The organism is Aminobacter sp. Y103A, from assembly GCF_030294925.1.
In the GTDB taxonomy this organism is placed as follows: Bacteria; Pseudomonadota; Alphaproteobacteria; order Rhizobiales; family Rhizobiaceae; genus Aminobacter; species Aminobacter ciceronei.
Map to the genome: position 1 here is coordinate 1 of NZ_AP017986.1, position 111,421 is coordinate 111,421.

Sequence of the window (111,421 nt, forward strand, 5' to 3'; positions counted from 1 at the left end):
GTGAACAAACCCCAGAGCTTCTTCCATCTGCACCTGATTTCCGACGCCACCGGCGAGACTCTGCTGGCGGCGGGGCGCGCGGCTTCGGCGCAGTACAAGGATGCGCGCGCGATCGAGCACATCTACCCGCTGATCCGCACCGAAAAGCAGCTGATGAAGGTGTTCGACGACATCGAGGAAGAGCCGGGCATCGTGCTCTATACAGTGGTCGACCAGCACCTGGCCGGCATCATCGACAGCCGCTGCGCCTCGATGGGCCTGCCTTGTGTCTCGGTGCTCGAACCGGTGCTGTCGGTGTTCCAGTCCTATCTTGGTGCGCCGGCCGGCCGCCGGGTTGGTGCCCAGCACGTGCTCGACGCCGAATATTTCCGCCGCATCGATGCGCTCAACTTCACCATGGAGCATGATGACGGCCAGCTGCCTGCTGACATGGAACAGGCTGATGTCGTGCTGATCGGCATATCCAGGACGTCAAAGACCCCGACGAGCATCTATCTCGCCAATCGCGGCATCAAGACCGCCAACATCCCGATCGTCCTCGGCGTGCCGGTACCCGACAGCCTGGTCAAGGCGGAGAAGCCGTTGGTCGTCGGCCTGATCGCCACCGCCGAGCGCATCTCGCATGTGCGCCAGAACCGAATCCTCGGCACGACGATGGCTTTTGATGCCCAGGAATATATCGACCGCGCCTCGATCACCGAGGAACTGGCTTATGCGCGCAAGATCTGCACCAAGCACAACTGGCCGATGATCGATGTCAGCCGCCGCTCGATCGAGGAAACGGCGGCCGCGATCGTTGCCCTGCGCAACAAGAGCCGCTAGGACCAAAAGCACCCAACAACGCCGCCGCGCGGTTCGTTTTCAGGTAAAGCCAGTGACCGAAAAACTCATCCTTGCTTCCGGAAGCCCCTTCCGCAAAGCCATGCTCGAAAATGCCGGCGTTCCAGTCGACGCAATCCCGGCCGACCTCGACGAACGAGCGCTGGAAGCGCCGCTGGCCGAAAGCGGTGCAACGCCCGAGGAGGTCGCCCTCGTCCTGGCCGAAGCCAAAGCGGTTGCCGTCAGCGAGGAGCATCCCGGCCGGCTGGTGCTTGGCTGTGACCAGACGCTGTCGCTCGGCGACGAAGTGTTCCACAAACCTGACGACATGGAAGGCGCCCGCCGCCATCTACTCAAGCTGTCCGGCAAGACCCATCAGCTCAACAGCGCCGTGGTGCTGGTGCGCGACGGCGAAACCTTGTGGCGTCACGTGGCGATTGCCTCGCTGACCATGCGCGCGCTCGATCCGGCCTTCATTGGCCGCCATCTCGCCCGTGTCGGCAAGAAGGCGCTGTCGAGCGTCGGCGCCTACCAGATCGAAGGCGAAGGTATCCAGCTGTTCGACAAGGTCGAGGGCGATCACTTCACCATCGTCGGCCTGCCGCTGTTGCCGGTACTCAAGGAATTGCGCCAGCTCGGGGCCATCGATGGCTGAGTTGAAGGCGTTCGTCTGCGGCCATCCGATCGCGCATTCGCGCTCGCCGAAAATCCACGGTCATTGGCTGAAGCGTTACGACATTGACGGCAGCTACACCGCGATCGATGTTGCGCCCGGGGATTTCGGAGCCTTCATCGGCGGCCTTTCCGCGGCTGGGTTGCGTGGTGGCAACGTCACCATCCCGCACAAGGAAGCTGCTTTCGCTGCGGTCCAACGCCGCGATGAGGCCGCCGAGCAGATTGGTGCGGTCAACACCGTGTGGCTGGAGGACGGGGTGCTGTGGGGCGGCAATACAGATGCCTATGGATTTGCCGCCAATCTCGACCATCTTTCGCCGGGTTGGGCTTCGACTGGCGACGTCGCCGTGGTCCTAGGCGCCGGTGGCGCTTCGCGGGCGATCATCCACGCGCTCAAGCAGCGCGGTTTCACCGACATCCGCATCGTCAACCGCACTGTTGCACGTGCGGTGGAACTTGCCGACCAGTTCGGCGATGGCATCAGTGCGCATCCGCAGGCGGCAACCGCGGAGCTGCTTGGCGATGCGTCGCTGCTGGTCAACACCACAGCGCTTGGCATGCATGGCAATGAGGGCCTGCCCGCCGACCCATCCACCCTGCCCGACCACGCCATCGTCACCGACATCGTCTATGTGCCGCTCGAAACCCCGCTGCTTGCGGCTGCCAGGGCGCGCGGACTGAAGACAGTCGACGGGCTCGGCATGCTGCTGCACCAGGCGGTCCCGGGTTTCGAGCGCTGGTTCGGCCGCCGGCCGGAAGTGACAGCCGAGCTGCGCAAACTCATCGTCGCCGACCTGGACGCCAAGACATGATCGTTCTCGGCCTGACCGGGTCCATCGGCATGGGCAAGTCTACGACGGCGAAAATGTTCGCGGACGCAGGCGTTCCGGTTCACGATTCCGACGAGGCGGTGCATCGCCTCTATGCTGGTCTGGCGGCCCCTTTGATCGAAGCTGCCTTCCCGGGCACGGTGAAGGGCGGTGTCGTCGATCGCGCCGAGCTGTCCCGCCATGTACTGGGCGACGCGGTGGCGCTGAAGAAGCTCGAGAGCATCATCCATCCGCTGGTCCGCACTGATGCCAACGCGTTCCTCGAACGCAACCGCGCCGCCGGCGCGCCGATCGCCGTCCTCGACATCCCGCTTCTGTTCGAGACCAATGGCCGGGGCCGGGTCGACAAGGTGGTGGTGGTCACAGCACCTGCCGATGTGCAGCGTAAGCGCGTGCTGGCGCGCCCTGGCATGAGCGAGCAGAAATTCGAGGCGATCCATGCCAAGCAGGTTCCCGACGCCGAAAAGCGCAAGCTTGCCGACTACATCGTCGACACCGGCAACGGCCTGGAGCCGGCGCGGGCCGCGGTTCAGGCCATCATCGCCGAATTGACGGTGGGAAAGCCCTAGACAGGCGAATCGCCGCACTTGTTCGCCGGCTGCCCGGGAGGGCATGCTGTCGGCCAAGGAGAATCAGCTGTTGCGCGAGATCATTTTCGATACCGAAACCACCGGCCTCGACAACCGCGAGGACCGTGTGATCGAAATCGGCGCGATCGAGATGATCAATCGCTTCCCGACCGGCAACACCTTCCACAAATACATCAACCCGCAGGGGCGCCAGGTCCACCCCGACGCGCAGGACGTGCACGGCATCTCCAACGCCGATCTCGAAGGCAAACCGACCTTCCCCGAGATCATCGACGAATTTCTCGAGTTCATCGATGGCGCCAAGCTCGTCGCCCATAACGGCACCTTCGATCTCGGTTTCATCAATGCCGAATTCGCCCGGCTCGAGCAGCCGGCAATCCAAGCCGACCGTCTCATCGATACGCTGGCGCTGGCCCGCCGCAAGCACCCGATGGGCCCGAATTCGCTCGACGCATTGTGCCGGCGCTACGGCATCGACAACAGCCGCCGCACCAAGCACGGCGCTTTGCTCGACTCCGAACTGCTGGCCGAAGTCTACATCGAACTGATCGGCGGCAAGCAGTCGGCGCTGGTGCTGGAGAGTTTTTCGTCAGGCAATGGCGGCGGCAACACCAGGCAGATCGAGATTGTCGTCGCCACGCGCCCCGAGCCGTTGCCGCCGCGCCTGACCGAGGCCGAGCTCGCCGCCCACGACAAGCTCGTCGGCGGCCTTGGCGAAAAGGCCCTTTGGGCCAAGCTGCTGGCGCCCGCCGAACCGAGCTGAACCCCCACGACAAAAAAAGCCCGGCGCTGTGAACTGACCCCGTAAAGTTGGACGGTTCATTGAGCTGGTAGATTTAAGGGCTGGGTCCTGTATTGCACAGGGGCCAGCCCTTTCAGTTTCAGTTTGATGCGGCGGTGGTTGTAATAGTCGATGTAGCGCTCGATGGCCTTATCGAGGCTTTGGACAGTTTCGAACCTTTCCGGGTGGAAGAGCTCGGACTTGAGCGTGGCGAAGAAGCTCTCCATCGGTGCGTTGTCGAGGCAATTGCCTTTGCGTGACATGCTTTGTGCAAGGCCTCTGGTTTCCAGCCTGCGCTGGAATGCCGACATCTGGTACTGCCATCCCTGATCGGAATGCAGGGTCGGCCGTTCGTCCTCATTGAGCCGGGCGAAGGCTTTTGTCAGCATATTGTCCACCAGTTTGAAGCGCGAGCGGCGCGCCGTCTCGAAGGCGACGATCTCGCCATTGTAGAGGTCCATGATGGGAGACAGGTAGAGCTTGTCGCCGGCCACGCTGAACTCCGTCACGTCGGTCACCCATTTGCAGTTGGCGCGGTCGGCGCTGAACTTGCGCTGCAACAGATCGGGAGCGGTCCGCCCAACCTCGCCCCTGTAGGAACGATACTTCTTCGGCCTGACCAGTGACTTCAATCCCATCCCGGCCATCAGGCTCTGGACGGTCTTGTGATTGACGCGCTGACCCAACTGACGCAGTTGCGCGGTCACCCGGCGATAGCCGTAGCGGCCCTTGTGGCTGTCGAAGATGGCCTTGATCGCCTCCTTCAGCGCCACATGGCGGTCCGGGCGCGAGGCTGCCTTTTGCCTGTAATAGAACGTGCTGCGCGGCAGCTTCGCCAGATCGAGCAGGCCCTCAAGCGGATGCAACGGCCTTAACGCCTGGACGGCTTGTGCTTTTTGGGCGCGTGTCCCTGCGTTAAGGCCTCCAGTTTTTTTAGGTAGGCGTTCTCCATCCGCAGCTGCTTCAGCTCGGCCAGCAGTTCTTCCCGGCTTTTGGCTTCGTCACTGGGTGCAACAGGCACTGCGGGGGCCGGCGGCTTCGACATGGGGCGTCCTCCGGGACGTGGGCCGAGTGCCTCTATCCCACCCGCATGATAGCGCTTCTCCCAGCCCGCCAGGCAACTGGCATTGCGGATATTGAACAACGCCGCCGTCTGGCGATACGACAGACCTTCTCGCCACATCCGCTCGAGCACTGACAGCTTGAACGTCGCGTCGTAATGATCGTATTTGCCCGACAGTCCCGCCCAGCCATGCGCCTGGTAAAAAGCCACCCACTTGCGGACAGTCGCCGCGTCAACTCCACGCTTCGACGCCGCACTCGCGTAGCTTTCATCCCCGCACAAATAGCTATCGACAACCGAGCGCTTGAAACGCGCACTGTGTTTGGACATGCAAAACCCCCGAAGGTTGTGTCCAACTTTCGGGGGTCAGTTCACTGAGGCCGGGCTTTTGATTGATGACGCTTGAAGGCGTGGGGTCTTAGCTGACCTTGACCTTGGAAGCGGCCTGTTCCTCGGCGATCTTCTGCTGGAACATCTGGGCGAAATCGATCGGGTCGAGCATCAGCGGCGGGAAGCCGCCGTTGCGGGTCGCTTCGGCGATGATCTGACGAGCGAACGGGAACAGCAGGCGCGGGCACTCGATGAAGAGCAGCGGCAGCATGTGCTCCTGCGGAAAGCCGTCGATGCGGAACACGCCGCCATAGACCAACTCGACGTTGAACAGCACATCCTTGTCGAAGGCAGCCTTCGCACTCAACGTCAGGTTGACGTCGAACTGCTTGTCCGTCATCGGGTTGGCGTTGACGTTGACGTTGATGTTGATGCCGGGAGCCTTGTCGCGGCCGCGCAGCGAATTCGGAGCGCCGGGGCTTTCGAAGGAGAGGTCCTTCACATACTGCGCCAGCACGTTGAGCGTGGGCTGCTGTGCATTACCGTTGCCGTTGGCGCCTTCAGGCGCTTCATTCGTGGCCATTAGCCCATGTCCTCTTGGCTTGGCCGCGACGCGGCCCGGATTGGAATCCGCGGTTCGCTAGCACGCTCGGCATGCCAAGACAAGGTTTTGCCGGCGTCGGAAGCTCGCCGACTACTCGTCGCGGATCGAGCGCCACGGCGAATTCGGGTCCGGCTGGCGCGTGAAGTCGTCCTCGTCGAGGTCGATGGTCTTGCCTCTTGCCGGGCCGCCGCGGCGCGCAAAGCCGCCGAAATCGGTGCTGAAACGCACCCGCTTGCTGAGAAAGCGCCAGGCCAGCGCCCGCACCGGCGGCAGGAACAGCAGGATGCCGATGATGTCGCTGATGAAGCCGGGAATCAAAAGCAGGATGCCGGCCAGAACGATCATCGCGCCATTGGCCAGTTCCTTGGACGGATCGCGGCCGGCGTCCATCTCCTTGCGGATCCGGGTCATGACGCCGAAACCCTGGACGCGCAGCAGGATCGAGCCGACGATGCCGCTGAGCAGGATCAGGCCGATGGTCGCAAGCACGCCGATTTCGCTGCCGACCACCACAAAGCCGGCAATCTCGAGCAAAGGCAGGGCAAGGAGCAGGAGGGGCAGCATGAAGAGCGTCGATCCGTCCGGTTTGAGTTGACGTGACAGCCAGATGCGGTCACAGGCATAGTGCATACATCTTTAGATAGGGTGCTGCGCCTTTAATTTGAATGATCGGCGCATGCGTTCTATATGCAAGGGCTACGGGCGCGGCACAGATGCGGCGCCGGCGAATGGCACATAAGCTGGCTTCGGCCGCGAACAAGGGACGGATCGGCGGAAGATATGGAATTCTTCGATTTCGGCACGATTTTCTTTCTGATCGCAGCGGTGGTGATCTTTTTCCAGCTGCGCAACGTGCTTGGACGCCGTACGGGCAATGAACGTCCGCCCTTCGATCCCTACACCGCGGCCCGCAGCAAGCCGCAGGACGCCAATGGCAAGCCGGAGAACGTCGTGTCGCTGCCACAGCGCAAGCGCGCTCCGGGCGAGGCAGCCGACGAGGCCTATGTCGCCATCGACGCGTTTGCCAAGCCGGGCACCGAGCTGAACAAGGGCCTGCGTGCCATCAAGGACGCCGACGCCTCCTTCGAACCCAAGGGCTTCGTCGACGGCGCCAAGATGGCTTACGAGATGATCGTCATGGCCTATGCCGATGGCGACCGCAAAACGCTCAAGAATCTTCTGTCGCGTGAAGTCTTCGACGGCTTCGTCGCCGCCATCGCCGACCGCGAGGGCCGTTCGGAGAAGATCCAGTCCTCCTTCGTCGGCATCGACAAGGCCGACATCGTGTCGGCTGAAATGAAGGGTGGTGAGGCTCATGTCACGCTGCGCATCGTCTCGGAGCTGATTTCGGCGACCCGCGACAAGGCCGGCGAGGTCATCGACGGCGATCCGGAGACAGTGGCCGAGGTCAAGGACGTCTGGACCTTTGCCCGCGACACCCGCTCGCGTGACCCGAACTGGAAGCTCGTCGCGACCGAGGAAGAAGACTGATCGCGCGCGGCGGGCGAAACCCGTGTTGCTCTCGCCCGCATTCACCCAGGTCGGCTTTGGCGACCTGCCCGCCTGGTATGATGATGACCAGCTGGCCGCCTTCGAGGCTTTTCGCCGTTCTGCCTTCCACGTCCTGACGAAAGCCTACCGCAGCGGCGCCCTCGGCGTCGCCTCCGACGCTTTTGGCCCCGCTTACGCGGAGGCCCGCGAAAGACCGGCCGTCAATCGCGCTGACGCCCGCGCTTTCTTCGAGCGCCACTTCCAGCCTGCCCTCGTCGCACCCGAAGGTCGCGACCATGGCCTCGTCACCGGCTTTTACGAACCAGACGTCGAGGCGTCTCCTGTTCGCACCGACACGTTTGCCGTGCCGCTTTTGTCGCGCCCGGCTGACCTTGTCGATGTCGAGGACACCAATCGCCCCGTCGGCATGGACCCTTACCTTGCTTTCGCCAGGCAGACCCCGGACGGGCTGATCGAGTATTTCGACCGCCCAACGATCGAACAGGGTGCGCTCGCCGGCCAGGGCCTGGAGATCGCCTGGGTCGCCGATCCGGTCGATGCGTTCTTTATCCACGTCCAGGGTGCCGCCCGGCTGAACATGACCGATGGGTCGCTGCGTCGTGTGACCTATGCCGCGAAATCCGGCCAGCGGTTCACCGGTCCGGGCGGAATTCTCGCCAGGATCGGCGAAATACCGCTTGAGAAGGTGACGATGCAGTCGATCCGGGCCTGGTTCAAGGCCAATCCTGACCGCGTCGACGAGATCCTTTGGCAGAACCGGTCCTACATCTTCTTCCGGCACGCCGAAGTCGAGAACGCCGCACTTGGCCCGGTCGCCGCGGCGAAAGTCCCCTTGACGCCTGGCCGGTCAGTCGCCGTCGACCGTCTGCTGCACACCTTCGGCACGCCGTTTTACATCGCCGCTCCCGGCCTGACTGCCTTCGGTGGCAAGCCATTTGCCCGACTGATGATTGCCCAGGATACCGGCTCGGCCATCACCGGCCCGGCGCGCGGTGACCTGTTTGCCGGTTCCGGCTTCGACGCGGGCGAGATCGCCGGCGTGGTCCGCAACGACGCCGATTTCTTTGCGCTTCTGCCGAAATCCCTGCTCGCCGTGGGCCAGCGATGAGCACGCGTCGGGATCGTAAGCTCAGCGACGAGGAGCGTGTGCTGTGGAACGTCATCGCCCGCACCGCCTCGCCGCTCAAGGGCAAAAGAGCGGTTGAAATCCCCGAGGTTGCCAAGGTCGAGGCGCCGAAGGCCGAGCCCATGCCGGTAAAAATCGCCGCCGAGCAGTCTGCGCCGGCGCCAGCGAAGGCGCCGAAACGGCAGTATGTCGCCCATTCGCTCGACGTTCCGACACGCGACAAGCTTTCCAAGGGCCGCCTGCCGATCGAGGGCCGGGTCGACCTCCACGGCATGACCCAGGACGAGGCCTATTCGCTGCTCTATGCCTTCCTGAGCCGGGCGCATGCCGGCGGCCTGCGCTATGTTCTGGTCATCACCGGCAAGGGCAATTCGAAGGGCGGCGACGGCGTGCTGAAGCGCATGGTACCGGCCTGGCTCGACACCGCGCCGTTCCGAATGCTGATTTCGAGCCAGGACCATGCCGAGCGCCACCATGGCGGCTCCGGCGCGCTCTACATCAGGATCAGGCGGAGGCTCGGTGCATGACGCCGCTCGGCGAACGCATCCGCGAACTCCGGCGCGAACGCGGCGTCAGCCAGAAGGACATGGCCGCCAGCATCGGCGTCAGCGCCGCCTATCTCTCGGCGCTCGAGCACGGCCATCGTGGTGTGCCGACCTGGGCGATGATCCAGAAGATCATCGGCTACTTCAACGTCATCTGGGATGATGCCGAGGAATTGCAGAAGCTGGCAGAGGGCTCGCATCCACGGGTGGTAGTCGACACGGCGGGATTGTCACCGGCAGCAACCGAGCTTGCCAACCTGATGGCCGAAGCGATCGACGAACTGAATGATGTCGAACTGGCGGCACTGAATGCGCAGGTCCGCGAGGCGATCGCGCGCAAGAAACGCAGATAGTTTTTCCTAGAACAGCGCCTGCAGCTCGCTGAGGCGGTCGTTGACCAGCCAGCCGTAATAGTTTTCTTCGGGCAGCTTCGCCGGTTCGCCTGCGGCCTGGCGTCGCTCATTTTCGGCTTTCAGCGCGTAGGCGCGGGCCTCAGGACTGCCGACATTGTAGAGCGTCGCCGTCAGCCCCGGATTCTGCGAAATGTCGAAGCCGGCGATGTTCCTGTAGGCGTCGATCGACGTCTTCAGCGTCGCGGCGACGTAAGGCAGCGTCAAGTCGGGATCCATGATCGTCTTGTAGACGGCATTCGGATCTTTCTCGTCGAGCCTGGGCAGGCCGGATACAGTGTGGACCTCGTCGCTCATCTGCAGTGCGGTCAGCGGGTTGAGCTGGCCGATGCCGAAAGTCTGGCCGGCATAGAAGGGCTGGAAGAATGTGGCGCTGAAGCGGTCATTGGGGAAGCTGGTGCCGCCGACCGTCTTGCCGCGGAAATGCTGGTTCCAGACGCGCTCGCGGCATTCCCACAATTCGTAGCTGCCGGACTTGCCGGCGCAGTCGGCGAATTCCGGCCGTTTGATGAAGTCGGAGATGTCCTCGCCTTCATAGGCGAAGCGCAGCTTGCTGGAGAGATAGGAGACCGCCTTGACGTAATAGGTCTGCAGCCGGTCATAGGCGTCGACATTGTAGGTATGCTCGCCGACGATGGCGCCGACGATATGCATCGGGTCGATGCCGTAAGCCCGCGCCACGGTCTTGATCTTGCCGCGCAAATCGGCGTCGTTCTGCAGCAGCGCATAGACCTTGCGGTATTTGGCGTCGAAGGTGGTCTTGCCGGCCTTGGTGCGCTTGGACGAGGCACCCGGCACATCGGGCTGTTCGGCATGCACGTTGCCGGCCGCGACGACGGTCGCCGCTGATGCTTGCGGAACGGCGAAGGCCGCCGCCAGGAGAAATGCCGAGAAGAATACGCGCTTCATGTGCTGCTGTTTGCCCAAGCTTTGTCAGGGCAAACTAGGAAATGCCCTCGGCTTAGTCGAGAATATTGTCTCCGGTGTCAGGCGAAAGCTGGCCGGCTGGAACCATTCGGCCACATCTACCGCAGCTGCCGCAAGGAATGGCCGGCCCGTTTGGCGCGCCGGCCGAACCAGGCCTAGAGGATGAAGCGCGACAGGTCGGTGTTCCTCGAGAGGTCGCCGACATGCTTCTGCACATAGGCGCCGTCGATCTTCACTGTCGTGCCGTTACGATCCGGCGCGTCGTAGGAGATCTCGTCGAGCACGCGCTCCATCACCGTCTGCAGGCGCCGGGCGCCGATGTTCTCGACGCTGGCGTTGAGATCGACGGCGATGCCGGCGAGCGCATCGATGGCGTCGTCGGTGAACTCGAGGTTGACGCCTTCGGTCTGCATCAAGGCGATATACTGCTTGATCAGGCTGGCTTCCGTCTCCGTCAGGATGCGGCGGAAGTCGTCCTTCTCCAGCGCACGGAGCTCGACGCGGATCGGCAGGCGGCCTTGCAGTTCCGGCAGAAGGTCCGACGGCTTGGAGACGTGGAAGGCACCCGAAGCGATGAACAGGATGTGGTCGGTCTTCACCTGGCCGTACTTGGTCGCAACCGTCGTGCCTTCGACGAGCGGCAGCAGATCCCGCTGCACGCCTTCACGTGACGGACCGCCATGGACGTCACCGCGTGCGATCTTGTCGATTTCGTCGAGGAACACGATACCTTCGTTCTCGGTCACTTCGAGCGCCCGGCGAACCACCTCGTCCTGGTCGAGCAGCTTGTCGGACTCGTCGCCGATCAGAAGCGCGTAGGATTCCTTGACGGTGATCTTGCGCGACTTGGTGCGCTGGCCGCCCATCGCCTTCTGCAGCATGTCATTGATGTTGAGCACGCCGACATTGCCGCCGGGCATGCCGGGGATGTCGAAGCTCGGCATGCCGCCGGTGCCGGTGTCGGCGACCTGGACCTCGATCTCCTTGTCGTCGAGTTCGCCGTCGCGCAGCTTCTTGCGGAACGAGTCGCGGGTGGCGGGGCTCGCCGTCTTGCCGACGAGGGCCTCGAGCACGCGTTCCTCGGCGTTGACGTGGGCGCGCGCCTTGACGTCCTCACGCATCTTTTCGCGCACCAGGCCGATGGCGATTTCGACCAGGTCGCGGATGATCTGCTCGACGTCGCGGCCGACATAGCCGACCTCGGTGAACTTGGTCGCCTCGACCTTGACGAAGGGCGCACCTGCCAGCTTGGCCAGACGGCGCGAGATCTCGGTCTTACCGACGCCGGTAGGTCCGATCATCAGGATGTTCTTGGGCATGACCTCTTCGCGCATCTGGCCTTCCAGTTGCTGGCGGCGCCAGCGGTTGCGCAGGGCAATCGCCACGGCGCGCTTGGCGTCCTTCTGGCCGATGATGAAGCGGTCGAGTTCGGAAACGATCTCACGGGGGGAGAATGTGGACATGTCGATACTCTCGAATACTCAGTTGGGGCTTATGTATGGGCTGGAAGGCGGTGCGCAAGGGCGCCGGGCAGCAGTGACAGAATGGCCCGCCGCAACGCATGCCAGCCGGCGCTGAGCAGCAGCACCAGCGCGCCGAGCACCAGCATCGTCAACGGCACGACGCTGTCCGACAGCCCTGCCTTCACGACCAGCGCGCCGAAGGCAAAGCCGGCATAAGACAGGCCGGAAACAAGAATGGCGCGCCTGTCGACGACGAGCGCGACCAACGCCAGTCCGACGAAGATCGCAAGGATGCTCCAGGCCGAGACGACGTCGGAACCGCCGTCGCCAACGAGCCCGCTGATCAGCGGGTGTACGATCAGCAGTGCGGCCAGCATGTGCAGCCAGAACGCGATATCGGTACGACGTGTCTGGCGCTGCGGGTCGCTCAGGTCGAAGCGCATGGCAAGCGTGAACACAGCGAGCCCGCAAGCCAGCAGCAACGGCTTGGCCGCTTGTTCGGCGAAATCGGGAACGATCATGAAAAGGACCCCGACGGCCGAGGCGACAAGGGAGGCTACGCCGGCTGCGATCGTCACCGGCACCCGGAAACGCCGGTAGTGCAATGCGGTTGCTACAGCGGTCACAAGCCCGGCGATGACGATCGGCAGGCCGCCATGGTTGCCGAGCCCCAGTCCGAAGCCGAGGCTCGGGTTGAAGGCTTCGGCGACTGTGAAAAACACCGCCCCTGCATAGACAAGAAGCAACACGATGCTGGGCAGCGCCATGCGCTGCCGGCGGGTGAAGTATTCGGCCAGAAGCCAGCTCGCCACGGCGATGACGGCGAACATGCCGGCATTGCCAACTGCGTTGCCGGAGAAGTAGCCGAGGGCGCCGAGGAAAAGTCCGAGGCCAATGGTCACGAAGATGTCGGAGAAGCCGCTGATGAAGCGGAACTTCTCGTCATCATGCGGTTCCGCCTCCCTCACCTGTGCCCTAGCCTGTTCCAGCTCGCGCAGGCCTTGCGCCTGTTCGGCCGTCACCAATCCGCTGTCGACCGCTGTTCGCAGTACACCTGGCGATATGGCGAGCATTTCCTGCGCACTGCTCATGCGTCGAAATCCTCTTGGTCGGCATCGCGCGCCATCATCAGCGCCGGCCCATATTCAGAGGTCCGCGTGTCGAACGCCACAAAGCCGGCCTTCTCATAGGCCCGGATCGCCCGCTTGTTGTCGGGGTGCGGGTCGATGATCACGCGTGGCACGCCTTCCTCGAACAGTTCCTCGACGAACTGGGCGAGGATCGCCGAACCATGGCCCTTGCCGACCAGTCCCGGCACGCCGATCGTCAGGTCGACGCCGAGCGTGCCAAAGGGCTGGTCCTGGTAAGGATGGTCGTCCTCCATGTGCGGATCGTAGCTCTGGAGGTAGCCGATCGGCTTGCCGTCCAGCTCAATGATCAGCGGTTCGACCGAGATGCTGTCGATGTGCTCCTTGATCAGAGCGATCTCGGTCTCGGGATCGTCCCACCACTCGGCGACATGCGGCTCGGCGAGCCACTCGGCGAGGATATCAAGGTCATCCAGCTCGACGGATCGGAATGTGTAGGACGTCATACAAACCCCTTACTTCAATGCATTCGTCTGATGGAGAAGCATCCAGGCAATAAAACTTGCTTGCACTGCCTGCAGGACTACAAGCGCGACAAGCCCGTATTTCAAACGCCGCTCGCGCCTGCGACGCTTCCTGCCGTCGGCAAAATCCATGTCGTCCTGAAGGAATTTTGCGGTGTCCGGCCCCATCCACGAGGCGATGTTGGCTTCGGCCGTGGCCAGGCGTGCCCGCCAATCACGCACCAGCGCGACATGCTCGACGGGCGTCAGCCGCTCTGTCCAGAGCTCGTCGAGTGGGGCGAGCACCGGGTCGCGCGGCGAAACGGGAGCGGGTACCCAGGGCTTCGAGGGCGTGTAGTGCACGATCCTGATCGCCTGGTCCTGGGCCTGCGCGCGCACGAGCGCATGGGCTCGCAGGAAGTTGAGCCCCTGCGGCAGTTGCCGCCAGTTGGAAAAGAAGGCGTTGAGGATGCCCTGGTCGCCGTCCCCCACCGAAAGCTCCGGCAGCCGTTGAAAGAGCCCGCGACTGATTTCGGCGGATGGCGTGAAGGCGAAGACACCCGCGTTGAAGGCGGGTGTCTTGTAGTTGATGAAGAGATCGGGCACCGCTGCGAAGCCCTCACCGTCGAAGAGATCGTCGATGGGCTGAAGCACGAGGCAGTCTGCGTCGATGAAGGCGACGCGCGCAGGCCGGGTCAGCGAAAAGACCCATAGCTTGCTGAGCGTCACCGCGAGATGCTGCGCATCTGCAGGGAAGGCGTGGCCGAGGCGCACCAATGGGGGCACCTCAAGGAATGCCACGTCGTCGGCCTCGACATCGGGTACGAGATCACCCTGCGTAAGGACAAGAATGGGGACGTCGCTGACCGTCCGCAGCGAGCGAACAAGCGCGGACAGGCCCATTGCGAAGTCCGGCGTAGCCAGCGTCACGAACAGCCTGTCGTAGCCGCAGCTGGCGAGCCACCCGGCGACGACCGCATCGATCGCTTGCCCAACCCGCTCGCATGCCGAGAAGTTACGGTCGTCGACCGGCGCAAGATCGAACCGGTCAGGTAGTCGCAGTGCCCTGCGCTGCGGAGGCAGGGTCGCGCCCGCGGAGCAGGTTGCGGCGCCCGTGCTCATGCCGCGTCGAGCGTCTCAACCACGAAACTGTGGTTGGTGTAGACGCAGATGTCGGCGGCGATCTGCATCGCCTTGCGGGCGATCTCCTCGGCGTCCTTGTCGGTGTCCATCAGCGCACGCGCCGCGGCGAGCGCGTAATTGCCGCCCGAGCCGATGGCCATCACGCCGAATTCCGGTTCCAGCACGTCGCCGGTACCGGTCAGCGCCAGCGACACGTTCTTGTCGGCCACCAGCATCATCGCTTCGAGGCGGCGCAGATAGCGGTCGGTGCGCCAGTCCTTGGCCAGTTCCACGCAGGCGCGGGTCAGCTGGTCAGGATATTGCTCGAGCTTGGCTTCAAGCCTTTCGAGAAGCGTAAAGGCATCGGCGGTGGCGCCGGCAAATCCAGCGATCACATTGCCCTTGCCGAGACGGCGGACCTTGCGGGCGTTGCCCTTCATGATGGTCTGGCCGAGGCTGACCTGACCGTCGCCGGCGATGACAACCTTGTTGCCCTTGCGCACGGTCACGATCGTCGTGGCGTGCATGCTCTGTTCATTGGACATATGTTGCTCCGATGGCGCGCGGCCCCTGTTTGGCGGCTTGCGCGTTACGAGTGGAAGTTGGCGTCTTATGTATGACGCGGCGCAAGGATTGCAAATCGTCACGCCGCATCACGAAATGCCCTTTCGCGGCGATTGGCAACCGGCCGAACATGCTGTTATTAGCATCTCGTTTTTGAGGACAAGGATCCGCCAATGGCCCCCCGTTCCGCCGAAGTCAGCCGCAAGACCAAGGAAACCGAGATTTCGGTTTCGGTCCATGTCGACGGCACCGGCCGTTCGGAGATGGCAACCGGCGTCGGCTTCTTCGACCATATGCTCGACCAGCTCTCCAGGCATTCGCTTATCGACATGAAGGTCTCAGCCAAGGGCGACCTGCATATCGACGATCACCACACCGTCGAGGATTGTGGCATCGCCATCGGTCAGGCGCTGTCCAAGGCGCTCGGTGACCGCCGCGGCATCATGCGCTATGCCTCGATCGACCTTGCCATGGACGAGACGCTGACGCGCGCCGCCATCGACGTGTCGGGCCGCCCGTTCCTGGTCTGGAACGTCAATTTCTCGGCGCCCAAGATCGGAACCTTCGACACCGAGCTGGTGCGCGAATTCTTCCAGGCGCTGGCTCAGAACGCCGGCATCACACTGCACGTCACCAACCATTACGGCGCCAACAACCATCACATCGCCGAAACCTGCTTCAAGGCCGTGGCGCGCGCGCTGCGCATGGCCCTTGAAAGCGATCCGCGCCAGCCTGACGCAGTACCCTCGACCAAGGGCAGCCTGAAGGGATAGCCATGGCCATCCATGTCGTCATGGAGCCGCCTGCCTCGGCAGGAAAAACCGCTTCGGAAGGCGCCGTCTTCGTCCGTGACGGCTTCTATTTCTTCGGATTCATCGCCCCGCTGTTGTGGATGCTGTGGCATCGGCTCTGGGTGCTGGCGGCGCTGACCTTCGCGGTCACGCTTGCACTGGGTGCCGTCGGCGAATGGACCGAGCTGATCGCAGCCGTGCCGCTGCTGTCGCTGCTCATCTCGCTCTATGTCGGCCTCGAAGGCGGTGCGCTCAGGGTCGCCGCCCTTCGCCGCGCCGGTTGGCATCAGTGGGGCGTGATCGAGGCCGACACCATCGAGGACGCCGAGATACGCTACCTCTATGCGGCCGACGACGACGCTGATGAAACCCAGCCGACGCCCGTTACCATCGCCCCCGCCGCGTCGCCGCGCCCACAGCCATCGGGTGCGGCGCTCGGCCTCCTGCACTATCCCGGAAGACACTGACATGCGCGTCGCCATCATCGACTACGGTTCGGGCAATCTCCGCTCGGCAACCAAGGCCTTCGAACGCGCCGCCCGCGAGGCCGGCATTACGGCTGAGATCGAACTGACCGCCGATGCCGATCGCATGCGTTCGGCCGACCGCATCGTGCTTCCCGGTGTCGGCGCCTATGCCGATTGTGCCCGGGGCCTGCGCGCCGTCGACGGCATGTGGGAAGCGGTCGAGGAGGTCGCCATCCGCAAGGCGCATCCCTTCCTCGGCATCTGCGTCGGCATGCAGCTGATGTCGGAGCGCGGGCTCGAAAAGACCGTCACCGAGGGCTTCGGCTGGATATCAGGCGACGTGAAGGAGATCACGCCGACTGATCCGACGCTGAAGATTCCGCAGATCGGCTGGAACACGATTCACGTGAAACACGACCACCCGGTGTTCAAGGACATCGCCACCGGGCCGCAAGGGCTGCACGCCTATTTCGTGCACTCCTACCATCTCGACGCCAGCAAGGAGAAAGAAGTGCTGGCCACCGCCGATTATGGCGGCCGGGTTACCGCGGCGGTTGCGCGCGACAATCTTGTCGGCACCCAGTTTCATCCCGAAAAGAGCCAGGCGCTTGGCCTCGGCCTGATTGCCAATTTCTTGAGGTGGAAGCCATGACGACCAAGAAGGCCTACTGGATGGCGATGATCGAGATCACCGACCCCGAGGCCTATCCGGCCTACATCGCCGCAAACCTTGCGGCGATCGCCCCCTATGGCGCCAAGCTTCTGGTGCGCGGCGGCCAGTACGACCAGCCCGAAGGCCCGACCGGCAACCGCCATGTCCTGGTCGAGTTCGAATCCTACGAGCGGGCGATCGCCTGCTACCACTCACCCGCATACCAGGAGGTGGTGAAGCTTCGCCACGCCGCCTCCGTCGGCAAGTTCGTCATCGTCGAAGGCGTCTGAGCATGATCCTTTTCCCCGCCATCGACCTCAAGGATGGCCAGTGCGTGCGCCTCAAGCTCGGCGACATGGACCAGGCCACCGTCTACAACGACGATCCCGGCGCCCAGGCAAAAGCCTTCGAGGACCAGGGTTTCGAGTGGCTGCACGTCGTCGACCTCAACGGCGCCTTCGCCGGTGAGAGCGTCAACGGTTCGGCCGTCGAGGCGATCCTCAAGGCCACGAAGAACCCGGTGCAGCTCGGTGGCGGCATCCGTTCGCTCGCCCATATCGAGAGCTGGTTGGACAAGGGCCTCGCCCGTGTCATCCTCGGCACCGTTGCCGTGCGCGACCCCGAGCTGGTCAAGGAAGCCTGCAAAAAGTTCCCCGGCAAGGTTGCCGTCGGCATCGACGCCAAGGGCGGCAAGGTTGCCGTCGAGGGCTGGGCCGAAGCTTCAAGCCTCGGTGTCGTCGAGCTGGCGAAGAAGTTCGAGGGCGCCGGCGTCGCCGCCCTCATCTACACCGACATCGACCGTGACGGCGTTTTGGCCGGCATCAACTGGGATTCGACCATCGACCTCGCCGAGGCGGTCTCGATCCCGGTCATCGCCTCGGGCGGTCTCGCCTCGCTGGCCGATATCGTCCGCATGACCATGCCCGACGCGAAAAAGCTCGAAGGTGCCATCTCCGGCCGCGCGCTGTATGACGGCCGCATCGACCCGGCCCAGGCGCTGGCCATTCTGCGCGGCACGCTCAAGCCCGAGCCGGGCCTTTTCGAGGAACGGAAATGACCCTTAAAGCTCGCGTTATTCCGTGTCTGGACGTGAAAGACGGCCGCGTCGTCAAGGGCGTCAACTTCGTCGACCTGATCGATGCCGGTGATCCGGTCGAGGCTGCCAAGGCCTATGACGCCGCCGGCGCCGACGAACTCTGTTTCCTCGATATTACCGCCTCATCCGACAACCGCGAGACCATCTTCGATGTCATCGCCCGCACTGCCGAGCAGTGCTTCATGCCGCTGACCGTCGGCGGCGGCGTGCGCCAGGTTGCCGACATCCGCAAGCTGCTGCTCGCCGGCGCCGACAAGGTGTCGATCAACACGGCGGCTGTGAAGAACCCGTCCTTTGTCGCCGAGGCCGCCGACAAGTTCGGCAACCAGTGCATTGTCGTCGCCATCGACGCCAAGAAGGTGTCCGAGGCTGACGAAGCCGACCGTTGGGAGATCTTCACCCATGGCGGCCGCGAGCGTACCGGCATCGACGCCGTCGAGTTTGCCCGTAAGGTCGTGGATCTTGGCGCCGGTGAGATCCTGCTCACCTCGATGGACCGCGACGGCACCAAGATCGGTTATGACATTGCGCTGACCCGCGCGGTGGCGGATGCGGTGCGTGCGCCGGTCATCGCCTCGGGCGGCGTCGGCAACCTTGACCACATGGTCGCGGGCATCCGCGATGGCCACGCCACGGCGGTGCTGGCCGCTTCGATCTTCCATTTCGGCACCTACACCATTGCCGAGGCCAAGGCGCACATGGCAAAAGCGGGCTTGCCGATGCGGCTGGACCCCCTTGGCTGACTGGCATGATCCCGAAAAGTGGGGACTGGTTTTCGGAAAAGATCATGCGACAACAAAATGATAGAACATGTTCCGTTTCGGCTCTTCGGAATGGAACATGTTCTGGACTGCCGAGGCCACAATGACCGGATTTTCCCTTTCCGACCTGGAAGAGATCGTCGCCGAGCGAGCCCGCTCGGGCGATGCCAGTTCCTGGACCGCCAAGCTCTACCAGTCGGGCATGGAGCGAGCGGCCAAGAAGCTGGGCGAGGAGGCGGTTGAAACAGTCATCGCCGCGGTCAAGGGCGACGCCGCCGGGCTCGTTTCGGAAAGTGCCGATCTCCTTTATCATTGGCTCGTCGTGCTGGCCGTCGCCGGCATTCCGATGGCTGAGGTGATGGCCGAACTGGAGCGGCGCACCTCGCAGTCCGGAATTGCCGAAAAGGCCTCGCGCAAGAACGAAGGCTGACCTTGGTCGGCCGCCGCAGGGAACAGTCGATGGATCAACTCGCACCGACGGACAAATACTCCCCCTACTGGTTCTTCTCCGCCGAGCATTGGGCGGGTTTCGGCGTCGACATGTCGATGACACTGACCGCCGACGAGGTCAGGCGGCTGAGCTCCATGTACGAGCCGATCGACCTCGACGAGGTCAGGCGCATCTATCTGTCACTGTCGCGCCTGCTCTCGGCCCATGTCGAGACCAGCCAGCAGCTCTTCCGCCAACGCCAGCGCTTCTTCAACTCGGAGAAGAAGGGCACCAAGACGCCCTTCATCATCGGCATGGCCGGCTCGGTCGCCGTCGGCAAGTCGACGACGGCACGTATCCTGAAAGAGCTGCTCACCCGTTGGCCGTCGAGTCCGAAGGTCGACCTGGTGACGACGGACGGCTTCCTTCATCCCAACGAGGTGCTGCGCCGCGACAATCTGATGGAGCGCAAGGGTTTTCCCGACAGTTACGATGTCGGCGCTCTGTTGCGTTTCCTCTCGGCCATCAAGTCGGGGCAGCCCAATGTCCGCGCGCCGGTCTATTCGCACCTGACCTATGACGTCATGCCCGGTGAGTTCGTCACCGTCGATCGGCCCGACATCCTGATCTTCGAGGGCATCAACGTGCTGCAGCCGCGCGAACTGCCCAAGGATGGCAAGTTCGTGCCCTTCGTCTCCGATTTCTTCGATTTCTCTATCTATATCGACGCCGACGAACAGATCATCCACGAGTGGTACATCGAACGCTTCATGCGCCTGCGCGAGACCGCTTTCCGCAATCCGCAGTCCTTCTTCCATCGTTATTCGCAGCTGTCGGAAGATGCCGCACGTGCCATCGCCGAAGGGCTCTGGGCCAACATCAACCTGAAGAACCTGCGCGAAAACATCCTGCCGACGCGTCCGCGCGCCGACCTGATCCTCAAGAAGGGTGCCGGCCATCTGGTTGAGGAAGTGGCGATCCGCAAGCTCTGAGAGTTCGGCCGCTTACGCCGCAGCCGGCTTGGTCACGCGTCTTAGCGTCAGGTTGATACGGCCACCCTGCTTCAGCAGGGCCGAGGTCATCGGATAGATGCGGTCGACGCCGTGGAAGGCCAACCGCCCCTCCCCGCCCAGCACCACCACGTCACCGCTCTCGAGCCGGAACGACACCGTCCGGTCGTCGCGCCTGACACCGCCGACGCGGAACAGGCAAGCGTCACCCAAAGATACAGAGACGACAGGCGCTTCGAATTCGCGCTCGTCACGATCCTGGTGCAGCCCCATCTTGGCCGCGTCGGTGTAGAAATTGACGAGGCAGGCTTCCGGCGGATGCGGGTAGCCCGAAACCTCGCGCCACAGCGCAAGCAAGGCCTCGGGGATCGGCGGCCATGCTTCGCCCGTCACCGGGTGTTCCGGCTGGTAGCGATAGCCGCGCTCCTTGTCGGTGACCCAGCCGAGCCAACCACAATTGGTCATGCGCACGCTCATTTCCTTGCCGGTCCTGGGCATGGCGGGCGTGTAGAGCGGTGCGGCCTTCACCACCTCACGGATGCTGTCGACCAGTCCTTCCTGCACCTCGCGGGTGAGAAAGCCTGGCATGTGGCGGACGCCTTTGGGCAATACGAGCACGTCAAAGCTGCCTTGTTCGATCTGGCCGTCCAGAATGCCAGCTGAAACGCAAAACGGCGACCCGAAAGCCGCCGTTCGCATGAAACGAGTGTCTTCGGCTCAGGCCGTCGCGATATCGGGGATACGCAGTACCTGGCCGGGATAGATCTTGTCGGGGTGCGTCAGCATCGGCTTGTTGGCCTCGAAGATGACGGTGTATTTCGACGCCTTGCCCTTGCCGTACTGGGCTTCGGCGATCTTCGACAGGTTGTCGCCCTTCTTGACGGTGTAGAACACCGGCGCCTTGGCAGGCGTGGATGCCTTGACCAGCTCAGTCATGTCGACAGTGCCGTCGAGCTTGAGGCCGGAGTCGGGCGCAACGACCTTGAGCTCGTCTGCCTGCACCTTGGAAACGCCAAGCGTGTTGCCGACGGCGATGACCGCTTTTTCGAAGATCGACTGGTCCTTGACCACGCCGGTCAGCACGGCGGTGTCGCCCTTGACCACGACCTGCACGTTGTCGGTGCCGAGCTTGTGCGAATCGAGCTCTTTCTTCAGCGTATCGGCGCTCGGCGCCTCGTCATCCCCGAAACCAAGCTTCTTGCCGACATTCTTGACGAAATCGAACATGCCCATTCGTGGTCTCCCTTGCTGTGGCAGTCGCCGAAACTTGGCATCTGCGGGAGCAAATTGGAAGCGGCAACCGAAGGCTGTGTCCCAGGGCAATCCCGAGGAGGTGCGAAACGCCCTGCCGTCGGCCGTCGGGCTAAAGAGGCCTAGTCGCCGTCGACCCGTCCGCGCAACTTCTTGACTGTCGAGCGGCCGGACTTGGTCTTCAGCCTGCGCTCGACCGAACCCTTTGTCGGCTTGGTCTTCTTGCGCGGCGGCGGTGGCGGCTCGGCCGCCTTGGCGACAAGCGCCGTCAGCCTGGCGCGCGCATCGGCGCGGTTCTGTTCCTGCGTCCGATAGCGCCCGGCTTCGATTACGATGACGCCGTCCTTGGTCGCCTTCTGCCCGGCGAGCTTGATGGTCCGTTCGCGCACGCGCTCGGGCAGCCCCGGTGCGTTGGCGGCGTCGAAGCGCAGCTGCACGGCTGTCGCCACCTTATTGACGTTCTGGCCACCCGGCCCCGAGGAGCGGATGAAGTTCTCCTCGAGGTCGTCGGGATGGATGACCACGTCATTGGCTATGAAAATCTTGGCGTCGGCGCTCATGCGTGAAGTCATGCCGTGCCGGCGCGCAAAAGAAAAGGCCCGCCGCTAAGCCGCGCCTTTCGATGATTGCTGCGGCGTTGGCCTGATTACTCGGCAGCTTCGCGCACCTGCGGGGCAGCGCCGAGCACCGAGGCATCGACATGGCTTTCGAACTTGCCGAAATTGTCGACGAACATCGACACCAGCTTCTTGGCTTGGCGGTCATAGGCAGCACCGTCGGCCCATGTCGAACGCGGGTCGAGGATCTTGCTGTCGACGCCCGGCACCGAGACGGGCACGGCGAAGCCGAAATTCGCATCCGTGCGGAACTCGACCGCGTTCAGCGAGCCGTCGAGCGCTGCCGACAGCAGGGCGCGCGTTGCCTTGATCGGCATGCGCGAGCCGGTGCCATAAGCGCCGCCGGTCCAGCCGGTGTTGACCAGCCAGCAGTCGACATTGTGCTCGGCGATCAACTGGCGTAGCAGGTTGCCGTATTCCGAGGGGTGGCGCGGCATGAAGGGAGCACCGAAGCAGGTCGAGAAGGTCGCTTCCGGCTCGGTCACGCCACGCTCGGTTCCGGCAACCTTGGCCGTGTAGCCCGACAGGAAGTGGTACATCGCCTGCGCCGGCGTCAGCTTGGCGATGGGCGGCATCACGCCAAAGGCATCGGCCGTCAGCATGATGATGTTCTTCGGGTGGCTGGCCTGGCCGGTGGCGCTGGCGTTCGGGATGAAGTCGAGCGGATAGGCGCAGCGGGTGTTTTCGGTGCGCGAGCCGTCGTCGAAATCGGGAACGCGGCTGTCGTCCAGCACCACGTTCTCGAGCACGGTGCCGAAACGCTGGGTGGTGGCGAAGATTTCCGGTTCTGCTTCGGCCGACAGCCGGATCGTCTTGGCGTAGCAGCCGCCCTCGAAGTTGAAGATGCCGTCAGGGCCCCAGCCGTGCTCGTCGTCGCCGATCAGCGTGCGTTTGGGATCGGCCGACAGCGTCGTCTTGCCGGTGCCCGACAGGCCGAAGAACACGGCGGCGTCGCCGTCGGGACCTTCGTTGGCCGAGCAATGCATCGGCATCACGCCCTTGGTCGGCAGAAGGTAATTGAGCGCGGTGAACACCGACTTCTTCATCTCGCCGGCATAGGCGGTGCCGCCGATCAGCACGATCATGCGGGTCAGGTCGACGGCGATCACGGTCTCGGTGCGGGTGCCGTGGCGGGCCGGGTCGGCGCGGAACGACGGCAGGTCAATGATCGTCATCTCGGGCACGAAGCTGGCAAGCTCGGCCGCCGTCGGACGGATCAAAAGGTTGCGGATGAACATCGAGTGCCAGGCGAATTCGGTGACGACGCGCGTCGGCAGGCACAGCGAGCGGTCGGCGCCGCCGATCAGGTCCTGGACATAGAGATCCTTGTCGGCCGCCTGGGCCAGGAATTCGGCGTGCAGCGCGTCGAACTGGGCGCGACTGATCGGCTTGTTGTTGTCCCACCAGACATGGTCTTCGGTGTTTTCGTCGCGCACGACGAACTTGTCCTTGGGCGAACGGCCGGTGTGCTGGCCGGTCTCTGCGACGAGTGCGCCATGCGCGGTCAGCTTAGCCTCGCCGCGCCGGATCGCTTCTTCGGTGAGAAATGCAGCGCCAAAGTTGTAACGGACGGTGCCCGACGTTTTGAGCCCTGCCGTTTCGATCCCGCAGGCGGGATTTCGCTTACCGGTTTCGGTCATTTAGTGAAGCCTCGTAGCCATGACGCTGTGTCCGGTCTGCGGGCCGGACGCCGCTGTCCCAACGGGACTGAGGCAGGCTGAAACAGAAAAGATCAGCGATATCAAATCATTAATCGATTTAAAAATTTTGAAATTTGTCTAAATCGTTTAAAAGGTGTGCAAGCAGTCGCCGGCCCACACAAGATCGGCAGTTTTTTGTTCGAGCTTTGGCGCCGCCGCCCCATATAAGGCAAGCACAAGGCATGGCGGTTGCGCTCCCCTCGAACGGAGGCTATGCCACATTTTGTACCTAATTTGTCCTGCACAAGCCCTGCTGTAAGCAGGAAGGGACACCCGCTCATGAGGGAGCCGCTGGAAATGGCAACGATCGCGCTTGTCGACGACGACCGCAACATTTTGACATCGGTTTCGATCGCACTTGAGTCCGAGGGCTATCGCGTCGAGACCTATACGGATGGTGCGTCGGCGCTCGAAGGGCTGGCCGCGCGTCCGCCGAACCTTGCCATCCTCGACATCAAGATGCCGCGCATGGATGGTATGGAACTGTTGCGCCGGCTGCGCCAGAAGACCGATCTGCCGGTGATCTTCCTGACCTCCAAGGATGACGAGATCGATGAGCTCTTCGGTCTGAAGATGGGCGCCGACGATTTCATCCGCAAGCCGTTCTCGCAGCGCCTGCTGGTCGAGCGTGTCCGCGCCGTATTGCGCCGGGCAAGCGCCCGCGAGGCCGCGACCAAGGCGCCGACGCAGCAGGCTCGCTCGCTCGAGCGTGGCCAGCTGGTGATGGACCAGGAGCGCCACACCTGCACCTGGAAGGGCGAGCCGGTCGTACTCACCGTCACCGAATTCCTGATCCTGCACTCGCTGGCGCAGCGCCCGGGCGTGGTCAAGAGCCGCGACGCCCTGATGGATTCGGCCTATGATGAGCAGGTCTATGTCGACGACCGCACCATCGACAGCCACATCAAGCGCTTGCGCAAGAAGTTCAAGGCTGTCGACGACGACTTCGAGATGATCGAAACCCTCTACGGTGTCGGCTACAGATTCCGCGAAGCGTGATATCGGCGAGGGCTGAGATCACATGGCGATGGACGCAGAGATCAGGAAGCCGGCGGCCGCCTCCAAGCGGCCGCGCGGGCGTTTGCTGTTTCTCGACCGGACCCGGATTCGCCTGAGCCGCCTGCTTGGCCATTATTTCTTCTCGAGCCTGACCCGCCGCATCCTGTTCCTCAACCTCGCCGGTCTGGCGGTGCTGGTGGCGGGCATCTTCTATCTCAACGCGTTCCGCGGTGCGCTGATCGAGGCACGCGTCGAAAGCCTGATGACGCAGGGCGGTATCATTGCCGGCGCCATCGCCTCGTCGGCAACGGTCGAAACCGATGCCATCAGGATCGATCCGGAAAAGCTGCTCGAGCTGCAGGCCGGCGAAAGCCTTGGCCCCGGCACCGACCAGCTCGACAGCCTCGATTTCCCGATCAATCCGGAGCGTGTCGCGCCGCTGCTGCGGCGGGTCATCTCGCCGACCCGCACCCGCGCCCGCATCTACGACCGCGACGCCAACCTTTTGCTCGACTCGCGCCACCAGATCCTGCGCTACGACCTGCCGCCGGTGGAGGAAGAAGAGCCGACGCTGATCGAGCGGGCGCAGAAATTCATCTTCGACTTCTTCGTCGACAGCTCCCTGCCGGTCTACAAGGAGCAGCCGGGCGGCAATGGCGCTGCCTTCCCGGAAGTCGTCCAGGCTCTGACCGGCGGTCCCGCGACCATCGTGCGCGTCAGCGAGCAGGGCGAGCAGATCGTCTCCGTCGCCGTTCCGATCCAGCGTTTCCGCGCCGTGCTCGGCGTGTTGATGCTGTCGACCGAAGGCGGCGACATCGACAAGATCGTGGCGGCCGAGCAAAAGGCCATTCTGCGCGTCTTCGGTGTCGCGGCACTGGTCACCGCCATCCTTTCGATGGTTCTGGCCTCGACGATCGCCACGCCCCTGCGCCGTCTCTCGGCTGCAGCCAATCGCGTCCGGCGCGGTAGTAAGAACCGTGACGAGATTCCCGATTTCTCGGATCGCCAGGACGAGATCGGCAACCTGTCGGTCGCCGTGCGCGACATGACCAACGCGCTCTACAACCGTATCGAAGCGATCGAGAGCTTTGCTGCCGACGTCAGCCACGAGCTCAAGAACCCGCTGACCTCGCTGCGCAGCGCCGTCGAGACCTTGCCGCTGGCCAAGAATGAAAGTTCGCGGGCGCGCCTGATGGAGGTCATCCAGCACGACGTGCGCCGGCTCGACCGGCTGATCACCGACATTTCCGACGCTTCGCGCCTCGATGCCGAACTGGCCCGCGAGGACGCCAGCAGGGTCGATCTCAAGAAGTTCATCGGCGACCTGGTCTCGGTGTCGCGTGAGAGCGGCCGCCACAAGAAGCCGGTCGAGATCGAATTCACCCCTGCCAAGTTGCCGGCCGGCGTGAAGAACTACAATGTCGCCGGCCACGATCTGCGCATCGGCCAGGTCATCACCAACCTGATCGAGAATGCCCGCTCCTTCGTGCCCGACGAGCATGGCCACATCGCCATTTCGCTTGCACGCGTCGGCAAGTTCAACGTCATCACCGTCGAGGACAACGGTCCCGGCATCCGCGCCGAAAACATCGACCGCATCTTCGAGCGCTTCTACACCGACCGGCCCGCCAGCGAAGCCTTCGGCCAGAACTCCGGCCTCGGCCTCTCGATCAGCCGCCAGATCGTCGAAGCCCATGGCGGCACGCTGACGGCCGAGAACATCACCGGCACCAAGCCGGGCGAACTCAAGGGTGCGCGTTTCATTGTCGCCTTCCCGGCCGAAAGCTGATCCGTGGCGCCGACCAACATGCATGCGACGGCGATAGTACTCGGCGATCGCGGCGTGCTGATTGCCGGACCGTCGGGCTCAGGCAAATCGTCACTGGCTCTTGCGCTTGTCGAAAAATTTCGCGCCGGCAACCGTTTTGCCCGGCTGGTATCCGACGATCAGGTTTTCCTGTCGGCCCATCAGGGTCGGCTCGTCTGCCATGCGCCGTCAACGATCGCCGGTCTCGTTGAAGTCAGAGGCGGCGGCCCAATCCCCGTCGAACATGAGGCCGCGACAACGGTCGACCTGCTTGTCAGGCTGGTTCCGGCCGGCGCGGTGGAGCGGCTGCCCGAGGACGCAAGTGAGCTTCTCTTGGGTTGCAAAGTGCCAAGATTGATGCTCGCGGAGCGCGAAATCGCAGTGGCCACACCCGCGCTGCTGGCGCTGCTCGGCGCCCGGTTTCCAGCCTGAGGCTGCCCAACATTTTTGCTGCATTGCGTCAAAATGGCATGTCTTGCCGTAAATTGGGGCTTGTAAACGCCCTCGCCGTCGACAAGATAGCGCTCCCGCCCCCAAGGCGGCAAAAATACTGCGCGGCTGTGAAAGGGCCATGACGGGAGCCATGACAGAATGATCGGACTCGTGCTTGTGACGCACGGTCAACTGGCTGAGGAGTTCCGCCATGCCGTGGAACACGTCGTCGGACCGCAGGAGAATTTCGAGACCGTCTCAATCGGCGCCGACGATGATATGGCGCAGCGCCGCAGCGACATCATCAACGCCGTTGCCCGCGCCGACACCGGTGCCGGCGTCGTCGTCCTGACCGACATGTTCGGGGGCACGCCGTCGAATCTCGCCATCTCGGTGATGGAGGCCGGCCGTGTCGAGGTCATCGCCGGCATGAACCTGCCAATGCTGATCAAGCTGACCAGCGTGCGCAAGGCCGACAACATGTCCGGCGCGCTCGACGAAGCGCAGGCGGCAGGACGCAAATACATCAACGTTGCAAGCCAGGTGCTGAGCGGCAAATGAGCGGCATGCCCTACTCGCCCGAGAAGGGCCACGTCGTCCGCGACCTCGCCATCGTCAACCAGCGGGGCCTGCATGCGCGCGCTTCGGCGAAGTTCGTGCAGATCGCCGGCGAGTTCGAAGCCTCGATCAGCGTCGAGAAGGACGGCATTTCCGTTGGCGGCACCTCGATCATGGGCCTGATGATGCTGGCCGCCAGTCCCGGCTGCACGATCCGGGTGACCGCAAGCGGCCCCGAGGCCGACCAGGCGATGGAAGCGCTTGCAACACTCGTTGCCGCGCGTTTTGGCGAGGAGTGCTGATCGCCGGGTTATCTGCCCAGTGACATGCACGAATAAAGATTTCTTTATGTCCCATTGTCGATGACGGCCTGATCTGGTAGTCAGGCCGATCTTTCGCGCGCCCTCTCAAGCCTCCCGCTTCGGCGCGCAGCAAACAGGAATCGGAGCAAGCCATGACGGGTAGCAAGGATTATCTGGTCGCCGACATTTCGCTCGCCGGCTGGGGTCGCAAGGAAATCGAGATCGCCGAAACCGAAATGCCGGGCCTGATGGCCTGCCGCGAGGAGTTTGGTGAAGCACAGCCGCTCAAGGGCGCACGCATTTCCGGCTCGCTGCACATGACCATCCAGACAGCGGTGCTGATCGAGACGCTGAAGGCTCTCGGCGCCGACATCCGCTGGGCCTCGTGCAACATCTTTTCGACGCAGGACCACGCCGCTGCGGCGATCGCCGAATCTGGTATCCCGGTCTTCGCCGTCAAGGGCGAGACGCTCGAGGAATACTGGCAGTACACCGACCAGATCTTCCAGTGGACCGATGGCGGCGCCACCAACATGATCCTCGATGATGGCGGCGACGCCACCATGTACATCCTGATCGGCGCTCGCGCTGAAGCAGGCGAAAACGTGCTGTCCAATCCGGGCAGCGAAGAGGAAGAAATTCTTTTCGCCCAGATCAAGAAGCGCATGGCCGAGACGCCGGGCTTCTTCGCCAAGCACAAGGCTGCGATCCGCGGCGTCACCGAAGAGACCACGACCGGCGTCAATCGTCTCTACCAGCTGCAGAAGAAGGGCCTGCTGCCCTTCCCGGCGATCAACGTCAACGACTCGGTCACCAAGTCGAAGTTCGACAACAAGTATGGCTGCAAGGAATCGCTGGTCGACGGCATCCGCCGCGGCACCGACGTCATGATGGCCGGCAAGGTCGCCGTCGTCTGCGGCTACGGCGACGTCGGCAAGGGTTCGGCCGCCTCGCTCCAGGGCGCCGGCGCCCGCGTCAAGGTCACGGAAGTCGATCCGATCTGCGCGCTGCAGGCGGCGATGGACGGCTTTGAAGTCGTAACCCTCGAGGATGCCGCTCCGACCGCCGACATCGTCATCACCACGACCGGCAACAAGGACGTCATCACCCTCGATCACATGCGCCTGATGAAGGACATGGTCATCGTCGGCAACATCGGCCACTTCGACAACGAGATCCAGGTTGCCGCGCTGCGCAATCTGAAGTGGACCAACGTCAAGCCGCAGGTCGACATGATCACCTTCCCGGGGGGCAAGCGCATGATCCTTTTGTCGGAAGGCCGTCTGCTCAACCTCGGCAACGCCACCGGCCATCCGAGCTTCGTCATGTCGGCGTCGTTCACCAACCAGACGCTGGCCCAGATCGAGCTCTGGACCAAGCCCGGCCAGTACAAGAACGAAGTCTATGTCCTGCCCAAGCATCTCGACGAGAAGGTCGCGCGCCTGCATCTCGACAAGCTCGGCGCCAAGCTGACCACGCTGAGCGATGAGCAGGCTACCTATATCGGCGTCACGCCAAAGGGTCCGTTCAAGCCGGAACACTACCGCTATTAACCATAGCGAAAATACCTACTAGATATTGAAGCCGGGCGATTGACTTTCGCCCGGTTTCTTTTTTGGGGGCTCGCCTGCTTCACGTCGATTCGCCTAAGCGGTATGGTGACATGATTCGTCACGCGCCCATTCTTGGCGGGAATTTCGGGCGCTACGGGGCGGTCTTGCAGTCGGGCGGCACAGAGGAAACAAGACATGCCGGGGGAATACCCGCTTCCAGCGGGACAGGCCGTCTCCGGCGGCCACGAGGATTCGCAGAACGCGACCGCAGGCCGCTCCTGGCATGCCTTGCGGCGCGTGGGCGGTTGGGCGGCGAGCGCGGCCCTTGCCACGACTGCGATTTGCACGCCTCTCGGCTTCGCCCACGCCCAGCAGGCATCGATTGCCGGCCTGCCCGTGAGCACCGTAGAAGTCATCCAGCTTGCGATGTTCGTCGGCGTGATGGGCGCTGCCTTGATCTCGGCAATCGCGCTGATCCGCGAGAAGGGCCGCATCAGCGCCGAGAATGTCGAGCTGCGCGGCCGCGTTGCCGATCTCAATGCCTCGCTGCAGCGCTCCGAGGCCCTGCTCAATTTGCGCGACCAGCGCGTCATCGTCTGGGCCAACGAGAACAAGAAGCCCGAACTCGTCGGTTCGCTGCCGATCGAGACAGGGGCCCCGGATGATCGTGCCGCCTTCCTTGGCTTTGGCCGCTGGCTGATGCCGCGTTCGGCCGCAGCGCTCGAAAACGCCATCGCTGCCTTGCGCGACAAGGGCACGGCCTTCGAACTGATTGCCGAGACCCACGCCAATGCTGCGCTCGAGGTCCATGGCCGCAAGAGCGGTGCCCATGTCATCGTCCGCTTCGTCTCGACTTCCGAAGCGCAGCGCGGGCAGGCCCGGTTGAAGCTCGAAAACCAGCGCCTGAGCGCCGAATACGAGACGCTGATCGGCCTGATGGACGCAATCGACATGCCGTTCTGGATGCGCGATGCCGACGGCCGCCTTAAATGGGTCAACAAGGCCTTCGCCAAGGCCGTCGAGGCGGTGGATTCGTCCGCCGCCATTCGTGACGGCAAGGAATTTCTCGGCACCCAGGCGCGCGAGGCGATCGTCCAGCAGCACCAGACGCAGCCGCTGTTCCAGCAGACACTGTCGACCGTCATCGATGGCGACCGCAAGATGTTTGCCGTCACCGATCTGGTCGGCAAGGAAGGCTCGGCCGGCATCGCCGCCGACATGAGCGCCGCCGACGCCATCCGCGAGGAATACAGCCTGGTCGTGCGCAGCCATGCCGATACGCTCGACCAGGTTGCCACCGCCGTCGCCACCTTCGACGCCGGGCAGAAGCTGCGCTTCTACAACAACGCCTTCCAGAAGCTCTGGGATCTCGACGCCGGCTACATTTCGAGCGCGCCCGACAATGCGCTGCTGCTCGACCGCCTGCGCAGCGAACGCAAGCTGCCCGAGCAGCAGGAATGGCGCCGCTGGAAGGAGAACCTGCTGTCGGCCTATCGCGCCGTCGATCCGCAGGAGCACCTCTGGCACCTGCCCGACGGCCGCACCATCCGCGTCGTCGCCAATCCGCAGCCCAAGGGCGGCGTCACCTGGGTGTTCGAGAACCTGACCGAGCGGATCGATCTCGAAAGCCGCTACACCACAGCCGTGCGTGTGCAGGGCGAAACCCTCGACAATCTGGCCGAAGGCGTCGTCGTCTTTGGCCCAGATGGCCGTATCCGCCTGTTCAATCCGGCCTTCGGCCAGCTCTGGGGCGTCTCGCCCGAGGTGCTGCGGCAGAACACGCACATCTCGGCCATCCGCGCCGAATGCGACACGCGTGCCGACAACAGCCCGTGGGGCGATTTCGTCTCCGCCGTCACCGGCTTTGACGAACGCAGCGACCGCCATGGCCAGACCGAGCTCAAGAACGGCTCGGTGCTGCAGCATGCCGTCATCCACCTGCCCAACGGCCAGGTGATGCTGACCTTCGTCGACGTCACCGACAGCGTCAATGTCGAGCGCGCGCTGAAGGACAAGAACGAGGCGCTGCAGCGCGCCGACCAGATCAAGAACGAGTTCGTCCAGCACGTCTCCTACGAGCTGCGTTCGCCGCTCACCAACATCATCGGCTTCACCGAGCTGTTGTCGCTGCCCGGCACCGGACCGCTGTCGCCGCGCCAGCGCGAATATGTCGAGCATATCGGCTCGTCGTCGGGCGTGCTGTTGACCATCGTCAACGACATCCTCGACCTCGCTACCGTCGACGCCGGCATCATGCAGCTCGATATCTCCGAAGTGCATGTCCATCGCGCCATCGAGGCTGCTGCCGAGCTCGTCGCCGACCGGCTGGAAGAGCACTCGATCAAGCTTGCCATCGAGATCAAGGGCGCGCCGAAGAGCTTCAACGGCGACGAGACCCGCGTCCGCCAGATCCTCTACAACCTGCTCTCGAACGCGGTGAACTACGCGCCGGCTGCCAGCACCATCACGCTCGCTTGCCGCCAGCGCGCCGAAGGCGTCGAATTTTCGGTCCATGACGACGGCCCGGGTGTGCCGCCCGAGGTGCTCGACACCATGTTCCAGCGCTTCGAATCCCGCGTCAACGGCGGCCGCAAGCGCGGCGCCGGCCTTGGCCTGTCGATCGTCAAGAGCTTCGTTGAGCTGCATGGCGGCACCGTCCGGATCGACAGCGGCAAAGATCTTGGCACGACCGTCATCTGCCTGTTCCCAGACATGCCCGCCGGCGTCCGGGTCGCGGCGGAGTAGCAGGTTTGACGACGGCCAGATCGCTGGAACGGCACCTGCCCGACGAGGCCGCCACGACGCAGCTGGGCGAGGACCTCGCCATGGCCGTGCGGCCTGGCGACGTGTTCCTGCTGGACGGCGATCTCGGCGCCGGCAAGTCCACTTTGGCGCGCGGCCTGATCCGCGCCCTGGCCGCCGATCCCGCCCATGAGGTGCCGAGCCCGACATTCACGCTGGTCCAGAGCTACGACACGCCTGTCGCCGTCCATCATTTCGACCTCTATCGCCTGTCCTCGCCAGAGGAGCTGGAAGAGCTTGGTTTCGACGAGGCGGTTAGCTCGGGCGTGGCGCTGGTCGAATGGCCTGAGCGCGCCACTGATGCCATGCCGGCAACCAGCCTGCGCATCGCGTTCCAGCATGAGGGCGATGGCCGCCGCATCACGATTACAGGCGATGGACCGGCCTTCGACCGTGTCGCCCGCTCACTCGCCATGCGTGACTTCCTCGTAGCCTCAGCGTGCAGCGATGCTCATCGTGCCCGTTTCATCGGCGACGCCTCGGCGCGGTCTTATGAGACGGTGACCAGGGAAGGCCATGCACCGCTGGTGCTGATGAACTCGCCGAGACTGACGCTCGGTCCGCCCGTGCGTGACGGCAAGCCCTACGCCGAGATCGCGCACACCGCCCAGACCGTCGCCGCCTTCGCCGCCATCGATCGCGCGCTTGCCGCCGGTGGCGTCACCGTGCCGGGCATCGTCGCCCAGGACCTCGACCAGGGTTTCGTGCTGCTCGAGCATCTCGGCTCAGGCGCTTTCCTCGATCCCGAGGGCAGGCCGGTCACCGAGCGCTACGCAGCTGCGGCAGAACTGCTGGCAATGATTCACGGGAAACATTGGGACGACCGGCTGGAGGCCGCGCCCGGTGTCGTCCACCAGGTGCCGCCCTTCGACCGTGACGCTTTGATGATCGAGGTCGAGCTGCTGGTCGAATGGTATGTGAAGGCGGTCACCGGTGCGCCTGCTTCGGCTGAGCTGTGCGACGGCTACCGCGCCGCCTGGAACGCCGTCTTCGACCGCCTCGCCGACAAGCAATATGGCCTTGTCCTGCGCGACTACCATTCGCCAAACATCATCTGGCGTGGCGATCGCCATGGCCACGACCGCCTCGGCATCGTCGACTTCCAGGACGCGCTGATTGGCCCCGTCGCTTACGACGTCGCCTCACTCGCCATGGATGCGCGGGTGACCGTGTCGCCCGACATCGAGCGCGGCACCGTCGATGCCTATGTCGCCGCGCGACATGCTGCCGGCAGTTTTGACGAGATGGCCTTCCGCGAAGCCTACGCCATCATGGCGGCGCAGCGGAATTCGAAGATTCTCGGCATTTTCGTCCGCCTCGACCGGCGCGATGGCAAGCCGCAATATCTCAGGCACCTGCCGCGCATCAGGGACTATCTGCACCGCTCGCTCTCACACCCGTCGTTGGCGGAACTGCGCGACTTCTACCGCGACAACCGCCTGCTCGAGGAGTTCTGACGCGTGAATGGGCCTGCCAAAAATCCCTCCGTTGCCATGGTTCTGGCCGCCGGTCTCGGCAAGCGCATGCGGCCGATCACCGATACGATCCCCAAGCCGCTGGTGCGCGTGTCTGGCAAGACCCTGCTCGACTGGGGTCTCGACAGCCTCACCGAGGCGGGCGTCGAGCGAGCCGTCGTCAATGTCCACTATCTGCCCGACCAGATCGTCGAGCATGTCGCTTCCCGCCAGGCGCCGCGCATCGAAATCTCCGACGAGCGCGACGGACTGCTCGATTCCGCCGGCGGCATCGTCAGGGCGCTGCCCCGGCTTGGCGCAGCACCGTTCTACATCGTCAACGCCGACACCTTCTGGATCGATGAGGGCGTGCCCAACCTGACCCGCCTCGCCCTTGCCTGGGATGCCGGGCGCATGGATATTCTGCTGATGCTGGCGGACCTCGAACAGGCGACCGGACACTCGGGTGGTACCGACTTCCTGGTCGCGCCGAACGGGACGTTGAGCCGCGCCAGGGGCGCGCCCGACGGGCTTATCTATGCCGGTGCTGCGATCGTCCACCCACGCCTGTTCGCCGCTGCACCCGAGACGCCGCATTCGCTCAACCGCTATTTCGACGAGGCGATTGCCAGCGGTCGGCTTCACGGCATGCGCATGTCGGGCAGCTGGATCACCGTCGGCACGCCCGATGCCATCGCACCTGCCGAGGCCGCGGTGAAGAGGGCATTGGCGGAGGCGCAATGAGCGGCCGCGCGTCGCCACGCGTCTTTTCCATCCCGCCCGGCACCCCCTTCCTGCCGACGCTGGCGGCGTCCCTGCTCGACGGCAGCCTGATCCCCGACTTCCGCTTCGACGGCGATCCGCTGGCGCTGGCCGACGTCACAATCTACGTGCCGACGCGCCGCGCTGCGCGTGCGCTGCGCGGTGTCTTCGTCGATGCCGGCGGCGGCAGCTCGGCGATCCTGCCTGTTATCAAGCCGCTCGGCGAGTTCGACGAGGACGAGGCGGCCTTCGAGACCGAAGGCGCCGGTGCGCTCGACCTTGCCCCGCCGGTTTCCGCCACCGACCGCCTGCTCCTGCTCGCACCCTTGGTGCGTGCCTGGAAGCGCCGTCTTCCCGCCCATGTCGCGGCGCTGTTCGAGGAGGAGATCGTCGTGCCGGCCTCGGCTGCCGACGCCATCTGGCTGGCCCGCGATCTCGCCGGGCTGATGGACGAGATCGAGACCGAAGGCTCCGACTGGTCGCGGCTAGCCGACCTGGTGACCGGTGAGCTGTCCGGCTGGTGGCAGGTGACGCTCGACTTCCTCTCCATCGTCACCGGCGCCTGGCCGGAAATGCTGAAGGAGCGCGGCCAGTCCAATCCTGCCGCCCATCGCAGCGCCCTGATCCGCCTCGAAGCCGAGCGGCTGAAGCGCAACCCGCCCGCCGGACCGGTCATCGCGGCGGGTTCCACCGGCTCGATCCCTGCTACCGCCGAGCTGCTCGCGGCCATCTCGCGCTTGCCGCGTGGTGCAGTCGTGCTTCCCGGACTGGACGCCACGCTCGACCAGCGCGCTTATGAGACGATCACCGAGATCGGCGCCAGGGCCTCGGTGCTTGGCCATCCCCAGTATGGCCTCGCCAAGCTGATCGGCAAGATCGGCATCCTGCGCGACGACGTCGACGAACTGGGCGCGCCGACCGGTGCCATGGCCCGCCGCGCGGCCGTCGTCGGCGAAGCGCTGCGGCCGGCCGAGACCACCGACGCCTGGGCCGAGAAGCGCAGCGACGTCGACGACCCCGAGATCGCCGATGCCTTCGCCGGCGTAACACTTCTCGAAGCCGCGCATGAGCGCGACGAGGCGGCGGCTATCGCCATCGCGCTTCGCCAGGCGGTCGCCCAATCGGGCCATCGCGCTGCCCTGGTCACCAGCGACCGCAACCTTGCCCGCCGTGTCGCTGCGGAGCTTCGCCGCTTCGGCATCCAGGCCGACGATTCCGGTGGCGTGCCGCTGGCCAACACGCCGCCGGCAGCACTTCTGCGTACCATGCTCGCTGCCGCCTTCCGTCCGGGTGATCCGGTGGCGGTGCTGTCGCTGCTCAAGCATCCCTTGCTGCGCCTTGGCCAAGAGCGTTCAGCCGTCCGGCGTGCTGCCGAGACCATTGAGCTCGTCGTGCTGCGTGGTGGCGTCGGCCGGCCTGACATTGCCGGGCTCGCTGAGGAATTCGACGCCAGATTGACAAGCATGGGTGGCGCGTCGCGCAGGCCGTTCTGGTTCGACCGCATCAGCGTGCGCCGCATCGAGGAAGCCCGGGACATAGCAGGCAGGCTCGTCTCTCGCCTGGCGCCGTTGTTCGCCTTTCGTGGCGATTCAGAGGTCGACCTCGCGGCGATCGTCCGTGCCACCGTCGAGGCGCTGGAAAATCTCGGACGCGACGAGCATGGCGGCCTGGGCACACTCTATGACGGCGATGCCGGTGCCAAGCTCGCCGAGGCGCTGCGCTCGCTGGTCGCAGCACAGGCCTCGTTCAGTTTCGCCGCCGACGAGTGGCCCGACGTCATGGACGCGCTGGTGGCGCCCGAGGCGGTCAAGCCGGCGCAGGGTGCCGACCGCGCCATCGCCATCTGGGGTGCGCTCGAAGCCCGCCTGCAGACGGTGGATACGCTGGTCATCGGCGCGCTGAACGAGGGCACCTGGCCGCGCAAGGCAGAGGCCGACCGCTTCATGTCGCGCGTCATGAAGACGGGCATCGACCTCGAACCGCCGGAACGCCGCATCGGCCTCGCCGCCCATGATTTCCAGATGGCGATGGGGGCGAAAAACGTCGTCCTGTCGCGTTCCGCCCGCTCGGGCGATGCGCCCGCCGTGCCGTCGCGCTGGCTGCAGCGCCTGCTCACCTATCTCGGCCCCGACCACGCGGCCGTCTTGCGCAAGCGCGGCGAAAACCTGCTTCATTGGGCGCGCCAGCTCGATGCCGGCCAAAAGACCGATTTCGCTACCCGTCCGGAGCCCAGGCCGCCGGTGGAGGTCAGGCCGCGCCGCTTCAGCATCACTGAGATCGAGACGCTGCGCCGCGATCCCTATGCCGTCTATGCCAGGCGTATCCTCGGCCTGTCGGCGCTCGACCCGCTGGTGCGCGATCCCGGTGCCGCCGAGCGGGGCACGTTGTTCCACGATATCCTGCACCTGTTTTCGGCGACCATCGTCGATCCGCGTGATCCCACCGCATTCGGCGCACTGATCGCCGCCGGCCGCCATTGCTTCGCCGAGGCGGCTCTGCCCGCCGACGTCGAGGCCGTCTGGTGGCCACGCTTCGAGCGACTGGCGGTCAACATCCTGGAGTGGGAGCGCAGCCGCGCCGACGCCGTGGTTTCCCGCCACGCCGAGGAAGGCGCCTCGGCCATCGAAGTCGGGCTCAGCGGCGCGACGCTGTCCGGTCGCGCCGACCGTGTCGACGTGCTTGCCGGCGGCATGGCAGACATCCTCGACTACAAGACCGGCTCGTCGCCATCCAAGGCGCAGGCACACACGCTGATCTCGCCCCAGCTGGCGCTCGAAGGCGCGCTTCTGCGGCGTGGCGCCTTCCGCGAGCTTGGTAAGCGCGAGCCCTCGCAGCTGGCGTTCGTCCGCCTGAAGCCGAATGGCGAGGTGTTCGAAGAATCGATCCTCGAGCACAACCGTAAGCCAAAATCAGCCGTCGAACTGTCCGAAGAGGCCTGGCAGCGCTTGGAGCAGCTTTTGCTGCACTACAACGATCCGACCACGGGTTATCTCTCGCGCGCCTTGCCCTTCCGCGAAGGCGAGACCGACGGCGACTACGACCATCTCGCCCGCGTGCTCGAATGGTCGGCCGGCGGTGATGGCAGTGCGGAGGGCGATGAATGAAGAAGGCGTTCTTCGTCCCCAACGAGACGGCAGAGCGCCAGGCGCGCGCCTCCGATCCGGGCAATTCGGTCTGGGTGTCGGCCAATGCCGGCTCCGGCAAGACGCACGTGCTGTCGCAGCGCGTGATGCGGCTTTTGCTGCGTGGCACCGATCCATCGAAGATCCTGTGCCTGACTTATACCCGCGCCGCCGCCGCCAACATGTCGAATCGCGTCTTCGCCAACCTGTCGGAATGGACGATGTTGGCCGACGCCGAGTTGGCCGCACGCATCACGGCACTCGACGGTGTCCGCCCTGACGCTGCCAAGCTGCGCCGCGCGCGCCGATTGTTCGCCGAGGCGCTGGAAACGCCGGGCGGGCTGAAGATCCAGACCATCCACGCCTTCTGCGAGTCGGTGCTGCACCAGTTCCCGCTCGAGGCCAACATCGCCGCCCATTTCGAGATGCTCGACAGCCAGATGGAGGCGACTTTGTTCGCCACCGCGCGGCGCGACATGGTCACCGGCGCCGGCGAGCACAATCCCGAACTCGCCGAGGCCTTCGCCAAGGTGCTGGAGCGTGGCGGCGAGGCCGGGCTCGATGCGCTGCTCGCCGAGATCGTGCGCAAGCGCGATGGGCTGCGCGCCTTCATCGCCCAGGTTCAAGACTTCAATTTCGAAGCGCTCTACGAGGAGTTCGGTTTTTCGCCCAGGGACAGTGCCGAGGCCATCGCCGCTTCGATCTGGCCGCTGCCGGGCTTCGAGCCGACCTTCTTCACCGAATTCGCCATAGCAGCCGAAGCCACAGACGCGCGCAGCGTGCTGAACAATATCCTGCCTTACGCCCGGCTCGCCTATGCCGAGGCCGACCCCATGCGCCGGCTGTCGCTTCTGTGCAATGCCTTCCTCAAGGCCGACGGCGATCCGTACAATCCGTCCAGCGCGTTCAAGAAGGCTTTGCTCGACCGGCTGCCAGATTTGCCCGAGCGTTATGCGGCGACGGCAGCGGCCATCATCGAGGCAGCCGACCGGCTCGCCCATTTTCGCATGCTGGAGGCAACGCAGGCGGCACTGACGATCGCCGACTGGCTGATTGCCCGCTACGAGCGGCTGAAGACCGGCCGCGGCTTCCTCGATTTCAACGACCTGATCACCCGCACCGTCAACCTGCTCGCGCGTCCCGACGCCGGGCCGTGGGTGCAGTACAAGCTCGACAAGGGCATCGACCACATACTGCTCGACGAAGCCCAGGACACCAGCCCCGACCAATGGGAAGTGGTGAAGCGGCTGGCGGAAGAGTTCTTCTCCGGCTTCAGCGCCCGCGACATCGTTCACCGCACGGTCTTCGCCGTCGGCGACGAGAAGCAGTCGATCTATTCGTTCCAGGGTGCCGCGCCCGAATCCTTCGACAACTCCAAGCACGAATTCGCCGGCCGCATCCGTGATGCCGATGCCCGTTTCGAAGACGTCACACTGACCTGGTCGTTCCGCTCGACAGACGACGTGCTGTCGGCCGTCGACCGTGTCTTCGAGGACACGAGCGTTCGTCGCGGCGTCACCCGCGCGCCCGAGCCGCCGAGCCATAAGGCGATCCGCGCCGGGGCGGCAGGTTACGTCGAGGTCTGGCCCTCGGTCGGCGCCGATGCCGTCGACGAGCCCGACGACTGGCGCAAGCCTATCGACCATGCTCATGCGCCTGCCGTGGTGGTTGCTGAACAGGTCGCCGCCACCATCCGCAAATGGCTCGACGAGCGTGAGGTCATCGAAGGCACCGGCAAGCGCCTGCGCGCGGGCGACGTCATGGTGCTGGTGCGCAAGCGCGACCGCTTCGTTCATGCGCTGTCGCGGGCGCTGAAGCGCCGCGACATCCCGGTAGCCGGCGCCGACCGGCTGAGCCTGCCCGGCCATATCGCGGTCAAGGACCTGATCGCGCTTGGGCGTTTCCTGATCCAGCCGGAGGACGACCTGTCGCTGGCCGCCGTGCTGCGTAGCCCGATCTTCGGCATGTCGGAAGATGCGCTGTTTGTGCTCTCGGCCAATCGGGGCAAAGGAAGGTCGCTGATCGCCTCGCTGCGCGATCATGCGGCGAGAGATGCTGTTTTCGCCGAGGCGGCCGCCGTCCTTGAGGCCTGGGCGACGGAGGCTGCCTTCCGGCCGATCTTCGAGTTCTATTCGGGCGTGCTGTCGGGCGGACCCAGCCGCGACGGCGTGCGCAAGAAGATGATCTCGCGCCTTGGCCAGGAGGCCGGCGACATTCTCGACGAGTTCCTGAATTTCTGCCTGGCCGAGGAGCGCACCGGCCTGCCCGGTCTCGAATCGTTCCTGTCGACGCTCGAAAGTGCCGGCCCCGAGATCAAGCGCGAGATGGATCAGACGCGTGACGAGGTCCGCATCATGACCGTACACGCCGCCAAGGGTCTGGAGGCGCCGGTGGTGTTCCTCGTCGACAGCGGCTCGGCCCCGTTCAGCGATCAGCATTTGCCGCGCCTGATGCCTTTCGTCCCGCAAGGCCGACACTGGCAGGGCAAGGGTTATCTCTGGCGCGCTGGCGCCGATGTCGCCAACGCCTTCTCGAAGGGTGCCAGCGCGTTGGCCCGCGATCTCGCCGACGACGAATACCGGCGCCTGCTTTATGTCGGCATGACCCGCGCCGAGGACCGGCTGATCATCTGCGGTTATCACGGCAAGCGCCAGCCCGGCCTCAACACCTGGCATTCGATTGTCAGCCGTGCGTTGTCGGTGGCGCCCGAAAGCGCGGAGCGCGGCCATCCCGTCATCACGGACAGGCCTGTCCACCGCTTCCGCGTCACGCCATTGCCCGCAACGCCTTTGTCGGCGCCGGAACCGGCGGCCAGCGAGAGAGCCCGCATCGAGCCCTTGCCGGAAAGCCTTTTTGGCGCGCCGCCGGCCTTCGAGGATTTGCCGCGGCCGCTGTCCCCGTCGGGCGCTTCGGCGCTGATCGAGGAGACGCAGGAGGCCGTGATCTCGGGCCGCTCGCCGGTGCTCGACGCCGAGGGCGAGCCGGGCTTTGCCGTCGCCCGCGGCTCGGCCTTGCACCGGCTGTTACAGATGCTGCCGCGGCTCGACGCCGAGATACGCCAGTCCGCCGCCGAGCGCTACCTCGTCCGTGTCGGCCAGGACTGGCCGGATGCGGAGCGTGCCAGCGCGCTCGCATCCGTGCTTGCAGTCCTCGACGACCCCAGGTTTTCGCCGCTGTTTTCGCCCTCCTCGCGCGCCGAAGTGTCTGTTATGGGCAGCCTCGTGGTCAGGGGAAAGCCGCGCTCGGTGTCGGGCAAGATCGACCGCCTGGCGGTCACCGACAGCGAGGTGTTGATCGTCGACTACAAGACCAACCGGCCGCCACCCGCCTCGTTCGAGCAGGTGCCAAACGCCTATGTCGTGCAGCTTGCGCTCTACCGCGCGCTGCTCCGGCCGCTCTATCCCGGCAAGACGGTTGCCGCGGCCCTGCTGTTCACAGAGGCGCCGCGGCTGATCGCCGTACCGGCCGAGGCGATGGATGCCGCCCTTGTTCGACTCACCCAAGCGTGACACAACGGATGCTTGACCAAGGGTCCGCGCACTACCACATATGGCGCGACAGACAACTCCAAGAGGATCGTATCATGGCCACCGTCAAGATCGACAACAGCAATTTCAAGTCCGGCGTGCTCGAGGCCAAAGAGCCCGTCGTCGTCGATTTCTGGGCTGAATGGTGCGGCCCCTGCAAGATGATCGGCCCGTCGCTCGAAGAGATTTCCAACGAGCTCGCCGGCAAGGTCAAGATCACCAAGGTCAACATCGACGAGAACCCCGAGATTGCCGCCCAGTTCGGCGTGCGTTCGATTCCGACGCTGATGATCTTCAAGGACGGCGAAGTTGCCGACATCAAGGTCGGCGCGCTGCCCAAGACCGCGCTGTCGCACTGGATCAGCGGCAACGTTTGATCGCCCGTATCAAGCAAATGAAAAGCCCGGCTTTGGTCGGGCTTTTTTGTATCTCGAATGGCCGCTGGACAGGCCCTCAGGTCGGCGGCGTGCCGTTGGCCGCCAGCACCTCGCCCACCAGATAGAGCGAGCCGCCGATCAGGATGCGCGGCGCCGGCTCTTTCTCGTCCCAGGTATCGCGCAAAAGCATCAGTGCATTGGCAACCGAGCTCACCGGCTCGGCCGACAGCCCGGCCTCGGTGGCGCGCACAGCCAGTTCCTCGTTGGGAACGCCGGCGTCGCTCATCGTCACCGGCACGGTGTAGACATGGCGCGCCATGCCGTGGAACGGCTTGAAATAGCCGGTCTGGTCTTTGGTGTTGATCATGCCGGAGATCAGGAACAGCGGGCGCGGGAACTTCTCCTCCTGCTCGGTCAGGGCCTCGGCAATGACGGTCCCGGCGCCGGGATTGTGGCCGCCGTCGACCCAGACCTCGGCGCCCTTCGGCGCCAGCTCGCTGAGTGCGCCCTGCGGCAGGCGCTGCATGCGACCGGGCCAGGCCACCGACGCCATCGCCTTGTCGGCGGTGCGTTCGTCGACCGGGAAGCCGGCGGCCTTCACCGCGGCGATCGCGGCGGCTGCATTGGCGAACTGGTGACGTCCGGGCAGGCGTGGCGGTGACAGGTCCAGCAGGCCGGTCTGGTCCTGGTAGATCATGCGGCCGTTTTCCTCGAAGGCGACGAAATCCTGGCCATAAACCTCAAGTGGGCAATTGAGCCGCTCGGCAGTGTCGATCAGCACCTGCTGTGCCGCCTCGGTCTCCTGCGCGCCGACGACGACCGGGCAACCGCGCTTGATGATGCCGGCTTTCTCGGCGGCGATCAGCTCGACCTTGTCGCCAAGATAGGCCTCGTGGTCCATCGACACCGGCATGATCACCGACACCGCCGAGCGCTTGATGACATTGGTGGCGTCGAAGCGCCCGCCAAGCCCGACCTCTATGATGCAGGCGTCGGCCGGATGCTCCGAGAACAGAACGAACGTGACGGCCGTGAGGATCTCGAAGACGGTGATCTTCTCGCCGCGATTGGCTTCGCCGACGCGGCGTACGGCATCCGCCAGCACGTCGTCGGCGACAAGCTTGCCGCCGCCCGGCGCTGCCAGGCGGTAGCGTTCGTGCCAGTTCACCAGATGCGGCGAGGTGTGGACATGGACCAGCAGACCCTGGGCTTCGAGCAGCGCACGCGAGAACGCCGCGCACGAGCCCTTGCCATTGGTGCCGGCGATGTGGATCACCGGCGGCATGTGGTCCTGCGGATTGCCCAGCCTTTCGAGCAGCCGGGTGATGCGGTCGAGCGAAAGGTCGAAGCCCTTCGGATGGAGCGCCAACAGGCGCTCGATTTCGAGATCGGCTTCGAGCGTGGTCATGGCATTTCCTCGGGCGCTACGCTGCTGCGGTCGTATCAGGCCTGCGGGCGGCGTTCCGGCACCGGCACGACGGGTGGCAGAATCTCGGCTTCGACAGCCTTGGCCGCCACCGGTGCCTTGGTCAGGATCTTGAGCAGGTTGGCAACCGTCGATTTCATCTCGAGCCGCGACACCACCATGTCGACCATGCCGTGGTCCATCAGGTACTCCGAGCGCTGGAAGCCCTCAGGCAGCTTCTCGCGGATGGTCTGCTCGATGACGCGCGGGCCGGCGAAGCCGATCAGCGCACCGGGCTCGGCAATATGGACGTCGCCCAGCATCGCGTAGGAGGCGGTGACGCCGCCGGTCGTCGGATTGGTCAGCACCACGATATAGGGCAGGCCGGCTTCCTTGAGCCGGTCGACTGCGACAGTCGTGCGTGGCAGCTGCATCAGCGACAAGATGCCTTCCTGCATGCGCGCGCCGCCCGAGGCAGCGAACAGGATCAGCGGACGCTTCTTCTCCAGCGCAACCTCGAAGGCGCGGATGATGGCGTCGCCTGCGGCCATGCCGAGCGAACCGCCCATGAAGGCGAAGTCCTGCACGGTGACGACGACGGGCAGGCCCTCGATCTTGCCGGTGCCCGACAGGATCGCGTCTTCGAGACCGGTCTTGGTCTTGGCGTCCTTGAGGCGGTCGACATAGCGCTTCTCATCGCGGAACTTCAGCGGGTCGGTCACGACCTTGGGGTTCTCGATGATCTCGTAGCGGCCCTCGTCGAAGAAGAAGCGCAGCCGCTCCTTCGCCGAAATCTTCATGTGATGGCCCGAAGACGGGATGACGTACTGGTTTTCCTCGAGGTCCTTGTGGAACACCATCTCGCCGCTCTCGGGATCCTTGATCCAGAGATTGTCGGGCATTTCCCGGCGGCCAAGCATCGAGTTGATCTTGGGGCGGACGTAATTGGTAATCCAGTTCATGGCAGTGGTCCTCTTCGAGCCCAGGACATGGGGTATTTATTGGGCGGGAGCAAGGCGTGCGGCGCGAACGCCTTGGGACAAGCCGGTAACCAGCGTCGCCACGGCTTCGGCCGGGTCGGCGGTCTTTTCACCCTTCGGGCCCAGGACGTTGGCCACGGCATTGACGATCGCTGTGCCGACGACCACGCCGTCGGCCGATGCGCCGATGGTGCGTGCCTGCTCGGCGGTCTTGACGCCGAAGCCGACACAGACGGGGAGATCGGTGTGCGCCTTGATGCGGTTCACCGCCTCCGCCACCTTGGTCGTGTCAGCCAGCGCCGAGCCGGTGATGCCGGTCATCGAGACGTAGTAGACAAAGCCCGACGTGTTTTCGAGCACCTTCGGCAGGCGCTTGTCGTCGGTCGTCGGCGTTGCCAGGCGGATGAAGTTGATGCCGGCCTTGAGTGCAGGGATACACAGTTCGGCGTCCATCTCCGGCGGCAGGTCGACGATGATCAGCCCATCTATACCCGAGGCGACAGCGTCGGTCAGGAAGCGGTCGACGCCGTAGATGTAGATCGGGTTGTAATAGCCCATCATGACGATCGGCGTGTCGTTGTCGCCCTGGCGGAACTCGCGCGCCAGTTTGAGCGTCTTGGCCAGCGTCTGACCGGCCTTCAGCGCGCGCAGGCCGGCGGCCTGGATCGCCGGGCCATCGGCCATCGGGTCGGAAAACGGCATGCCGAGCTCGATGACGTCGCTGCCCGCCTTGGGCAGTGCCTTCATGATCGACAGCGAGGTTTCGTAGTCAGGGTCGCCGCCCATGAAATAGGTCACGAGCGCCGGGCGTCCCTCGGCCTTCAGCTTTGCCATGCGGCGGTCGATGCGGGTGGTCGTCATGATCAGATCTCCATGCCCAGCATCTTGGCCACCGTATGCACGTCCTTGTCGCCACGGCCGGAGAGGTTGACGATCATCACCTTGTCCTTGCCCATCGTAGGCGCAACCTTGACCGCATGCGCGATGGCATGGGCGGATTCGAGCGCCGGGATGATGCCTTCCACCTTGGTGGTCAGCTGGAACGCCTCCAGCGCTTCGTCGTCGAGGATCGGCACATAGTCGACGCGGCCGCTGTCGCGGAGCCAGCTATGTTCGGGGCCAACGCCGGGATAGTCGAGACCGGCGGAGATCGAGTGGCCGTCGAGGATCTGGCCGTCATTGTTCTGCAACAGGTAGGTGCGGTTGCCGTGCAGCACGCCGGGGCGACCAGCGCTCATCGAGGCGCAGTGCTCGATGCCGTCGAGGCCACGTCCGCCGGCTTCGATGCCGACGATCTTGACGCTGCGGTCGTCGAGGAAAGGGTGGAACAGGCCAATGGCGTTCGAGCCGCCGCCGACGGCAGCAACGATCATGTCGGGCAGGCGCCCCTCCTGCTCGAGGATCTGGGCCCGCGCCTCGGTGCCGATCACCGACTGGAAGTCGCGGACGAGCTCGGGATAGGGGTGCGGGCCGGCGGCGGTGCCGATCAGGTAATAGGTGTCGTGCACGTTGGTGACCCAGTCACGCAACGCTTCGTTCATGGCGTCCTTCAGCGTGCCGTGGCCGGCGCTGACCGGGCGCACTTCGGCACCCAAGAGCTTCATGCGGAAGACGTTTGGCTTCTGCCGTTCGACGTCGGTGGCGCCCATATAGACGAAGCAGGGGAAGCCGAAGCGGGCGGCGACGGTTGCGGAAGCAACACCATGCTGGCCGGCGCCGGTTTCGGCGATGATACGGGTCTTGCCCATGCGCTTGGCGAGCAGGATCTGGCCCAGGCAATTGTTGATCTTGTGCGAGCCGGTGTGGTTCAGGTCCTCGCGCTTGAAATAGATCTTGGCGCCGCCCCCGAGGCCCTTCGCCGAGGAAACGTCACGAAGATGCCGGGTCAGGCCTTCGGCGTAGTAGAGCTTGGACGGCCGGCCGGCATAAAAGGTCGACAGCTCGTTGAGTTCCGCCTTGAAGGCCGGGTCGTTCTTGGCCTCGTCCCAGTGGCGCTGCAGGTCGAGGATCAGCGGCATCAGCGTCTCGGCGACGAAACGGCCGCCGAAGATGCCGAACATGCCCTGCTCGTCGGGTCCGGTGCGGAAGGAATTGGGCTCTGCCGGCTGGTTCAAGGCCGATCTCCTTGCGGCTGGAGGCTCACTCAGGCGGCGCTGTCTTCGCGCGCGGCCCGGACGGCCCTGAAGAAATTGTCGATCAGCGCCGCATCCTTGACGCCGGGTGCGCTTTCCACGCCCGAGGAAATGTCGATGCCGGGCGGGTTTGCGAGCCTGAGGGCGTCGCCGATATTGGCGGCGTTCAAACCACCGGAAAGCATGTAATCGACGGAGGCGTCAAGGCCCGCAAGCAACCGCCAGTCGAAGGAAACGCCGTTGCCGCCGGGCAATTCGGACCCCGCGGGCGGTTTGGCGTCGAATAGCAGACGATCGGCGACCTCGCCATAAGGCACGATCGCGTCGAAGTCCTGGGCTTCGCGAATGGAGAAGGCCTTCATCACAGGCAGGCCGTATCGGGCCTTTACGTCAGCCACGCGCTCGGGCGCCTCCTTGCCGTGGAGCTGCAGCATGTCGGGCTTAACGGCAGCCACGATCGCGTCGAGAAAGGCGTCGTCGGCGTCGACCGTGACGGCTACCGCCTCGGCGCGGCCTGTGGCGGACTGGCGCAGCTGCCCGGCGAGAGCGGGCGAGACGTTGCGCGGGCTTTTGGCAAAGAAGATGAACCCGACATGGCTCGCGCCATTGCCTAGAGCGGCGTCGAAGGTTTCAGCGGTGCTGAGGCCGCAGATCTTGATGTCGAGTGCCATGCGCCGGGATTGGCACGAAAAGCCGGCCGAGTCGAGAAAAGCTTGCGAAACATCGCGGTCAGGAAGCGACGCGCGGCACGGGAAAAATGGGCGATCGCCAGGCGACGCTGATGTGCGGCGATCGCCCGGAAGCGGTTGTAGTCGATTGTGTCGTGCGCTGACGGAACTGATGCGGGGTGGTGCTGACGGGACGTCATGGCTGGGTCCTCGGTGAAACCATGCCCGAGACGTATCATTTCCAGGTCTGTACATAATCAGCTATCCTGTTGGTGCATTCATGAACTGAGATCAGCAATATGGCGTCATCCGAAGACATGAAGGCCTTTGTGCGGATCGTCGATCTCGGCTCCTTCGCCAAAGCCGCCGACGACCTGCGCATCACGCCGTCGGCCCTGTCGAAACTGGTGTCGCGGCTCGAGGACCGGCTCGGTGTCCGATTGCTGACGCGCACGACACGCCGGCTGGCGCTGACCTCGGAGGGCACGCTGTTCCTCGAGCGGGCGCGCGAGGTGCTCGAACTCATCGATCTCGCTGAAGCCGACGTCGCGTCGGCGCGCGCCAGGCCCAAGGGGCTCCTGCGCGTCAATTCCAGCACCGGCTTCGCGCGCCAGACACTGCTGCACGCCATTCCGGAGTTTCTCAGGCGCTACCCCGAAGTGACTGTCGATCTCAGCCTCACTGACAAGCTTATCGATCCGGTCGCCGAGCAAGTCGATGTCGTCCTGCGCGGCAGCCCGACATCAGGGTCCGACATGGTGGCTCGCCAGCTGGCCGAAAGCCGCCGGGTGATCTGCGCAGCACCGTCCTATCTGGCGCGTGCCGGTACGCCATGTTCGGCAACCGAACTTACCGGTCACAACTGCATTCCGCTTTCGGGTCAGTCGTCGATGACGACATGGCCGCTGGCGAGTGGCGACGATCTCGTGCGCTTCCAGCCCTCCGGCAACTTCGGTTGCGACAATGTCGGCATGCTGTTCGACCTCGCCGTCCAGGGCCATGGCATCGTGCGGCTGGCGGATTTTGTCGTTGGCCAGGCGGTTCGCGAAGGCCGGTTGATCGAAATCCTCGCAGACATCAACCGCTCGGACCCGATCTCGCTCTGGGCCGTCATGCCCAAGGGTCGTTTCCGCGCGCCACGGGTTCAGGCGTTTCTGGATTTCATGGGAGAGTGGTTGGAGGCGTAGTCACCCCTTGTGGGGAGGGTCGGACCGCAGGGGTAGCGATCAGCGAGCGCTTCGTCGGATGGTGGGCGCTTCCAACCGCCGCCCGCCGCTTCGCGTCGACCTTCCCCACAAGCGGGAGGGTAGGCCCTACTCACTCAAACACGATCGCCTGCAGTGCTCCGCCATTGCGCTTGAGCCACGCCTTGCAGCGCTCGGTGTCGGGGCAGAGTTCTTCGCACAGCTTCCAGAATTTCGGGCCGTGGTTCATCTCGCGGAGATGTGCGACCTCGTGGGCGACGAGGTAGTTGATGACAGGCGTCGGCGCCATCATGATGCGCCACGAGAACGACAGAACCCCATCAGAGGTGCAGGAGCCCCAGCGGCTGGTCGTGTCGCGGAAGCGGATCGCCTTGGCGCGGCGCCCGGCGGCCTCGCTGTGCCTGGCCACCATCGCTTCGATGTCGCGCTTGGCCTCGCGCTTGAGGAAGTCGGCGATGCGGCGCGGCAAATGCGTCCGGTCGCCATGGACGACGAGCGTCGGCCCGCTTTCGTCCTGCGACTGGCGCACGGTGCCGCGCGTTCCGCCTTCGTGGATGATGAGATGCGGTACACCGCGGATCGGAATCTTGATGCCGGGACGCACCTGCGGCCGGTCGGGCACCTTGGCGAGGCGCTGTTCCAGCCAACCCTGATGACGGTCGAGAAAGCGGTCGACCTCGCCCTGGCGCAGGCCGGGCGGCACGGTGATGCGCAGGCCGCGGCCGCCGGCGTCGATGCGCAAAGTCAGCCGCCGCGCCCGGTCGTTCTCGACGATCCTGAGCGGCAGCGTGCGGCCGGCCACGACATGGTCCCGTTCCAGGACGGGTGTCGGCGCCGGCTTGGTCAGCTTGCGGAAGAAGCCAAAGGACATGGTGCGAGACTAGATGATTCGAGTGACAACGGCGCAATAGAAACGCCGGCGCAATAGAAACGGCGCCGCGATCACGGCGCCGTTGGCATTCAGCGACTTGGGGTGGCCTCAGTCGTCAAGCAGGCCCGACTTGCCGCCCTTCTTGGGCGTGACGGTCGGAGCCGTCGGCTTGTTGCGGTTGGCCATGAAGCGGTCGAAGTCGTCCTGGTCCTTGGCCCGGCGCAGTTCGCGGGCATAGGCGTCGAATTCGTCGCGCATCTCGTCGAGCTTGCGACGCTCTTCGTTCAGGCGCTCGAGTTCCTTCTCACGCCAGTCGTCGAAGGCGACGTTGCCGGTCTGGGTGTTGGCACGGTAGGAAGCCTTGCGGCAGCCGGCGAAGATGCCGTCGGTCGCACGGTTGACGTCGCGCTTGAAACCGTCAAGCCGGTCGCCCCAGATGATGTAGGCAAGCATGGCGAGGCCGAGCGGCCAGAACACCATGAAGCCGATCACCATCAACGCGATGGTTGCCGGCGTCCAAGCCGGACGGATCAGTGCAGTCGTGTTCATAGTAGATTGCCGTTCCTTTGTTCGAGGCAGCAGGGGAAAAATGCTGCTCACATCGACATGGGAAAGCAAAAATGGCGATTCAAGACGACGCCGGCCAAAACCGGACAAGGCTTTGGGAAAGCTAGCCTTTTTTGAAGTTCTCGAGCACCAGCACGACAAGCCCTGCGACCAGTCCCCAGAAGGCCGAGCCGACGCCGAGCAAAGTCAGCCCCGATGCGGTGACGACGAAAGCGATCGTCGCCGCCATGCGGTGATGGTCGTCCTTGAGCGCAATGGCGAGTGCATTGGCCAGCGACGACACCAACCCGAGCCCGGCAACAAGCACGATCAAGCTCGGCGGCAGCACGGCAAACACCGCCACCAGAGACGCGCCGAACGCGGCGAAGACAAGATAGGCGAGCGCATAGAATGGCCCGGTCTTCCAGCGCTCCTTCATGTCGGGGTGCACGTCTGGACCGGTGCAGATCGCAGCCGAGATCGCGGCGAGGTTGGTGGTCGAGGCGCCGAATGGCGCCGACAGCACCGAAAGCAGCCCGGTCACCCCGATCAGCGGGCCGGGCTCGGGGTTGTAGCCGGCGGCGCGCAGCACGGCGAGGCCGGACAGGTTCTGCGAGGCCATGGTGACGAGATAGAGCGGCAGCGCCAGGCCGATCGTCGCGGTCAGCGTGAATTCGGGCGCGATCAGCGTCAGTGTCGACAGTTCCGGCACGGGCAGAGTGCCGACGCGGCCGGTGAGGAATGCAGCAAGCCCGCCGCCAACCAGCACCACCAGCACCGACAATGCCGGATTGTAGAGCCGGACCAGGAAGAACGCGCCGATCAGCGGCAGGATCAGCCACGGGTCAGTGGGCACGGCCTTGGCGGCATTGATGGCGAAGGTGACGACGATGCCGGCCAGCATGCCCGAGGCGACGGAGGCCGGGATGCGCGAGATCAGCTGCGTCAGCGGCTTGATCAGCCCGGTCAGCACCAGGAGCACGCCTGTCACCAGGAAGGCGCCGACAGCCTCGTTGATGGTAAAGCCGCTGCTCGCGGCGATCAGCGCCGCACCCGGCGTCGACCAGGCCGAGATGACCGGCATTCTGGTCCGCCAAGACAGCCAGGCCGTCTCGAAGGCCATGGCGAGGCAGATGGCGGTGACCCAGCTCGCCGTCTGCACCTGCGTCGCGCCGACCGCGTCGGCGGCGGCGACGATGATGGCGAGTGTACTGCCGAAGCCGACGATGGCCGCGACAAAGGCCGAGATCGGGATCGAGATGCGCATCGGCTCAGCCGGCCCGCGCGATGGTTTCGCCGACTGCGCGGGTCAGCAGCTCGAGATCCTGGGGCCGTGACAGGCGATGATCGCCGTTTGGCACCAGCGACAGCGTTGCGTCGTCGGCGGGCAGAAGGCTCATCAGCTTCAGCGCATGGCTGTGCGGCACGTCGGGGTCGGCAAGGCCCTGGATGATGTGGACGGGGCAATGGGTGTGGATCGGCCCTGTCATGACGAGGTTGTTGCGGCCGTCCTCGATCAGCGCGCGGGTGTAGATATAGGGCTCCGGCGAATAGTCCGACGGTTCCTCGAAATAGCCTTTCTTGGCCAGGTCCCTGCGCTGGGCCTCGGTCAGTTCGGGCTCGATCAACTCGGCGGTGAAGTCCGGCGCCGGCGCCAGCAGCACCAGTCCGGCGACGCGGTCACCCTCGCCCGCTTTGTTTAGCTCGGCGTTCATCCTGAGCGCGATCCAGGCGCCCATCGACGAGCCGACGAGCACCTGCGGCCCTGTCGTGAACGCGCGGAACACCGCAAGGCTTTCGGCCAGCCACCTGGAGATCGTGCCGTCGGCAAAGGCGCCGCCGCTCTCACCATGGCCGGAATAGTCGTGGCGCAGGAAGGCGCGCCCTTCGCCCGCCGCCCACGCGGCCAGAGCCTCGGCCTTGGTGCCCAGCATGTCGGACTTGTAGCCGCCGAGCCAGACCACGCCCGGCGCCTGGCCCGGCTGGTACCTCAAGGCGATACGGTTGCCTTCGACCTCGATGAAGTCCGGTGCGCTTGCAGTCATGTCAAATCCCCTTGGCTGGGACTTGTGGCACAGCCGGCCTGATGCGGAAAGTGCCCCAAGAATCGTTATTTTGGGGCAGTTCGCATGCGCAGAAGCAGGTGATTTGTTGCGAGTGCTGTGTTATTGACTTCGCCCGCGCGCTACCCACATTGGCGCGTCAGACATTCAACAACGTCAATGGCTCGAGGAGACCACGACCATTCGCAGACCTTTTAAAGCAGCCGCGCCTACCAAGGACGGCCCGCGTTCCAACCGTGACATCCGGGTTCCCCGGGTCCAACTGATCGACGTCGACGGTTCGAACCGTGGCGATGTTTCCATCAACGACGCACTCCTGGCCGCCGAAGAGGCAGGCCTCGATCTCGTAGAGATTTCCCCCAACGCCACGCCGCCCGTCGTCAAGATCCTTGACCTCGGCAAGCTGAAATACGCCAACCAGAAGAAGGCGGCCGAGGCGCGCAAGAACCAGAAGGTCATCGAGATCAAGGAGATCAAGATGCGCCCGAACATCGACAGCCATGACTACGAGACCAAGATGAAGGCGGTGCGACGCTTCTTCGAGGAAGGCGACAAGGTCAAGCTGACGTTGCGTTTCCGTGGCCGCGAAATGGCGCATATGGAACTCGGCATGCAGCTTCTCAACAAGGTGCGCGAGGAAGTCGCCACCATCGCCAAGGTCGAAGCCGAGCCCAAGCTCGAAGGCCGTCAGATGATGATGGTGCTGGCGCCACGCTGATGCCATGTTGCGCGCCCAGACGGGCGCGCAATGCACCGATGCCCCGGCATCCGCCGGGGCTATTTTCCCCGACAGTGGTGCCAAAAGGCTGACCTGCCCGCGCAGGGCGGCTGGAGTGTTTGGCCGCATGAGCAACGACGACACATCAGGCCTGGGCCGGTACCAGAGCATGCGCCGCCTCGTGTTGGCCGTGCTGATCGTTGCGATGTTCGCGGCCTTGCTGTTCGGCCAGTCGACCTTTCCGCCCGACACCACCGTCCACGAAGTCGTCGAGATGGTCGGCATCCTTTTGATCTTCCTCGGCATCGTCGGCCGCCTGTGGTGCACGCTCTATATCGGCGGGCGCAAATCGGGTGAGGTCGTCACCGGCGGGCCCTATTCGATGACCCGCAACCCGCTCTACGTCTTTTCGACGCTGGCGGCCGCCGGCGTCGGCGCGCAGATGGGGTCGATCGTCGCCACGATCGGCTTTGCCGTACTGTGCGCGCTGGCCTTCCATGTGGTCATTCTGCGTGAGGAGCGGCATCTCGAAGCGCTTTTCGGCGCCGCCTACAAGGCCTATGTCGAAAGGGTGCCGCGTTTCTTCCCGAAGCTCTCGCTCTATCAGGAAGGCGACACTGGCAGTTTCCGGCCCAAGCTTTTGCTCAACACCTTGCTCGACGGCCTGGTGTTTCTCGTCGCCCTGCCCGTTTTCGAGCTGATCGACCACGCCCAGGTCACCGGCGCGCTACCGGTGCTGTTCCGCCTCCCCTGAGGCCGCGGAAACATTGCGGTTGCGGCCGTTTCAGGGTGTTGCACTGCGCCAAACTTCCGCGTATATAGCCGCGTCCCAGAACCGCCCGGCAGGGCATGCCGTGGCGGTTTCATTTGCTTTTCGGGCTTTGGTCGGCCTGAAAACAACAACATGAAGGGATTTCGAAGCACTTTCGGGTGCCGCGGGATCCTGAAGAACGGAGTAGCAAAATGCCCAAGATGAAGACCAAATCGGCTGCCAAGAAGCGGTTCAAGGTTACCGCGACTGGCAAGGTCCTGGCGGCTGCCGCAGGCAAGCGCCATGGCATGATCAAGCGTTCCAACAAGTTCATTCGCGATGCTCGCGGCACGATGGTTCTGGCTGAACCGGATGCCAAGAAGGTCATCAAGAATTTTCTGCCGAACGGCCTCTGAGCCCGGCCTGGACAACGTTTAAGGAGATCATGACATGGCACGCGTCAAAAGGGGCGTAACCGCCCACGCCAAGCACAAGAAGGTTCTCGAGCAGGCCAAGGGTTTCTACGGCCGCCGCAAGAACACCATCCGCATTGCCAAGCAGGCGGTGGAAAAGTCGAAGCAGTACGCTTACCGCGACCGCAAGAACCGCAAGCGCAACTTCCGCGCCCTGTGGGTCCAGCGCATCAACGCCGCGGTCCGCGAGCACGGCCTGACATATGGCCGCTTCATCGACGGCCTGAACAAGGCCAACATCGAGATCGATCGCAAGATCCTCTCCGACATGGCTATCCATGAGCCGCAGGCATTCGCCGCACTCGTGGCCAAGGCCAAGGTTGCTCTTGAGTACCTCAAGAACACCACGCCAAATGCTTTTGAAAGCGCTGTAGCTTAACCAGCGCCTTCCCAAGCATCACAGACTTGATTTGGGGAACCCGCGCTGGCACGGCTGGCGCGGGTTTTTCTTTTGCCGCAACGAACGGCCGCAGGGCCGCAACGGAACTGGACCATGAGCGATCTTGAAACTCTCGAACAATCGCTGCTGAGCGACATCGCTTCGGCCTCCGACGAGCAGGCGGTCGAGGCGGTGCGCGTCGCCGCCCTCGGCAAGAAGGGCTCGGTCTCGGAGATGCTGAAGACCCTCGGCGCGATGAGCGCCGAAGAGCGCCAGACCAAGGGGCCGGCGATCAACGGCCTGAAGAACCGGGTCACCGACGCGCTCTCGGCCCGCAAGAGCGAGTTGCGCGATGTCGCCATTACCGCCCGCCTCGTCGCCGAGAAGATCGATGTCACCTTGCCGGTGCGTCAGTCGCCGGCCGAGCGCGGCCGCATCCATCCAATCAGCCAGGTCATCGACGAGATCGCGGCGATTTTTGGCGACCTCGGCTTTGCCATCGCCGAAGGTCCCGATGTCGAGACCGACCACTACAATTTCACCGCGCTCAACTTCCCCGTCGGCCACCCGGCGCGCGAGATGCACGACACGTTCTTCTTCCCGCCCGACCAGAATGGCGAGCGCAAGCTTTTGCGCACCCACACCTCGCCGGTGCAGATCCGCACCATGGAGACGCAGAAGCCGCCGATCCGCATCGTCATTCCCGGCAAGACCTATCGCCAGGATTCGGACGCCACGCACTCGCCGATGTTCCATCAGGTCGAGGGCCTGGTGATCGACAAGACCGCCAACATCGCCAACATGAAGTGGGTGCTGGAGGAGTTCTGCAAGGCGTTCTTCGAGGTCCCCTCGGTCACGATGCGCTTCCGTCCGTCCTTCTTCCCGTTCACCGAGCCGAGCCTCGAGGTCGACATCCAATGCGACCGTTCGCGTCCCGGCGAAGTACGTTTCGGCGAAGGCAACGACTGGATGGAGATCCTCGGCTGCGGCATGGTGCACCCGAACGTGCTGCGCCATGGCGGCCTCGATCCCGACGAGTATCAGGGCTTCGCCTGGGGCATGGGTATCGACCGCATCGCCATGCTGAAATACGGCATGCCCGATCTGCGCGCTTTCTTCGACGCCGATGTCCGCTGGCTCCAGCACTATGGCTTCCGCCCGCTCGACATGCCGACCCTGTTCGGTGGCCTGAGCGCATGAGTGACGCTGCCGACCGATATGCCGGTGCGGTGACCTTCGCCTTCGGCGACAGCCCGGAGCTCGCCGACGAGCTGCTGGCGCTGGTGCTGTCAGGGCGTAAGACCGCGACCTGCGGCGCCTTGCGCGACTACGGCGGCGCTGAGCCGGTGCCCGAGGTCGGCCGCAGGGATGTCGTGCTCGACGGCCAGGGCCGCCGTGCCGCTGTCATCGAAACCGTCGAGGCGATCCAGCGCCGCTTCGACGAGGTCGATGCGGAGTTTGCCGCCGCGGAAGGCGAGGGTGACCTGTCCTATGAATATTGGCGTCAGGCCCACGAGGCCTATTTCGCCCGCAATGGCGGCTTTTCGCCTGACATGATTTTGGTTTGTGAGCGGTTCCGGGTGGTGGAAGTGCTCGACCGCAACGACACGAAACGAGTGAACCCATGAAATTCACCCTCTCCTGGCTCAAGGATCATCTCGACACCGACGCCTCGCTCGACCAGATCGTCGAGCGCCTGACGTCGATCGGCCTCGAAGTTGAGTCCGTCGACGACAAGGCGGCCCTCAAGCCTTTCGTCATTGCCAAGGTGCTGACGGCAAACAGGCATCCCGACGCCGACAAGCTGCAGGTTCTCACCGTCGACACCGGTGACGGCAAGCCCGTCCAGGTGGTCTGCGGCGCGCCCAATGCACGGGCCGGGCTGATCGGCGCCTTCGCCGCTCCCGGCGCCTATGTGCCCGGCATCGACGTGACGCTGTCGGTCGGCAAGATCCGCGGCGTTGAAAGCCACGGCATGATGTGCTCCGAGCGCGAGCTTCAGCTGTCGGATGAGCATAATGGCATCATCGACCTGCCGGCTGATGCGCCGGTCGGCACGTCCTTCGCGGCCTACGCGCATCTCGACGACCCGGTCATCGAGATCAACCTGACGCCGAACCGTCCCGACGCCACCAGCGTCCATGGCATCGCCCGCGATCTCGCGGCGTCCGGCCTCGGCACGCTCAAGGGCGGTAAGGTCGAGCCGGTCGCCGGTGATGGCGAATGCCCGGTCAAGGTGTCGATCGAGGCGCCGGAGCTCTGCCCGGGTTTCGCGCTGCGCCTTGTGCGCGGCGTCAAGAACGGTCCCTCGCCCAAATGGATGCAGCAGCGCCTGCTGGCCATCGGCCTCAGGCCCATCAACGCGCTGGTCGACATCACCAATTACGTCACCTTCGACCATGGCCGTCCGCTGCACGTCTTCGACGCCAGCAAGGTTGCCGGCAATCTCGTCGTCCGCCGTGGCCGCGAAGGCGACAAGGTGCTGGCGCTCGACGGCCGCGAATACGCGCTGACATCGGAGATGTGCGTCATCGCGGATGACAATGGCGTCGAATCCATCGCCGGCGTCATGGGCGGCGAGCATTCGGGCTGCGACGAGAACACGACGGACGTGCTGATCGAGTCGGCGCTGTGGGCCCCGCTCAACGTCGCCCGTACCGGCCGCACGCTCGGCATCATCACCGATGCGCGCTACCGCTTCGAGCGTGGTGTCGACCCCGAATTCATGGTTCCGGGTGTCGAGCTGGCAACGAAGCTGGTGCTGGAACTCTGCGGTGGCCAGCCGACCAGGACCGATGTGACAGGTTATGCCGGTCACACGGCCAAGGTCGTCTCCTTGCCATTGTCCGAGGTCAAGCGCCTGACCGGTATCGAGGTGCCGAAGGCCGAGAGCCTCGACATCCTCACCCGCCTCGGCTTTGGCGTGAGCGGCGATGGCGACGTCGTCGAGGTTTCCGTGCCGTCCTGGCGTCCCGACGTCGACGGCAAGGCCGACCTGGTCGAGGAGGTCATGCGCATCCACGGCGTCGACAACATCGCGCCGCAGCCGCTGGGCGCGCATGACGCCGTCAACGGCAAGATCCTGACCACGCTGCAGATTCGCACCCGCTCGGCGCGGCGCGCGCTCGCCGTGCGCGGCATGATGGAGGCCGTCACCTGGTCGTTCATCCCGGCCAGGCACGCCGAGCTGTTCGGCGGCGGCCAGGACAGCCTCAAGCTGTCGAACCCGATCGCAGCGGACATGTCCGACATGCGGCCGTCGCTGCTGCCCGGCCTGATCGCCGCTGCCCAGCGCAATGCCGACCGCGGCCTCGGCGACGTCGCCCTGTTCGAGGTCTCCGGCACCTATGAGAACGACACGGCCGAAGGCCAGCGTCGCGTCGCCTCTGGTATCCGCCGCGGCACCGCCAAGCTTGAGGGCTCGGGCCGCAACTGGTCGGGCAATGCCGGCAATGTCGGCGTATTCGACGCCAAGGCCGATGCCATCGCCGCACTCGAAGCCTGCGGCGCACCCGTCGATCGGCTGCAGATCGAGACCGGCGCGCCGGCATGGTATCACCCGGGCCGCTCGGGCGTGATCAAGCTCGGCCCCAAGGTCGTGCTCGGCGCCTTCGGCGAATTCCATCCGAGGACGCTCGAAGGCCTCGACGTGTCGGGCCCGCTCTGCGGCTTCGAGGTCTATGTTGATGCCATCCCCGAACCCAAGGCCAAGCCGACCAAGACCAAGCCGAAGCTCGAATTGTCGGCCTTCCAGGCCGTAAAGCGCGACTTCGCCTTCGTCGTCGACAAGGCGGTCGAGGCCGGCACATTGACGCGTGCCGCCCTCGCCGCCGACAAGAAGCTGATCACGGGCGTCTCGGTCTTCGACGTCTTCGAAGGCGCATCGCTCGGCGAAGGCAAGAAGTCGATCGCCATCGAGGTGTCGATCCAGCCGGTCGAGAAGACGCTGACCGACCAGGATTTCGAGGCGCTCGCGGCGCGCATCGTCGAGAACGTCAAGAAGCAGACCGGCGGCGCGCTCAGGAGCTGATCGTTCTCGGGGTGCAGGATGGAGCATCTGCGATACAAGGGCCTGCCGTTTGAAGACCAGCGGCAGGTCCTGCTCGATATCCTCCTTGCCGACCCGATCGTCCGTCCGGCACTCGCCGTGGCCGAGAAACTCGCTCTGCCACAGTGGATGCTGGTTTCGGGTGCGCTCTACAACAGCGTCTGGAACCATCTGACCGGCCGCCCCGCCGGGCACGGCATCAAGGATCTCGACCTGTTCTATTTCGACGGCGCCGACCTCTCCTGGGAGGCCGAAGACGTGCATATCCGCCGGGGCAACGAGGCCTTTGCGCATCTGCCGCTGCCGGTCGAGATCCGAAACCAGGCCCGCGTGCATCTCTGGTTCGAGGATCATTTCGGCTCGCCGCGCGCTCCGCTCGGGTCGAGCGCCGAGTCGCTCGAGCATTTCGCTTCGCGCACCCATGCAGTCGGCCTCGCCCTTGTCGACGGCGCTGCGCGGGTCTGGGCGCCGTTCGGCCTCGACGATGTTTTTGCCTTCCGGATCACGCCCAATCATCGCAACGACAACCGCGCCACCCACGAGGCCAAGGGCCGGCGCGCCAGGGAGATGTGGCCGGAGGTCACCGTCTTGGACTGGTAGGCCTCTGTTCCGGGACGAATTCCGCTCCAGATTCGTTGTGCGACCGAGGTGCCGTCGATGCTGCGCAACACCACTACCCGCTACGGCTGGGCGGCGATCGTCCTGCACTGGCTGATCGCGGCTCTGTTCATCGGCCAGTTCGCGCTCGGGCTGGTCATGGTCCGCATGACCAGCCAACGCACCTCCTTCGAGCTGATCCAGCTGCACAAGTCCTTCGGCTTCCTGCTGCTCGGGCTGGTGCTGCTCCGCATCGGCTGGCGGCTCGGCAACCTGAGCCCCGAGCTGCCCGACGAAGTCGACCCGCTGGAGCGCAAGGCAGCACCCACGGTGCATCTCCTGCTCTATGCCGCGCAGCTCGTCGTGCCGCTGTCCGGCTGGGCGCTGGTGTCGGTTTCGGTACTCGAAATCCCGTCGGTGCCGTTCAATCTTTTCGTCATGCCGCATCTGCCGTTGCAGGTTTCCGATGCGGCCGAGACATTCTGGGTCTTCGGCCACAAATGGCTGGCCTATGCCGGCATCGCGCTGGTTGTGCTGCACATTCTGGCGGCGCTCCGGCACCATTTCTGGCTGCGTGATGTCGTGCTGGTTCGGATGATCTCGCCATTTTTCGCGAGGTCCCCACGAAAGCCGGAATAGCAGCTGCAATCCGTTCGTTTGTCTCGGTGCATGGCCCGGATGGGCCTTGCCATCAGGGAGCATGATGAGATGTCCGTGCATGTTTTTGGGCGTGTTTTGGGCGCTGCAGCCCTCATTGCGGTCGGTCTGCTCGGCGACACTGCCTCGGCGGTGGCGCTGTCCGATGCGGCCGGGCGCTATGCCGTTTCCAACAACGGTTCGAGCATCCGCTTTGCCATCGGCAAGATCGGCGGCGGCGGGCTCTCCGGCGCTTTCGGCCAGTTCAAGGGGACGATCCGCATCGACGGCGGCGACATTGCCCGTTCGAAGGTCGACATCACCATCTTTCCCGAAAGCGTCGGCACCGGTCAGGGCCGTATCGACGCCTTCCTGAAGTCGGACGCCGTCTTCGACGTCGCCAATTCACGTGAGATCACCTTCCGCTCGACCAGTGTCCGGCGCACCGGCGACAATTCGGCTGTCATCACCGGCCAGCTGACGGCGCGCGGCCACACCAACACCGAAAAGTTCACCGCCGAGCTGCAGGGCCTGAAGGGCGGACAGATCCGTTTCCGGGTCAGCGGCCAGGTGTTCCGCTCGCGTTACCAGATGGATGTCGGCACGCCGATCTATTCCAACATCGTTGCCTTCGACATGGAGTTCAGTGGCCGCCGCGGCTAAACAAGATAGGCTCTGGCATTTGGCGGCGGCTTCCGCCAATCTCCCGAAGCGGGCAATTGGGCCAGCTTTTTCCTTGTGTCCGGAGGCCAGATGTTTCGTTGGGGCGTACTTTCGACAGCCAAGATCGGCCGTGACCAGCTGTTGCCGGCGATCGCCGATTCCGACAATGGCGTGCTGGCCGCGGTCGCCAGCCGCGACGTCGGCAAGGCGCGAGCCCTGGCCGACCGCTTCGGCGCAGCACATGCCTTCGGCTCCTATGACGCGCTGCTTGCCTCCGACACCGTCGACGGCGTCTACATTCCGCTGCCGACCTCGCAACATCTCGAATGGGCGGCAAAGGCGGCCGAGGCCGGGAAGCACGTGCTGGTCGAAAAGCCGTTGGCGCTGAAGGCCGAGGACATCGCGCCGCTGATCGCCATCCGCGACCGCAACAAGGTGATCGTCTCTGAAGCCTTCATGGTCACCTATCATCCGCAATGGCTGAAGGTGCGCGACCTGATCGCAGCCGGGGCCATCGGCAAGCTCAAGCACGTCCAGGGCGCGTTTTCCTATTTCAACGTCGACCCCAACAACATGCGCAACCAGCTCGATCTCGGCGGCGGCGCCCTGCCCGATATAGGCGTCTACCCGACGGTCACGACGCGCTTTTCGACCGGCAAGGAGCCGGTGCGGGTGCAGGCGAGCATCGAACGCGACCCGAAATTCGGTACCGACATCTACTCCAGCGTCCGCGCCGATTTCGGCGATTTCGAACTTTCCTTTTATCTCTCGACCCAGCTCGCCAACCGCCAGCTGATGGTCTTCCACGGCGACAAGGGCTTCATCGAGATCCATGCGCCGTTCAATGCCGGGCTCTACGACCATCACCGCGTCGAGCTGCACAATGCCGGCCACAACGAGGCGACGGTGTTCCGCTTCCCCGGCGCTCAGCAGTACCGGCTGCAGGTCGAGACCTTTGTCCGCGCAGCGCAAGGGGGTGGAGACCACGTCTTCTCGCTCGAGCAGTCGGTGCTCAACCAGAAGGTCATCGATGCCATCTTCCGCGCCGGCGACCGTGACGGCTGGGAGGAGGTCTAGGCCATTGGGCCTCCGGGCTTTCGAGCCTGCCCACCATCGGCCGGGCGAAGGCTGTCGTTTGCGCCATGCTGTGCTAGGGAGCGCCGCATGAAGTCGGACAATGAAGGCGCGCGGCGATGATTCCCTGGGTAGTGCTCGACACGGCGAAGATTCCCGGCGGCGGCGAACTGCGGCTCAAGCAGCGCGGCACCGAGTTCTCGATCATGCTCGGCAGCAACGAGCTGATGAACAGCCGGCTGAGCGGCTCCGAGGAAGCGCTGGCCAAACTCGCCCATGAGCGCATCGGTGGCCGTTCCAAGCCCAACATCCTGATCGGCGGCCTCGGCATGGGTTTCACCTTGCGCGCAGCCCTTGCCTTGTTCGGCCGGGATGCCCGCATCGTCGTCGCCGAACTGGTATCAGAGGTCATCGCCTGGGCGCGCGGGCCGATGGCCGAACTCTTCGCCGGCTGCCTCGACGACCCGCGCGTCGAAATAGTGGAGGGCGATGTCGGCAAGCTCATCCGCGATGGCATGGGCGACTATGACGCCATTCTGCTCGACGTCGACAACGGTCCCGAGGGCCTGTCGCGCGACGCCAATGACAGCCTTTACAACTATACCGGGCTCTATGCTGCGAAGACCGCGCTGAAGCCGGGCGGCGTGCTGATCGTCTGGTCGCAAGGCCCCGACAAGTCGTTTTCGCGGCGCTTGCATGAAAGCGGCTTCGTAACCGACGAGGTCAAGGTCCGTGCCAGCACCAAGGGCAGCGGCGCTCGCCATGTCGTCTGGGTGGCGGCCAATCGCGGCGCGACGGCGGTGAAGGGGCGGAGATAGGGCGGCGCCCCTTCTTCAGTGTTGATGGGAAGTCACTCACTCCGGGTGAGCGAAGCGACACCCGGGCGCGATTGATCGGTTCGGCCACCCATGAAGCCAAGTTGCGATCCTTCGCACCCCTCTGGCCTGCCGGCCATCTCCCACACAAGGAGGGAGATTGGTCTCGTCGCCGGCGGTGCTCATCCTGCTGTATTGCAGGGATAAGCTTTGCGGCCTTATCGATTGGTCGCGGCGCCGATGACAGCTAAGATCGCCTGCAGGTCAGAAGGATCGTTGGTGACGAGCCACCCTGTTCAAAATCTCTCCACTTCGGCGCAAAAAATCACCACCACACGCCGCCGCGGGTCACCCGGATGCGCGGGCGACCTTTGTCGGGTGGGTTGAGCGAGGCGTCGCAGGCGGGACGGCTGTCGTCGGCGAAGTCGGTGTTGGCGGCATTGATGAAGCCGCGCGCGCCTTGCGGCAAATACGTGCCGGGGCGGGCGCGGATCTTGGGGATCATCGACGGTCGGGCGCCATGCGGCACAGCGGCGCTGTCGGCTGTAACGATGGGCTCCGGCGCCCCGGTGGTTTTCAGCGCCCTGAGCCGGGCGACGCGGTCGGCGGTGAGCGGGTGGGTGCGCAGCACCGAGGGGTCGGGGATGCGGCCGCTGGGCAGGAGGATGTTTTCCCACACCCTGCCCTGGGCACGTTCGAGCTTGGTCAACGCCGAGGCGAGGCCGTCCGGGTCGCCGGTGAGGATGGCGGCGCCAAGATCGGCGTCGAACTCGCGGGTGCGCGACAGCGCCATCTGCAGCAGGCCGCCGACGGTGGGTGCGGCAAGCAGCACCAGCACGGCGAGCCAGGGCACCTGGGTGCCGAAACCGCCGGCAAAACCGAACAGATTGGAAACAGCGAGACCAGGCCGACAGTCGACATGAACGAGGTGAAGCGCGACACCATGTCGGCGAAGGCCATGACCTTCACGTCTTCATGGGCGATGTGGCTGATCTCATGGGCGAGCACGCCGGCGAACTCGCGCGGGGTCAGGTTGCGGGCAAGCGCGTCAGTCACGGCGATGGCCGCGTCGTTGCGACGGCCGACGGCAAACGCGTTCATCATCTTCGACGGGATGACATAGAGTTTTGGCACCGCAGGCAGCTCGGCGCGGCGGGCGAGCTCTTCGACGATGCGGAAGCCGGCGGGGAAGTCGGCCGGCGTGACCTGCCGCGCCTTGTACATTGACAGCACCATCTGCGGGCTGATGCGCCGCACCGCCCACATGGAAAGCGCGCCAAAGACAAGGGCATAGAGGATGCCGGTGCTGCCTGCGAAGGCCCAGGCGGTGACCCCGAGCAGGAGCAGGCTGCCGGCGCCGAGCAGCCATGTTTGCGCCGTGTTCAGCGCGCGATTGCGTCGGCGTTCGAAAAGGTTGATGGATTGTAGCTCGCTCATGCCCCAAATATGAGCTTGTCACAGGCTTTTGCCGAGTCCCCTGCACGGAAAGTTGCAGAACGCTTGCGCTGTCAGGAGCCTGTTCTTATATACGCCGCAACACCGCTTCGGCCCGGAAAACCGGTATCTGGAGCGGCATTTCGAGTGAACAGGGGCTTTCGTCGGAACGCCTTCATGGGTCCAGAGAGCCTGCTTAGCGGAGAGAAGTACTAAAATGGCAAAAGTTATCGGCATCGATCTGGGAACGACCAATTCCTGCGTCGCCGTCATGGACGGCAAGGACGCGAAAGTCATCGAGAACGCGGAAGGCGCGCGCACGACCCCTTCCATTGTCGCCTTCAGCGGCGACGGCGAGCGTCTCGTCGGCCAGCCGGCCAAGCGCCAGGCGGTCACCAACCCTGAAAACACCGTCTTCGCGGTCAAGCGCCTGATCGGCCGTCGCTACGACGATCCGGTCACCGAAAAGGACAAGAAGCTGGTCCCCTATCACATCGTGAAGGGTGACAATGGCGACGCCTGGGTGGAAGCCGGCGACAAGAAGCAGTCGCCCAGCCAGATCTCGGCGATGATCCTGCAGAAGATGAAGGAAACGGCGGAAGCCTATCTCGGCGAGAAGGTCGAGAAGGCCGTCATCACCGTTCCGGCCTATTTCAACGACGCCCAGCGCCAGGCCACCAAGGACGCCGGCAAGATTGCCGGTCTGGAAGTGCTGCGCATCATCAACGAGCCGACCGCAGCTGCGCTGGCCTATGGCCTCGACAAGACCGAAGGCAAGACGATTGCCGTCTATGACCTTGGCGGCGGCACCTTCGATATCTCGGTTCTCGAGATCGGCGACGGCGTGTTCGAGGTGAAGTCGACCAACGGCGACACCTTCTTGGGCGGCGAAGACTTCGACATGCGCCTGGTCGAGTACCTGGCGGCCGAGTTCAAGAAGGAACAGGGCATCGACCTGAAGAACGACAAGCTTGCCCTGCAGCGCCTCAAGGAAGCTGCGGAGAAGGCTAAGATCGAGCTGTCGTCGACGACCCAGACTGAAATCAACCTGCCCTTCATCACCGCTGACGCGACCGGCCCGAAGCACCTGACGCTGAAGCTGTCGCGCGCCAAGTTCGAACAGTTGGTCGACGACCTCGTCCAGCGCACGATCGAGCCGTGCAAGGCAGCGCTCAGGGATGCCGGCCTGAAGGCAGGCGAGATCGACGAAGTGGTCCTGGTCGGCGGCATGACCCGCATGCCCAAGATCCAGGAGATCGTGAAGCAGTTCTTCGGCAAGGAGCCGCACAAGGGCGTCAACCCCGACGAGGTGGTTGCTCTCGGTGCTGCCATCCAGGCCGGCGTGCTGCAGGGCGACGTCAAGGACGTGCTGCTGCTCGACGTGACCCCGCTGTCTCTGGGCATCGAGACGCTGGGCGGCGTGTTCACCCGCCTGATCGAGCGCAACACCACGATCCCGACCAAGAAGAGCCAGGTCTTCTCGACTGCCGAGGACAGCCAGTCGGCGGTGACCATCCGCGTCTTCCAGGGCGAGCGTGAAATGGCTGCCGACAACAAGATGCTCGGCCAGTTCGACCTGGTCGGCATTCCGCCCGCACCGCGCGGCGTGCCGCAGATCGAAGTGACCTTCGACATCGACGCCAACGGCATCGTCAACGTCTCGGCCAAGGACAAGGGCACCGGCAAGGAGCACCAGATCCGCATCCAGGCATCTGGCGGTCTGTCCGACGCCGACATCGAGAAGATGGTCAAGGACGCCGAGGTCAATGCCGAGGCCGACAAGAAGCGCAAGGCACTGGTCGAGGCACGTAACCAGGCCGAAAGCCTGCTGAATTCCTCGGAGAAGTCGCTCAAGGAATATGGCGACAAGGTCACCGAAGCAGACCGCACTGCGATTTCGGATGCGATCGCAGCCCTGAGGACCGCGACCGAAGGCGACGACGCCGAAGCGATCAACGCCAAGTCGCAGGCGCTTGCCGAAGCTTCGATGAAGCTCGGCCAGGCCATGTACGAGGCTTCGCAGAAGGAAGCGGCCGAATCCGACGCCGCCGCCGATGCTGCCAAGGACAGCGACGTGGTCGACGCCGATTTCGAAGAGATCGACGACAACGACGACAAGAAGAAGTCGGCCTGATCGGATCGACATCCAGTCTAATCGGAAAGCCCGGCCATTGCGCCGGGCTTTTCTTTTGCGTCAAATACAGAGACTGTCGGCGTTTAAGCTTAAGGAAAGAATGTACAGGCAGGCTGTGGCTGGACCCGGCCGAGAGTTGACCTCGGCGGTGCGGTGGTGGAGGGCGGCATGCACTTCAGGACGCTCGAAATCTGGCGGCTGGCCGCAGCTCTTACCGTGATGATGTGGCATTTTCTGCGCTATGCGCCGCCCGGACACGAGGCGGCGAGCAATGCGCTCTACCGGCTGATGCCGCTGATGGAAATGTTCTTCATGATCTCCGGCTTCCTGATCATGCTGCGTTATGCCGACACGCTTTTGGCCGAGCCGGGATCGTTCCGCCGCTTCATCGTGCGCCGTCTGGCCCGGCTCTATCCGCTCTATCTGGTGACGCTGCTGTTCTTCTGCGTGGTTGCCGCGGCCCTGCATTTCGGCCTGGTGCAGACCCAGCAGCCCGAGCGTTATGCCTGGGCGGCGCTGCCAGCCAACCTGCTGCTGGTCCAGGCCTGGGGCCTGACCGACAATCTGACCTTCAACTATGTCAGCTGGACGCTGTCGGCAGAGTGGTTCTGCTATCTCGCCCTGCCCGTCATCGTCCTGGCTTATCGCCGCCACGGCAGGTTGGGACTGGCTGTGGTGGCGGCGTCCGCCGTCTCTGGGCTGGAGTTGGCGGTGATGCTGGGCTGGATCCCGTTTCCGAGCTGGCTCGAGGCCAACACCTGGGGCGCCTATCGCGCCTTTGCCGATTTCGCACTCGGCGCGATGGTGGCGGTGGCCATGCGGGACTCCAGGCTCAAGTTGTCGAGCCACCTGCCCGGCTGGCTGACCTTTGCCCTGGCGATCGCGGCAATGGCGACCCAGCAGAACGCCTATGTGATCGTGCTCTTGCTGGCGGCGGCGATGTTCCTCGCCGCCCTTGCCGAGCGCAACAATCCCGATGGCGCGCTTTATCTCAAGCCGTTGCATCCGTTCGGCCGCGTCTCGTTCGGCATCTACATGATCCACCCTGTCATCGAGACGCTGCTTTTGGCGCTAGTTTGGCGCAAGCTGGTCGAACCGCTCGAGGTGATCGGCTTCTACACCTTCTGGCTGGTGCCGGCGGCAACCGTCATGGTGGTGGCGATGGCCTCCGACCGCTACTTTGAGGGGCCGGTGAGCCAGTATCTCAATTCCCGGGTTGGGGGTGGAAAAACCTAAAGCGGCACGTCGCCGTATCGCTTGAGCGGCCCCAAGGCCACAATGGCTGCAAATTTAGCCGATTTTCTGCCGAAATCTGCCGCTTCGGCCAACCGGCCTATGGCATACCGGCGCATGGTTTACTAAATCGGGGCCTATTACCACCGATGGCGCAATCCGGTGGATCGCGCCGAGGCAGTGACGGGAAGATATGAAAGCTGATTTCTACGAAACGCTGGGTGTCCAGAAGGGCGCCGACGAGAAGGAGCTGAAGTCGGCCTTCCGCAAGCTTGCCATGCAGTTCCACCCCGACCGCAATCCGGGCGACGACGCGAGTGAGCACAAGTTCAAGGAAATCAACGAAGCCTACGAGACGTTGAAGGACCCGCAGAAGCGCGCCGCCTATGACCGCTTCGGCCACGCCGCCTTCGAGAATGGCGGCATGGGCAATGGCGGCGGCCACGGCTTTGGCGCCGGCGGCTTCGCCGACATCTTCGAGGACATCTTCGGCGACATGATGGGCGGCGGGCGCCGTCGCTCCTCGGGTGGCCGCGAGCGCGGTGCCGACCTGCGCTACAACATGGAAATTTCGCTCGAGGAGGCCTTTGCCGGCAAGACCGCGCAAATCCGCGTGCCGACATCGATCCTGTGCACCGAATGCGCCGGTTCGGGCGCCAAGCCCGGTACCCAGCCGGTGACCTGCTCGATGTGCCAGGGCCACGGCAAGGTGCGCGCCAGCCAGGGTTTCTTCTCCATCGAGCGCACCTGCCCGCAGTGCCAGGGCCGCGGCCAGACGATCAAGGACCCGTGCGGCAAGTGCGCCGGCCAGGGCCGCGTCACCGAGGAGCGCTCGCTGTCTGTCAACATCCCCTCGGGCATCGAGGACGGCACCCGCATCCGTCTCGCCAATGAAGGCGAGGCCGGCCTGCGCGGCGGCCCGTCAGGCGATCTCTACATCTTCCTGTCGGTCAAGCCGCACGAGTTCTTCCAGCGTGATGGTGCCGATCTCTATTGCAAGGTGCCGATCTCGATGACCACCGCCGCACTGGGCGGACAGTTCGAGGTGGCGACGCTCGACGGTACCCAGACCCGCGTAAAAGTGCCCGAAGGCACCCAGAATGGCCGCCAGTTCCGCCTCAAGGGCAAGGGCATGCCGGTGCTGCGCCAGCCGCAGGTCGGCGATCTCTACATCCAGACCGCCGTCGAGACGCCGCAGAACCTGACGCGGCGGCAGCGCGAGCTGCTCGAGGAATTCGAGAAGCTGTCGTCGACCGAGAACTCGCCGCAGTCGAGCGGTTTCTTCTCGCGCATGAAGGACTTTTTCGAGTCCTTCGGCGATAAATGAGGATGTTTCTGCCGTAACGGAAATTGAGCCAGCTTTCTGCTTGCGCTGGCCCACTTTGCTGTTATTTCTCCCCCCAGCAGCGGTGAGGAGATCGAAGCGATGCCACGCGGTTCCGGATTGCGCAAAACCCTTGCGGCAAGGTTCGACGACGAACTGAAGTTCTTCAAGGGCTGGATCGACAAGCCCAAGGCCGTCGGTTCGATCGTGCCGACCAGCTCGGTCACCGCCAAGCGCATGGCCTCGGTCATCAACACCCGCTCGGGCCTGCCGGTCCTCGAAGTCGGGCCCGGCACCGGCGTCATCACAAAGGCGATCCTCGCCCACGGCGTGAAGCCCGAGGATCTCTATACGGTTGAATACTCAGCCGATTTCGTCCAGCACCTGCGCCGCCTCTACCCAGGCGTCAACGTCATCGAGGGCGACGCCTTCGACCTCGACAACACGCTCGGTGACAAGAAGGACCTGATCTTCGATTCGGTCGTTTCGGGCGTGCCGCTGCTCAACTTTCCGGTCACCAGCCGCGTTGCCTATCTCGAGGGCCTGCTCAAGCGCATCCCTGCCGGACGGCCGGTGATCCAGCTGACCTACGGCCCGAAGTCGCCGATTCCTCCGGGCCTCGGCAACTACACCGTCGAGCATTTCGACTTCATCATCCGCAACATTCCGCCGACGCAGCTCTGGGTCTATCGCCGCGCCAAGCACTGAGCACAGCGGCCTTGATTTGGCCGGCTGATCGCCCCTATACCGTCGCCACGATGTTTGGTGCGTCTTGCCGGGCGTGCCACAGGATGGATGATGCCGCTCGTTCCCAGAATTCTCGTCTTTGCCGGTTCGATCAGGGCCGGCGCCTATAGCGGCCGCACGGCCGACATAGCGCAGAAGGAATTGGCGCTGCAGGGTGCCGAGGTGACGCGCATCTCGCTCGCCGACTATCCGCTGCCGATCATGGACGAAGACCTCGAGGAACGCGACGGCGTGCCCGAAAACGCCGTCAGGCTCGCCCGCCTGATCGACATGCACGACGCGGTGCTGATCGCGACGCCCGAATATAACGGCTCGATGCCGCCCTTGCTCAAGAACACCATCGACTGGGTCAGCCGCGTGCGTAGCGACGGCGGCAGGCGGCTTCAGCCTTATGCCGGCAAGCTGGTGGCGATCTGCTCGTCCTCCGACGGCCATTTCGCCGGCATCCGCAGCGCAACTCACCTGCGCGCGGTGCTGTCGCACATCCAGATGGAAGTGATTTCGCCGCAGGTTTCGGTGCCGCATGGCAGCGAAGCCTTCGACGACAACGGCGAATTCCGCGAGGAGCGCCTGCGCAAGGGCATGCAGCGGCTGTGCCAAACGCTTGTCGAACGAGCCACCATGATGTCGCGAAGGGTAGAACCATGAGCAGCATAGACACTGTACGCGACCGGCTGATCGTCGGCCTTGACCTGCCCACCGTCAAGGAAGCCGAAAGAGCGGTCCGCGAACTCGAAGGCACCGCGAGCTTCTACAAGATCGGTTACCAGCTGGCTTTTGCCGGAGGGCTCGACTTCGCCCGCGAACTGGCCAGCGGCGGCACCAAGGTGTTCCTCGACATGAAGCTGCTCGACATCGACAACACGGTGGCCAAGGGCGTCGAGAACATCGTCAAGATGGGCATGACCATGCTGACGCTGCATGCCTATCCCAAGGCGATGAAGGCGGCGGTCGAGGCAGCCAAAGGCAGCGACCTGTGCCTGCTCGCGGTAACGGTCCTCACCTCCATGGACGAAAAGGACATGATCGACGCGGGCTATGAATACGACCCGCACACGCTGGTGCTGCGCCGCGCCGAACAGGCGCTGCAGGCAAAGATGGGCGGCATCGTCTGCTCGGCCAGCGAAGCCTCGGCAGTGCGCCGCATCGTCGGGCCAGGCATGGCGGTGGTGACGCCGGGCATCCGCCCTGCAGGCAGCGACCATGGCGACCAGAAGCGGGTTGTTACCCCGGCCGACGCCATGCGCAACGGCTCGAGCCACCTCGTCGTTGCCCGCCCGATCGTCGGCGCGGTTGACAGGAAGGCTGCGGCGCAGGCTATCCTTGAGGAAATGGCAAAAGCCTAAGATTCCTCTGTGACGAACGCCCGCCGCGGTTGTCTCCGCTTCCGGTGCTCACGGACCTGAATGTCCACTGTGCTCCGGTTCTCGACAACAACACCAGTCGGCTCGTCACAGCGCGTTTTGAAGATGGGGCAGCCCGGGAGGAAAGAATGACCAAGGCTTACTGGATCGCACGCGTCGATGTTCGCGACCCCGAGGGCTACAAGGGCTATGTCGCTGCGGCCAAGCCGGCCTTCGAACGCTTCGGTGCGAAGTTCATCGCCCGTGGCGGCGCCCATGAGGCGGTGGAGGGGCCTGGCCGGGCCCGCAATGTGATCATCGAGTTCGCCTCGATGGACGACGCGCGCAACTGCTACTTCTCGCCCGAATACCAGCACGCCAAGTCGATCCGCCAGCAGTTTGCCGATGGCGAAATCATGCTGGTCGAAGGCATCTAGCAGCTTCACAACACTCTGAATTGTCCTGCTCCGCCGTGCAGTCTTGCCCGGCGGGGCGATGGTGTTTGGCCGCCGGGCTGATTCGGGGTCTTTCGGCGTCGCACAACGTCAAGGGCGACAGGTGCTGAGCCGGCGGCGCGATTGAAAACGGATTTTCAACAGCTTGGACCAAAGAATGACCCTGTTTCACACCAAGTGAGATATTGCATCGCAGCAGATGTTTGTTAACTTCGTTGCATTGCATGACGGGCCTCCGGCCGGCTCGCCTCCCCGAATGGCCGTATGAGGACATCATGTTTTACCAGCTTTATGAATCGACCCATGCTGCGCTGCAGCCGGCCCGCGCCTATGCGGACGCCGTCAAGCTGTTCTACTCCAACCCGCTCAACCCGTTCTCGCACATGCCGGTCGGCCGCTCGGTGGCGGCGATGGCCGAACTGTTCGAGCGCACGACGCGCCGCTACGGCAAGCCCGCCTTCGGTCTCGACAAGACGGTTGTCGACTTCCAGCCGGTGGCGGTGACCGAGAAGGTCGCGTGGTCGCGGCCGTTCTGCAATCTGATCCGCTTCGAGCGCGACCTGCCCGCCGGCAGCCGCCCCGACCCCAAGCTTTTGATCGTGGCGCCGATGTCGGGCCACTATGCGACGCTGCTGCGTGGCACTGTCGAGGCAATGCTGCCGTATGCCGACGTCTACATCACCGATTGGGCCGATGCCCGCATGGTGCCGGTGACCGAAGGCAAGTTCGATCTCGACGACTACATCGATTATGTCATCGACATGTTCCACGCGCTGGGACCGGACACCCATGTGATGGCGGTGTGCCAGCCTTCGGTGCCGGTGCTCGCCGCAGTCGCCGTGATGGAGGCGCGCGGCGACCGCTTCGCGCCGTCGACGATGACGTTGATGGGCGGCCCGATCGACACCCGGCGCAATCCGACCGCCGTCAACCAACTGGCCGAGAAGAAGAGCATCGACTGGTTCCGCGACAACGTCATCATGCAGGTGCCGTGGCCGGCGCCCGGCTTTGCCCGCGAGGTCTATCCGGGCTTCCTGCAGTTGTCGGGCTTCATGACCATGAACCTCGACCGCCACATCATCGCCCACAAGGACTTCTTCATGCACCTGGTGAAGAACGATGGCGACGGGGCGGAGAAGCACCGCGACTTCTATGACGAATATCTGGCGGTGATGGACCTGACCGCCGAATTCTACCTGCAGACGGTCGACACTGTGTTCGTGCGCCACGCTTTGCCCAAGGGCGAGATGACCCATCGCGGCCAGCCCGTCGACACCTCGGCAATCCGCAACGTCGCGCTGTTCACCGTCGAAGGCGAGAACGACGACATTTCGGGCCTCGGCCAGACGCAGGCAGCGCATGATCTGTGCGTCAACGTTCCCCAGGACATGAAGGCGCATTACATGCAGCCGGCTGTCGGCCATTACGGCGTCTTCAACGGCTCACGCTTCCGCGCCGAGATCGTGCCCCGCATCGTCGACTTCATGGCAAGCTATGGCGCATCCGCACGCAAGGCGGCCAAGCCTCGGCTGGTGCGCAAGGCCTGACGGCCGCCGCCCAGCCAGGTTCATCTTTTCCACAGGCAAGGCCCGGTGCAAACGCCGGGCCTTTCTGCGTTCTGTGCGCCTTTTCGGGTACAGGGCACCCTAACTCGTTGAATTCGTGCAGCGCGGCTGGCGAAAGCCGGCTCCGGTTGTCCGGCCGCCGTGCCGTGCGTCTGTTGCACAATTATCGCTTGGCCGCCGCTGCGGTAACCATGTCTGCAATCTGCAGCGAGCTTTGATTGACTCCGCCTGCCCCTCGCTCTTAACGTTTTATTAACGATGTAAATGGGGCGAGCGGGGCAGATGATTTCCGCAGCAGGCGTACGGTGCGCGGCGGGGCGTGCCGGTGTGTTTTTCGGGCTGATGACGGGCGTGGTTTTGTCCGCTGGCGCAGCCTTTGCTGCGTCCCAGCCGATGACTACGGGTGGGCTGACGTCGCAGCCGATCGGCCATTACGATTTCTGCCGCCTCAATCCGGCCGAGTGCTCGATCCGGTCGCGCGACACCGGGCCCGAGCAGATGACAGGCGCGATGTGGCGCAAGATCGTCGCCGTCAACGTGTCGGTCAACGCCGCCGTCAAACCAATGAACGATATCGACATCTATGGCCGCGACGAGGTCTGGACCTACCCCGACAATAGTGAAGGCGACTGCGAGGACTATGTGCTGGAAAAGCGCCGGACCTTGAACCGCGAAGGTCTGAAGCTGTCCAACCTGCTGATCACGGTGGTGCGCAAGCCCGATGGCGAGGGTCATGCGGTGCTGACCGTGCGCACCTCCAAGGGCGACTTCATCCTCGACAATCTGACCGATGCCGTGCGCCAGTGGGACGAGACCGGCTACAGCTACCTCAAGCGCCAGTCGAGCGAGAACACCGGCCGCTGGGTGACGATCCGCGAAGGCCAGCCGATGCTGGTCGGCTCGGTCAAGTAGCGTCTCTTGCGGATACGGTAACCGCTGTTCCTTCGTGTTTCGCAGGGCGGCTTGTGGCCAAGTGGTCCTGGCCGCGTCCTCTGGCGAGGCAAAACGGCGGCCATATGCCACCGTCCCGTTAGACTTACCGAGCGGTGAGGTTGAGTTCCGCCAGCGCCGCGGACGCTGCATGTCCGCTGTTCGCTTTCATTGGGCTCGTCTACTGCCTTCACCTCCCTTGCGACAGCCTGAACTGCGCTTGCGGCGCCCCTCCTCTTCCTACGCTGCCTGCGCCATGCGCTCGGCGCTCATGCGATATGAAATCGCCTCGGCGAGGTGAATGCGGCCGACAGTCTCGCTGCCATCGAGATCCGCCAGCGTGCGTGCCACCTTGAGCACACGGTGATAGGCGCGGGCGGAAAAGCCGAGCTTTTCGCTGGCGTCGCGCAACAGCGAAAGCCCAGCGGCATCGGGCGCGGCGATGTCTTCGATCAGGCCTGCGGCGCACTGCGCATTGGTGGTGGCACCTGTGACCCCATGGCGTTCGAGGCGCTCGCGCTGGATCGTCCGCGCCCGGGCGACACGCAAGGCGACATCGGCGCTGGCTTCCGAGCGGCTGCCGCGGATGAGGTCGGAGGCCGAGACCGCGGGCACCTCGATGCGCAGGTCGATGCGGTCGAGCAGCGGCCCGGAGATACGTGCCTGATAGTCGGACTGGCAGCGCGTGCCGCGCAGGCAGCGATAGCCGGGTTCGCCGGCCATGCCGCAGCGGCACGGGTTCATCGCCGCGACCAGCTGGATGCGCGCCGGATAGGTGATGCGGTGATTGGCGCGGGCGATCATGCATTCGCCCGTTTCGAGCGGTTGGCGTAAAGAATCGAGCACCTGTGGTGTGAATTCGGGGAGCTCGTCGAGGAACAGCACGCCGTGATGGGCGAGCGATACTTCGCCCGGTCGCGCCTTCAAGCCGCCGCCGACCATTGCCGCCATCGAGGCGGAATGATGCGGTGCCCGGAACGGGCGCCGGTCGGTGAGCTTGCCTTCCGCGAGTTCGCCGGCGATCGAGGCGATCATCGACACTTCGAGAAGTTCCTTGGGCGACAAAGGCGGCAGGATCGAGGGCAGCCGCGCCGCCAGCATCGACTTGCCGGCGCCAGGCGGGCCGACCATCAAGAGGTTGTGGCCGCCAGCGGCGGCGACCTCGAGCGCTCGCTTGGCGCTTTCCTGGCCCTTGATGTCGGCGAGGTCGGGCAGGTCGCGCGCCGCAGCACGAATGCCGGGTTCGGGTCGGGAAAGTACCTGGGTGCCGCGAAAATGGTTGGCGATGGCAATCAGGCTGCGCGGCGCCAGAATGTCGATGTCGGCACCGGCCCAGGCGGCTTCCGGTCCGCTGGCGGCGGGACAGATCAGCCCCTTGCCCTCGGCATTGGCGCCGATTGCCGCCGGCAACGCACCTGCGACCGCCGAAATGGTGCCGTCCAGCGACAGCTCGCCGAGCACGACATAGGCGGCGAGAGCATCGCCCGGCAGGGCGCCGAGTGCTGCCATCAGCCCGAGCGCAATCGGCAGGTCGTAATGGCTGCCTTCCTTGGGCAGGTCGGCCGGGGCAAGGTTAATGGTGACTTTCTTGGCAGGCATCGACAGGCCGGACGCGTGCAACGCCGCCTGCACCCGCTCGCGGCTTTCGGCCACCGCCTTGTCGGGCAGGCCGACGATCTGCATGCCGACCTTGCCGGGCGCGACCATCACCTGCACGTCGACGGGAACCGCCTCGATGCCCTGGAACGCGACAGTGCGCACGCGCGAAACCATGCTGCCCTCCCTATAGCACCGCGCTCCTTGGGGCCGCACGGATGCGCTGTGGCGAATTCATGCACGTTGCTTCCGGCAGGCGGCCCCTCGCCTGCGTAAGCCTCAGCCAAAGACAAGCATAGATTGCAAAGGTGCGCAAGAACAATTCAAGAACATGCACGTCGGCATGGTGCGTTCGGGATACGTTAACCCTGGTGCGCAGCAATCTGCCCTTGCGGCATTAGAGAGAGGGAATATTAAGCGCCGCCGCGCGAAGCTCTGCCCGAAACAGGGGCTATCCACATGCGCAGTCCGTCATCGCGGCACATACGGCGGCGGGCCGTTCTCAGGCAGAGCGACGCCATCATCGCGGGGCTCGAGGCAAGGCTTGAGGCGCAGACGGCGCTGATCCGCGAACAAGCGGCCTCGCTGGCGCACAGCCAGAAGATTTTCGACCGCTCCTCGGCCGCTGCCCGCATCGGCGTCTGGCAATGCAACCTCGCCGACCAGGCGCTGCACTGGACCGACGTGGTCTATGATCTGTTCGACCTGCCGCGTGGAGCACCGCTCGTCCGTGAGGACATCGTCAAATGCTACACCGAGGCTTCCGCCATCGAGCTGCATGCCAAGCGCAGCAAGGGCATTGCGGAGCGCACCGGCTTCGGCCTCGACGCCGAGATCGTGACTGCGAAGGGCAATCGCCGCTGGATCCGCATCACTGCCAGCGTCGAATGCGAGGATGGCGTTGCCGTGCGTATCTTCGGCATGAAGCAGGACATCACCGAAGAGAAGATTCTGGCCGACCAGACCCGCTATCTCGCCGAATATGACGTCATGACCGGGCTCGCCAACCGCAGCCGGTTCCAGACCAAGTTGGCGGAGCTGACGGCCGATGCCGACGATCGGCCTCCGCTCGGAGCGCTGCTGCTGGTCGACCTCGACGGCTTCAAGCAGATCAACGACACCTTTGGCCATGTCGCCGGCGACGAGTGCCTGAAGGAAGTGGCCCGGCGTCTGCAAAACGCCTGCGCCGGCGTCGAGCTCGTCTCGCGCATCGGCGGCGACGAGTTCGCCGTGCTGGTGGGGCCGGAGTTGGACCTTGCGGCGATCTCGGAACTGGCGCGCCAGATCATCGACAGGCTGGGCAGACCGGTCGACCACGGCGGCCGGGCCCTGAAGCTCGGCGCCTCGATCGGCATCGCGATTCATGAAGTGCGCAGCCCCTCGGATCTGCTGGTGCGAGCCGATACCGCGCTCTATGCCGCCAAATCAGCGGGTCGCAACACCTTCCGGATCTTCAAGGCGACCGAGGCCGCCGCAGTGAGAAATCCGCGCGCCGCCTGAGGCGCGACTGCGCTTTTTGCTGGCGAGCTGGTTTTTCGGCGGGGCCGCCCGAGCCGCGTCCTTCCGAGGCCCGGGGTTGTTCTGGGCCAGGCGGGCTGCTAGGAAGCCGCGAGCCAATCAAGACGCCACCGCGCTTCTCCGCGAGACGAACATGGGTACAGCCAAGTCCGCAGACAGGTAGGCCGCAACAACACCAAGACGTTGTTGCGGCGCCCTGCCCCCTCATTTCCTGATCACTGATCGGTCCGGCGCGGTTGCTGGAAATCGTTTCCTGACATCCAGCCGATGTAATCGACAAGCGAAGTGGCAGATCGCCGCCAGATGAAATTCATTTGTGCGGATGAAAAGTCATGCCCAATCGAAACTCTCCCACGTGGAGCCATTCCCTGCCCGCGGCGCTGCTTTTGATGGCGCCCTTCGACATCCTGGCCTCGCTGGCCATGGACATCTACCTGCCTGTGGTGCCGGAGATGCCGGCAATCCTCGCCACCACGCCCGACGTCGTCCAGCTGACGCTGAGCCTCTACATGATCGTGCTCGGCCTCGGGCAGGTGATCTTCGGCCCGATCTCCGACAGGATCGGCCGCCGCTCGGTGCTGCTCGGCGGCGTGCTGCTGTTTGCTGCCGCCTCGTTCCTGCTTGCCGTCACCAGCTCGGCGCCGCTGTTCGTCGCCCTGCGCGTCGTCCAGGCTCTGGGCGCCTCCGCGGCACTCGTCGCCACCTTCGCCACGGTACGCGACGCCTATGCCGAGCGGCCGGAAGGTGCTGTTATCTACAGCCTGTTCAGCGCCATGCTGGCCTGCGTGCCGGCGTTCGGCCCGATCGCCGGCGCGCTTATTGCTCATGGCCTGGGCTGGCGGGCGATCTTCGCCACGCTCGGCTTGCTCGCCGTGTTGGCCATGGTCAATGCGCTTCTGCGTTGGCACGAGACCCGGCCCGAAACGACCCAGTCGCGCCCCGCCTTCCGGGCGATCCTCAAGAGCCCGGCCTTCCTCGTCTATACGCTCGGCTTCAGCGCCGCGATGGGGGCGTTCTTCGTCTTCTTTTCGACGGCGCCACGCGTGCTCATCGATCGCGCCGGCTATTCGCAGCTCGGCTTCAGCCTTGCCTTTGCCACCGCGGCGGTGGCCATGATCGTCACCACGCGCTTCGCCAAACTGTTCGTGGCGCGTTGGGGGATACCCGGCAGCCTGAAGCGCGGCATGGCGATGCTGCTCGCAGGCGCAGTGCTGCTCTGTCTTGGCCAGCTTTTCGGCCAACCCTCCTTCGCGACCTTCATCATGCCGATGTGGGTGATCGCCATCGGTATCGTCTTTGCCGGCGCGGTGACGGCGAATGGCGCGCTCGAAGCGTTCGGCGATGCCGCAGGCACCGCGGTGGCGCTCTATTTCTGCGTTCAGAGCCTGATCGTCGGCCTTATGGGCACGCTGGCGGTGCTCATGCTCGGCGGCGACACAGCCTGGCCGCTCGCCGCCTATTGCGCGGTCATGGCAATTGCGACGCTGTGCGGCCTGAGGTGGTTGCAGGTGGGGTAAGTCTGTGACTCCAGGGGGCCTTGCAGGCCGCCTTTTGCCGCGTCCCCTTGTCAGGGGCGCGGCGCTTGAAGCCGGAGTTGCAGCCATCTCCGCCGGCGGCACCGACGGGATCACGCTGTCCTTGTTATGGAGCCCAGGTGATCGTAACCGCGTCGACCGAGCGGTTGGCGGGGCCGTGAAACACGGCTTCGATGTTGTTGCCATCGGGATCGAACAGGAAGGCTGCGTAGTAGCCGGGATGATAGGCGCGCTCGCCGGGCGCGCCATTGTCTTTGCCGCCCGCAGCAAGACCTGCGGCGTGGAACCGGTCGACGACACTGCGGTCGGTAGCCTGAAACGCAACATGCACGCGGCTGGACTGCTCGCCGGCGTCGACCCACAGCTCGTCGGCGTAGAAATGCGCGCCGCCATCGATGATCGGAATCCCCAGGACGCCAAGCACGGCCGTATAGAACCGCTTGCTTGCCGCGAGGTCGCGGGTGCGGAAATGCAGATGGTCGATCAAACGACCGCGCTTCAGTTCCATTGTCTTGCCTCCATGCTGGTCAACTTCATCGACGTGGGTCGTGATGTCGCCGCAGGCGAAAGGGGCTATTTCGCCCGCTTCTTCTCCACCGCGTCCCAGAACAGCGCGGCGATGTCGGCGCCGCCGAACTTCTTGACCTCGCGGATGCCGGTCGGCGAGGTCACGTTGATCTCGGTCATGTAGTCGCCGATGACGTCGATGCCGACGAGGATGAAACCGCGTTCCCGCAGCGACGGGCCGATGCGGGCGCAGATTTCGCGCTCGCGCTCGGTGAGTTCGGTCTTCTCGGCCCGCCCGCCGGCATGCATGTTGGAGCGGGCATCATGCTCGGCCGGCACGCGGTTGATGGCGCCGGCGGGTTCGCCGTCGATCAGGATGATGCGCTTGTCACCCTTGCGCACGTCCTTGAGGTAGCGCTGGACGATGTAGGGTTCGCGGAACAGCTGGCCGAACATCTCGAGCAGAGACGACAGATTGCGGTCGGCCTCGTGCAGGTGGAAGATACCGGCGCCGCCATTGCCGTAGAGCGGCTTGACGATGATGTCGCCGAACTCCTTGCGGAAGGCGGCCACTTCCTGCGGATCCTTGGTGATCAGCGTCTCCGGCATCAAGTCGGCGAATTCGGTGACGAAGATCTTTTCCGGGCTGTTGCGCACCCATGCCGGGTCGTTGACGACAAGCGTCTTGGGGTGGATGCGCTCGAGCATGTGGGTGGTGGTGATGTAGTTCATGTCGAAGGGCGGATCCTGGCGCAAAAGGATCACGTCCATCTCCGACAGGTCGGTGCGGACGGGCTCGCCGAGGGTGAAGTGGTCACCCTTGACGTCGCGGACCTCGAGCTTCTCGATCCGGGCAAAGACCTTGCCATCGCGCATCGACAGCCGGTCGGGCGTGTAGTGGTAGAGTTCGTGGCCGCGTCGCTGGGCCTCCAGCGACAGCGCGAACGACGTGTCGCCGGCGATGTTGACGGTGAAGATGTGGTCCATCTGGACGGCGATCTTGAGCGGCATGGACGTCTCCGGCGCGGCTTTCGGTAATCTTGTCGCGCGGGCCGGGCTCCGGTCGCGCTCTGCGGTGACGAGGATGTAGCAATTTGCCGTCCTTATGCAATGGCGGCGGGTGCGAACAAGTTCACCCGATGCATCGGCTGGCCGATGCTAGGTCCCGGAGAGGTTCGTCGCATGGCGCCCGCCGATCATGTCGATGAACAGCTCGACCGCTTCGGCCATGGCCTGCCCGGCCGGCTTTTCGACATGCCATTCGGCAAAGTGGCCGTCGATCCACATCCGGCACAGGCCATAGATGAAGGCGCGCGCCGACAGCATCAACGCGTCGGGGGCAAGGGCTGCAGATATTCGGCCGGACGCTTGTCCGCGGGCGATCAGGTCGAGCATGACCAGGCGGATCGCCTCGGTTTCGCCGGTCAGTTTCGGCGAGCCGTGGAAGTCGATCACCGTGCGCGAGGCGATGACGTCGAAGTGCGTCGGATTGGCGAGCGCCCAGGCGAGATAGCCCCGCGCGATGGCGCGCAGGCCCTCGACCGGGTCGGCGTCGCCGGTCGCCGACAGCTCCTGCTGGACCGACAAGGTCAAGCGGCCCATCGCCTGCTCGGCCACCGCCGTCATCAAAGCTGTCTTGTTGGCGAAATGGCGGAAGGGGGCCGCAGGCGAAACGCCGGCGCGCTTTGCGGCTTCGCGCACCGAAACGGCGTCGACGCCCTTCTCCTCGATCATCCCGATGGTGGCGGCGATGAGCTCCTCGACGAGGTTGCCGTGATGATACGCCGCGCGGGAAGAGTTGGTCATGCCTCTTCTAGTAGCGGTCGGCGGGCCGAAATGTAAGCGGCGTAAACATCGACTTGACAGTTCTTTGCAACCGAATGTAAGCAGTGATTACATAGGAGGAAAAATCATGCGGGTCTGGCCCGAAAGCACTTCGAGATGGCCGCCCAGCGGCTGGCGGCTGACAGCCTGGCTTGGCTTGGTCGTGTTGGCGGCGTGCGGCGCTGCTGCCGGCCTGGCAGGCGATCCGGTCGACGGCGCGCGCGTGGTGATCAGGCTCACCGCACGCACCTCACTCATGCTGTTCGTGCTCGCATTCACCGCCTCGAGCCTGGCTTGGCTCTGGCCATCGGCCATGTCGCGCTGGATCAGGGCGAACCGCCGCCATTTCGGCCTGGCCTTCGCCTTTTCGCACGGCGTCCATGCCGTCGCCATCATCGCACTGTCGCAGCTCGATCCGGTGCTGTTCGACGAGCTCACGGCGCCCGCCGCCTTCATCGCCGGCGGCGCCGGCTATCTCGCCATCATCCTGATGGCGGCAACGTCGTTCGACCGGACGGCTGCCGCGATCGGGCCGAAAGCCTGGCGCATCATCCACGGCGGTGGCGCCTGGTTCCTGGCTGTCTTCTTTGTCGTCAATTTCGGGCGCCGGGCGGTGCTGAACCCGGGAATGTACTGGCCTTACATGGCACTGATCCTTGCCGCGATCGCGCTCCGGTTGATGAGCCAATTGTGTGGCCGCGAGCGCGACGTGGCCGGGCAAGGCGCTTAGCTTGCGCGTCAATTTGATGGCTGACTGGCGCCTGGATCCAGCATTTTGGCAGCGCCGGATTGCCATCGCTGAAACCGGTTTCGACGCCGTGTCGAAATCCGGACGGCAAGCTGATTGAATACAATTCCTAAACGCTTTGCTGGCACTGTGCTGCAACAGTTGCAAATATTAGCAGAACAGAGACAAAGCATGCCTATCGGCGTCAGCCATTCGGACAGGGAAACGGCGGATCTGGCCTTCACCGATGCCTTGACCGGGCTGGGCAACCAGCGTCGTTTCTTCGACAAGGTCGAAAGGCTGATCGGCGACCGCGCCGAGGACCCCGCGCCGTTCACCGTCGGCATCCTCGATCTCGACGGCTTCAAGCCGATCAACGACCTGTTCGGACACCGCGCCGGCGACGACATCCTGATCCAGGTGGCGATGCGGCTGCGCGCCGCCTGCGATGGCTATTCGGCGGTGGCGCGTATCGGCGCCGACGAGTTCGCCTTCCTCTACCCGCTGGTGTTCTCAGAGGATGCGGCGGCCGAGAAAGCGCGCATGCTGATCGAAATCCTGTCGGCACCTTACGATGTCGGCGAGCGCACGGCGCGCCTGTCGGCGTCGGTCGGCTGCTCGCTGTTCCATTCGAGCGACGACACCACCGAGACGCTGGTGCGCAAGGCCGAGACAGCACTTTACCACGCCAAGCGCTCGGGTCGCGGCCGCGTCGTCGTCTACACCCGCGAGATGGAGGAGGCGGCCAAGCGCGTCACCCGAATCGAGCAGGCGCTGCGCCGTGCGGTTGCCGCCGGCGATGTCGCGCCGCATTTCCAGCCGATCGTCGATCTCAACAGCCGCCGCACCATCGGTTTCGAGGCGCTGGCACGCTGGACCGACCGCGACCTCGGCTTCGTTTCGCCGGCAGTCTTCATTCCGATCGCCGAGGAGCGCGGCATCATCGGCCCGCTGTCGCAGCTGGTGCTGCGCAAGGCGGCGGAAGCGGCGCGCAGCTGGCCGAAGGAAATGTTCCTGTCATTCAATCTGTCGCCGTCGCAGCTGGTCGACCAGAACACCGGCCTGCACATTCTGTCGATCCTCGAGCGCACCGGCTTCGACCCGCGCCGCCTTGAGATCGAGATCACCGAAACCGGCCTGATGACCGATCCCGCCTCGGCCGAAAAGATCGTCGAGGATCTCAGGCGCGTCGGCATCCGTGTCTCGCTCGACGATTTCGGCACCGGCCAATCGTCGCTCGGGCGCCTGCGCGAATTCCGCTTCGACAAGCTCAAGATCGATCGCGCCTTTGTTGCCTCGATCCTCGAAGACCGGCCGTCCGAACACATCATCCGCGCCATCCTGGCGATGTGCGAAGGCCTCGGCATGGATGTCGTCGCCGAAGGCATCGAGATGGAGGCGCAGGCGGAACGGCTGACGCAGTTCGGCTGTGCCGGCGGGCAGGGTTATCTGTTCGGCCGTCCGGCCGACGCCGCCGCCACGCTCGGCTATCTGCGCGAAGCCCATCGCGGCGGGAGCTTCGCCCGGGCGGTCTGACCGACATGTCCTGACATCACTTCTCGCGTCGCGCGGTGGCTGTGCTGCACCCGTCGCGAACACAAGGTCGGGGCGCCGGTCCGGGAGCATGGCGTGATAGACTGTTCCCGTTCGAGGCTCCGGCAGGATGCTCCGAATTTTCCGTGAGCGAGCACGATCTTTTCCGAAAACCGGTTCCCACTTCTTGCGATCTTGCTCTATGACGGTGGGCATGTCCGGCTTTGGGGGAAGTGGGCGAGGCGAGGGGAAAGATCATGATGCCATCGGCACGTTTTCCTGATCTCGAGGGCCAGTCGGTGCTGATCACTGGTGGCGGCACCGGCATCGGTGCGTCGCTGACCGAGGCGTTTGCCCGGCAGGGCGCGAAGGTCGCCTTCATCGACATCGCGCTGAAGCCGAGCCAGGAGCTGTGTGACGAGATCGAGCAGGCGACCGGCAACCGGCCGCTCTATCTGCGCGCCGACCTTCGCGACATCTCGGAGTTGCGCCGGGCCGTCGGCCGGGCCGAGGAAGAGCATGGCCCGGTGACGGTTTTGGTCAACAACGCTGCCAACGACCTGCGCCACGAGGTATCAGATGTCACTCCCGAGAGCTGGGACGAGAACCAGGCGGTGAACATCAGGCCGCATTTCTTCACCATCCAGGCGGTGGCGCCGGGCATGGTCAAGGCCGGCGGCGGCTCGATCATCAATTTCAGCTCGACCTCCTATATGCTCAACATCGGCGCCATGCCGGCCTACACGGCGGCAAAGGCTGCGATCGTTGGCCTGACCAAGGGGCTTGCCGGGCGCTACGGCCCCGACAACATCAGGGTCAATGCGGTGGCGCCGGGCTGGGTGATCACCGAGCGGCAGCGCGAATTGTGGGTCAGCGAGAAGTCGCTCAAGGCGCATATCTCGCGCCAGTGCATCAAGCGGATGATGCTGCCGGAAGACATGGTTGGGCCGGTGCTTTTCCTGGCTTCGGACGCGTCGAAAATGCTGACGGCACAGACGCTGATCGTCGATGGAGGTATCTTGTGAGTGCTACCCCTACGATAGCGGCCGTTGACTGGGGCACGACCAGGCTGCGTGTCTGGCTGCTCGACGCCAAGGGCGCGGTGCTGGACGAACGGCGCAGCGACGAGGGCTTGCTCACGGCGCAGCACAAGGGTTTTGCCACGGTTCTCGACAGGCAGCTGCAGGACATGGGCGCGGCGAAGGACCTGCCGGCGATCGTCTGCGGCATGGCAGGTGCGCGCCAGGGCTGGGTCGAGGCGCCTTATGTCGACGTGCCGTCGTCGCTGGGCGACATTCTGGGCGCCGCCGTGCCCGTGTCGGGTGCCGGCCGCGACATCCGCATCGTGCCGGGACTGGCCCAGCGCGACCGGCGGGCGCCCGATGTCATGCGCGGCGAGGAGACCCAGCTCGCCGGCATTGCCGCCCTGATCGGAGCGGGCAGCCATCTCGTCTGCATGCCCGGCACGCATTGCAAATGGGTGACCGCCGCGGGCGGCGCCATCCAGGGTTTCGGCACCTGGCCGACCGGCGAGATGTTCTCGGTGCTGGCTCAGCATTCGATCCTGCGCCACTCGATCGGCGACAAGCCGGCAAAGGTGTCGCCGGACAGCAAGGTCTTCCGCGACTGGTGCGGGGAAGCGCTGTCCGACGGCGACATCGGCGCGAGATTGTTCGGCATCCGCGCCGCCGGCCTGCTCTCCGGACTCGGCCAGGAGGATGCGGCAGCGGCACTTTCGGGCCTGCTGATCGGCGCCGAGGTTGCCTCGGCGGTCAGGCGCTTCGGCCGGCGCGAAACGCCTGTCGTGCTTGTCGTCTCCGGCGCGCTGGGCGGGCTCTACGCCGAGGCGATGCGCCTCGCCGGCATTGCGGTGACGATCGCCGATGCCGATGAAGCGGTGCTGGCCGGCCTGGTGGCCGCTGCCCGCCGCAATGGGATGCTGGCTGAAGGAGTGGCTGAATGAGCGTGACTGCACCGTTCCCCGAGCTTGGCCGCGGGCTGGTTGCCATCCTGCGCGGACTGAAACCGGAGGAGGCGCTTGGCGTTGGCCAGGCGGTGTTCGATGCCGGTATCGAGGCGATCGAGGTGCCGCTCAATTCGCCCGATCCGTTCCGCTCGATCGAGATCCTGGCCAGGGCGCTGCCTGCGGCACTGGTTGGCGGCGGCACCGTGGTGTGGGCCAAGGATGTCGATCGGCTTCACGATGCCGGCGGGCGGCTGCTGGTCAGCCCCAACATCGATGCCGAGGTGATGGGCCGCGCGGGTGCGCACAAAATGGTGACGATGCCCGGCGTGATGACGCCGACCGACGCGTTCCTGGCTCTGCGGCTGGGCGCCTCGGCGCTGAAGTTTTTCCCGGCGAGCGTGCTCGGGCCAGGCGGCATTTCGGCGATCCGTGCCGTGCTGCCCAGGGAGACGCAGGTCGGTGTCGTCGGCGGCGTGTCCGAGGTCGATTTCGCCGCTTACGCCAAGGTCGGTGTGCAATTGTTCGGGCTCGGCTCCAGCCTCTACAAACCCGGCATGAGTGCTGCCGACGTCGGCAAACGCGCCCGGGCGGCAGTGGCCGGCTGGGACGCCATCGGCAAGGGTGCCTGACATGGCGGCCAGCATCCTGTCCGACGAGACCTGCGAGCTCGGCGAGGGCCCGACCTACGATCCCGCCACCGACACGCTTTGCTGGTTCGACATACTGGCGAGCCGGATGCTGGAGAAGAAGCTGTCCGGCGGGCAGACGCGCATCCACCAACTGGACGAGATGGCGAGCGCGATCGCCACGATCGACGGCGAGCGCCAGCTGCTGCTCACCGAAACCGGGTTGCATGTCCGCGATGCTACGACCGGCAAGCTCAAGCTGCATATGTCGGTCGAAGCCGCCAATGCCGGCACGCGCTCGAACGACGCGCGTGTGCATCCGTGCGGCGCGCTGTGGTTCGGCACCATGGGCAAGAAGGCCGAGGCCGGTGCCGGCGCCATCTACTGGTTCTTCCGTGGCGAGCTCAGGCTGCTTTTTCCGGCGATCAGCATTCCCAATTCGATCTGCTTCAGCCCGGACGGCAAGACCGCCTACTACACCGACACGGCGGTCAACCTGCTCTACCGCCTCGACTGCGATGCCGACACCGGTCTGCCGCTCGGCGAGCCGAAGCTGTTTGTTGATCGGCGCGGCGACAGGGGCGGCATCGACGGCTCGGTCGTCGACCGCGACGGGGTGCTGTGGAACGCCAGCTGGGGCGGCGGCCGCGTCGACGCCTATGCGCCCGACGGCAAGCTGGTGCGCAGCGTGCCAGTGCCGGCGGTGCAGACCTCGTGCCCGGCCTTCGTCGGGCACGCCGCCGACCGGATGGTGGTGACCTCGGCGGCCGAAGGCATGAGCGCCAAAGCGCGCCGGGCGGATCCGCATGCCGGCAAGACCTTCCTGCTCGACATCCAGGTCAATGGTCGGCATGAGCCGAACGTACTGATCTGAGGCGCGGCAAGCGCCCGCTCTGCAGTCCTTCAACTGGCGGGCCTTGTCGCCCGGACGATGGCAACAGGTCGGTTTTCCGGCAAGCCTGAGACGACGGGGATGCCATTGTCGTGCACCGGCGAAGTGCTTCCGCGCCGCCCGCATGCAGGAACAGTGCCGATGGCCGGACAAAAACCGACGCTTTTTCTCGTCCATGAGCCGGAGCGTGCGTGTTCGGAGCGATTGCTCGATGACGGCTTCTCGGCCCAGGCGGCGATGGAGATCTCGTCCTATCTGGCGCAGTCGACCGACATGGTGCCGGAGTTCAGCGCCCTAGATGAAGCATGCGCCAGGCGTGGCCTCGATTTTCGCGCCGTCGAACTGGACGATGCGGCAGCGGTGCTGGCATCAGTTGACCGTGGCGCCAGCCTGGTGTGGACGCTGACCGACGGCATCGCTTTTTTCCGTGGCGGTGCCGCACCGGCACTTGCCCGGCTGAACGGCTTGCGGACCATCGGCGCCGACGACAGCCTGTTTGCGCTGTGCCAGGACAAGTTTCGTGCCGGTTCCGTGCTATCGGCTCTCGGCCTGCCGGTGCCGGCGGCGGGTCTCGTGCGCGGCGGCGAATGGCTGGTCGAACCGCTGGCGTCTTCGTCGGGCTATTTTGTCAAACCGAACCGGCTCGGCGCCAAGATCGGCATCTGGGCGGATTCGCGTATCGCCAACGTCACGGAGGCGTTGGCGCTCGGGCGCAGGGTGTTCGACGCCTACCGCGACGACGTCATCGTCCAGCCCTATGTCTCGGGCCGCAATGTGCGGGCGAGCTTCCTGGCGGTCGATCCTGAAGTTGGGCCCGAGGCGCTCGGCATCGTTTTTGTCGATTCAGGTGGCGATTTCCAGACCATGGCCGACAGTATGGCGCTCTATGGCGACACCGGCGCGGCAGCCAGGGAAGCGGGGAAGTATGTCGAGCCGGAACTGGTGCAGGTGGCGTCGCTGCAGCCGCGCGCGGCCGAGCGCATCCGGCGGATCGCCGCAAGGCTGGTGGCGGGCATCGGCCTGCGCGATGTCTTCTCGCTCGACTTCCGCGTCGAGGCCGACGACACCGTGCACCTCATCGAATTCGAGGTCTGCCCGGGCCTGCCCTGCTTCGATTTCCGCGCCTATTGCCGGACGGAGTGGCAGCTCAGCCTCGCCGAGGCAATGGCCGAGACGGCGGCGCGGCGCATCGGTTAGAGGCGCGCCGCGTCTTTGGCAGCGCAACCGTCAGGTGCGCTGCATGCAGACGGACGTATGTCCCGACCTGACGAAGCCGATCTGCTGGGCTGCGCCCTTGGACAGGTCGAGCACGCGGCCCTTGATGAATGGGCCGCGATCGTTGATGCGGACGACGACGCTCTTGCCGTTCTTCTGGTTGGTGACGCGGATTTTGGTGCCGAAAGGAAGCGAGCGGTGCGCCGCGGTCATGGCCGATGGGTTCATGCGTTCGCCCGAAGCGGTCTTCGAGGTCAGTGCATACCAGGACGCCTTGCCGCACTGGGCGGAAGCGGTGCCGGTGAGGGCTATCATCATGCCGGCGGCGAGGGTGGCCGCCGCGATCGCGGGCTTGGCGCGGTTCTTCATCTTCTGGTTAACGCTCTGTTGATAAACACACGGAGCGGTTTCACCCGAAATGTGGCAGCGAATGCGGCAAGCATCGGGCAGTTCCGAGGCGAGCGCACACGTTTGGAGTCTCAAGGTAACAGTTTGTCAGGCCCGTTCGGGACGCAAGGAAGGAATATCTTCATAATTGCGGAGTGGGCGACGAGTTCATCGCTGAATCACTGGATTCGCCGCTGGCGAAAAACTTCTTGATGATACTTTCAGAACGAAAGAAATATCAAGAATCACGCGAGCGTTGTGAAGATAATCAACAGGGAGGCTGTGTCAAAATGAAGTTATTGCCAAACATCGTGGCGGGACTCGCGGTCGTCATAGGCATCGTCTGGATTCTGCAAGGCGCCGGCCTGCTCGGCGGCAGCTTCATGACAGGGCGTACAGAATGGTTCTGGATCGGGATCGTGACGGCGTTGGCCGGTTGTGTCGCGTTTTTGTGGCTCAGACGCCCCGGCAGGTGAAACGAACGGTTGCACTGCCGGACGACAACACGTCAGACAATTGCAGCTGGGCGCCGAGCCGCTAAGAATAGGCTCGCTAAGGCGTGGCCGGTCCGGTCGGTATTGGGTGCGAGGGGCAATTGACCGAAATCGGCATGACGATTGCGATATGCACCCGCAACCGGGCGCCGCTGCTCTTGCGATGCCTTGCCGCACTCGCCGCGGCCGAAAAGCCGAGCTCCAGCTTCGAAATCGTGGTTGTGGCCAATGACTGCAGCGACGACACAGTGCCGGTGGCGGAGCGTTTCGCCGACCGACTGCCGATGGTCGTCGTCGCGGAGCCGCGGGGCGGGCTGTCCCACGCCCGCAACCGGGCCATTGACGAGGCGCGCGGACGGCTGATCGTCTGGCTCGACGACGACGCCCTGGTGCGGCCCGGCTTCCTGCGTGCCTATGCAGCCGCCATGGCCGCATCGCCACGATGCAGCATCTTTGGCGGCGTGATCGTTCCGCGCCTGGACGGAGAGCCGCCCGCCTGGCTGCTGGCCGGGCTTGATGTGGTGGAGGGCGCTTATGCGGCCCGGCGGCGAGCCACAGCCGATGTCTTTGCCGACGTCGACGCCGATCTTCCGTTCGGCGCCAACTACGGCATGGTGACCGATGCCCAGCGCCGCTTTCGCTTCGATCCCGAGCTTGGCCGGCGGCCAGGCAGCCCGTTCGCCGGCGGCGAGGAGATCGCTGTGATGCGCGCCGCAATTGCCGCCGGTCACCACGGGTGCTGGGTTCCCGAAGCGATCGTCGACCATCTCATCGGACCGGAGCGGCAGAGCGAGGTCTGGCTGTGGGGGTATTTTCACGCCGACGCACAGCAGCGAATGTCCGCGCACCCGGCGTCGCTTCTGGGTCGGCTCAAGGCCGGTAGGGCCTTTCGCCGTTATCGGCGGGCGCGGACGAGGATGGAGCCCCGGGAATGGCTAAAGCTGTTCGTCAAGGCGGCGCAGCTGGCAGGAAAGGCCGGTGTCAGACCGGATCTCTGAGCAGCGTCTTTCCGCTGGGGGCCAGATCCGGGGATACGCCCAACAGATCCAGGATCGTCGGCACGACGTCAAAGGAACTGCTGGTGCCCGAGCGGCCGGCTTCGAGGCCCGGGCCGGCACCGAAGATGAACCCCCAGTCGCCGGTATGGCCACCCGTCCGGCGCCAGGGCAGCGGACCGACGGTGCCGAGTCGCTCATGCGTCATGCCAAGAAGGCCCTTGCGGAAAAGGACGTAGAGATCGGCCTCATGTGGCCCGATTTCGAACGGTGGCTTGCCAGCCCGGAACGTTTCGCGCACCGCCGGTTCGCCGCTCAGCGGATCGCGGCACTGCGACAGCAGCAATTCAAGTTCGTCGAGGAGTGCATCATAGCGTTCGGGCGCCACCTTTCCCGATGCTTCCCGGCCGCGCAGGTTCAGCCGAATCTGTCCGTCGTAAAAGGCTGGAATGGCAAAGGCGTCCATATCAGGCCAGAAGCCGCGATAGCGCGTCGCGGGCATCCAGCCGATGCCGCGAGGCTCCCGCTGGCGGCGAAGCGATTCGGCGTCGCGCCGCCTGCCTATGCCTGCCTTGACCAGCGCGCGGGCAATGGGGCCAGGCTTGTCCGGCCATGGAGCGAGCTTGCGCAGCGTCGGCTCCCAACCCTCATGCTCACCCAGCAGCGGCGTGCCGTCGGCAAGGCGCGCCGCAGGCTTGAGGTCGCGCATATAGGCTTTGCCGAAGCTGCGTCGGTAGAGCAGCTCCGGCAGCAGCGCCATCGCGGGCACGTCGCCCTCGTTCATGCCCATGCCATGCATGGAAAAGGCCAGCACCGTCGCGTCAGGGAAGGTGTCGGCGAGGTCGCCGACCAGGTGGTCGAGCGCTTCGTAGATGCCGATCATCCCTCGCCTTGCCGGGACTGCGGAGGCGTGATGATGGAGGGGGTGTTCGGTATCGATGCCGTGCCAGAACGGCTCGCTTCCGGAGTGTGCCTCGGAGGGAACGACGATCGCCAGATCCCAGTCGGGAAGCCTCTCGCGCAGCAGCCACTGCGCGATCTCGCGGCGCTTTTCGACTGCAGCGATCAGGGCGGCGGCGGCCGCTTCGGTTTTCGCGGCGGAAGGCCAGCAGAAGCCGTAGATCCATTCCGGGGCGGGGTATGGGCCGAACCTGCCGGCAATTTCGGCAGCGAGACCAGGTGGATTGGAATGGGCCTCGACGCCGGGATCATGCGCACCCCAGGCGGCGAGGCCGAGGACATCGCCACTGTCGCCCAGGCGGCAATAGGGCAAGTCGAAGGCCACCACCTTGCGGCCGATGCCCGGCAGATAGGAAGCGGCAGTGACTTCTTCCTGAAGGACGTCATAGGTGGCCGGATCGTAACGGACCGCCGACCAGCGGCCGCCATCGGATGGCGCGAGCCCGGTGGCGACGTGTTCCCAGGCGAGACCCGAAAGCTTGTCGCGGCCATGATCGAGCTTGAGGCCAATGCCGTTGCGCCGCAACCGATCGAGGTTGGGTAGGCGTCCTTCGCCGATCATCCGCTCGACGAGGTCGTGGTCCATCCCGTCTAGCCCGATTGCAATGACGCGCGGCATTTTCCCTCCAGCCTGAGTTCCCCACGACCAGTATTGCTGAGCCAGCCAAGGTCGACAATGGCCGGATAGGACGCGGTAGCCTGCGACACCGGCGCTTCATTGAATTTCTTACCGATATCTGAGATAATATTCCCAGTGCGAGAACGCCCGCTGAGGAGTTCGACTGGCACGCACATAGTCCTCACGGGCGCTCGAGCTTAACTCGAACGTAGCCAAAGAGGATTGTTCATCATGGCAACGCTAAACGTAATGGAGCCCCTTGGGCTCACCCGGCATCGGCGCTGGGAGGACATCGTGTCGATGATCCTCGGCGCCGCGATCATCGTCTCGCCGATGTGGCTCGGCGTGACCGAGATGCCGACAATGATGGCGGTCACCGCGCTCGTCGGTGCTGCGATCGTCGTTCTGTCCGGACTGGAGCAGATCTTCCTGCGGCGCTGGGAAGAAATCCTGTCGCTGTTCTGCGGCGTCTGGATGGTGGTGCAGCCGTTCGTCTTCGAATATGGCGGCGCTCTGCGCAGCTGGCACATCGGCCTCGGCATCGCGGTGGCGGTGCTGGCGACCCTTGAACTCTGGCAGGATCGCAACCGCAACCTCGAGGCATAGCAGCAGCGGGAGACAGGAGAGGGGACCTCTTTCGGGGGGCGGTCTGCGAAGCCGGAACGGTACGGGATTCCGGACCGGGGAATTGCCAGACAGAATTGTCTGGTGCGCTTCACCTGCGCCGTCGCAACACGGCATCCTGCGTGTGGTAGCGCCCGGACGCAGCATGTCACCGAGCTGCCGTGGAGGGGGCCTCACCAGCCCGCCGCCCGGCTGCATGTCGAGCAGCGAGATCTCGAAATGCTCGACCAGCAAGACGAGATCGGCCGGCGCAACGTGCAGGATCTCGACCAGCGCCGCGAATTCGCCGAGGCTTGGCAGTATGGCCAGCGCACCGCGCAGGATGTTTGCCTCGTCTCCTTCGACATCCAGCTTGACCAGCACGCGCATCATCGAAGGACCTGCATCGAAGCTGCGAAGGACCCGGTCGAGCGTGGTCGTCCGCACCGGCAAGGCGCCGTTGTCGCCGGGCTTGGCGAGACGAGCCGTTCCTGACCAGTTTGGGTCGACGTGAAGCGCGGCCTGGCCTTCCTTGTCGGACAACGCAGCGTCCAGGATGATCGCCGGCAGCCCTGCCTCGTTCGAGATAGGGGCGGATCGCCGGATTGGGTTCGACCGCGATGATGCTTGCCCCGGAAGGCAGGCCGCCATTGACGAGCATCTCGCCATAGTTGGCGCCGACATCGATGACATGCGTCCAGGCATGCTGCTGCAGCAGCAGATGCCAGGCAGACAGGGCGGGCGGATTGAGATTGCCGTCGGACTGGATCAGTTTCTGGGCGCGACGGTCCAGCGGGTCGACATGAATCCACGCGCCGCCAGGCGCGCGGACACGGACCGGCAGCGCGACGGCTTCTTCTGGCGTTCGGCTGCCAGTGCGCCTGTCGGGCAGCCGAAGGAGCTTTTCGCCCAGCCTGCGCAATCGGTTGTGCGGTTTGCGCGCCTCGGCTTTCGCGTTAAGCCGTTCGATCTCGGCGCGATAGGCATGCTCCTGCGCGGTCCATGCGGCCTCTTTCAGCTCCATGCGCCGCACGCGGGCGGCTGCGGGCATCAGGCTGATCGCCGGATTGCGGGAACCCAGGTCGCGATTCCGTCCCACCGTATGTGGCCAGAGATGCAGGTCGGATTCCCTGTTGTCCACGGCCCATGCTGTTGGGCTGAAGCTGGCCGACCGAAACGCCACGTTCATCGAGAGCTGATCCCGGCGCGAGTAGCGCATCACGTGGAAGGCCCAGGCTTCAAGTATGGAAGTGACGCGCGCCGAACGATGGTCGCGGATCATCATGCCTGTCCATCATGGGCGCTCCTCCAGTATTTCGGGGCAGCTCAGCGTGCAGTGGTTGAGCTGCTCGAAAATGCGGGAGGCGTCGTCAGAACCTTTTCTCGCCATCTCCAGGAACTCATCCAGTACCGTTTCCCGGTAGGAATGCGGTGCGACGAGGAAGCCGATTGCCGGATCAGCTCCAGCATTCGTTCGGAGGGGGGCCGTTTCAGGATCACGGAGTTGTCGATGTAGATGGAGCAGTCGTGTTCGGGCAAATGGACATGCGGGCGGATTTTCAGGTTGCGCTGGCTGGTATCGGATCCTGCGGAAACAGCGGTTCGACAACGCGGCAGTCCCTGCTTTCGCTGCGCAGCGCGTGATCGTCGGTCAGGCAGATGAAGGGTAGCTGGGAGCGCGAAGCGACCGGCTGCTCGTTGAGGTGCTCATAGCCACCGACGAGCACTGTGTAGACGCAGCATTTCATTCCGGACGCCTCAAGGTCTCAGGGAGGCCATGCGGCCACTCCAAACCTCACGGCCCGCCATATAATTCGAGGCGCCGGATGGCCGCGTTGCAGTCTGAAGGCAGTTCGGCCGACTCGCAAGGTTGAGGTGCAGATGCGCGGTCGGTTGGTTTGACAGGTCATCGGCAGGTGGAAAAAGGGCGCCGCGCGGCGCCCTCCTTGAGTTCAGAGGAAACGTTCCGGCTTACTCGACCTCATTGGCGTTGAAGGCGACCCATTTGCCAAGGGATGGCAAGTCGAGCGAGCCGGGTGCACGGTCGGCCTCGTGCAGGGTCGTACCGGAGCGGAACTTGAGCCCGACCATGACGGTATGGAAGTTCTCGCCATAGCGGTACTGGTCGCTATCGAGCGCATGATAGGAAATCTGGGTGAATTCGTAGCGGGTGAACAACGAGACCGGCCAGGTTTCCGGGCGGATTTCACTCTCCACGTTGAAGTCGAAGATCCGGTTGGGCAGGTTGTCGGTCCACTTCTTGCCGCCGGCATAAGCGCCGTCGAGCTTCACCGACCAGTTGTCGTTGAGGAGGTAGTTGATGCCAAGCCGGGCGAACGGCGCCTCCCGCGTGCCTTCGTCGTACCTGTCGTAAGAATCGAGATAGCCCGCCTGCGCGAAGACCGAGCCCCAGCCGGTCAACAGCTGCCTTCGGCGCCGGCGAACCAATAGTTCATCTCCCGGTTGGAATCGCCGCGATCGTCGTGAATGCCAAGGCCGCCCAGGGCGCCGACGAGAAAGCTGTCCGTACGATGGTAGAGGTGGACGGCGCCATGGCCATAGGCGTTGGTCCTGTCGCCATCGGCGACGTCGGGCTTGCCTAGCGCTGCCGCCTGCAGGTCGCCCTGGATGCCCCAGTTGGGCGCGAAGTCGTAGCCCAGTGTTCCATCAAACATCACGGTTGGACGTGTGTCGTCAACTCTGACGCCGCCTGATGATTCTATCCCCATCCGCCAAGAGTGTTGTGGATACCGGCGAAGGCAAGGCCGATGCGGTAGCCGATGGACTGCTGGTCGGAAACCTGTTCGCCCGCGACCACAGCCGATGACACGCATAGGAGAGCCATGACGCTGGCTGCGCCAAGATAATTTCTAGATTTCACTGTGCCACCCCGGATTTTCGCTTGAAAATTTTATGATTCAAATATTCTTTGACTGAATTAGTATTGGTGGGGCGATAGCAATGGCACAGACGACAACTTTATCAATATATGAGAAGTAATAATGTCGCGTGGCAAATTTGCCTCGGTTTTCTTATCGTGCATGCAAGTATGCAACATGCATGCATCCAGTGCATGCTGCCTGGCAGTCCTGTGCGCGTCGTTCAGCGCCAGCCTATGTACGTCGTGAACTCGGCCATCAGCGTGTCGAAGCGCTCGAGATTCTGTGACAGGTTGGTCGACGAGACGCCGCCGCCGCAGTCGATCAGGTAGTCGAAATAGGTGTTGTCCTTGTCGTTCGAGGCACGGCCGGCGACCTTCTTGTTGTTCCATTCGAGTGCCTTGTCCTGCATCGCCTTGTCGGTCTTGAAGCTGCTCTGGAACTGGACGCGCCGGCACTTTTGCGGTTCGCCGCCCTCGCAATTGTAGAAATAGACCCAGAAATTCATGCCGGAGGCTTTGGAATCGATGACCGGCAGGTTGTCGCTGTCGACGCCGACCTTGGCCTGATAGCCGGCCTTGGTCATGATGTCCCCGAACTCCGCGACGGTTATGCCTTCCATAACCGTTGGGGCGGCCTGTGGTTTGTCTTCGGCCCTGGCTGCCGTGCCGGCAGCAAGAGCCAGTGCAGCAGCAAGGACCAGACGCAGCATCGGCGGACTCCTCGACGGGTTGTGCTCAATAATTAGCTCAACCTGATATTATCACCTGCGATGGGTCAGTCGGAAGCTGACCATTCGGGCGATGGAGCCGGCTTCGGCAATGCATGGAGATTGTCGGGGAGAACGGGAGAAAAGGCTGGAAAATGCGGACAACAAAAAAGCCCGGCGAACCGGGCTTTTTGAGTGTCTTCAGACAGTTGGAGCTGTCTGAAGCAGGAAACTGGTGCCCAGAAGAGGACTCGAACCTCCACGCCTCGCGGCACACGGACCTGAACCGTGCGCGTCTACCAATTCCGCCATCTGGGCTGGTGGCGGTGATGTAAGCGGGCGAAGCGACTGTGTCAACGCGCTTTTTCTGCTTTTGCCGAGGAATGCTGCGGCAGGCCGCAAATGTCGCATTCGGGTGATGAGGCTGACGCAGGGGCCGACTGGCTTTCGAAGCCGGCGAAGGGTCGGGAGCCGCGTATGCACGGCTCCCGAATACGTTCAAAAATCTGCGCCGTCCTTTGCGCGTCCCGTTGGACGGCCGACGCCATCGCGACTCAGGCCAGCACGTCTTTGGAAGCGACGGTCGAATCGGCGTTGAGCTTGTAGACGATCGGCACGCCGGTTCCGAGTTCGAGCTTGACGATGTCAGGCCCCGAAATACCGTCGAGCGCCATGATCAGCGCGCGCAGCGAGTTGCCGTGGGCTGCGACCAGCACGGTGCCGCCGGAGAGCACATGCTTCTGCATGTCGTGCAAATAGTAGGGCCACACGCGCGCACCGGTGTCCTTCAGGCTCTCGCCGCCGGGCGGTGGGGTGTCGTAGGAGCGGCGCCAGATATGGACCTGCTCCTCGCCCCACTTGGCGCGGGCGTCGTCCTTGTTGAGACCGTTGAGGTCGCCGTAGTCGCGCTCGTTGAGCGCGGCGTTGCGGATCGTCTTGAGGTCGCCCTGGCCGAGAACGTCGAGGATATGCTGGCAGGTGGTCTGGGCGCGCGACAGCGCCGAGGTGAAGGCGATGTCGAATTTGAGCCCGCGCGCCTTGAGCTTCTCGCCGGCCGACTTGGCCTCGGCGTGGCCTTGCTCGGTCAGGCCGGGATCGCGCCAGCCGGTGAACAGGTTCTTGAGGTTCCATTCGCTCTGGCCATGGCGGACGAGCACGAGAGTACCGGACATTTTTGCTCCCTTGGGTGAGGACTGTAGTGGCGGAGTTTGATTAGAGGCCGAGCACGTCGCGCATCGAATAGAGGCCGGGCTTGCGTCCATGCGCCCACAGCGCCGCCTTGACGGCGCCGCGGGCAAAGATGGTGCGATCCTCGGCGAGATGCGACATGACGATGCGCTCGCCCGTGCCGGCGAGGATAACCGAATGTTCGCCGACGACCGAGCCGCCGCGCAACGCAGCAAAGCCGATCGTACCGGTTTCGCGCACGCCGGTGTGGCCGTCGCGAACGCGTACGCTCTTCTCGGCAAGTGCGATCTTGCGGCCCTCTGCGGCGGCTTCGCCGAGCAGAAGTGCCGTGCCCGATGGCGCGTCGACCTTGTGGCGGTGGTGGATCTCGACGATCTCGATGTCGAAATCATCGGGTCCGAGAGCCTGCGCGGCCTTCTCGACGAGCACCGACAGCAGATTGACCCCGAGGCTCATATTGCCCGACTTGACGATGGTGGCATGGCGCGCGGCGGCGGCAATCTTGGCGTCGTCGTCCGGCGAGCAGCCGGTCGTGCCAATGACATGGGCGATGCGGGCCTGCGCGGCATAGCCGGCGAATTCGATCGTCGCTGCCGGCGCGGTGAAGTCGAGCACGCCGTCGGCCTTGGCGAAGGCGGACAGCGGATCGTCAGAGATCGGTACGTTGATGATGCCGATGCCGGCGAGTTCGCCAGCATCCTTGCCGAGATGCGGCGAGCCTGCCCGTTCGATGGCACCGACGACACGCACGCCTGCCATGCTGTGCACGGTACGCAACAGCACCTGACCCATCCGCCCGGCGGCACCGACGACGACAAGACCCATCTCGCTCATATCAGGCTCCCTGAGGCAGCGCGTGCTGCCGCTCTACCATTGCAGTCTCGGTGGTATCGTCCACGAGTCCAAGTGCGGCTTCGTCATGCAGATTGTGGAAGCGCGCATAGACACCGTTGGGGTCGGCCATCAGCGCGGCATGGGTGCCTTGCTCGATCAGCCGGCCTGCGTCCAGCACGACGATATGATCGGCATTGATGACCGTCGAGAGGCGATGGGCAATCACGATGGTGGTGCGCCCTTGCGTGGCGGTGGCAAGCGCTTGCTGGACACGCGCCTCGGACTCGTTGTCGAGCGCCGAGGTCGCCTCGTCGAGCAAAAGGATAGGCGCATTGCGTACCAGGGCGCGCGCAATGGAGACACGCTGGCGCTGGCCGCCGGATAATGTCGAGCCGCTTTCGCCGACCGGCGTGTCGTAGCCCTCAGGTTGGTCGAGGATGAAGTCATCGGCGAAGGCCTGCTTGGCGGCGTCGCGGATATCCGCGTCGGTGGCATCGGGGCGGCCGTAGCGGATGTTGTCGGCGATGGTGCCTTCGAACAGGTAGGGATGCTGCGAGACATAGGCGATGGATTGGCGCAGCGAGCGCTTGGTGACGCCTGATATGTCCTGGCCGTCGATGACGATGCGGCCGCCGTCGAGATCGTAGAAGCGCTGCAAAAGCGCGATCAGCGTCGACTTGCCGGCGCCCGAGGCGCCGACGATCGCCGTGGTCTTGCCGCCGACGGCGGTGAAGCTCAGCTCGCGCAGGACGGGGAGGTCGTCGCCATAGCCGAAGGAGACGTTGTCGAAGCGGATTTCGCCCTTGCCGACAGCGATCGCCTTGGCGTCCGGGGCGTCTTCCTGCCGCGGCTGGGTGTCAAGAATCTCGTAGAGCATGCGGGCGTTTACCAACGCACTCTCGAGGCCTACCTGGGTGCGCGCGAGCTTGCGTGCCGGATCATAGGCGAAGATGAACGCAAAAATGAACGAGATGATGTTGCCAGGCGGTTGCATGTCGACTGCCGAGCGGTAGCCGGCGTAGCCGATGATGCCGGCAAAGATCGCGCCGCCGAGAATTTCGGTGATCGGCGAAAGACGCTCCGACACCCGGGCGATCTTGTTCGAGCGTGCCTCGACGTCGCCGATCAGCCCGTCCATGCGCCTGGCGAGCTGATCCTCCATGGTGAAGGCCTTGACGATGGCCATGCCCTGGACGGTTTCCTGCATCGAGCCGAACAGACGGGCCCCGACGAGGATGGCATCGCGGTTGAGGCGACGCAGCCGGCGCATCAGGTAGTTGACGGCAAAGACCAGCGGGGGCCCGATCAGCAAGGCCAGCAGCGATAGAACCGGATCCTGGTAGACCATCACGCCGATGAGCACGATGAGTGTCACCGCATCGCGGGCAATCGAGGTGATCAGGATGTTGAGCAGGTCGCGCACGCCGGCGACATTCTGGTTGACCTGGGCGATCAGCTGAGCCGAGCGCTGCGACGAGAAGAAGTCCATGCCGAGGCTCATCAGGTGGTCGAAGATGCGACGCTGATAGCGGGCGATGAGGTTGTTGCCGACCTTGGCTAGGACGACCGCCTGGCCATAGGTGGACAGGCCGCGAATGACGAAGGCGGCGAAGGTCGACAGGGTGATCAACAGGATCAGGTCGGCGCGCCGCTCATAAAAGATCAGGTTGATGATGTCGCGCATTATCCAGGCAAGGAAGCCTGTCGTGGCCGAAATGGTGAGCAGGAAGATCGCCGCGAAGGTGTAGTGCCAGATGTAGTCGCGGCCGTTTTCGGCGACGATGCGCTTGATGACGCCGACGATCTCGCTGCGCTTGGAGCTCGGCGTCTGGTTGGGGTCGATGGTCAAACAGGCAGTCCTGTCGCTCTTGCGAAAACTGCGCCCCTCTTAAAGCATGATGCCGCGAGGGGAAACCGCCATTTGCCGCAGTGCGGCGATGGCTATGTCCGCCAGCGCCGATCGCCTGTCTCGATGCCGAAGAGATCGGGATTGCGGGCATAGGCGGCAAGCCCGGCAAGGGCCGCCAGCGGGTGGGTGATGACATAGACCGGCATCGAGGCCATCAGCTCGCGATGTGGTGCCTTGTCCTCGAAGGCCTCGCGGAAATTGCCCCGTTTCAGCGCCGGCACAATTTTCTGGGCGATGCCGCCGGTGAGGAAGACGCCGCCCTTGCTTTTGAACACCAGAGCGAGGTCGCCGGCGGTGCGGCCAAGGCAGGTCACGAACAGCTCGAGCGCCTCGACCGCCACCGGGTCGCTGCCGTCGAGCGCTGCCGCGGTGACCTGTGCCGGCTGGGTCAGCACAGGTGCCTTGCCGTCGGTCCTGGCGACGGCGCGGTAGGTGTTGACCAGACCGCGGCCGCACAGGATCTGCTCGCCCGAGATGCGGCCGTCCAGCTTTTCGATATGTGGGAACACCTCGAAGTCGCGCTTGGAGCGCGGACCAATGTCCATGTGCCCGCCTTCGCCGGGAATGGGAATCCAGCGCCCGAGCGCGTGGACAAGACCAGCGACGCCGAGGCCGGTGCCGGGTCCGAGCACGACGCGGCCGGCGCCTGGTTCAGGCTCGCCGCCGCCGATCCTTTCCATATGTTCGTCGCCGAGCGCCACGACGGCCAGTGCCTGGGCTTCGAAGTCGTTGAGCACGAGGATGTCGACGAGGCCGAGCGTCGAAAACATCTGCCGGGGGCGCACCACCCACGGGCAATTGGTAAGCGCGATCTCCTCGCCCTCGACCGGGCCGGCAACTGCCAGCACCGCCGAGCGTGGGCGGATGGGCGAGCCGTCGAGCACGGCCAAGATGGCGTCGTCGATGGTGGCGTAGCTGGCAGTCTGGACGATGCGCGGCTCGCCGGCGTCCTTGTCGGCGTTCTCGACGATGGCGAAGCGCGCATTGGTGCCGCCGATGTCGCCGATCAGGATCGGAAAGGGGAGAGCCTGCGACTGGTCGCTCTGATGTGACATGCCCTGTTTCGTCCCCGTGCCGGCGTTCAGCCGTTCTCCTGGTTTTCCAGCATGATCTCGGCCGTCGCCCGGTTCAACGCCATGGGAATGTCGTAGACGATGGCAAGCCGCATCAATGCCTTCACATCGACGTCATGCGGCATCGGCGTCAGCGGATCAACGAAGAAAATCAAAAGGTCGATCTTGGCTTCGCTGATCAGCGCGCCGATCTGCTGGTCGCCGCCGAGCGGACCGCTTTTCAGCGGCGTCAGGTTGAGGTTCGGGCAGGCCGCCAGGATGCGCTGACCGGTGGTTCCGGTGGCGACGATATGGCAGGTCATAAGGAAGTCGACATGATCGCTGGCGAAGGCGACGAGGTCGTCCTTCTTTTCGTCATGGGCGATCAATGCGAGACGCAAAGCTGGTGTCACTCGGGGTTCATCCAGGCAAGCTAAATCGGTTGAAATTCCATAGACCGATTTCGATCGCTTTGGAAGCGCCGGGTGCGTGAATGCAGCCGGCGCGGCCAACGCGCCCAACCTGCTTGTTGGCGGGGCCTATTTGCCGGCAGGCCGGGGGCGCGGCACCGGAATGTCGACTGAAGGTCGGGGCGCAAAGGCGTTTGCCGTGGCCGGCACGCCGGGTTCGGCGATGATTGGTGTCTCTGCCACTGCCGGAGCCGCAGGGTTGGGCGTTGCCGCATATGCGCTGCCGCCGGGCCCGTGATAGGTGACGGCCGCCTCGTTGACCGGCGAGGGTGCGTCGAGCACGGCGCGGCATGCCTTGGGCAGGCTCGCCATGGTCATGATGTCACGCGCCCGAGGCTTGGCCGGGCCGGTGGCCGGACGCCACGGCTCTTCGGTGAACCACCAGGCCAGCGACTTGTCGCAGCCGTCGCCGCGCGGCGTCGCATCCTGCTCCTTGCAGCCCTGCGAACCCGGCTGGCAGCCGATGCGGACGTGGAAATGATAGTCGTGGCCCCAGAACGGGCGCACCTTGCGCAGCCACGAGCGGTCGCCGGTGACGGTGTCGCAGAGTTTCTTCTTGATGCCCGGATTGACCAGGATGCGCTCGACCTCCGGGTAGCTCGCCGCGCGCTCGAGCAGGCGCGTATGCGCCGGCGTCCAGCGCTTCTCGATGACACGATGGGTCTTTTCGTTGACCATCGACACCGCGCTCATGTTCTCGCGCTCGGTCGGCGACAGCCTGTGGTCGGGCATCGGCGTCAGCCAGATGTCGGCGTCGAGGCCGATCTGGTGCGAGGCGTGGCCTGATAGCATCGGGCCACCGCGCGGCTGCGAGATATCGCCGACCAGAAGGCCGGGCCAGCCGTCCTGGGTGGCTTCCCGCGACAGCTTCTCGATCAGCGCGATCATCTTGGGATGGCCCCAGCGCCGGTTGCGCGACAGGCGCATCGCCTGCCAGGTCGGGCCGTCGGTGGCGATCGCCACGCCGCCGGAGAAACAGCCCTTGGAGTAGAAGCCGTAGGACGCGGGCGCGATCGCTGCCGGCAGCTTCTTGTTGCCGAACAGGTCCTTGGCGAGCTCCGCAGCGCTGGCCGCCTGGATGTCGGTACCGACAAGGCCAAGCGTTGCCGCCGCCATCAGGAGCCGCCCCGCCTTGCCAAGAAGTCCGCTGAAAATTGTCGTCATGGAACCCGATCCTCTCAGCCAGCTTGGGCTGCCACGGTTACCTAGAGGTAAATTTCGGCACCCGCACCCCGGTCATTCTTTGCGCGACTGTTCCATTCCGATCAAATCGGAATGGGACTCTGTCTGTTGGTGGAGCATGATCTTGTCCGAAAACCGGCTGCCACTTTTCGGGATCATGCTCTTCGCTCAACCCTGCCTGATCGGGCTGCGCCTGTCGCTTTCGCCTTCGCCGCGCCAGCTGCCGTCGGCCCACATGCTGTCCAGCGCCTTGCGATAGTTGGACATGCCGAAGGCGAAGCCGAGCGCCTTGATGGCGGTGTTGGCGACACGTTTGTTTTCGCCATAGAAGGACCGCGCCATGGGCGAAAGTTGGGCGGTCTCGAACGGAATTTCGGGCGGCGGTGCAACGCCCATCTTTTCGGCCGCATAGGCGACGACGTCCTGCGGCGGTGCCGGCTCGTCGTCGGTGACGTTGAAGACCCCGCCATAGTCGCCCTCGGCGAGGAACCACAGCGCACTGGCAATGTCCTGCACATGGATGCGGTTGAAGACCTGGTCCTTCTTGACCAGCCGCTTGGCGGTGCCGTTTTCGAGATTGACGAAGGCATTGCGGCCGGGGCCGTAAATGCCGGACAGGCGCAGGATGGCGACTGGGCGCGCGATCTGTTCGCCAAGTGCATGCCACGCTTGTTCGGCCTCGAGGCGCATGGTCGATCGCCCCGGTTTGGGCCGGCACGTGGCGGTTTCGTCGATCCAGGCACCGCCATGGTCGCCATAGACGCCGACGGTCGAGAGATAACCGATCCAGCGCAGCAGCGGCATGTCGTGCGTGATCGCCTCGCGGGCGGCGTTGAGCACGGGATCGCCATCATCGCCGGGAGCGGCGGAGACGACGAGATGCGTGGTCCTGGCCAGTTGCGCCCTGATTTCGGGGGTGAGGTGGCCGTCGAAGACGAAGGGCTCGATACCAGCGGCTTCGAGCGCCGGAAACTTGTCCTGAGAACGCGTCGTTCCGGCAACGCTAAGGCTTTGCGGGCGCATCTGCGCAAATGCCTTGCCGGAATAGCCGGCGCCGAAGATGAAAAAGGTCTGCTCGGTCATGACTGCGTCCGCGACTGTTCGACTTGGGTGAGCCCGGCCTGCCATTCCGCGATCACGTCGTTATCGGTTTCGACCTTCAGCATCTGTTCTGCAAGAGCCGAAAACGTCGCGTCGGGCAGCAGCCGCGACAATGCCCAGACGGCGGCACCGCGCACCAGAGGCGAGGTGTCGGAGAGCAACGTCCGGCATGGTGCGATCAGCGTGGCGTCGGCGGAATTGCCTGATGCGATCAACACGTTGCGGACGAAGCGGTCGCGGCCGATGCGCTTGACCGGCGAACCGGAGAAGAAGATCCGGAACGTCGCGTCGTCGAGGGAAAGCAGTTCGGCAAGGCGCGGCTCGCGCAGATCGTCGCGGGCGGCGAGTTTCTGCTCCGATGCGGCTTGGGCGAACTTGTTCCACGGGCAGGCCGCAAGGCAGTCGTCGCAGCCATAGATGCGGTTACCGATCTTTGGGCGGAATTCGAGCGGGATCGGACCCTTGTTCTCGATGGTGAGATAGGAGATGCAGCGCCGCGCGTCGATGCGGTAGGGCGCCGGGAACGCTTCTGTCGGGCAGGCGTCGAGGCAAGCGCGGCAGGAGCCGCAGCGGTCGATTTCGGCCTCGTCAGGTGCTAGCTCTGCTGTCGTGAAGATGGTGCCGAGGAACAGCCACGAGCCGAATTCGCGGCTGACCAGATTGGTGTGCTTGCCTTGCCAGCCGAGGCCGGCGGCTTCGGCGAGCGGCTTTTCCATTACCGGCGCGGTGTCGACGAACACCTTCACGTCGCCGCCGGCACGGGACACGATCTTGCCGGCGATCTCCTTCAGCCGGCCCTTCATGACGTCGTGATAGTCCCGGTTGCGAGCGTAGACCGAGATCGCCGCCCGGTCGGACATGGCCTGCAGCGCGCGCGGGTCGCTGTCCGGCCCATAATTCATGGCGAGCACGACGATCGAACGCACCTCGGGCCACAGCACTGAAGGTTCGCTGCGCCGTTCCAGCGTCTCCGCCATCCAGGCCATCGAGCCGTGCAGGCCTTCGCCGACGAACTGGGCGAGGCGGGCAGGCGCGAGCGGGATGGCGTCGGGGCGTGTGACGGCGATGGCAGCGAAGCCGGCGCGGCTGGCTTCGCGCTCGATCAGCTGGCGCAGCGCGCTCTCAGAAATCGAGGTCCGCATAATGCGATGCCGGGGTCAGCCCGCGCACCCGGTCGGCGAGCAGGGGCCGGAAGGACGGGCGCGACTTGACGCGTGTGTACCATTCGCGCGCCGAGGAATATTCGCGCCAGTCGATCTCGCCGAGATAGTCGAGCACCGAAAGCGATGCGGCGGCGGCAAGGTCGGCATAGGTGATGCGCGACCCGGCGAGCCAGTGGCGCGTGCCGGCGAGCCAGTTGGTGTATTTCATATGCTGGCGAATGTTGGCGCGGGCAGCACGAATGGCCGCCGAATCGGGCGAACCGCCGCCGGCCGCTTCCGGCATCAGCGGCTTCAGCACGCGCTCGCGAACCAGATGCCGGGTCACTTCGCTTTCGGTCTTGGTCAGGTACCAGTCGGTCAGGCGGCGGATTTCGGCGCGTTCCATCGGGTCTTCGGCGAACAGACGACGCTCGCGCTTGAGCACGCCGCGGGTCTCGTCGACATATTCGGAAATGATCATCGCGCCGACGATCGGCACGTCGCCCTCGGCCAGGAGCACCGGCAGCGTTCCGGCCGGGTTGAGCGACAGGAACTCCTTGCGCCGCGTCCATGGCTTCTCCTCGATCAGCGCCAGCTCCTCGCCATACTCGCCGAACGCCAAACGGACGAAACGGCATGTGGCAAACATCGGGTGGTGGAAAAGCGTCAGCATGGTCCTGCGAAATTCGTGATCGATGGCGCTCTGGCGAATCGCCTGAGGCGTCGTTAGAGCTTCTGCGGCCCGGCTCGCCGGGCTCTCGGGCGACCCGACCTATAGGGTGAGTTCCGCCGCATGACAAGCAATCGCGCATGAACGCCTCGCGGGGATGGGAATGGATAGCCAGACAATCATCAATGCTTTGCTGCTCGGGCTGCTCGAGGGCCTGACGGAATTCATCCCCGTGTCCTCGACCGGCCATATCCTGCTTGCCGGCCATTTCCTCGGTTTCAACTCGACCGGCAAGACTTTCGAGATCTTGATCCAGCTCGGTGCTATCCTGGCGATCCTGTCGGTTTACGCGACCAAGCTGTGGCAGATGTTGGTCACCTTGCCGTCGGACCCGAAGACGCAGCGTTTCGTCGCAGGCATCCTGATCGCCTTCCTACCGGCGGCCGTGATCGGTGCCCTGGCGCATGATTTCATCAAGACGGTGCTGTTCGAATCGCCGCAGCTGATCTGTGTCATGCTGATCCTCGGCGGCCTGGTGCTGTTGTTCCTCGACAGGCTCGACCTCAAGCCGCGCTATGGCGACGTCACCAATTTCCCGCTGTCGGTCTATCTCAAGATCGGCCTGTTCCAGTGCCTGGCGATGATCCCCGGCACCTCGCGCTCTGGCGCCACCATCGTCGGCTCGTTGCTGATGGGCGTGGAGAAGCGCGCGGCGGCCGAGTTCTCGTTCTTTCTGGCGATGCCGACAATGGCCGGCGCCTTTGCCTACGACCTCTACAAGAACCGGGACATCCTGTCGGCAGCTGACTTGCCGGTGATTTCGGTCGGCTTTCTTGCCGCCTTCATCACCGCGCTGATCGTGGTGCGGCACCTGCTCGACTATGTCTCCCGCAACGGTTACGCGCTGTTTGGCTGGTGGCGCCTGCTGGTCGGCGGCGCCGGGCTGATCGCCCTGATGGTCTGGGGCTGATCGCCCCGAGGCGGTCTGTTCAGGGTGAGCCGTCTGTCAGGAAATCGCGCCGTTAGAAAATTGCAAAGACGACGACGATCACCACAACCCACACGGCACCGCTCACAACCGCGCCGAAGGCTATACCCCTGCCGAAATTGTCCTCTTCCATGGCACCCTCCGCACACCACTGCAGGCTCTTGCGTCCAGGCAAATTCAGGTAGCCTGCAATGATAACGGTGCGGCTTCGAAAAGGTTGCAACCTGTGATTGGACGGGCTGGGCCTCAGGCGAGGGTCGTCAGTCCACGCCTGAGCAGGTCCAGCGCCAGCACGGTGATGGCGATCTTGAACCATTTGCGGAAGCTCTCTTCCGGCATGCGTTCGAGCAGCTTGGTGCCGTAGACGGTACCGAGATAGCCCGAGACGATCATTGCGCCGATCAGCGGCAGCCAGTCCCCGAAGGCAAAGCCGGCGAGGCCGAAAACGATGATCTTGAGCCCATGCTGGGCAACCATGCCGGCGGCATGGGTGGCGACGAGCGCCTTGCGGTCATTGGCGAAGAACTGCGCGAACAGCACCGAGACCAGCGGCCCGGTGGCGCCGACGAGCATGCCGATCAAAGCGACGATGACGCTGCCGATCGCAAGCCCGGTGCGAGTCAGTTTGTCGATGCCGGGAACCTTGGTCCAGGTGATGGCGATGACGAAGGCGCCGAGCACCAGCTTGAGCCAGGCGTCGGGCAGCTGGATGACGACGAAGGCGCCGATGACGGCACCGACGATCGAGCCGGCAATGAAGGGGGCGGCGACGTCCATGCGCACATTGGCGCGTTGGTGCCAGGCGCGGCCGCTGTTGGAGCCGAGCTGCACCGCGCCATGGACGGGGATAAGCGCGGCCACCGGCACGAACAGGCCCATCAGCGTCAGCATGGCGATGCCGCCGCCGACACCGAAAGCGGCGGTCAGCGCCGAGGTGAAGGCGCTGGCGATGATGAGAACAATCCCGATGAGCGGGTCGAGTCCCTCAGGCAGGAGCAAGGCGAGGGCATCCATGCGCCCTCAGCCGGTCAGGCTTCTGTCCGGCGCGTGAACTGGCCGGCGGCGCGGTAGCGCCAGAGGTAGCTCGGCAGGATCGATGCTGTCGACTTGGGGGCGATGCCCGTGGCTGCGATGGTGCGGCCTTCGTCGAGGGCTGCCTTCGACACGACATTGTCGGAGCGCAGCAAAAGGACTTGGTCCTTGGTCAGCAGCGGATTGGGCAGCATGCCGAGGATCGAGGCCTGCAGGTTGGCGATCGACCACGGCACCGGCACCAGCGTGCGCTTGCGGTCGATGACCTCGAGCATCTCTTCCATGCACTGCTTGAAGCTTAGCACCTGCGGGCCGCCGATCTCATAGATCGAGCCGCCCTTGACCTTGCCGTCGACGGCGCGCGCGACCGCTTCGGCAACGTCGCCGACATAGATCGGCTGGAAGCGGGTTTCGCCTCCACCGATAAGCGGTAGCACCGGCGAGAAACGCGCCATATTGGCGAAACGGTTGAAGAACTGGTCCTCGGGGCCGAAGACGATCGACGGGCGGTAGATCACCGCGTTTGGCAGCGTGTCCTGGACGGCCTTTTCGCCGCGCGCCTTGGTCTGGGCGTAGAGCGAGGGCGAATTGGCGTCGGCGCCAAGGGCCGAGACATGGGTCAGCGTGGCGCCGACGGCGCGCGCCGCCTCGGCGACGGCGCGGGCGCCGAATTCCTGCACCGTCGAGAAACGCTGGCGTCCGCCTTCATGCAGGATGCCGACGAGGTTGACGACGTGCGAGGCGCCCTGGACGGCGCGGTCGACCGACCAGCGCACGCGCAGATTGGCCTGCACCGGCTGGATCTGGCCGACATTGCCGAGCGGCTGCAGGTGGAAGGCGAGGTCGGGCCGACGGCAGGCGACGCGCACGAGATACCCGCGCTTGGCCAGCGCCCGCACGACATGGCGGCCGAGGAAGCCGGACCCGCCGAAAACGGTCACGAGTTGCGGGGTCTGCAGAATTTCAGTCATCGCTGGCTCCGGTCGCCAAAAGGGGCAGAAGATGTAGCGTTTCTTAGCCCGTTTCGCAAAAAAGGCAATCATCGAGCGACTGCACGGAGCGGCCCGCGCCGATCTGGCGCGGGCATGCGGCTTGCCTTGGGAGGCAGGGTTTCGAGGCAGGATCGAAATCCGGTTTTCCGGAAACGACCATGCGGGTCACAAACTAGAACTCGCGGCCGAGGCGTGCGTCGACCGAGTGGCGGTTGCCGCCGCGAATGACGAAGAACAGGAAGATCGCCGCCCAGATGATCGACTTCTCGGCGCCCTGGTAGCCCTGGCTCATCGTGACCCAGTGGAACCAGACGGTGACCAGGAGCACGAACATGGCGGCGAAGGAGGCCGGGCGCGTGAACAGGCCGATGGCGATCAGGATGCCGCCGAAGAACTCGGTGCAGGACAGAAGCAGCGACCAGAAGGCGCCGGGGTAGAAGCCGAGGCCTTCGACCATGCCGGCAGCGCCGAACGGATCGGAGATCTTGCCGAGGCCGTGGGTGACCAGCGCTGCGCCGGCGACGACGCGCAGAACGGTTTCGGCTGAATCGTGGAGGTTCGAATAAAGGCCGCGGAGCGCGGGGATGAACAGTCGGCGGCCGGAATTTTCGGTCGTCAGGGTCAAGGACATGTCTCCGATTGCGGGGCTATGCACGATTAAAATATTGCAATGCACCAACGCCGCGATGGCCGGGTCACGGTCAAGTCAACAAGGTTTGATATAAAGATGATTGACAAAGTCAACTTTTAATAATGTCGGAACCCTGCGCTGACCGAGGCGTTGACCCCTCAGTGCGGCGGACCTGTCGTGCCAATCCAGATCAATCCCCGAAGGAGAAATCGCGATGAATTGGAACCAGATCGAAGGCAATTGGGAGCAGTTCAAGGGCAAGGTGCAGAGCCAGTGGGGTAAGCTGACCGACGATGATCTCGACGTCATCAAGGGCAAGCGCAAGGAACTCGCCGGCAAGCTGCAGGCCCGTTATGGCAAGGCCCAGGAAGAGGCCGAAAAGGACATCGACAGCTGGCTCTCCCGCCACTGAACCGTCTTTCGCAACGCGCCGCGGGCGATCTTCCCGCGCAGAGCCCCGCCGTCGAGCGGGGCTTTTCGTTGCAGGCTTTCGTTGCAGATAGCGCCGATGCAGAAAACCCCGCGCGAGGCGGGGTTCTCCGGATGGCAGCAATCGGGTGGCCGATGTCTGGCGAGGCCGCAGCCTTCGCGAGGCATGATCCCAAAGCCGGTTCCAGACTTCTCGATCATGCCCGAGGCATCAGGAGGGTTCCCGGCAGGTCTTGCCACCCCAACCCTGCTGACCCGACATGTTGCCACCTGCGGCCTTGCAGTCCTGGATGAACTTGGTGTTGCAGTCCGGGAACTTGCTGGAGCCGTTCTTGCAGTACTTGTCTTCGGTCGCGCCGCCATTGCCCGACGAAGCCTTGCCGCTCGGGCCGGACGGCTTGTCATTGTCGGGGGCGTCGGAGATGTCGCCGGGGCCCGAAGGGCCGTTGCCGCCGGGGGCGTCGGAAATGTCGCTCGGACCCGACGGACGGTCGCCGCCGCCCGGGCCGGCCGAGAAGCTGGCGGCATTGGCGCTGCCGATGGCGCCGGCAAGCAGCAGGACGGCGGTCAGGATGGTGATCTTGGTCTTCATTGTCTTATTCCCTTTTCGAGGTTGCGTTTCGGGGTCGCGGAAACGCTCTGGTTTCCACGTCGGAACGATCTTTCGGTTTGGGTTCCCCCCGGTTGATCTGGCGAGCTCACCTCGCCCTGGACATGACTGGGTCGCAGCGTCAGCGGGAAAGGTTCAAAACGAGTTCGAATTATTTTCGCGAGGGTTTCGTGGGTGGTTTTTTGTCCGTCGGGTTGGGGTTCTGAACCGCCACAGTAGTGGAGGCGTCACGGCATGGAGCCCCGGGTTTCCGCACGTCGCTTCGCTGCTGCTCCGCGAGGATGACGAAGGCATTGAGGCTTGCGGCCCATCGCCGACGTCAGTGGTTGGCAGGCTTCGAGGTTGGCTTTTTGGCGGGTGTTCTCAATGCAGGGCAACGCAGGAACAGGAGCTGGAAGCTCTCCGCGAGCCTCCGACGTCGACGACGAGCGTCGAGGCCCATGTCTTCGTCATCCTCGGGTGGAGCAGGAGCGAAGGAGTGCGGAAACCCGGGGATCCTTGCCGCGACGGTGAAACCGCCGCTACGGGCTTCGCGCTCCCAACGGTCAGGTAATGAAGTTGGGGCCGAAAACGCCTAGGCTCACTCTGCCTGCCGCGCGGCAAACTCGCTGATACGGGCGTGCAGGGCCGCAGGGATTGCGATCCCCCCGGCCTCTGAGCGGGCCCGCGCCACAGCTTTTGCCGGGCCGGGGATGTGGACGTGGTACTGGCTGGACAGCCGGTCGAGCTGTTCGCGCATGCGCGTTTCGAAGCCGGGATCGAACAATTTCGGGTCGAGCGCCACGATGAACAGCCCGGTGCCTGGCGTCTGGTGGCCTTCCGATATGGAAGGCGCGTCGATCGACCAGTTGGCGCCCGAGACGCCGGCCGCAAGCACCTCGACCATCAGTGCGACATTGGCGCCGCGCGCGCCGCCGAAGGCGAGCAGCACGCCTTTCATCGCCTTTTTTGCGTCTGTCGTCGGCTTGCCCTTGGCGTCGAGGGCCCAGCCCTCGGGGATCGCCTCGCCTGTTTCAGCCGCCTTGCGGACATTGACGAAGGCGGTGGCGCTGGACGACTGGTCGATGACAAGGGGTGGGCCGTCGGCGGCGGGTGCTGCAAGCGAGATCGGGTTGGTGCAGTAGACCGGCTTGGTCGAGCCTGAGCCGGCGACGAGCGCCGGTCCGTTGGTGGCGGCGAGCGCGACGAGGCCGGCTTCGGCGAGGCGGCCGGTGAAATAGCCGAGCGAGCCGCAGGTGTAGGCATTCTTCTGCGAGAATACGGTGACGCCGAACAGCCGGGCTGCCTTGGCGATCTCTTGGAAGTTTCGGTCGAAGCCGGTATGCGCCGCACCACCCTGGCCGTCGGACAGGTAGATCGCCAGCGCCGGCCGGCTGACCACGGGCTCGGCCTTGCCGTCGATGCGCCCGGCCTCGAGCGCCTCGAGATAGTCGACATAATGCGACAGCCCGACGCTCGCCTGGCCGTCGGCCTCTGCGGCAACGGCGGCAAGCGCGATCGAGATCGCCGTTTGCTCGGAGGCGCCGGCGCCGATGGCTGCGGCGATGCACAAGTTACGGGCTTCTTCGAGGTTGAGCGTGACGGTCTCTGTCTTTGTCTGCGGCACGGGCGTCATCCCAGTCTGGACGGAATCTTCGCCTCCAGCTTGCGGAAGCCGAAGACGAGGATGCCGGTGATGATCAGATAAATGAGGGCGAGCAGCAACAGCGGCTCGTAGACGATGAAGGTGTCCTGGCGGACGCGCGAGGCGACCGCGTAGATGTCGATGACGGTGATTGTGGCGACGAGCGGCGTTGCCTTGAGCTGCAGCACGGTTTCGCCGGCCAACGTCGGCAAGGCACGATGGATCGCCTGCGGCAGCCAGATGCGGCGGAAGCGCTTCCACGGGCTCATGCCGAAGGCGCGCGCCGCTTCGAGCTGCCCCCTCGGCACGCCGGCGAACGCCCCGCGCATCACCTCGCCTTCATAGGCGGCATAAGACAGCGTCAGCGCAACGACGGCGTAGGGCCAGGCCTGCCTCAGGATCGGCCAGAGTTCGGATTGCCTGATCCACGGATATTGCGGGAACAGCGAGCCGAGGCCGTAATAGAGCAGCCAGAGCTGCAGCAGCAGCGGCGTGCCGCGGATGACAGTGCAGAACGCCTTAGCCGGCCAGGCCAGCCAGAACGGACCTGCGGCCTGGGCGAGCCCGAGCGGCACGGCAAGCATGAAGCCGAGCGTCACGGTGACGGCGAGGATCCAGATGGTGCGCCAGATGCCGAGCAGCGCCAGGTCGTAATATTTGGGCAGCCAGTCCCAGCGCATGAAGATGGCAGCCGAGAGCACCAGTGCTGCAGCGATGGCGATGAGCACGATGCGGTGCGGCTGCAGCCACTCGGAGCGGGCAGCAGACACTGCTGCAAAGGGCGTGGTTGCGCTCATCGGCCGGTCTCGGCGATCGGCGGCATGCCGCGCCGCGCCCAGCGCTCGATCCGGCCGATGATGACGTTGGAGAACAGGGTCAACAGCAGGTAGAGCACGCCGGCTGCGACGAAGAAGGTGAAATAGGCCTTGGTGGTGGCGCCGGCTTGGCGTGTTTCCTGGGTCAGCTCGTTGAAGCCGACGACGGCGAGCAGGGCCGTGTCCTTGGTGGCGATCAGCCAGAGGTTGGCGAGGCCGGGAATGGCGAAGGGCAACATCGCCGGCAGGGTGATGCGGCGCAGCATCTTGCCCGGCGGCATGCCATAAGCGCGCGCCGCCTCGATCTGGCCCTGCGGTATGGCCAGAATGGCGCCGCGGATGACCTCTGTGGCGTAGGCGCCCTGGACGATGCCGAGCACGCCGATGCCGGCGGCGAGACCGGAGATGTCGACGGTGGCGTAGCCGAACTGTTCGAGCGCCCGGTTGATGAGGTCGGTGCCGGCATAATAGAGCAGCAGGATCAGCACCAGCTCCGGCACGGCACGCACGAAGGTGGTGTAGATCTCCATCAGGTCGCGCACGACAGGACTACCAT

117 protein-coding genes, 1 tRNA gene and 1 pseudogene (1 of these 119 cut by a window edge) are annotated in these 111,421 nt (G+C 64.5%); 67 read left to right on the plus strand and 52 right to left on the minus strand.

Features of this window, described 5'->3' with window-relative positions; translation table 11 throughout:
* The 5 genes from Amn_RS00005 to dnaQ all read left to right on the plus strand — a co-directional run bounded on the left by Amn_RS00005 (position 1) and on the right by dnaQ (position 3,677).
* On the plus strand, positions 1-822 hold the full coding sequence (locus Amn_RS00005; protein ID WP_067955797.1) for a pyruvate, water dikinase regulatory protein: 822 nt from the start codon (positions 1-3) through the stop codon (positions 820-822).
* Positions 823-874: 52 nt separating this feature from the next.
* Complete coding sequence (locus Amn_RS00010; protein ID WP_067955796.1) at positions 875-1,474, plus strand: Maf-like protein; 600 nt, start codon at positions 875-877, stop codon at positions 1,472-1,474.
* A complete protein-coding gene (locus Amn_RS00015) occupies positions 1,467-2,306 on the plus strand; it encodes a shikimate dehydrogenase (RefSeq protein WP_286294188.1) in 840 nt (279 codons plus the stop codon). Before Amn_RS00010 ends, Amn_RS00015 begins: the two co-directional genes overlap by 8 nt.
* A complete protein-coding gene (gene coaE, locus Amn_RS00020; protein WP_067955792.1) occupies positions 2,303-2,893 on the plus strand; it encodes a dephospho-CoA kinase in 591 nt (196 codons plus the stop codon). Before Amn_RS00015 ends, coaE begins: the two co-directional genes overlap by 4 nt.
* 70 nt (positions 2,894-2,963) lie before the next feature.
* Positions 2,964-3,677: a DNA polymerase III subunit epsilon gene (dnaQ, locus tag Amn_RS00025; protein WP_192312846.1), complete on the plus strand. Its 714-nt coding sequence runs from the start codon at positions 2,964-2,966 to the stop codon at positions 3,675-3,677.
* Positions 3,678-3,733: 56 nt separating this feature from the next.
* On the opposite strand, the gene Amn_RS00030 is transcribed toward dnaQ, so the two are convergent.
* From Amn_RS00030 to Amn_RS00040, 3 genes are all read right to left on the minus strand, one after another.
* Positions 3,734-5,088, minus strand: a protein-coding gene (locus Amn_RS00030; protein ID WP_502874740.1) for an IS3 family transposase whose coding sequence is annotated in 2 segments (ribosomal slippage) — positions 3,734-4,609 and positions 4,612-5,088 — 1,353 coding nt in all. Because the reading frame shifts where the segments join, the coding sequence is not laid out codon by codon here.
* An 88-nt stretch (positions 5,089-5,176) separates the two neighbouring features.
* On the minus strand, positions 5,177-5,671 hold the full coding sequence (gene secB / locus Amn_RS00035) for a protein-export chaperone SecB (RefSeq protein WP_067955790.1): 495 nt from the start codon (positions 5,669-5,671) through the stop codon (positions 5,177-5,179).
* 111 nt (positions 5,672-5,782) lie between these two features.
* The gene (locus tag Amn_RS00040; RefSeq protein WP_286294189.1) at positions 5,783-6,256 is read right to left on the minus strand and encodes an FxsA family protein; all 474 of its coding nucleotides are present in this window, start codon (positions 6,254-6,256) and stop codon (positions 5,783-5,785) included.
* 216 nt (positions 6,257-6,472) lie between these two features.
* On the opposite strand from Amn_RS00040, the gene Amn_RS00045 reads away from it, so the two are divergent.
* From Amn_RS00045 to Amn_RS00060, 4 genes are read left to right on the plus strand one after another with little or no spacing between them, the layout of a single operon-like run.
* Positions 6,473-7,183 (plus strand): Tim44/TimA family putative adaptor protein, encoded by a 711-nt coding sequence (locus Amn_RS00045; RefSeq protein ID WP_067955788.1) that lies wholly within the window; start codon positions 6,473-6,475, stop codon positions 7,181-7,183.
* 22 nt (positions 7,184-7,205) lie between these two features.
* Complete coding sequence (gene mltA, locus Amn_RS00050; RefSeq protein WP_286294190.1) at positions 7,206-8,312, plus strand: murein transglycosylase A; 1,107 nt, start codon at positions 7,206-7,208, stop codon at positions 8,310-8,312.
* Complete coding sequence (locus tag Amn_RS00055) at positions 8,309-8,857, plus strand: Smr/MutS family protein (RefSeq protein ID WP_067955785.1); 549 nt, start codon at positions 8,309-8,311, stop codon at positions 8,855-8,857. Before mltA ends, Amn_RS00055 begins: the two co-directional genes overlap by 4 nt.
* Complete coding sequence (locus tag Amn_RS00060; RefSeq protein WP_067955783.1) at positions 8,854-9,228, plus strand: helix-turn-helix domain-containing protein; 375 nt, start codon at positions 8,854-8,856, stop codon at positions 9,226-9,228. The genes Amn_RS00055 and Amn_RS00060 overlap by 4 nt, the downstream gene beginning before the upstream one ends.
* A gap of 6 nt (positions 9,229-9,234) precedes the next feature.
* Here the strand turns inward: Amn_RS00060 and Amn_RS00065 are convergent, their stop codons facing one another.
* From Amn_RS00065 to hslV, 6 genes are all read right to left on the minus strand, one after another.
* Positions 9,235-10,194, minus strand: a complete 960-nt coding sequence (locus Amn_RS00065; RefSeq protein WP_067955781.1) for a DUF1402 family protein — start codon at positions 10,192-10,194, stop codon at positions 9,235-9,237.
* Positions 10,195-10,367: 173 nt separating this feature from the next.
* A complete protein-coding gene (gene hslU / locus Amn_RS00070) occupies positions 10,368-11,675 on the minus strand; it encodes an ATP-dependent protease ATPase subunit HslU (RefSeq protein WP_067955779.1) in 1,308 nt (435 codons plus the stop codon).
* Positions 11,676-11,704: 29 nt separating this feature from the next.
* Entirely contained in the window at positions 11,705-12,766 is a 1,062-nt protein-coding gene (locus tag Amn_RS00075; RefSeq protein ID WP_286294193.1) for a hypothetical protein, read from the minus strand.
* A complete protein-coding gene (locus tag Amn_RS00080; protein ID WP_067955777.1) occupies positions 12,763-13,269 on the minus strand; it encodes a GNAT family N-acetyltransferase in 507 nt (168 codons plus the stop codon). Before Amn_RS00080 ends, Amn_RS00075 begins: the two co-directional genes overlap by 4 nt.
* Before the next feature lie 9 nt (positions 13,270-13,278).
* Positions 13,279-14,388: a glycosyltransferase gene (locus Amn_RS00085; RefSeq protein WP_286294198.1), complete on the minus strand. Its 1,110-nt coding sequence runs from the start codon at positions 14,386-14,388 to the stop codon at positions 13,279-13,281.
* The gene (hslV, locus tag Amn_RS00090) at positions 14,385-14,933 is read right to left on the minus strand and encodes an ATP-dependent protease subunit HslV (RefSeq protein ID WP_067955773.1); all 549 of its coding nucleotides are present in this window, start codon (positions 14,931-14,933) and stop codon (positions 14,385-14,387) included. The genes Amn_RS00085 and hslV overlap by 4 nt, the downstream gene beginning before the upstream one ends.
* 192 nt (positions 14,934-15,125) lie before the next feature.
* Between hslV and hisB the strand changes: the two genes are divergently transcribed.
* From hisB to coaA, 8 genes are all read left to right on the plus strand, one after another.
* On the plus strand, positions 15,126-15,725 hold the full coding sequence (hisB, locus tag Amn_RS00095; RefSeq protein ID WP_067955771.1) for an imidazoleglycerol-phosphate dehydratase HisB: 600 nt from the start codon (positions 15,126-15,128) through the stop codon (positions 15,723-15,725).
* Positions 15,726-15,727: 2 nt separating this feature from the next.
* Positions 15,728-16,210, plus strand: coding sequence for a DUF2628 domain-containing protein (locus Amn_RS00100; RefSeq protein WP_067955769.1), 483 nt, complete (start codon positions 15,728-15,730; stop codon positions 16,208-16,210).
* Position 16,211: 1 nt separating this feature from the next.
* Positions 16,212-16,862, plus strand: a complete 651-nt coding sequence (gene hisH / locus Amn_RS00105) for an imidazole glycerol phosphate synthase subunit HisH (RefSeq protein WP_286294202.1) — start codon at positions 16,212-16,214, stop codon at positions 16,860-16,862.
* The gene (locus tag Amn_RS00110; protein WP_067955765.1) at positions 16,859-17,152 is read left to right on the plus strand and encodes a DUF1330 domain-containing protein; all 294 of its coding nucleotides are present in this window, start codon (positions 16,859-16,861) and stop codon (positions 17,150-17,152) included. Before hisH ends, Amn_RS00110 begins: the two co-directional genes overlap by 4 nt.
* 2 nt (positions 17,153-17,154) lie before the next feature.
* Positions 17,155-17,919, plus strand: coding sequence for a 1-(5-phosphoribosyl)-5-[(5-phosphoribosylamino)methylideneamino]imidazole-4-carboxamide isomerase (gene hisA, locus Amn_RS00115; protein WP_067955763.1), 765 nt, complete (start codon positions 17,155-17,157; stop codon positions 17,917-17,919).
* A complete protein-coding gene (gene hisF, locus Amn_RS00120) occupies positions 17,916-18,701 on the plus strand; it encodes an imidazole glycerol phosphate synthase subunit HisF (protein WP_067955762.1) in 786 nt (261 codons plus the stop codon). Before hisA ends, hisF begins: the two co-directional genes overlap by 4 nt.
* 121 nt (positions 18,702-18,822) lie before the next feature.
* Positions 18,823-19,149 (plus strand): phosphoribosyl-ATP diphosphatase, encoded by a 327-nt coding sequence (locus Amn_RS00125; protein ID WP_067965889.1) that lies wholly within the window; start codon positions 18,823-18,825, stop codon positions 19,147-19,149.
* A 29-nt stretch (positions 19,150-19,178) separates the two neighbouring features.
* Positions 19,179-20,141 (plus strand): type I pantothenate kinase, encoded by a 963-nt coding sequence (gene coaA, locus Amn_RS00130; protein WP_067965886.1) that lies wholly within the window; start codon positions 19,179-19,181, stop codon positions 20,139-20,141.
* A gap of 12 nt (positions 20,142-20,153) precedes the next feature.
* Here the strand turns inward: coaA and Amn_RS00135 are convergent, their stop codons facing one another.
* From Amn_RS00135 to Amn_RS00150, 4 genes are all read right to left on the minus strand, one after another.
* Positions 20,154-20,777 (minus strand): alpha-ketoglutarate-dependent dioxygenase AlkB family protein, encoded by a 624-nt coding sequence (locus Amn_RS00135; RefSeq protein ID WP_067965884.1) that lies wholly within the window; start codon positions 20,775-20,777, stop codon positions 20,154-20,156.
* Positions 20,778-20,876: 99 nt separating this feature from the next.
* The gene (gene lysM / locus Amn_RS00140; protein ID WP_067955760.1) at positions 20,877-21,392 is read right to left on the minus strand and encodes a peptidoglycan-binding protein LysM; all 516 of its coding nucleotides are present in this window, start codon (positions 21,390-21,392) and stop codon (positions 20,877-20,879) included.
* Positions 21,393-21,532: 140 nt separating this feature from the next.
* A complete protein-coding gene (gene arfB, locus Amn_RS00145; protein ID WP_067955758.1) occupies positions 21,533-21,970 on the minus strand; it encodes an alternative ribosome rescue aminoacyl-tRNA hydrolase ArfB in 438 nt (145 codons plus the stop codon).
* Positions 21,971-22,056: 86 nt separating this feature from the next.
* Positions 22,057-23,667, minus strand: coding sequence for a phosphoenolpyruvate carboxykinase (locus Amn_RS00150; RefSeq protein WP_286294209.1), 1,611 nt, complete (start codon positions 23,665-23,667; stop codon positions 22,057-22,059).
* A gap of 357 nt (positions 23,668-24,024) precedes the next feature.
* Between Amn_RS00150 and Amn_RS00155 the strand changes: the two genes are divergently transcribed.
* The 12 genes from Amn_RS00155 to trxA all read left to right on the plus strand — a co-directional run bounded on the left by Amn_RS00155 (position 24,025) and on the right by trxA (position 41,422).
* Positions 24,025-24,726 carry a response regulator transcription factor gene (locus Amn_RS00155; protein ID WP_109578295.1) on the plus strand — a complete coding sequence of 234 codons (702 nt, stop codon included), beginning with the start codon at positions 24,025-24,027 and terminating at the stop codon, positions 24,724-24,726.
* Between the two features lie 28 nt (positions 24,727-24,754).
* Positions 24,755-26,515 (plus strand): sensor histidine kinase, encoded by a 1,761-nt coding sequence (locus tag Amn_RS00160; RefSeq protein WP_182574514.1) that lies wholly within the window; start codon positions 24,755-24,757, stop codon positions 26,513-26,515.
* A 3-nt stretch (positions 26,516-26,518) separates the two neighbouring features.
* Positions 26,519-26,965: an HPr kinase/phosphorylase gene (locus tag Amn_RS00165; RefSeq protein WP_157096970.1), complete on the plus strand. Its 447-nt coding sequence runs from the start codon at positions 26,519-26,521 to the stop codon at positions 26,963-26,965.
* A 159-nt stretch (positions 26,966-27,124) separates the two neighbouring features.
* On the plus strand, positions 27,125-27,526 hold the full coding sequence (locus Amn_RS00170; RefSeq protein WP_067955745.1) for a PTS sugar transporter subunit IIA: 402 nt from the start codon (positions 27,125-27,127) through the stop codon (positions 27,524-27,526).
* Positions 27,523-27,825 carry an HPr family phosphocarrier protein gene (locus Amn_RS00175; RefSeq protein ID WP_067955743.1) on the plus strand — a complete coding sequence of 101 codons (303 nt, stop codon included), beginning with the start codon at positions 27,523-27,525 and terminating at the stop codon, positions 27,823-27,825. The genes Amn_RS00170 and Amn_RS00175 overlap by 4 nt, the downstream gene beginning before the upstream one ends.
* Positions 27,826-27,977: 152 nt before the next feature.
* Positions 27,978-29,378: an adenosylhomocysteinase gene (gene ahcY / locus Amn_RS00180; RefSeq protein ID WP_067955742.1), complete on the plus strand. Its 1,401-nt coding sequence runs from the start codon at positions 27,978-27,980 to the stop codon at positions 29,376-29,378.
* A 195-nt stretch (positions 29,379-29,573) separates the two neighbouring features.
* Entirely contained in the window at positions 29,574-32,123 is a 2,550-nt protein-coding gene (locus Amn_RS00185) for a sensor histidine kinase (RefSeq protein WP_067955740.1), read from the plus strand.
* A 5-nt stretch (positions 32,124-32,128) separates the two neighbouring features.
* A complete protein-coding gene (gene tsaE, locus Amn_RS00190) occupies positions 32,129-33,637 on the plus strand; it encodes a tRNA (adenosine(37)-N6)-threonylcarbamoyltransferase complex ATPase subunit type 1 TsaE (protein ID WP_154385272.1) in 1,509 nt (502 codons plus the stop codon).
* 36 nt (positions 33,638-33,673) lie between these two features.
* The gene (locus Amn_RS00195) at positions 33,674-34,378 is read left to right on the plus strand and encodes a nucleotidyltransferase family protein (RefSeq protein WP_067955737.1); all 705 of its coding nucleotides are present in this window, start codon (positions 33,674-33,676) and stop codon (positions 34,376-34,378) included.
* Positions 34,375-37,500 (plus strand): double-strand break repair protein AddB, encoded by a 3,126-nt coding sequence (gene addB, locus Amn_RS00200; protein ID WP_154385271.1) that lies wholly within the window; start codon positions 34,375-34,377, stop codon positions 37,498-37,500. The genes Amn_RS00195 and addB overlap by 4 nt, the downstream gene beginning before the upstream one ends.
* Positions 37,497-41,027, plus strand: coding sequence for a double-strand break repair helicase AddA (addA, locus tag Amn_RS00205; RefSeq protein WP_286294226.1), 3,531 nt, complete (start codon positions 37,497-37,499; stop codon positions 41,025-41,027). The genes addB and addA overlap by 4 nt, the downstream gene beginning before the upstream one ends.
* Before the next feature lie 74 nt (positions 41,028-41,101).
* Positions 41,102-41,422 carry a thioredoxin gene (gene trxA / locus Amn_RS00210; protein ID WP_067955731.1) on the plus strand — a complete coding sequence of 107 codons (321 nt, stop codon included), beginning with the start codon at positions 41,102-41,104 and terminating at the stop codon, positions 41,420-41,422.
* A gap of 76 nt (positions 41,423-41,498) precedes the next feature.
* Here trxA and Amn_RS00215 read toward each other — a convergent pair whose 3' ends face one another.
* Genes Amn_RS00215 through Amn_RS00235 form a run of 5 tightly spaced genes read right to left on the minus strand, consistent with a single transcriptional unit; the run spans position 41,499 to position 46,610 of the window.
* Positions 41,499-42,830, minus strand: coding sequence for a bifunctional folylpolyglutamate synthase/dihydrofolate synthase (locus Amn_RS00215; RefSeq protein WP_067955730.1), 1,332 nt, complete (start codon positions 42,828-42,830; stop codon positions 41,499-41,501).
* A gap of 35 nt (positions 42,831-42,865) precedes the next feature.
* Entirely contained in the window at positions 42,866-43,789 is a 924-nt protein-coding gene (gene accD / locus Amn_RS00220) for an acetyl-CoA carboxylase, carboxyltransferase subunit beta (RefSeq protein WP_067955728.1), read from the minus strand.
* A 36-nt stretch (positions 43,790-43,825) separates the two neighbouring features.
* Positions 43,826-44,668 (minus strand): tryptophan synthase subunit alpha, encoded by an 843-nt coding sequence (gene trpA, locus Amn_RS00225; RefSeq protein WP_067955727.1) that lies wholly within the window; start codon positions 44,666-44,668, stop codon positions 43,826-43,828.
* 2 nt (positions 44,669-44,670) lie between these two features.
* Positions 44,671-45,921, minus strand: coding sequence for a tryptophan synthase subunit beta (gene trpB / locus Amn_RS00230; RefSeq protein WP_067955725.1), 1,251 nt, complete (start codon positions 45,919-45,921; stop codon positions 44,671-44,673).
* 29 nt (positions 45,922-45,950) lie between these two features.
* The gene (locus tag Amn_RS00235; protein ID WP_067955723.1) at positions 45,951-46,610 is read right to left on the minus strand and encodes a phosphoribosylanthranilate isomerase; all 660 of its coding nucleotides are present in this window, start codon (positions 46,608-46,610) and stop codon (positions 45,951-45,953) included.
* Positions 46,611-46,906: 296 nt separating this feature from the next.
* Between Amn_RS00235 and Amn_RS00240 the strand changes: the two genes are divergently transcribed.
* Positions 46,907-47,794, plus strand: coding sequence for a LysR family transcriptional regulator (locus Amn_RS00240; protein ID WP_246340766.1), 888 nt, complete (start codon positions 46,907-46,909; stop codon positions 47,792-47,794).
* A gap of 130 nt (positions 47,795-47,924) precedes the next feature.
* Here the strand turns inward: Amn_RS00240 and Amn_RS00245 are convergent, their stop codons facing one another.
* The 4 genes from Amn_RS00245 to Amn_RS00260 all read right to left on the minus strand — a co-directional run bounded on the left by Amn_RS00245 (position 47,925) and on the right by Amn_RS00260 (position 51,274).
* Entirely contained in the window at positions 47,925-48,683 is a 759-nt protein-coding gene (locus tag Amn_RS00245) for a M48 family metallopeptidase (RefSeq protein ID WP_067955721.1), read from the minus strand.
* A gap of 108 nt (positions 48,684-48,791) precedes the next feature.
* Positions 48,792-49,232 (minus strand): DUF2852 domain-containing protein, encoded by a 441-nt coding sequence (locus Amn_RS00250; protein WP_067955719.1) that lies wholly within the window; start codon positions 49,230-49,232, stop codon positions 48,792-48,794.
* 121 nt (positions 49,233-49,353) lie between these two features.
* Entirely contained in the window at positions 49,354-50,496 is a 1,143-nt protein-coding gene (locus tag Amn_RS00255) for a benzoate/H(+) symporter BenE family transporter (RefSeq protein WP_182574467.1), read from the minus strand.
* Between the two features lie 4 nt (positions 50,497-50,500).
* Positions 50,501-51,274: an alpha/beta hydrolase gene (locus Amn_RS00260; RefSeq protein WP_067955716.1), complete on the minus strand. Its 774-nt coding sequence runs from the start codon at positions 51,272-51,274 to the stop codon at positions 50,501-50,503.
* Positions 51,275-51,473: 199 nt separating this feature from the next.
* Here Amn_RS00260 and infC point away from each other — a divergent pair, with 199 nt between their 5' ends.
* The 12 genes from infC to Amn_RS00320 all read left to right on the plus strand — a co-directional run bounded on the left by infC (position 51,474) and on the right by Amn_RS00320 (position 61,449).
* Complete coding sequence (gene infC, locus Amn_RS00265) at positions 51,474-52,010, plus strand: translation initiation factor IF-3 (RefSeq protein WP_040457142.1); 537 nt, start codon at positions 51,474-51,476, stop codon at positions 52,008-52,010.
* Between the two features lie 127 nt (positions 52,011-52,137).
* Positions 52,138-52,764 carry a methyltransferase family protein gene (locus tag Amn_RS00270; RefSeq protein WP_067965876.1) on the plus strand — a complete coding sequence of 209 codons (627 nt, stop codon included), beginning with the start codon at positions 52,138-52,140 and terminating at the stop codon, positions 52,762-52,764.
* 209 nt (positions 52,765-52,973) lie between these two features.
* Complete coding sequence (gene rpmI, locus Amn_RS00275; RefSeq protein WP_018430570.1) at positions 52,974-53,177, plus strand: 50S ribosomal protein L35; 204 nt, start codon at positions 52,974-52,976, stop codon at positions 53,175-53,177.
* Between the two features lie 34 nt (positions 53,178-53,211).
* Positions 53,212-53,613: a 50S ribosomal protein L20 gene (rplT, locus tag Amn_RS00280; RefSeq protein WP_067955711.1), complete on the plus strand. Its 402-nt coding sequence runs from the start codon at positions 53,212-53,214 to the stop codon at positions 53,611-53,613.
* Between the two features lie 114 nt (positions 53,614-53,727).
* Positions 53,728-54,813, plus strand: coding sequence for a phenylalanine--tRNA ligase subunit alpha (pheS, locus tag Amn_RS00285; protein WP_286294227.1), 1,086 nt, complete (start codon positions 53,728-53,730; stop codon positions 54,811-54,813).
* Positions 54,810-55,241: an ASCH domain-containing protein gene (locus Amn_RS00290; RefSeq protein WP_067955708.1), complete on the plus strand. Its 432-nt coding sequence runs from the start codon at positions 54,810-54,812 to the stop codon at positions 55,239-55,241. The genes pheS and Amn_RS00290 overlap by 4 nt, the downstream gene beginning before the upstream one ends.
* Entirely contained in the window at positions 55,238-57,643 is a 2,406-nt protein-coding gene (gene pheT, locus Amn_RS00295) for a phenylalanine--tRNA ligase subunit beta (RefSeq protein WP_154385269.1), read from the plus strand. The genes Amn_RS00290 and pheT overlap by 4 nt, the downstream gene beginning before the upstream one ends.
* A gap of 18 nt (positions 57,644-57,661) precedes the next feature.
* Positions 57,662-58,261 (plus strand): nucleotidyltransferase family protein, encoded by a 600-nt coding sequence (locus Amn_RS00300; RefSeq protein WP_067955703.1) that lies wholly within the window; start codon positions 57,662-57,664, stop codon positions 58,259-58,261.
* 57 nt (positions 58,262-58,318) lie between these two features.
* A complete protein-coding gene (locus tag Amn_RS00305; protein WP_067965874.1) occupies positions 58,319-58,897 on the plus strand; it encodes a cytochrome b in 579 nt (192 codons plus the stop codon).
* A 69-nt stretch (positions 58,898-58,966) separates the two neighbouring features.
* A complete protein-coding gene (locus Amn_RS00310; protein ID WP_067965872.1) occupies positions 58,967-59,557 on the plus strand; it encodes a YceI family protein in 591 nt (196 codons plus the stop codon).
* A gap of 90 nt (positions 59,558-59,647) precedes the next feature.
* Positions 59,648-60,634 carry a Gfo/Idh/MocA family protein gene (locus Amn_RS00315; protein ID WP_067955701.1) on the plus strand — a complete coding sequence of 329 codons (987 nt, stop codon included), beginning with the start codon at positions 59,648-59,650 and terminating at the stop codon, positions 60,632-60,634.
* Positions 60,635-60,750: 116 nt separating this feature from the next.
* A complete protein-coding gene (locus tag Amn_RS00320) occupies positions 60,751-61,449 on the plus strand; it encodes a spermidine synthase (protein ID WP_067955699.1) in 699 nt (232 codons plus the stop codon).
* Positions 61,450-61,771: 322 nt separating this feature from the next.
* Here the strand turns inward: Amn_RS00320 and Amn_RS00325 are convergent, their stop codons facing one another.
* A complete protein-coding gene (locus Amn_RS00325) occupies positions 61,772-62,284 on the minus strand; it encodes a M48 family metalloprotease (protein ID WP_286294230.1) in 513 nt (170 codons plus the stop codon).
* 137 nt (positions 62,285-62,421) lie between these two features.
* A pseudogene (locus Amn_RS32560) lies at positions 62,422-62,883 on the minus strand (M48 family metalloprotease); the annotation flags it as partial.
* A gap of 214 nt (positions 62,884-63,097) precedes the next feature.
* Between Amn_RS32560 and dnaK the strand changes: the two are divergent.
* The 9 genes from dnaK (at position 63,098) to Amn_RS00375 (ending at position 72,593) form a co-directional block, all read left to right on the plus strand.
* Positions 63,098-65,014, plus strand: a complete 1,917-nt coding sequence (gene dnaK / locus Amn_RS00335; protein WP_067955694.1) for a molecular chaperone DnaK — start codon at positions 63,098-63,100, stop codon at positions 65,012-65,014.
* 168 nt (positions 65,015-65,182) lie between these two features.
* On the plus strand, positions 65,183-66,250 hold the full coding sequence (locus Amn_RS00340) for an acyltransferase family protein (RefSeq protein ID WP_286294232.1): 1,068 nt from the start codon (positions 65,183-65,185) through the stop codon (positions 66,248-66,250).
* Between the two features lie 190 nt (positions 66,251-66,440).
* Positions 66,441-67,574, plus strand: a complete 1,134-nt coding sequence (gene dnaJ / locus Amn_RS00345) for a molecular chaperone DnaJ (RefSeq protein WP_286294233.1) — start codon at positions 66,441-66,443, stop codon at positions 67,572-67,574.
* A gap of 99 nt (positions 67,575-67,673) precedes the next feature.
* Complete coding sequence (gene pmtA, locus Amn_RS00350) at positions 67,674-68,279, plus strand: phospholipid N-methyltransferase PmtA (protein ID WP_067955687.1); 606 nt, start codon at positions 67,674-67,676, stop codon at positions 68,277-68,279.
* A gap of 90 nt (positions 68,280-68,369) precedes the next feature.
* Positions 68,370-68,966 carry an NADPH-dependent FMN reductase gene (locus Amn_RS00355; protein WP_067965870.1) on the plus strand — a complete coding sequence of 199 codons (597 nt, stop codon included), beginning with the start codon at positions 68,370-68,372 and terminating at the stop codon, positions 68,964-68,966.
* Positions 68,963-69,664: an orotidine-5'-phosphate decarboxylase gene (pyrF, locus tag Amn_RS00360; RefSeq protein WP_192312762.1), complete on the plus strand. Its 702-nt coding sequence runs from the start codon at positions 68,963-68,965 to the stop codon at positions 69,662-69,664. Before Amn_RS00355 ends, pyrF begins: the two co-directional genes overlap by 4 nt.
* 146 nt (positions 69,665-69,810) lie before the next feature.
* Positions 69,811-70,098, plus strand: a complete 288-nt coding sequence (locus tag Amn_RS00365; protein WP_055982026.1) for a DUF1330 domain-containing protein — start codon at positions 69,811-69,813, stop codon at positions 70,096-70,098.
* Positions 70,099-70,391: 293 nt separating this feature from the next.
* Positions 70,392-71,663, plus strand: coding sequence for a polyhydroxyalkanoate depolymerase (locus Amn_RS00370; RefSeq protein ID WP_286294235.1), 1,272 nt, complete (start codon positions 70,392-70,394; stop codon positions 71,661-71,663).
* 300 nt (positions 71,664-71,963) lie between these two features.
* The gene (locus Amn_RS00375) at positions 71,964-72,593 is read left to right on the plus strand and encodes a transglutaminase-like cysteine peptidase (protein ID WP_067955683.1); all 630 of its coding nucleotides are present in this window, start codon (positions 71,964-71,966) and stop codon (positions 72,591-72,593) included.
* A gap of 258 nt (positions 72,594-72,851) precedes the next feature.
* Here the strand turns inward: Amn_RS00375 and Amn_RS00380 are convergent, their stop codons facing one another.
* Positions 72,852-74,384 carry a YifB family Mg chelatase-like AAA ATPase gene (locus tag Amn_RS00380; protein WP_067955681.1) on the minus strand — a complete coding sequence of 511 codons (1,533 nt, stop codon included), beginning with the start codon at positions 74,382-74,384 and terminating at the stop codon, positions 72,852-72,854.
* Between the two features lie 282 nt (positions 74,385-74,666).
* Between Amn_RS00380 and Amn_RS00385 the strand changes: the two genes are divergently transcribed.
* Positions 74,667-75,707, plus strand: coding sequence for a sensor domain-containing diguanylate cyclase (locus tag Amn_RS00385; RefSeq protein WP_286294236.1), 1,041 nt, complete (start codon positions 74,667-74,669; stop codon positions 75,705-75,707).
* A gap of 350 nt (positions 75,708-76,057) precedes the next feature.
* Complete coding sequence (cml, locus tag Amn_RS00390; RefSeq protein WP_154385264.1) at positions 76,058-77,242, plus strand: CmlA/FloR family chloramphenicol efflux MFS transporter; 1,185 nt, start codon at positions 76,058-76,060, stop codon at positions 77,240-77,242.
* A gap of 124 nt (positions 77,243-77,366) precedes the next feature.
* Here cml and Amn_RS00395 read toward each other — a convergent pair whose 3' ends face one another.
* From Amn_RS00395 to Amn_RS00405, 3 genes are all read right to left on the minus strand, one after another.
* Positions 77,367-77,768, minus strand: coding sequence for a VOC family protein (locus Amn_RS00395; RefSeq protein ID WP_286294237.1), 402 nt, complete (start codon positions 77,766-77,768; stop codon positions 77,367-77,369).
* 65 nt (positions 77,769-77,833) lie between these two features.
* Positions 77,834-78,778: a glutathione synthase gene (gshB, locus tag Amn_RS00400; protein ID WP_182574474.1), complete on the minus strand. Its 945-nt coding sequence runs from the start codon at positions 78,776-78,778 to the stop codon at positions 77,834-77,836.
* Positions 78,779-78,925: 147 nt separating this feature from the next.
* A complete protein-coding gene (locus Amn_RS00405; protein WP_067955672.1) occupies positions 78,926-79,573 on the minus strand; it encodes a TetR/AcrR family transcriptional regulator in 648 nt (215 codons plus the stop codon).
* A 106-nt stretch (positions 79,574-79,679) separates the two neighbouring features.
* On the opposite strand from Amn_RS00405, the gene Amn_RS00410 reads away from it, so the two are divergent.
* From Amn_RS00410 to Amn_RS00440, 7 genes are all read left to right on the plus strand, one after another.
* The gene (locus tag Amn_RS00410) at positions 79,680-80,321 is read left to right on the plus strand and encodes a ferric reductase-like transmembrane domain-containing protein (protein WP_067955670.1); all 642 of its coding nucleotides are present in this window, start codon (positions 79,680-79,682) and stop codon (positions 80,319-80,321) included.
* Positions 80,322-80,510: 189 nt separating this feature from the next.
* A complete protein-coding gene (locus Amn_RS00415; RefSeq protein WP_067955669.1) occupies positions 80,511-81,854 on the plus strand; it encodes a putative bifunctional diguanylate cyclase/phosphodiesterase in 1,344 nt (447 codons plus the stop codon).
* Between the two features lie 254 nt (positions 81,855-82,108).
* Positions 82,109-82,876, plus strand: coding sequence for an SDR family NAD(P)-dependent oxidoreductase (locus Amn_RS00420; RefSeq protein ID WP_192312741.1), 768 nt, complete (start codon positions 82,109-82,111; stop codon positions 82,874-82,876).
* Positions 82,873-83,814, plus strand: a complete 942-nt coding sequence (locus Amn_RS00425; protein ID WP_067955665.1) for a 2-dehydro-3-deoxygalactonokinase — start codon at positions 82,873-82,875, stop codon at positions 83,812-83,814. The genes Amn_RS00420 and Amn_RS00425 overlap by 4 nt, the downstream gene beginning before the upstream one ends.
* Positions 83,811-84,446, plus strand: coding sequence for a 2-dehydro-3-deoxy-6-phosphogalactonate aldolase (locus Amn_RS00430; RefSeq protein ID WP_286294239.1), 636 nt, complete (start codon positions 83,811-83,813; stop codon positions 84,444-84,446). Before Amn_RS00425 ends, Amn_RS00430 begins: the two co-directional genes overlap by 4 nt.
* Before the next feature lies 1 nt (position 84,447).
* A complete protein-coding gene (locus Amn_RS00435) occupies positions 84,448-85,317 on the plus strand; it encodes an SMP-30/gluconolactonase/LRE family protein (protein WP_067955661.1) in 870 nt (289 codons plus the stop codon).
* A gap of 159 nt (positions 85,318-85,476) precedes the next feature.
* Positions 85,477-86,532, plus strand: coding sequence for a D-alanine--D-alanine ligase family protein (locus tag Amn_RS00440; RefSeq protein ID WP_067955659.1), 1,056 nt, complete (start codon positions 85,477-85,479; stop codon positions 86,530-86,532).
* Between the two features lie 30 nt (positions 86,533-86,562).
* Here Amn_RS00440 and Amn_RS00445 read toward each other — a convergent pair whose 3' ends face one another.
* Positions 86,563-86,919: a septal ring lytic transglycosylase RlpA family protein gene (locus tag Amn_RS00445; RefSeq protein ID WP_067955657.1), complete on the minus strand. Its 357-nt coding sequence runs from the start codon at positions 86,917-86,919 to the stop codon at positions 86,563-86,565.
* A 173-nt stretch (positions 86,920-87,092) separates the two neighbouring features.
* Here Amn_RS00445 and Amn_RS00450 point away from each other — a divergent pair, with 173 nt between their 5' ends.
* Positions 87,093-87,413, plus strand: coding sequence for a hypothetical protein (locus Amn_RS00450; RefSeq protein ID WP_286294240.1), 321 nt, complete (start codon positions 87,093-87,095; stop codon positions 87,411-87,413).
* Between the two features lie 119 nt (positions 87,414-87,532).
* Positions 87,533-88,429 (plus strand): glycosyltransferase family 2 protein, encoded by an 897-nt coding sequence (locus Amn_RS00455; protein WP_067955656.1) that lies wholly within the window; start codon positions 87,533-87,535, stop codon positions 88,427-88,429.
* On the opposite strand, the gene Amn_RS00460 is transcribed toward Amn_RS00455, so the two are convergent.
* On the minus strand, positions 88,413-90,005 hold the full coding sequence (locus Amn_RS00460; protein WP_083948343.1) for an alkaline phosphatase family protein: 1,593 nt from the start codon (positions 90,003-90,005) through the stop codon (positions 88,413-88,415). The two genes, Amn_RS00455 and Amn_RS00460, sit on opposite strands and share 17 nt — an antisense overlap.
* 231 nt (positions 90,006-90,236) lie before the next feature.
* On the opposite strand from Amn_RS00460, the gene Amn_RS00465 reads away from it, so the two are divergent.
* The 3 genes from Amn_RS00465 (at position 90,237) to Amn_RS00475 (ending at position 92,124) form a co-directional block, all read left to right on the plus strand.
* Positions 90,237-90,611: an SPW repeat domain-containing protein gene (locus Amn_RS00465; protein ID WP_067955652.1), complete on the plus strand. Its 375-nt coding sequence runs from the start codon at positions 90,237-90,239 to the stop codon at positions 90,609-90,611.
* A 237-nt stretch (positions 90,612-90,848) separates the two neighbouring features.
* On the plus strand, positions 90,849-91,103 hold the full coding sequence (locus Amn_RS00470) for a hypothetical protein (protein ID WP_067955650.1): 255 nt from the start codon (positions 90,849-90,851) through the stop codon (positions 91,101-91,103).
* A gap of 61 nt (positions 91,104-91,164) precedes the next feature.
* Positions 91,165-92,124, plus strand: coding sequence for a hypothetical protein (locus Amn_RS00475; RefSeq protein ID WP_067955648.1), 960 nt, complete (start codon positions 91,165-91,167; stop codon positions 92,122-92,124).
* Between the two features lie 43 nt (positions 92,125-92,167).
* Here the strand turns inward: Amn_RS00475 and Amn_RS00480 are convergent, their stop codons facing one another.
* From Amn_RS00480 to Amn_RS00550, 15 genes are all read right to left on the minus strand, one after another.
* Positions 92,168-92,356, minus strand: a complete 189-nt coding sequence (locus tag Amn_RS00480) for a hypothetical protein (protein ID WP_157096968.1) — start codon at positions 92,354-92,356, stop codon at positions 92,168-92,170.
* Positions 92,357-92,579: 223 nt separating this feature from the next.
* Positions 92,580-93,029 (minus strand): hypothetical protein, encoded by a 450-nt coding sequence (locus Amn_RS00485; protein ID WP_067955646.1) that lies wholly within the window; start codon positions 93,027-93,029, stop codon positions 92,580-92,582.
* The gene (locus Amn_RS00490) at positions 93,026-93,283 is read right to left on the minus strand and encodes a hypothetical protein (protein WP_067955644.1); all 258 of its coding nucleotides are present in this window, start codon (positions 93,281-93,283) and stop codon (positions 93,026-93,028) included. Before Amn_RS00490 ends, Amn_RS00485 begins: the two co-directional genes overlap by 4 nt.
* A gap of 44 nt (positions 93,284-93,327) precedes the next feature.
* On the minus strand, positions 93,328-93,453 hold the full coding sequence (locus tag Amn_RS00495; protein ID WP_281412082.1) for a hypothetical protein: 126 nt from the start codon (positions 93,451-93,453) through the stop codon (positions 93,328-93,330).
* Positions 93,454-93,710: 257 nt separating this feature from the next.
* Positions 93,711-94,199: a YbjN domain-containing protein gene (locus Amn_RS00500; protein ID WP_067955642.1), complete on the minus strand. Its 489-nt coding sequence runs from the start codon at positions 94,197-94,199 to the stop codon at positions 93,711-93,713.
* A 230-nt stretch (positions 94,200-94,429) separates the two neighbouring features.
* Positions 94,430-94,514, minus strand: a tRNA-Leu gene (locus tag Amn_RS00505).
* 236 nt (positions 94,515-94,750) lie between these two features.
* Complete coding sequence (locus tag Amn_RS00510) at positions 94,751-95,368, minus strand: 2,3-bisphosphoglycerate-dependent phosphoglycerate mutase (RefSeq protein ID WP_067955640.1); 618 nt, start codon at positions 95,366-95,368, stop codon at positions 94,751-94,753.
* A 40-nt stretch (positions 95,369-95,408) separates the two neighbouring features.
* On the minus strand, positions 95,409-96,218 hold the full coding sequence (gene dapB / locus Amn_RS00515; protein WP_286294241.1) for a 4-hydroxy-tetrahydrodipicolinate reductase: 810 nt from the start codon (positions 96,216-96,218) through the stop codon (positions 95,409-95,411).
* A gap of 1 nt (position 96,219) precedes the next feature.
* Positions 96,220-98,067 (minus strand): ABC transporter ATP-binding protein, encoded by a 1,848-nt coding sequence (locus Amn_RS00520; protein ID WP_286294242.1) that lies wholly within the window; start codon positions 98,065-98,067, stop codon positions 96,220-96,222.
* Positions 98,068-98,159: 92 nt separating this feature from the next.
* Positions 98,160-99,182: a glucokinase gene (locus tag Amn_RS00525; protein WP_286294243.1), complete on the minus strand. Its 1,023-nt coding sequence runs from the start codon at positions 99,180-99,182 to the stop codon at positions 98,160-98,162.
* A 26-nt stretch (positions 99,183-99,208) separates the two neighbouring features.
* Positions 99,209-99,592: a methylglyoxal synthase gene (locus tag Amn_RS00530; protein ID WP_182574484.1), complete on the minus strand. Its 384-nt coding sequence runs from the start codon at positions 99,590-99,592 to the stop codon at positions 99,209-99,211.
* Between the two features lie 126 nt (positions 99,593-99,718).
* A complete protein-coding gene (gene mepA / locus Amn_RS00535) occupies positions 99,719-100,813 on the minus strand; it encodes a penicillin-insensitive murein endopeptidase (protein ID WP_286294244.1) in 1,095 nt (364 codons plus the stop codon).
* Positions 100,814-100,999: 186 nt separating this feature from the next.
* Positions 101,000-101,914 (minus strand): SDR family oxidoreductase, encoded by a 915-nt coding sequence (locus tag Amn_RS00540; RefSeq protein ID WP_067955631.1) that lies wholly within the window; start codon positions 101,912-101,914, stop codon positions 101,000-101,002.
* A complete protein-coding gene (gene queG, locus Amn_RS00545; RefSeq protein ID WP_067955629.1) occupies positions 101,911-103,074 on the minus strand; it encodes a tRNA epoxyqueuosine(34) reductase QueG in 1,164 nt (387 codons plus the stop codon). The genes Amn_RS00540 and queG overlap by 4 nt, the downstream gene beginning before the upstream one ends.
* A complete protein-coding gene (locus Amn_RS00550) occupies positions 103,055-103,747 on the minus strand; it encodes a glutathione S-transferase family protein (protein ID WP_067955626.1) in 693 nt (230 codons plus the stop codon). Before Amn_RS00550 ends, queG begins: the two co-directional genes overlap by 20 nt.
* 160 nt (positions 103,748-103,907) lie before the next feature.
* Between Amn_RS00550 and Amn_RS00555 the strand changes: the two genes are divergently transcribed.
* Entirely contained in the window at positions 103,908-104,714 is an 807-nt protein-coding gene (locus Amn_RS00555; protein ID WP_067955625.1) for an undecaprenyl-diphosphate phosphatase, read from the plus strand.
* Between the two features lie 264 nt (positions 104,715-104,978).
* Here the strand turns inward: Amn_RS00555 and Amn_RS00560 are convergent, their stop codons facing one another.
* The 3 genes from Amn_RS00560 to Amn_RS00570 form a co-directional block, all read right to left on the minus strand.
* Entirely contained in the window at positions 104,979-105,746 is a 768-nt protein-coding gene (locus Amn_RS00560) for a sulfite exporter TauE/SafE family protein (protein WP_067955623.1), read from the minus strand.
* A gap of 14 nt (positions 105,747-105,760) precedes the next feature.
* Complete coding sequence (locus tag Amn_RS00565) at positions 105,761-106,735, minus strand: complex I NDUFA9 subunit family protein (RefSeq protein ID WP_067955620.1); 975 nt, start codon at positions 106,733-106,735, stop codon at positions 105,761-105,763.
* A 193-nt stretch (positions 106,736-106,928) separates the two neighbouring features.
* Positions 106,929-107,387, minus strand: a complete 459-nt coding sequence (locus Amn_RS00570) for a DoxX family protein (RefSeq protein ID WP_182574488.1) — start codon at positions 107,385-107,387, stop codon at positions 106,929-106,931.
* Positions 107,388-107,601: 214 nt separating this feature from the next.
* Here Amn_RS00570 and Amn_RS00575 point away from each other — a divergent pair, with 214 nt between their 5' ends.
* A complete protein-coding gene (locus Amn_RS00575; protein WP_067955618.1) occupies positions 107,602-107,799 on the plus strand; it encodes a CsbD family protein in 198 nt (65 codons plus the stop codon).
* A gap of 228 nt (positions 107,800-108,027) precedes the next feature.
* On the opposite strand, the gene Amn_RS00580 is transcribed toward Amn_RS00575, so the two are convergent.
* The 4 genes from Amn_RS00580 to Amn_RS00595 all read right to left on the minus strand — a co-directional run.
* On the minus strand, positions 108,028-108,408 hold the full coding sequence (locus Amn_RS00580) for a hypothetical protein (RefSeq protein WP_067955616.1): 381 nt from the start codon (positions 108,406-108,408) through the stop codon (positions 108,028-108,030).
* A gap of 598 nt (positions 108,409-109,006) precedes the next feature.
* Positions 109,007-110,032, minus strand: a complete 1,026-nt coding sequence (locus tag Amn_RS00585) for an Ldh family oxidoreductase (RefSeq protein ID WP_246787018.1) — start codon at positions 110,030-110,032, stop codon at positions 109,007-109,009.
* A gap of 5 nt (positions 110,033-110,037) precedes the next feature.
* Positions 110,038-110,847 carry an ABC transporter permease gene (locus Amn_RS00590; protein ID WP_067955611.1) on the minus strand — a complete coding sequence of 270 codons (810 nt, stop codon included), beginning with the start codon at positions 110,845-110,847 and terminating at the stop codon, positions 110,038-110,040.
* On the minus strand, positions 110,844-111,421 hold the 3' portion of the coding sequence (locus Amn_RS00595; RefSeq protein WP_154385284.1) for an ABC transporter permease. The gene runs 151 nt beyond the window's last position; 578 of the gene's 729 nt are visible here — the last part of the coding sequence; the start codon falls outside the window, past its right edge — the gene reads right to left on this strand; its stop codon occupies positions 110,844-110,846. The genes Amn_RS00590 and Amn_RS00595 overlap by 4 nt, the downstream gene beginning before the upstream one ends.

Bases quoted from the DNA above. Each gene is read 5' to 3' on its own strand.
- Amn_RS00015 (WP_286294188.1), top strand. From the start codon at position 1,467: ATGGCTGAGTTGAAGGCGTTCGTCTGCGGCCATCCGATCGCGCATTCG.
- coaE (WP_067955792.1), top strand. From the start codon at position 2,303: ATGATCGTTCTCGGCCTGACCGGGTCCATCGGCATGGGCAAGTCTACG.
- secB (WP_067955790.1), bottom strand. From the start codon at position 5,671: ATGGCCACGAATGAAGCGCCTGAAGGCGCCAACGGCAACGGTAATGCA.
- Amn_RS00040 (WP_286294189.1), bottom strand. From the start codon at position 6,256: ATGCTGCCCCTCCTGCTCCTTGCCCTGCCTTTGCTCGAGATTGCCGGC.
- Amn_RS00045 (WP_067955788.1), top strand. From the start codon at position 6,473: ATGGAATTCTTCGATTTCGGCACGATTTTCTTTCTGATCGCAGCGGTG.
- Amn_RS00055 (WP_067955785.1), top strand. From the start codon at position 8,309: ATGAGCACGCGTCGGGATCGTAAGCTCAGCGACGAGGAGCGTGTGCTG.
- Amn_RS00060 (WP_067955783.1), top strand. From the start codon at position 8,854: ATGACGCCGCTCGGCGAACGCATCCGCGAACTCCGGCGCGAACGCGGC.
- Amn_RS00065 (WP_067955781.1), bottom strand. From the start codon at position 10,194: ATGAAGCGCGTATTCTTCTCGGCATTTCTCCTGGCGGCGGCCTTCGCC.
- hslU (WP_067955779.1), bottom strand. From the start codon at position 11,675: ATGTCCACATTCTCCCCCCGTGAGATCGTTTCCGAACTCGACCGCTTC.
- Amn_RS00075 (WP_286294193.1), bottom strand. From the start codon at position 12,766: ATGAGCAGTGCGCAGGAAATGCTCGCCATATCGCCAGGTGTACTGCGA.
- Amn_RS00080 (WP_067955777.1), bottom strand. From the start codon at position 13,269: ATGACGTCCTACACATTCCGATCCGTCGAGCTGGATGACCTTGATATC.
- Amn_RS00085 (WP_286294198.1), bottom strand. From the start codon at position 14,388: ATGAGCACGGGCGCCGCAACCTGCTCCGCGGGCGCGACCCTGCCTCCG.
- hslV (WP_067955773.1), bottom strand. From the start codon at position 14,933: ATGTCCAATGAACAGAGCATGCACGCCACGACGATCGTGACCGTGCGC.
- hisB (WP_067955771.1), top strand. From the start codon at position 15,126: ATGGCCCCCCGTTCCGCCGAAGTCAGCCGCAAGACCAAGGAAACCGAG.
- Amn_RS00100 (WP_067955769.1), top strand. From the start codon at position 15,728: ATGGCCATCCATGTCGTCATGGAGCCGCCTGCCTCGGCAGGAAAAACC.
- hisH (WP_286294202.1), top strand. From the start codon at position 16,212: ATGCGCGTCGCCATCATCGACTACGGTTCGGGCAATCTCCGCTCGGCA.
- Amn_RS00110 (WP_067955765.1), top strand. From the start codon at position 16,859: ATGACGACCAAGAAGGCCTACTGGATGGCGATGATCGAGATCACCGAC.
- hisA (WP_067955763.1), top strand. From the start codon at position 17,155: ATGATCCTTTTCCCCGCCATCGACCTCAAGGATGGCCAGTGCGTGCGC.
- hisF (WP_067955762.1), top strand. From the start codon at position 17,916: ATGACCCTTAAAGCTCGCGTTATTCCGTGTCTGGACGTGAAAGACGGC.
- Amn_RS00125 (WP_067965889.1), top strand. From the start codon at position 18,823: ATGACCGGATTTTCCCTTTCCGACCTGGAAGAGATCGTCGCCGAGCGA.
- coaA (WP_067965886.1), top strand. From the start codon at position 19,179: ATGGATCAACTCGCACCGACGGACAAATACTCCCCCTACTGGTTCTTC.
- lysM (WP_067955760.1), bottom strand. From the start codon at position 21,392: ATGGGCATGTTCGATTTCGTCAAGAATGTCGGCAAGAAGCTTGGTTTC.
- arfB (WP_067955758.1), bottom strand. From the start codon at position 21,970: ATGAGCGCCGACGCCAAGATTTTCATAGCCAATGACGTGGTCATCCAT.
- Amn_RS00150 (WP_286294209.1), bottom strand. From the start codon at position 23,667: ATGACCGAAACCGGTAAGCGAAATCCCGCCTGCGGGATCGAAACGGCA.
- Amn_RS00155 (WP_109578295.1), top strand. From the start codon at position 24,025: ATGGCAACGATCGCGCTTGTCGACGACGACCGCAACATTTTGACATCG.
- Amn_RS00160 (WP_182574514.1), top strand. From the start codon at position 24,755: ATGGACGCAGAGATCAGGAAGCCGGCGGCCGCCTCCAAGCGGCCGCGC.
- Amn_RS00170 (WP_067955745.1), top strand. From the start codon at position 27,125: ATGATCGGACTCGTGCTTGTGACGCACGGTCAACTGGCTGAGGAGTTC.
- Amn_RS00175 (WP_067955743.1), top strand. From the start codon at position 27,523: ATGAGCGGCATGCCCTACTCGCCCGAGAAGGGCCACGTCGTCCGCGAC.
- ahcY (WP_067955742.1), top strand. From the start codon at position 27,978: ATGACGGGTAGCAAGGATTATCTGGTCGCCGACATTTCGCTCGCCGGC.
- Amn_RS00185 (WP_067955740.1), top strand. From the start codon at position 29,574: ATGCCGGGGGAATACCCGCTTCCAGCGGGACAGGCCGTCTCCGGCGGC.
- Amn_RS00195 (WP_067955737.1), top strand. From the start codon at position 33,674: ATGGTTCTGGCCGCCGGTCTCGGCAAGCGCATGCGGCCGATCACCGAT.
- addB (WP_154385271.1), top strand. From the start codon at position 34,375: ATGAGCGGCCGCGCGTCGCCACGCGTCTTTTCCATCCCGCCCGGCACC.
- addA (WP_286294226.1), top strand. From the start codon at position 37,497: ATGAAGAAGGCGTTCTTCGTCCCCAACGAGACGGCAGAGCGCCAGGCG.
- trxA (WP_067955731.1), top strand. From the start codon at position 41,102: ATGGCCACCGTCAAGATCGACAACAGCAATTTCAAGTCCGGCGTGCTC.
- Amn_RS00215 (WP_067955730.1), bottom strand. From the start codon at position 42,830: ATGACCACGCTCGAAGCCGATCTCGAAATCGAGCGCCTGTTGGCGCTC.
- accD (WP_067955728.1), bottom strand. From the start codon at position 43,789: ATGAACTGGATTACCAATTACGTCCGCCCCAAGATCAACTCGATGCTT.
- trpA (WP_067955727.1), bottom strand. From the start codon at position 44,668: ATGACGACCACCCGCATCGACCGCCGCATGGCAAAGCTGAAGGCCGAG.
- Amn_RS00235 (WP_067955723.1), bottom strand. From the start codon at position 46,610: ATGGCACTCGACATCAAGATCTGCGGCCTCAGCACCGCTGAAACCTTC.
- Amn_RS00240 (WP_246340766.1), top strand. From the start codon at position 46,907: ATGGCGTCATCCGAAGACATGAAGGCCTTTGTGCGGATCGTCGATCTC.
- Amn_RS00245 (WP_067955721.1), bottom strand. From the start codon at position 48,683: ATGTCCTTTGGCTTCTTCCGCAAGCTGACCAAGCCGGCGCCGACACCC.
- Amn_RS00250 (WP_067955719.1), bottom strand. From the start codon at position 49,232: ATGAACACGACTGCACTGATCCGTCCGGCTTGGACGCCGGCAACCATC.
- Amn_RS00255 (WP_182574467.1), bottom strand. From the start codon at position 50,496: ATGCGCATCTCGATCCCGATCTCGGCCTTTGTCGCGGCCATCGTCGGC.
- Amn_RS00260 (WP_067955716.1), bottom strand. From the start codon at position 51,274: ATGACTGCAAGCGCACCGGACTTCATCGAGGTCGAAGGCAACCGTATC.
- Amn_RS00270 (WP_067965876.1), top strand. From the start codon at position 52,138: ATGAGCAACGACGACACATCAGGCCTGGGCCGGTACCAGAGCATGCGC.
- rpmI (WP_018430570.1), top strand. From the start codon at position 52,974: ATGCCCAAGATGAAGACCAAATCGGCTGCCAAGAAGCGGTTCAAGGTT.
- rplT (WP_067955711.1), top strand. From the start codon at position 53,212: ATGGCACGCGTCAAAAGGGGCGTAACCGCCCACGCCAAGCACAAGAAG.
- pheS (WP_286294227.1), top strand. From the start codon at position 53,728: ATGAGCGATCTTGAAACTCTCGAACAATCGCTGCTGAGCGACATCGCT.
- Amn_RS00290 (WP_067955708.1), top strand. From the start codon at position 54,810: ATGAGTGACGCTGCCGACCGATATGCCGGTGCGGTGACCTTCGCCTTC.
- pheT (WP_154385269.1), top strand. From the start codon at position 55,238: ATGAAATTCACCCTCTCCTGGCTCAAGGATCATCTCGACACCGACGCC.
- Amn_RS00300 (WP_067955703.1), top strand. From the start codon at position 57,662: ATGGAGCATCTGCGATACAAGGGCCTGCCGTTTGAAGACCAGCGGCAG.
- Amn_RS00305 (WP_067965874.1), top strand. From the start codon at position 58,319: ATGCTGCGCAACACCACTACCCGCTACGGCTGGGCGGCGATCGTCCTG.
- Amn_RS00310 (WP_067965872.1), top strand. From the start codon at position 58,967: ATGTCCGTGCATGTTTTTGGGCGTGTTTTGGGCGCTGCAGCCCTCATT.
- Amn_RS00315 (WP_067955701.1), top strand. From the start codon at position 59,648: ATGTTTCGTTGGGGCGTACTTTCGACAGCCAAGATCGGCCGTGACCAG.
- Amn_RS00320 (WP_067955699.1), top strand. From the start codon at position 60,751: ATGATTCCCTGGGTAGTGCTCGACACGGCGAAGATTCCCGGCGGCGGC.
- dnaK (WP_067955694.1), top strand. From the start codon at position 63,098: ATGGCAAAAGTTATCGGCATCGATCTGGGAACGACCAATTCCTGCGTC.
- Amn_RS00340 (WP_286294232.1), top strand. From the start codon at position 65,183: ATGCACTTCAGGACGCTCGAAATCTGGCGGCTGGCCGCAGCTCTTACC.
- dnaJ (WP_286294233.1), top strand. From the start codon at position 66,441: ATGAAAGCTGATTTCTACGAAACGCTGGGTGTCCAGAAGGGCGCCGAC.
- pmtA (WP_067955687.1), top strand. From the start codon at position 67,674: ATGCCACGCGGTTCCGGATTGCGCAAAACCCTTGCGGCAAGGTTCGAC.
- Amn_RS00355 (WP_067965870.1), top strand. From the start codon at position 68,370: ATGCCGCTCGTTCCCAGAATTCTCGTCTTTGCCGGTTCGATCAGGGCC.
- pyrF (WP_192312762.1), top strand. From the start codon at position 68,963: ATGAGCAGCATAGACACTGTACGCGACCGGCTGATCGTCGGCCTTGAC.
- Amn_RS00365 (WP_055982026.1), top strand. From the start codon at position 69,811: ATGACCAAGGCTTACTGGATCGCACGCGTCGATGTTCGCGACCCCGAG.
- Amn_RS00370 (WP_286294235.1), top strand. From the start codon at position 70,392: ATGTTTTACCAGCTTTATGAATCGACCCATGCTGCGCTGCAGCCGGCC.
- Amn_RS00375 (WP_067955683.1), top strand. From the start codon at position 71,964: ATGATTTCCGCAGCAGGCGTACGGTGCGCGGCGGGGCGTGCCGGTGTG.
- Amn_RS00380 (WP_067955681.1), bottom strand. From the start codon at position 74,384: ATGGTTTCGCGCGTGCGCACTGTCGCGTTCCAGGGCATCGAGGCGGTT.
- Amn_RS00385 (WP_286294236.1), top strand. From the start codon at position 74,667: ATGCGCAGTCCGTCATCGCGGCACATACGGCGGCGGGCCGTTCTCAGG.
- cml (WP_154385264.1), top strand. From the start codon at position 76,058: ATGCCCAATCGAAACTCTCCCACGTGGAGCCATTCCCTGCCCGCGGCG.
- Amn_RS00395 (WP_286294237.1), bottom strand. From the start codon at position 77,768: ATGGAACTGAAGCGCGGTCGTTTGATCGACCATCTGCATTTCCGCACC.
- gshB (WP_182574474.1), bottom strand. From the start codon at position 78,778: ATGCCGCTCAAGATCGCCGTCCAGATGGACCACATCTTCACCGTCAAC.
- Amn_RS00405 (WP_067955672.1), bottom strand. From the start codon at position 79,573: ATGACCAACTCTTCCCGCGCGGCGTATCATCACGGCAACCTCGTCGAG.
- Amn_RS00410 (WP_067955670.1), top strand. From the start codon at position 79,680: ATGCGGGTCTGGCCCGAAAGCACTTCGAGATGGCCGCCCAGCGGCTGG.
- Amn_RS00415 (WP_067955669.1), top strand. From the start codon at position 80,511: ATGCCTATCGGCGTCAGCCATTCGGACAGGGAAACGGCGGATCTGGCC.
- Amn_RS00420 (WP_192312741.1), top strand. From the start codon at position 82,109: ATGATGCCATCGGCACGTTTTCCTGATCTCGAGGGCCAGTCGGTGCTG.
- Amn_RS00430 (WP_286294239.1), top strand. From the start codon at position 83,811: ATGAGCGTGACTGCACCGTTCCCCGAGCTTGGCCGCGGGCTGGTTGCC.
- Amn_RS00435 (WP_067955661.1), top strand. From the start codon at position 84,448: ATGGCGGCCAGCATCCTGTCCGACGAGACCTGCGAGCTCGGCGAGGGC.
- Amn_RS00440 (WP_067955659.1), top strand. From the start codon at position 85,477: ATGGCCGGACAAAAACCGACGCTTTTTCTCGTCCATGAGCCGGAGCGT.
- Amn_RS00445 (WP_067955657.1), bottom strand. From the start codon at position 86,919: ATGAAGAACCGCGCCAAGCCCGCGATCGCGGCGGCCACCCTCGCCGCC.
- Amn_RS00460 (WP_083948343.1), bottom strand. From the start codon at position 90,005: ATGCCGCGCGTCATTGCAATCGGGCTAGACGGGATGGACCACGACCTC.
- Amn_RS00465 (WP_067955652.1), top strand. From the start codon at position 90,237: ATGGCAACGCTAAACGTAATGGAGCCCCTTGGGCTCACCCGGCATCGG.
- Amn_RS00470 (WP_067955650.1), top strand. From the start codon at position 90,849: ATGCTCGACCAGCAAGACGAGATCGGCCGGCGCAACGTGCAGGATCTC.
- Amn_RS00475 (WP_067955648.1), top strand. From the start codon at position 91,165: ATGATCGCCGGCAGCCCTGCCTCGTTCGAGATAGGGGCGGATCGCCGG.
- Amn_RS00480 (WP_157096968.1), bottom strand. From the start codon at position 92,356: ATGAAATGCTGCGTCTACACAGTGCTCGTCGGTGGCTATGAGCACCTC.
- Amn_RS00490 (WP_067955644.1), bottom strand. From the start codon at position 93,283: ATGTTTGATGGAACACTGGGCTACGACTTCGCGCCCAACTGGGGCATC.
- Amn_RS00495 (WP_281412082.1), bottom strand. From the start codon at position 93,453: ATGGCTCTCCTATGCGTGTCATCGGCTGTGGTCGCGGGCGAACAGGTT.
- Amn_RS00500 (WP_067955642.1), bottom strand. From the start codon at position 94,199: ATGCTGCGTCTGGTCCTTGCTGCTGCACTGGCTCTTGCTGCCGGCACG.
- Amn_RS00510 (WP_067955640.1), bottom strand. From the start codon at position 95,368: ATGTCCGGTACTCTCGTGCTCGTCCGCCATGGCCAGAGCGAATGGAAC.
- dapB (WP_286294241.1), bottom strand. From the start codon at position 96,218: ATGAGCGAGATGGGTCTTGTCGTCGTCGGTGCCGCCGGGCGGATGGGT.
- Amn_RS00525 (WP_286294243.1), bottom strand. From the start codon at position 99,182: ATGTCACATCAGAGCGACCAGTCGCAGGCTCTCCCCTTTCCGATCCTG.
- mepA (WP_286294244.1), bottom strand. From the start codon at position 100,813: ATGACGACAATTTTCAGCGGACTTCTTGGCAAGGCGGGGCGGCTCCTG.
- Amn_RS00540 (WP_067955631.1), bottom strand. From the start codon at position 101,914: ATGACCGAGCAGACCTTTTTCATCTTCGGCGCCGGCTATTCCGGCAAG.
- queG (WP_067955629.1), bottom strand. From the start codon at position 103,074: ATGCGGACCTCGATTTCTGAGAGCGCGCTGCGCCAGCTGATCGAGCGC.
- Amn_RS00550 (WP_067955626.1), bottom strand. From the start codon at position 103,747: ATGCTGACGCTTTTCCACCACCCGATGTTTGCCACATGCCGTTTCGTC.
- Amn_RS00555 (WP_067955625.1), top strand. From the start codon at position 103,908: ATGGATAGCCAGACAATCATCAATGCTTTGCTGCTCGGGCTGCTCGAG.
- Amn_RS00560 (WP_067955623.1), bottom strand. From the start codon at position 105,746: ATGGATGCCCTCGCCTTGCTCCTGCCTGAGGGACTCGACCCGCTCATC.
- Amn_RS00565 (WP_067955620.1), bottom strand. From the start codon at position 106,735: ATGACTGAAATTCTGCAGACCCCGCAACTCGTGACCGTTTTCGGCGGG.
- Amn_RS00570 (WP_182574488.1), bottom strand. From the start codon at position 107,387: ATGTCCTTGACCCTGACGACCGAAAATTCCGGCCGCCGACTGTTCATC.
- Amn_RS00575 (WP_067955618.1), top strand. From the start codon at position 107,602: ATGAATTGGAACCAGATCGAAGGCAATTGGGAGCAGTTCAAGGGCAAG.
- Amn_RS00580 (WP_067955616.1), bottom strand. From the start codon at position 108,408: ATGAAGACCAAGATCACCATCCTGACCGCCGTCCTGCTGCTTGCCGGC.
- Amn_RS00590 (WP_067955611.1), bottom strand. From the start codon at position 110,847: ATGAGCGCAACCACGCCCTTTGCAGCAGTGTCTGCTGCCCGCTCCGAG.